Annotated in this window: 87 protein-coding genes, 1 tRNA gene, 2 pseudogenes and 1 riboswitch (1 of these 91 only partly in view); of the genes and pseudogenes, 54 read left to right on the top strand and 36 right to left on the bottom strand. The window is 65.6% G+C overall.

Annotation, left to right across the window (positions count from 1 at the left end; translation table 11 throughout):
* Positions 1-117 precede the first annotated feature (117 nt).
* The 3 genes from gmd to WS68_RS13985 are packed head-to-tail and all read left to right on the top strand — an operon-like array spanning position 118 to position 3158.
* Positions 118-1155, top strand: coding sequence for a GDP-mannose 4,6-dehydratase (gmd, locus tag WS68_RS13995; RefSeq protein ID WP_059520058.1), 1038 nt, complete (start codon positions 118-120; stop codon positions 1153-1155).
* A gap of 3 nt (positions 1156-1158) precedes the next feature.
* Positions 1159-2052, top strand: a complete 894-nt coding sequence (locus WS68_RS13990) for an NAD-dependent epimerase/dehydratase family protein (protein WP_059571371.1) — start codon at positions 1159-1161, stop codon at positions 2050-2052.
* On the top strand, positions 2049-3158 hold the full coding sequence (locus WS68_RS13985) for a glycosyltransferase family 4 protein (protein ID WP_059571393.1): 1110 nt from the start codon (positions 2049-2051) through the stop codon (positions 3156-3158). The genes WS68_RS13990 and WS68_RS13985 overlap by 4 nt, the downstream gene beginning before the upstream one ends.
* A gap of 3 nt (positions 3159-3161) precedes the next feature.
* On the opposite strand, the gene WS68_RS13980 is transcribed toward WS68_RS13985, so the two are convergent.
* Genes WS68_RS13980 through WS68_RS13965 form a run of 4 tightly spaced genes read right to left on the bottom strand, consistent with a single transcriptional unit; the run spans position 3162 to position 7130 of the window.
* Positions 3162-4466 (bottom strand): glycosyltransferase family 4 protein, encoded by a 1305-nt coding sequence (locus tag WS68_RS13980; protein ID WP_059571392.1) that lies wholly within the window; start codon positions 4464-4466, stop codon positions 3162-3164.
* A 49-nt stretch (positions 4467-4515) separates the two neighbouring features.
* A complete protein-coding gene (locus tag WS68_RS13975; RefSeq protein WP_059571370.1) occupies positions 4516-5169 on the bottom strand; it encodes an ABC transporter ATP-binding protein in 654 nt (217 codons plus the stop codon).
* Positions 5166-5960, bottom strand: a complete 795-nt coding sequence (locus tag WS68_RS13970) for an ABC transporter permease (protein WP_059571369.1) — start codon at positions 5958-5960, stop codon at positions 5166-5168. The genes WS68_RS13975 and WS68_RS13970 overlap by 4 nt, the downstream gene beginning before the upstream one ends.
* 12 nt (positions 5961-5972) lie before the next feature.
* Positions 5973-7130 carry a hypothetical protein gene (locus tag WS68_RS13965; protein WP_059571391.1) on the bottom strand — a complete coding sequence of 386 codons (1158 nt, stop codon included), beginning with the start codon at positions 7128-7130 and terminating at the stop codon, positions 5973-5975.
* 464 nt (positions 7131-7594) lie between these two features.
* Between WS68_RS13965 and WS68_RS13960 the strand changes: the two genes are divergently transcribed.
* The 9 genes from WS68_RS13960 (at position 7595) to WS68_RS13920 (ending at position 22604) form a co-directional block, all read left to right on the top strand.
* Positions 7595-8800: a capsule biosynthesis protein gene (locus WS68_RS13960; protein WP_059571368.1), complete on the top strand. Its 1206-nt coding sequence runs from the start codon at positions 7595-7597 to the stop codon at positions 8798-8800.
* A complete protein-coding gene (locus tag WS68_RS13955) occupies positions 8793-9578 on the top strand; it encodes an SDR family NAD(P)-dependent oxidoreductase (RefSeq protein WP_059571367.1) in 786 nt (261 codons plus the stop codon). The genes WS68_RS13960 and WS68_RS13955 overlap by 8 nt, the downstream gene beginning before the upstream one ends.
* 1 nt (position 9579) lies before the next feature.
* Positions 9580-11115, top strand: a complete 1536-nt coding sequence (locus WS68_RS13950; RefSeq protein WP_059571366.1) for an LTA synthase family protein — start codon at positions 9580-9582, stop codon at positions 11113-11115.
* The gene (locus WS68_RS13945; protein WP_059571365.1) at positions 11112-18818 is read left to right on the top strand and encodes a type I polyketide synthase; all 7707 of its coding nucleotides are present in this window, start codon (positions 11112-11114) and stop codon (positions 18816-18818) included. The genes WS68_RS13950 and WS68_RS13945 overlap by 4 nt, the downstream gene beginning before the upstream one ends.
* Positions 18815-19723 (top strand): UDP-3-O-acyl N-acetylglycosamine deacetylase, encoded by a 909-nt coding sequence (locus WS68_RS13940; RefSeq protein ID WP_059571364.1) that lies wholly within the window; start codon positions 18815-18817, stop codon positions 19721-19723. The genes WS68_RS13945 and WS68_RS13940 overlap by 4 nt, the downstream gene beginning before the upstream one ends.
* Before the next feature lie 38 nt (positions 19724-19761).
* Positions 19762-21087 (top strand): aminotransferase class I/II-fold pyridoxal phosphate-dependent enzyme, encoded by a 1326-nt coding sequence (locus WS68_RS13935; RefSeq protein WP_059571363.1) that lies wholly within the window; start codon positions 19762-19764, stop codon positions 21085-21087.
* Positions 21088-21098: 11 nt separating this feature from the next.
* Positions 21099-21797, top strand: coding sequence for a GNAT family N-acetyltransferase (locus WS68_RS13930; protein ID WP_059571362.1), 699 nt, complete (start codon positions 21099-21101; stop codon positions 21795-21797).
* A gap of 42 nt (positions 21798-21839) precedes the next feature.
* A complete protein-coding gene (locus WS68_RS13925; protein WP_059571361.1) occupies positions 21840-22040 on the top strand; it encodes a hypothetical protein in 201 nt (66 codons plus the stop codon).
* A 162-nt stretch (positions 22041-22202) separates the two neighbouring features.
* A complete protein-coding gene (locus WS68_RS13920; protein WP_059571360.1) occupies positions 22203-22604 on the top strand; it encodes a hypothetical protein in 402 nt (133 codons plus the stop codon).
* A gap of 62 nt (positions 22605-22666) precedes the next feature.
* Here the strand turns inward: WS68_RS13920 and WS68_RS13915 are convergent.
* The 9 genes from WS68_RS13915 to WS68_RS13875 all read right to left on the bottom strand — a co-directional run bounded on the left by WS68_RS13915 (position 22667) and on the right by WS68_RS13875 (position 29085).
* Positions 22667-22742 (bottom strand) — tRNA-Lys (locus WS68_RS13915).
* A 70-nt stretch (positions 22743-22812) separates the two neighbouring features.
* Positions 22813-23562: a tol-pal system protein YbgF gene (gene ybgF / locus WS68_RS13910; protein ID WP_059571359.1), complete on the bottom strand. Its 750-nt coding sequence runs from the start codon at positions 23560-23562 to the stop codon at positions 22813-22815.
* A gap of 19 nt (positions 23563-23581) precedes the next feature.
* Complete coding sequence (gene pal / locus WS68_RS13905; RefSeq protein WP_059571358.1) at positions 23582-24085, bottom strand: peptidoglycan-associated lipoprotein Pal; 504 nt, start codon at positions 24083-24085, stop codon at positions 23582-23584.
* A gap of 17 nt (positions 24086-24102) precedes the next feature.
* On the bottom strand, positions 24103-25401 hold the full coding sequence (gene tolB / locus WS68_RS13900) for a Tol-Pal system beta propeller repeat protein TolB (protein WP_059571357.1): 1299 nt from the start codon (positions 25399-25401) through the stop codon (positions 24103-24105).
* Positions 25402-25495: 94 nt separating this feature from the next.
* The gene (gene tolA / locus WS68_RS13895) at positions 25496-26464 is read right to left on the bottom strand and encodes a cell envelope integrity protein TolA (protein ID WP_059571356.1); all 969 of its coding nucleotides are present in this window, start codon (positions 26462-26464) and stop codon (positions 25496-25498) included.
* Positions 26461-26910 carry a protein TolR gene (gene tolR, locus WS68_RS13890; protein ID WP_059571355.1) on the bottom strand — a complete coding sequence of 150 codons (450 nt, stop codon included), beginning with the start codon at positions 26908-26910 and terminating at the stop codon, positions 26461-26463. The genes tolA and tolR overlap by 4 nt, the downstream gene beginning before the upstream one ends.
* Before the next feature lie 10 nt (positions 26911-26920).
* Positions 26921-27598 (bottom strand): protein TolQ, encoded by a 678-nt coding sequence (gene tolQ, locus WS68_RS13885; protein WP_059520042.1) that lies wholly within the window; start codon positions 27596-27598, stop codon positions 26921-26923.
* Positions 27599-27758: 160 nt separating this feature from the next.
* Positions 27759-28256 (bottom strand): tol-pal system-associated acyl-CoA thioesterase, encoded by a 498-nt coding sequence (gene ybgC / locus WS68_RS13880; RefSeq protein ID WP_059571354.1) that lies wholly within the window; start codon positions 28254-28256, stop codon positions 27759-27761.
* A gap of 82 nt (positions 28257-28338) precedes the next feature.
* A complete protein-coding gene (locus WS68_RS13875) occupies positions 28339-29085 on the bottom strand; it encodes an SDR family NAD(P)-dependent oxidoreductase (protein ID WP_059571353.1) in 747 nt (248 codons plus the stop codon).
* 224 nt (positions 29086-29309) lie between these two features.
* Positions 29310-29410: riboswitch (ZMP/ZTP riboswitch) on the top strand.
* Positions 29411-29564: 154 nt separating this feature from the next.
* On the opposite strand from WS68_RS13875, the gene glyA reads away from it, so the two are divergent.
* The 7 genes from glyA to WS68_RS13840 all read left to right on the top strand — a co-directional run bounded on the left by glyA (position 29565) and on the right by WS68_RS13840 (position 34300).
* Positions 29565-30812 (top strand): serine hydroxymethyltransferase, encoded by a 1248-nt coding sequence (gene glyA / locus WS68_RS13870; protein ID WP_059571352.1) that lies wholly within the window; start codon positions 29565-29567, stop codon positions 30810-30812.
* A gap of 6 nt (positions 30813-30818) precedes the next feature.
* On the top strand, positions 30819-31298 hold the full coding sequence (nrdR, locus tag WS68_RS13865; protein ID WP_059571351.1) for a transcriptional regulator NrdR: 480 nt from the start codon (positions 30819-30821) through the stop codon (positions 31296-31298).
* 199 nt (positions 31299-31497) lie between these two features.
* Positions 31498-32058: a GspH/FimT family pseudopilin gene (locus tag WS68_RS13860; RefSeq protein WP_059571350.1), complete on the top strand. Its 561-nt coding sequence runs from the start codon at positions 31498-31500 to the stop codon at positions 32056-32058.
* Positions 32055-32459, top strand: coding sequence for a hypothetical protein (locus WS68_RS13855; RefSeq protein ID WP_231753017.1), 405 nt, complete (start codon positions 32055-32057; stop codon positions 32457-32459). The genes WS68_RS13860 and WS68_RS13855 overlap by 4 nt, the downstream gene beginning before the upstream one ends.
* Positions 32456-33241 (top strand): PilW family protein, encoded by a 786-nt coding sequence (locus tag WS68_RS13850; protein ID WP_059571349.1) that lies wholly within the window; start codon positions 32456-32458, stop codon positions 33239-33241. Before WS68_RS13855 ends, WS68_RS13850 begins: the two co-directional genes overlap by 4 nt.
* 62 nt (positions 33242-33303) lie before the next feature.
* Positions 33304-33837, top strand: a complete 534-nt coding sequence (locus tag WS68_RS13845; protein ID WP_156429500.1) for a hypothetical protein — start codon at positions 33304-33306, stop codon at positions 33835-33837.
* Between the two features lie 13 nt (positions 33838-33850).
* Positions 33851-34300 carry a type IV pilin protein gene (locus WS68_RS13840; RefSeq protein ID WP_059571347.1) on the top strand — a complete coding sequence of 150 codons (450 nt, stop codon included), beginning with the start codon at positions 33851-33853 and terminating at the stop codon, positions 34298-34300.
* Positions 34301-34523: 223 nt separating this feature from the next.
* Here WS68_RS13840 and WS68_RS13835 read toward each other — a convergent pair whose 3' ends face one another.
* From WS68_RS13835 to WS68_RS13825, 3 genes are all read right to left on the bottom strand, one after another.
* Positions 34524-34928 (bottom strand): DUF3318 domain-containing protein, encoded by a 405-nt coding sequence (locus tag WS68_RS13835; RefSeq protein ID WP_082710027.1) that lies wholly within the window; start codon positions 34926-34928, stop codon positions 34524-34526.
* A gap of 115 nt (positions 34929-35043) precedes the next feature.
* Entirely contained in the window at positions 35044-35421 is a 378-nt protein-coding gene (locus tag WS68_RS13830) for a phage holin family protein (protein ID WP_059571345.1), read from the bottom strand.
* A gap of 103 nt (positions 35422-35524) precedes the next feature.
* A complete protein-coding gene (locus WS68_RS13825) occupies positions 35525-35827 on the bottom strand; it encodes a DUF883 family protein (protein ID WP_059520031.1) in 303 nt (100 codons plus the stop codon).
* A 326-nt stretch (positions 35828-36153) separates the two neighbouring features.
* Between WS68_RS13825 and WS68_RS13820 the strand changes: the two genes are divergently transcribed.
* Positions 36154-36792 (top strand): peroxiredoxin, encoded by a 639-nt coding sequence (locus WS68_RS13820; protein ID WP_059571344.1) that lies wholly within the window; start codon positions 36154-36156, stop codon positions 36790-36792.
* A gap of 280 nt (positions 36793-37072) precedes the next feature.
* Here the strand turns inward: WS68_RS13820 and WS68_RS13815 are convergent, their stop codons facing one another.
* A complete protein-coding gene (locus WS68_RS13815) occupies positions 37073-38260 on the bottom strand; it encodes an acyl-CoA dehydrogenase (RefSeq protein WP_059571343.1) in 1188 nt (395 codons plus the stop codon).
* Positions 38261-38336: 76 nt separating this feature from the next.
* Here WS68_RS13815 and WS68_RS13810 point away from each other — a divergent pair, with 76 nt between their 5' ends.
* Both WS68_RS13810 and WS68_RS13805 read left to right on the top strand, forming a co-directional pair.
* A complete protein-coding gene (locus WS68_RS13810; protein ID WP_059571342.1) occupies positions 38337-39128 on the top strand; it encodes an IclR family transcriptional regulator in 792 nt (263 codons plus the stop codon).
* Between the two features lie 331 nt (positions 39129-39459).
* On the top strand, positions 39460-39873 hold the full coding sequence (locus WS68_RS13805) for a GFA family protein (protein ID WP_059571389.1): 414 nt from the start codon (positions 39460-39462) through the stop codon (positions 39871-39873).
* A 50-nt stretch (positions 39874-39923) separates the two neighbouring features.
* On the opposite strand, the gene WS68_RS13800 is transcribed toward WS68_RS13805, so the two are convergent.
* Positions 39924-40736 (bottom strand): EAL domain-containing protein, encoded by an 813-nt coding sequence (locus WS68_RS13800; RefSeq protein ID WP_059571341.1) that lies wholly within the window; start codon positions 40734-40736, stop codon positions 39924-39926.
* Between the two features lie 263 nt (positions 40737-40999).
* Here WS68_RS13800 and WS68_RS13795 point away from each other — a divergent pair, with 263 nt between their 5' ends.
* From WS68_RS13795 to fahA, 6 genes are read left to right on the top strand one after another with little or no spacing between them, the layout of a single operon-like run.
* Positions 41000-41956 carry an MBL fold metallo-hydrolase gene (locus WS68_RS13795; protein WP_059571388.1) on the top strand — a complete coding sequence of 319 codons (957 nt, stop codon included), beginning with the start codon at positions 41000-41002 and terminating at the stop codon, positions 41954-41956.
* An 11-nt stretch (positions 41957-41967) separates the two neighbouring features.
* Positions 41968-43629 (top strand): FAD-dependent oxidoreductase, encoded by a 1662-nt coding sequence (locus WS68_RS13790; RefSeq protein ID WP_059571340.1) that lies wholly within the window; start codon positions 41968-41970, stop codon positions 43627-43629.
* Positions 43630-43670: 41 nt separating this feature from the next.
* Positions 43671-43907 carry a DUF2783 domain-containing protein gene (locus WS68_RS13785; RefSeq protein ID WP_059571339.1) on the top strand — a complete coding sequence of 79 codons (237 nt, stop codon included), beginning with the start codon at positions 43671-43673 and terminating at the stop codon, positions 43905-43907.
* Positions 43904-45262 (top strand): MFS transporter, encoded by a 1359-nt coding sequence (locus WS68_RS13780; protein WP_059571338.1) that lies wholly within the window; start codon positions 43904-43906, stop codon positions 45260-45262. Before WS68_RS13785 ends, WS68_RS13780 begins: the two co-directional genes overlap by 4 nt.
* Positions 45263-45280: 18 nt before the next feature.
* Positions 45281-46615, top strand: a complete 1335-nt coding sequence (gene hmgA / locus WS68_RS13775) for a homogentisate 1,2-dioxygenase (protein WP_059571387.1) — start codon at positions 45281-45283, stop codon at positions 46613-46615.
* Positions 46612-47949: a fumarylacetoacetase gene (gene fahA, locus WS68_RS13770; protein WP_059571337.1), complete on the top strand. Its 1338-nt coding sequence runs from the start codon at positions 46612-46614 to the stop codon at positions 47947-47949. Before hmgA ends, fahA begins: the two co-directional genes overlap by 4 nt.
* 168 nt (positions 47950-48117) lie before the next feature.
* Here fahA and WS68_RS13765 read toward each other — a convergent pair whose 3' ends face one another.
* Positions 48118-49374, bottom strand: coding sequence for an MFS transporter (locus WS68_RS13765; protein ID WP_442857166.1), 1257 nt, complete (start codon positions 49372-49374; stop codon positions 48118-48120).
* Between the two features lie 39 nt (positions 49375-49413).
* On the opposite strand from WS68_RS13765, the gene WS68_RS13760 reads away from it, so the two are divergent.
* On the top strand, positions 49414-49977 hold the full coding sequence (locus WS68_RS13760) for a GNAT family N-acetyltransferase (protein ID WP_059571335.1): 564 nt from the start codon (positions 49414-49416) through the stop codon (positions 49975-49977).
* A gap of 303 nt (positions 49978-50280) precedes the next feature.
* Here WS68_RS13760 and WS68_RS13755 read toward each other — a convergent pair whose 3' ends face one another.
* The 4 genes from WS68_RS13755 to WS68_RS13740 all read right to left on the bottom strand — a co-directional run bounded on the left by WS68_RS13755 (position 50281) and on the right by WS68_RS13740 (position 54717).
* A complete protein-coding gene (locus WS68_RS13755) occupies positions 50281-51441 on the bottom strand; it encodes an MFS transporter (RefSeq protein ID WP_059571386.1) in 1161 nt (386 codons plus the stop codon).
* 115 nt (positions 51442-51556) lie between these two features.
* Positions 51557-52216: a 5,6-dimethylbenzimidazole synthase gene (gene bluB / locus WS68_RS13750; protein ID WP_059571334.1), complete on the bottom strand. Its 660-nt coding sequence runs from the start codon at positions 52214-52216 to the stop codon at positions 51557-51559.
* A gap of 451 nt (positions 52217-52667) precedes the next feature.
* A complete protein-coding gene (locus tag WS68_RS13745; protein ID WP_059571333.1) occupies positions 52668-53669 on the bottom strand; it encodes a 2-hydroxyacid dehydrogenase in 1002 nt (333 codons plus the stop codon).
* A 67-nt stretch (positions 53670-53736) separates the two neighbouring features.
* Complete coding sequence (locus WS68_RS13740) at positions 53737-54717, bottom strand: LysR family transcriptional regulator (protein ID WP_059571332.1); 981 nt, start codon at positions 54715-54717, stop codon at positions 53737-53739.
* Positions 54718-55422: 705 nt separating this feature from the next.
* Between WS68_RS13740 and WS68_RS13735 the strand changes: the two genes are divergently transcribed.
* Positions 55423-56634: a pyridoxal-phosphate-dependent aminotransferase family protein gene (locus WS68_RS13735; RefSeq protein ID WP_059571331.1), complete on the top strand. Its 1212-nt coding sequence runs from the start codon at positions 55423-55425 to the stop codon at positions 56632-56634.
* Between the two features lie 93 nt (positions 56635-56727).
* Here the strand turns inward: WS68_RS13735 and WS68_RS13730 are convergent, their stop codons facing one another.
* Complete coding sequence (locus WS68_RS13730; protein WP_059571330.1) at positions 56728-57942, bottom strand: MFS transporter; 1215 nt, start codon at positions 57940-57942, stop codon at positions 56728-56730.
* A gap of 273 nt (positions 57943-58215) precedes the next feature.
* Here WS68_RS13730 and xdhA point away from each other — a divergent pair, with 273 nt between their 5' ends.
* The 4 genes from xdhA (at position 58216) to WS68_RS13710 (ending at position 63924) form a co-directional block, all read left to right on the top strand.
* Positions 58216-59760, top strand: a complete 1545-nt coding sequence (gene xdhA, locus WS68_RS13725; RefSeq protein WP_059571329.1) for a xanthine dehydrogenase small subunit — start codon at positions 58216-58218, stop codon at positions 59758-59760.
* A 33-nt stretch (positions 59761-59793) separates the two neighbouring features.
* A complete protein-coding gene (gene xdhB / locus WS68_RS13720; protein ID WP_059571328.1) occupies positions 59794-62145 on the top strand; it encodes a xanthine dehydrogenase molybdopterin binding subunit in 2352 nt (783 codons plus the stop codon).
* Positions 62146-62429: 284 nt separating this feature from the next.
* Positions 62430-63239, top strand: a complete 810-nt coding sequence (locus WS68_RS13715) for a substrate-binding domain-containing protein (RefSeq protein WP_059571385.1) — start codon at positions 62430-62432, stop codon at positions 63237-63239.
* Positions 63240-63519: 280 nt separating this feature from the next.
* Complete coding sequence (locus WS68_RS13710) at positions 63520-63924, top strand: nuclear transport factor 2 family protein (RefSeq protein WP_059571327.1); 405 nt, start codon at positions 63520-63522, stop codon at positions 63922-63924.
* Positions 63925-64000: 76 nt separating this feature from the next.
* On the opposite strand, the gene WS68_RS13705 is transcribed toward WS68_RS13710, so the two are convergent.
* Together WS68_RS13705 and WS68_RS13695 are read right to left on the bottom strand one after the other, a co-directional pair.
* Positions 64001-64639 (bottom strand): 2-hydroxychromene-2-carboxylate isomerase, encoded by a 639-nt coding sequence (locus WS68_RS13705; protein WP_059571326.1) that lies wholly within the window; start codon positions 64637-64639, stop codon positions 64001-64003.
* A 178-nt stretch (positions 64640-64817) separates the two neighbouring features.
* Positions 64818-66356, bottom strand: coding sequence for a TAXI family TRAP transporter solute-binding subunit (locus WS68_RS13695; protein ID WP_082710025.1), 1539 nt, complete (start codon positions 66354-66356; stop codon positions 64818-64820).
* 234 nt (positions 66357-66590) lie between these two features.
* On the opposite strand from WS68_RS13695, the gene WS68_RS13690 reads away from it, so the two are divergent.
* Positions 66591-66965, top strand: coding sequence for a BON domain-containing protein (locus WS68_RS13690; protein WP_059571324.1), 375 nt, complete (start codon positions 66591-66593; stop codon positions 66963-66965).
* 118 nt (positions 66966-67083) lie between these two features.
* Complete coding sequence (locus tag WS68_RS13685; protein WP_059571323.1) at positions 67084-69186, top strand: D-(-)-3-hydroxybutyrate oligomer hydrolase; 2103 nt, start codon at positions 67084-67086, stop codon at positions 69184-69186.
* Positions 69187-69602: 416 nt separating this feature from the next.
* On the opposite strand, the gene WS68_RS13675 is transcribed toward WS68_RS13685, so the two are convergent.
* The 7 genes and pseudogenes from WS68_RS13675 to WS68_RS13635 all read right to left on the bottom strand — a co-directional run.
* On the bottom strand, positions 69603-70397 hold the full coding sequence (locus tag WS68_RS13675) for a sulfite exporter TauE/SafE family protein (protein WP_059571384.1): 795 nt from the start codon (positions 70395-70397) through the stop codon (positions 69603-69605).
* Between the two features lie 462 nt (positions 70398-70859).
* Positions 70860-72302, bottom strand: a complete 1443-nt coding sequence (locus tag WS68_RS13665) for a DHA2 family efflux MFS transporter permease subunit (protein ID WP_059571320.1) — start codon at positions 72300-72302, stop codon at positions 70860-70862.
* Between the two features lie 166 nt (positions 72303-72468).
* Entirely contained in the window at positions 72469-73608 is a 1140-nt protein-coding gene (locus WS68_RS13660; protein ID WP_059571319.1) for a glycerophosphodiester phosphodiesterase, read from the bottom strand.
* A gap of 324 nt (positions 73609-73932) precedes the next feature.
* A complete protein-coding gene (locus WS68_RS13650) occupies positions 73933-74547 on the bottom strand; it encodes a LysE family translocator (protein WP_059571383.1) in 615 nt (204 codons plus the stop codon).
* 143 nt (positions 74548-74690) lie between these two features.
* On the bottom strand, positions 74691-75227 hold the full coding sequence (locus tag WS68_RS13645) for a GNAT family N-acetyltransferase (protein WP_059571317.1): 537 nt from the start codon (positions 75225-75227) through the stop codon (positions 74691-74693).
* Positions 75224-75810: pseudogene (locus tag WS68_RS13640) on the bottom strand (helix-turn-helix domain-containing protein). The gene WS68_RS13645 and the pseudogene WS68_RS13640 overlap by 4 nt, the downstream one beginning before the upstream one ends.
* 227 nt (positions 75811-76037) lie before the next feature.
* Positions 76038-76976 (bottom strand): annotated as a pseudogene (locus tag WS68_RS13635) (MBL fold metallo-hydrolase); the annotation flags it as partial.
* 131 nt (positions 76977-77107) lie between these two features.
* On the opposite strand from WS68_RS13635, the gene WS68_RS13630 reads away from it, so the two are divergent.
* Both WS68_RS13630 and WS68_RS13625 read left to right on the top strand, forming a co-directional pair.
* The gene (locus WS68_RS13630) at positions 77108-77545 is read left to right on the top strand and encodes a winged helix-turn-helix transcriptional regulator (RefSeq protein WP_059571316.1); all 438 of its coding nucleotides are present in this window, start codon (positions 77108-77110) and stop codon (positions 77543-77545) included.
* A gap of 54 nt (positions 77546-77599) precedes the next feature.
* The gene (locus WS68_RS13625) at positions 77600-77800 is read left to right on the top strand and encodes a hypothetical protein (RefSeq protein WP_231753016.1); all 201 of its coding nucleotides are present in this window, start codon (positions 77600-77602) and stop codon (positions 77798-77800) included.
* Between the two features lie 67 nt (positions 77801-77867).
* On the opposite strand, the gene WS68_RS13620 is transcribed toward WS68_RS13625, so the two are convergent.
* Entirely contained in the window at positions 77868-78875 is a 1008-nt protein-coding gene (locus tag WS68_RS13620; RefSeq protein WP_059571314.1) for a zinc-dependent alcohol dehydrogenase family protein, read from the bottom strand.
* A gap of 135 nt (positions 78876-79010) precedes the next feature.
* On the opposite strand from WS68_RS13620, the gene WS68_RS13615 reads away from it, so the two are divergent.
* From WS68_RS13615 to groL, 4 genes are all read left to right on the top strand, one after another.
* Positions 79011-79421, top strand: coding sequence for a winged helix-turn-helix transcriptional regulator (locus WS68_RS13615; RefSeq protein WP_059571381.1), 411 nt, complete (start codon positions 79011-79013; stop codon positions 79419-79421).
* A 633-nt stretch (positions 79422-80054) separates the two neighbouring features.
* The gene (locus tag WS68_RS13610) at positions 80055-81041 is read left to right on the top strand and encodes a hypothetical protein (protein WP_059571313.1); all 987 of its coding nucleotides are present in this window, start codon (positions 80055-80057) and stop codon (positions 81039-81041) included.
* A gap of 562 nt (positions 81042-81603) precedes the next feature.
* Entirely contained in the window at positions 81604-81897 is a 294-nt protein-coding gene (gene groES / locus WS68_RS13605) for a co-chaperone GroES (RefSeq protein WP_059520003.1), read from the top strand.
* A gap of 47 nt (positions 81898-81944) precedes the next feature.
* Positions 81945-83585 (top strand): chaperonin GroEL, encoded by a 1641-nt coding sequence (gene groL, locus WS68_RS13600; RefSeq protein WP_059571312.1) that lies wholly within the window; start codon positions 81945-81947, stop codon positions 83583-83585.
* Between the two features lie 240 nt (positions 83586-83825).
* Here groL and thiD read toward each other — a convergent pair whose 3' ends face one another.
* Positions 83826-84674, bottom strand: a complete 849-nt coding sequence (thiD, locus tag WS68_RS13595; protein ID WP_059571311.1) for a bifunctional hydroxymethylpyrimidine kinase/phosphomethylpyrimidine kinase — start codon at positions 84672-84674, stop codon at positions 83826-83828.
* 215 nt (positions 84675-84889) lie between these two features.
* Between thiD and WS68_RS13590 the strand changes: the two genes are divergently transcribed.
* The 8 genes from WS68_RS13590 to WS68_RS13555 all read left to right on the top strand — a co-directional run bounded on the left by WS68_RS13590 (position 84890) and on the right by WS68_RS13555 (position 91628).
* Positions 84890-85060, top strand: coding sequence for a rubredoxin (locus tag WS68_RS13590; RefSeq protein WP_004186709.1), 171 nt, complete (start codon positions 84890-84892; stop codon positions 85058-85060).
* 103 nt (positions 85061-85163) lie between these two features.
* Entirely contained in the window at positions 85164-86501 is a 1338-nt protein-coding gene (locus tag WS68_RS13585; protein WP_059571380.1) for a hypothetical protein, read from the top strand.
* 229 nt (positions 86502-86730) lie between these two features.
* Positions 86731-87309 carry a YqgE/AlgH family protein gene (locus WS68_RS13580; protein WP_059571379.1) on the top strand — a complete coding sequence of 193 codons (579 nt, stop codon included), beginning with the start codon at positions 86731-86733 and terminating at the stop codon, positions 87307-87309.
* The gene (gene ruvX / locus WS68_RS13575) at positions 87306-87746 is read left to right on the top strand and encodes a Holliday junction resolvase RuvX (protein ID WP_059519999.1); all 441 of its coding nucleotides are present in this window, start codon (positions 87306-87308) and stop codon (positions 87744-87746) included. The genes WS68_RS13580 and ruvX overlap by 4 nt, the downstream gene beginning before the upstream one ends.
* On the top strand, positions 87733-88251 hold the full coding sequence (pyrR, locus tag WS68_RS13570; RefSeq protein ID WP_059519998.1) for a bifunctional pyr operon transcriptional regulator/uracil phosphoribosyltransferase PyrR: 519 nt from the start codon (positions 87733-87735) through the stop codon (positions 88249-88251). The genes ruvX and pyrR overlap by 14 nt, the downstream gene beginning before the upstream one ends.
* 83 nt (positions 88252-88334) lie before the next feature.
* Entirely contained in the window at positions 88335-89366 is a 1032-nt protein-coding gene (locus WS68_RS13565) for an aspartate carbamoyltransferase catalytic subunit (RefSeq protein WP_059571310.1), read from the top strand.
* 91 nt (positions 89367-89457) lie between these two features.
* Entirely contained in the window at positions 89458-90738 is a 1281-nt protein-coding gene (locus WS68_RS13560; protein WP_059571309.1) for a dihydroorotase, read from the top strand.
* Between the two features lie 14 nt (positions 90739-90752).
* Complete coding sequence (locus WS68_RS13555; protein WP_059571308.1) at positions 90753-91628, top strand: lysophospholipid acyltransferase family protein; 876 nt, start codon at positions 90753-90755, stop codon at positions 91626-91628.
* A gap of 36 nt (positions 91629-91664) precedes the next feature.
* Here WS68_RS13555 and WS68_RS13550 read toward each other — a convergent pair whose 3' ends face one another.
* On the bottom strand, positions 91665-92513 hold the full coding sequence (locus WS68_RS13550) for a symmetrical bis(5'-nucleosyl)-tetraphosphatase (protein WP_059571307.1): 849 nt from the start codon (positions 92511-92513) through the stop codon (positions 91665-91667).
* Between the two features lie 371 nt (positions 92514-92884).
* Between WS68_RS13550 and rfbB the strand changes: the two genes are divergently transcribed.
* The 4 genes in view from rfbB to rfbD are tightly spaced (at most 11 nt apart) and all read left to right on the top strand, a layout consistent with a single transcriptional unit that may run on beyond the window.
* Positions 92885-93946 (top strand): dTDP-glucose 4,6-dehydratase, encoded by a 1062-nt coding sequence (gene rfbB / locus WS68_RS13545; RefSeq protein WP_059571306.1) that lies wholly within the window; start codon positions 92885-92887, stop codon positions 93944-93946.
* An 11-nt stretch (positions 93947-93957) separates the two neighbouring features.
* The gene (rfbA, locus tag WS68_RS13540) at positions 93958-94851 is read left to right on the top strand and encodes a glucose-1-phosphate thymidylyltransferase RfbA (protein ID WP_059571305.1); all 894 of its coding nucleotides are present in this window, start codon (positions 93958-93960) and stop codon (positions 94849-94851) included.
* Positions 94836-95387, top strand: coding sequence for a dTDP-4-dehydrorhamnose 3,5-epimerase (gene rfbC, locus WS68_RS13535; RefSeq protein WP_059571304.1), 552 nt, complete (start codon positions 94836-94838; stop codon positions 95385-95387). Before rfbA ends, rfbC begins: the two co-directional genes overlap by 16 nt.
* Positions 95384-95621 carry the 5' end (the start) of a dTDP-4-dehydrorhamnose reductase gene (rfbD, locus tag WS68_RS13530; RefSeq protein WP_059571303.1) on the top strand. Its footprint extends 662 nt past the window's final position, so 238 of the gene's 900 nt are visible here — the first part of the coding sequence; its start codon is at positions 95384-95386; its stop codon lies beyond the right edge, outside the window. Before rfbC ends, rfbD begins: the two co-directional genes overlap by 4 nt.

Genomic DNA, 95621 nt, shown 5'->3' with positions numbered 1-95621 from the left:
CCAAGGCCAGCGCAGTGGCGGCAGTGCGTTGACGCAGCACGGGCACGCGCTTCGTGCCGCCCGGCGCGGCATGGAGCTTGGATTGATAATGGATGAACCACGACACGAAGGGTTGATATGAATCCTGTTGCTGTTATTACCGGAATCACTGGGCAAGATGGCGCTTACTTGGCTCAGTTGCTGCTGGACAAGGGGTACGTGGTGTACGGCACTTATCGCCGTACCAGTTCGGTCAATTTTTGGCGCATCGCGGAGGTGGGGGTCGAAGGACATCCGAACCTGCATCTCGTCGAATACGACCTGACCGATCTGAGCGCGAGCATCCGGCTGCTTCAATCGACGAACGCGACTGAGGTGTACAATCTCGCCGCGCAGAGTTTTGTCGGCGTGTCGTTCGACCAGCCGGTCACCACGGCGGAAATCACCGGCATCGGCCCGTTGAATCTGCTCGAAGCGATCCGGATCGTGAATCCGAAAATCCGCTTTTACCAGGCGAGCACGTCGGAAATGTTCGGCAAGGTGCAGGCGATTCCACAGACGGAAACCACGCCTTTCTACCCGCGCAGCCCTTACGGCGTCGCCAAGCTCTATGCGCATTGGATTACGGTGAACTACCGTGAGAGTTACAACATCTTCGGCAGCAGCGGGATTCTGTTCAATCACGAATCGCCATTACGTGGCCGTGAGTTCGTGACGCGCAAGATCACCGATAGCATTGCGAAGATTCGCGTCGGCAAGCTCGACGTGCTGGAACTCGGCAATCTGGATGCGAAGCGCGATTGGGGGTTCGCCAAAGAGTACGTCGAGGGGATGTGGCGTATGCTGCAGGCGGACAAGCCCGACACCTATGTTCTCGCGACGAACCGGACCGAGACGGTGCGGGATTTCGTGTCGATGGCCGCGCGCGCGGCGGGTTTCGAATTGGCTTGGGAAGGAAAGGATATCGCCGAGGTGGGCGTGGATATGCGCACCAACAAGCCGATTGTCCGTATCAATCCCAAGTTCCATCGGCCTGCGGAAGTCGACCTTTTGATCGGCGATCCGGTCAAGGCGCGCCGCGAACTGGGCTGGGAGCCGAAGACCACGCTCGAGCAGCTTTGCCAGATGATGGTTGACGCAGACATTCGTCGCAACGAAGCCGGCTTTTCGTTCTAATGCATGGCAAAAATTCTCATTACTGGGATCGGCGGCTTCACCGGCCGCTATCTCGCCAGTGAATTGGTGGCGCGCGGGCACGAGGTCTGCGGCATCGCGCATCGTCCGATGCCCGAATCGGCATTTCGCGTCCACGCATGCGATTTGTTCGACAGCGATCGTTTAACCGACATCCTGGCTGCCGAGCAGCCGGAAGTGCTCGTGCATCTTGCCGCGATCGCGTTCGTCGCGCACGGCGACGCTGGCTCGGTGTACCAGACGAATATCGTCGGCACCCGAAACGTATTGCATGCGATCGACGTGTCCGATACGCAGCCGCAATCGGTGATTGTCGCAAGCAGTGCGAACGTTTACGGCAATGCGACCGAAGGCGTGATCGACGAACAGGTCATGCCGGCGCCAGCGAATGACTACGCGGTCAGCAAGCTGGCGATGGAATATGTCGCGAAGCTATGGGAAGGGCGGCTGCCGATCACGGTTGTGCGGCCGTTCAACTATACGGGCGTTGGGCAAGCGCACAATTTCCTGATCCCGAAGATCGTTTCGCATTTTCAGGATCGCGCGCCTGTGATCGAACTGGGCAACCTGCACGTGGTCCGTGATTTCTCGGACGTCCGGGACGTGGTCCGCGCATATGCGGCCGTGCTCGAAGGCAATCATGCCGGGCAGACATTCAACGTATGCTCGGGCGTGGGCACGTCGCTGCAGGATGTGCTCGCGATGGCGAGTGACATCACGGGCCATCATCCGGAGGTTCGCGTCAATCCCGCATTTGTTCGCGGAAATGAAGTGCACAAGCTGATCGGCAGCAATGTTCGCCTGCAGCAGGCGATCGGCCCGATTCAGCCGATTGCGCTGCGCGATACGCTCGAGTGGATGCTGGAGCAGCGGTGGTGAAATTGGTGCTCGGTGTCGATGCGGTGGCCGTGCCGCTGACGGGCATCGGGCGCTACGCGTGGGAACTTGCGCGCTACTACGCTGCGCACCGGGAGGCGATCGGTTCCGTGCGCTTTTATGCGGGCGGCCGCTGGTTCGACGATCCGGCGCATTTGTTGGACGCGGCTTCGCCGCGTCGCAGGCGGCGCAAGTTGTTCCGTGCGCCGGCGATGCTGCGCCGCTGGCATGAGCAGCGAAGAATGGCGGGTAGCTTGTTTCATTCGCCGAATTATTTCCTTCCTCAATCGGTCGAGCGGGGGGTCGTCACCATTCACGATCTCTCGGTGTTCAAATATCCGGAAACGCATCCGTCGGAGCGGATCAGGCAGTTCGAGAGCGGCTTCGCGTCGACACTGAAGCGTGCCGTGCATTTGATTACGGATTCCGAAGCGATTCGCGCCGAAGTGGCGGCATATTTCGGATGGCCATCCGATCGGATCACGGCAGTCCCGTTAGGGGTGCCTGACGGTTTTCGCCCGCGTGCTGCCGGCGAAGTGGCGCAATCGTTATCCGAGCTTGGATTGCAGCCGGGCGCTTATGGCCTATGCGTATCGACGCTCGAGCCGCGCAAGGGGATCGACCGGCTGATCGCCGCGTATCGCGCATTGCCTTACGCATTGCGCGCGCGCTATCCGCTCGTGCTGGCGGGAAGCGGAGGGTGGCTCAACGACGAGCTGATGGTCGACATCGAGCGCGCTACTCGGCAGGGATGGTTGCGCTATCTGGGTTTCGTCCCGGAGGCATCGCTGCCGATGCTTTACGCAGGCGCGCGCGCGTTTTTCATGCCGTCGTTCTATGAAGGATTCGGGCTGCCGGTGCTGGAGGCGCTCGCCTCCGGTGTGCCGACGCTCACGTCGGATCGCTCGTCGCTGCCGGAAGTGGCAGGTGGTGCCGCGTGGCTCGTCGCGCCGGATGATCATTCGGCCTTGTTACAAGGCGTCGAGCATGTATTGTGCGACGAAGCCTGGCGTGTGGCGGCTGTCGAGCGCGGTATCGCGGTGGCGGCGGGGATGACGTGGGAGCGCTGCGCGCGCGGCACACTCGCAGTCTGCCGCCGTTTCGCGTGATGCTCAACGACGCTCGCAGGCCACGGTTTCGACGATGAGCGCTTCCAATTGTGCGGCACTGGCTTGCCAAGTCAATGGAGCCAGCGCGTTGCTGTTTTTTGCCGAACCGTTCCGCAAGTTCGCGAGCCAATCGCGCAGTTGCCCGCTCAGCGTGGTGCTGTCGTCGGCGCGGAAGTAGACGGCGTTTGGGCCGGCGATTTCGCGAAACACCGGAATGTCGCGCAGGAACAGCGGTATGCCGCAGGTCGCGGCCTCGATCAGCGGCAGGCCGAAACCTTCGGCTTCGGAGGCGGCGAGCAGGCCGTGCGCATGCCGATAGAGCCACGCAAGTTCGGTATCGGTAGTCTCGGTCAGCCAGAACAGCCGCCGCCCGAGTTCGCGATGGCCGCGCAGGCGCGCCGCAATGCCCTCGACATGCCAACCGCGTTGCCCGACGATGACGAGCGCGGTATCTTCGCCAGCTTCCCACAGCGACTGGAATGCATCGAGCACGAGTGTGTGCCCTTTTCTCGGTTCGACCGTGCCTACCATCAAGACGACTTTCGCATCGGCGGGCCATTGTGCGGCTATCGCCGGCGCTTCAGCGAGGTCGGCGGCGACGGGAAGATTGGCACCGAGGTGAAACCAGCGCACGAGCGGCGCATTCGTGCGCAATCCGAAGTGATTGCGCATGTAGTTTTCCGTTTCATTTGCCACAGCGCTGGAAATGCAGAGGAGCGCGTCCGAATGCACGGCCAATGTGGACAGCCAGCGCCGGAACGAGCGGCTCGCGCGGCGTGTGAACCAGTCCGGGCGGAATACCGGCAGCAAGTCGTAGACGATGAATGCGAAGCGTACTCCTCGGGCGCGCCATTGGAGCAGGTCGAGTTGACGGCTCGGAAGAATCCGGCTTGTCAGGTCCAATCCAAGAAAAACGTCTCCCGCGCCCGGCTGCACCGGCTCGTCGTTGCGCGGGCCGGGCGCGCCCGTCAATTTGGCGAGGTAGCGGTCGGCATATCGATAGCGATGGCGTCGCGTCGCGCGCACGGCGCGCACGTCGAAGCCCGGCGGCGGCGATTCGAGCAACTGGAGCAGCAGGTTGCGCGTGACGCGTTGAATGCCCGTGCCCGCATCGTGCGAAGCGATGATCGACACGTCGACGAACAGCGTGCGGCGTTGTCCGTCGGGAGCCGCGAGCGTCGGCGTGATAGCCGAGACGGCGCGCCGTGCGGCGCCGGCAAACGCCCGTCCGCCCCAGGCGGCGGCACATTGCGCTGCTGCGGCTAGGCCGATGCGCAGCGGCCGCGCGCGCGAGGATGACTGGCACACCGGCACTCGGTTCACGTGCTCGCGGGAAGGGGCAGGATGTGCCGTACCGTCACGCGGTGCTTTTCTGATAGAACTCGTAGGCATGCTCGACCGATTCGAACGAATGCAGCCTGCCGTCGGCCAACACCGAGGCGCGATCGCAATGCTGCCGGATGTAGCTCGCATCGTGGCTGACGATGATCAGCGCGCGCTCCTTGCGACGAATGAACAGCTCATGGTGACATTTGTCGTGAAAGCGGCTGTCACCGACGGCGACGATCTCGTCGATCAGAAAGCAGTCGAATTCGATCGCCATCGAGATCGCGAACGCCAGACGCGCGCGCATACCGGCCGAGTAGCTCTTGACCGGCTCGCGCAGGTAGTAGCCCAGCTCCGAGAACTCGAGGACAAACGGTTCAGCCGCTTTGGGATCGGCGCCGTAGACGCGGCAGATGAAACGCAGGTTGTCCATGCCGGTCAGGCTGCCTTGGAACGCGCCGCCGAACGCGAGCGGCCAGGACACGCGCATGCTGCGATGGATGCGGCCCGACGTCGGCAACTCGGCGCCGCTGATCAACCGGATCAGCGTCGATTTGCCCGCGCCGTTGCGGCCGAGAATGCCGACTTTCTCCCCCGGCTTGACGCGAAGGTCGATCTGATTCAGTACGCGGCGCTTGCCTTGCCGCGTGTGATAGTCCTTGCAGACGCGTTCGAGCTCGATCATTCCGGTTCCACCCTCCTGCCGGTGTCGCGAACGAGATACAGGCCGATCAGCAACAGAATTGCGTTGCTAAACACCATGTATTGGACACTATAGTGCGGCGTCACGAGCGAGCCGAAGTATCCGGCGCGCAGCATCTCGGAGCCGTGCACCATCGGCAACAGCAATACGTAGGGCTGGAATTTCTGAGGAATCCACGACACCATGAAGACCGACCCGGACAGCGGAAAGAGCAGGTACGAAACAGTGTGCCAGACCCGTTCGATCGCTTCGCTGCGCTCGGACAGTGCTCCGATGATGAGCGCGAGGCTGCTGCCGAACACGATGAAATGCAGCCATCCGCCGAGCACGAGCAGCACGTCTTCGGGCGGCTTCATCATGCCGACGGTGATGAAAAGAATCGTGAGAAATGTAAACGACATCGTCGCGCCCCCGATCTCCAGCAGCAGGCGGGCGAAGAAAAAATCGAGCACGCGCACATTTCGGTGATAGAGGAGCGCTTGGTTCGGCAGGATCGCGAGCGCACAGCGGTTCGCGCAATTGCGCCACAGCAGCACGGGCGAGTAGCCCGTTACCGCGAACGCCGTGACGGGCAGCGATGAGCCGTGCGTCATTTTGGTGACCGTCCAGAGCGTGAGCACGCCGACCGTGAACATCATCGGCTCGAAGAACATCCACAGAAAGCCGATGTTGTGCCGGCCGAACCTCGTCAAGATCTCCCGCATCAGCAGCGCGCCGACCACGCGCGTCTGGATCGCGATCGACCGTGGCAGCGGAGTGTCGTGAGTCGCCATTGTCGGCCGCGCTCAGTCGTGGTGCTCGCGCACACCGGCGAGCAGCAGGCTCAGAAGGCCCCACGCGATCATGCCGAGCGCGAATACTTCGAATATCGATTTGAGGCGCTTCGGCTCGATTGCGATATCTGGTGTGTTGGGATTCACGAGGCGCTCGAGGTAGAGCTGCTGGCGCTGCGCTTCGCCGCGTGCGGTTTCCATGGCCGTTATCGCGGACGCAAGCTGTTTGTCTGCGACTTGCGAGTCGAGTTGCAGCCGCGTATAGCTCGCGCTTTTGTTCGACAGCGAATTCTTGCCGCCTGCGACGCCACTCGCCGATTCCCGGATCTGCCGCTCGATTTCCACGATGTTGTTTTTGAGCACCGAGATCTGCGGGTTCTGCGGCGCAATGACCTGAAGCTGCCGCAACTGGGTCTGCGCATTGAACAGCTCAGTCTGTAAGCTGGTGACCTGCTGCAATTGCAGTGCCGATTGCTTGTCCGGATCGAAGACCGCATTCGAATTGCGGTACGCGGCGAGTGCGACGGCAGCGTCCTTTGCTTTCGCGGCAGCCAGATTGACCTGGTTTTGCGCGAAGCTCACCATGTCGTGGGCGGCCCGTTGGTTCAACCTGTTGACGAGCTGCTCGCTCAAGCCAAGCAGCTTCGAGTTGATCGCGTATGCGTCGTTGGGCGTATAGCCGCGCACCTTCAGCGTGGCGATGCCCGACGACGAATCGAGCGTCACCGATACGATTCGCTTGTCGTAGTACTTCCATAGCGATTCGAAGCTGTTGTCGAGCGACGCGTTGAAGCGGCTGATCAAGTCGCCTTGCTTCGAATAGGCGTCGAGCACATAGTTCTGGCCCAGCTCGCGCAGCGCGTCGCGCGACTGGATGTAATCGATGACGGAATACGTGTCGTCCTGCTCGCGCACGAGCCCTGTGCCTTGCAGCAGCGCGCCCATCACGCTCGGCTGTGCGGCCCGCTGGGCGCTTCGGACCACGAAGCGCGATTCGGACACGTAAACGTCTGACGCAATGAGGCCGTAGTAGAGGGTCGCGATGACAGTGGGCGCGGCCACCGTCAAGACGAATAGTTTATCGAGTCGCTTGATCCGCCCGAGAACGCTCGCGTTTGCGCGCTTTTCGGTTGTCGGGACTGAGGATGCGTTGCCAGATACGTTTTCCAACTTCCCTTCCATCCAGGCTGATTGGCTCTTTGCATTCTGTCAAAAGACACAATTACCTTTCGACTTAAGAGCGGATTCGATCAAATGGCACGGTCATGCGGGTATAGCGCAAATAGACGCATTGTCTTCGCCTGCTTGATCGCTTTGTCGCATTGAACCGCGAACGGATGACTTCCGGCAAGTACGTTTTTTCTACCGGCGAGGCCGGCAGGTCACTGGGCGGCTGATTATAGCCAGCGAGAATGAATCGTGCCATCGCATGGGGAGCTTCGTCAGATTTGTGCAATACGCGATAGATCATTCAGGACATCTGTTTTGCTTTTTTTGGCAGGATGCTATATTCATTTTGCTCCCGAAAAGAGGAGCAGCCAAGTGCTAGCGTTAATATTCATAAAAGGTTCGTTTCGAGGGGCGGCGGCGATTTTTCCCTCGAGCGGGTCCATTTCGTCGGTTGACTTTTTTCGATGGCTCGCTCATTTCTTGTGCTGCAGGGAACGGCTTCACCGTTTTTTAGCCGGTTGTCCGAAGCTTTGTCCCGGCGGGGGCACGCGGTGCGCCGAGTCAATTTTTGCGGCGGCGATCTCTTGTACAGCGGAGCGGGCGCGGCATGGGATTATCAAGGCGCGCTCGACGAACTGCCCGACTGGTACTCGCAAGCAGTCCGAACAGAGGGGGTGACCGATGTCATCATGTTCGGCGACTGCCGCGAGGTTCACCGGCCCATGCATCCGATCGCGCAAGCGTGCGGCCTGCGGATGCACGTGTTCGAGGAGGGTTACATTCGCCCGCACTGGCTGACGCTCGAGCGGCATGGCGTCAACGGCCGCTCGCTGCTGCCGCGCGACCCTGCCTGGTATGTCGAGCAACAGGCTGTCACGCCGCCGGGCCAGCCGGGGCGCCCAACTGGTTACAACCTTTACGAGCGCACATTCCACGATATCCGGTATCGTAGTGCAAACGCGTTTTATGCAAGCCGCTTTCCTCACTATTGCAGCCATCGTCCGAGGAATGGCTTGGTCGAATATGCAGGCCTTGCGATGCGTGCGCTGCAGTACCGCCGCCATCGCAGTAAAGCGGAGAAAGTGACGCAGGAGTTGCTGGGCACGGAATGCTCCTATTATTTGTTTCCGCTGCAACTGGGCTCGGATGCGCAGATCGTCGTTCATTCGCCGTTCGACGGCATTCGCGACGCGATCGCGCGGGTGATGTGCTCGTTTGCACGGGATGCGCGTTCCGATGCGTTGCTGGTCATCAAGAACCATCCGCTCGACACGGGATTGATCGATTATCGGCGCTTTACGTACAAGCTCGCGGCGGAACTCGGTATCGGCAGGCGCGTGCGCTTCATCGACTCGGGCCATCTGCCGACCCTGCTCGAGCACGCTGCGGGCGTCGTGGTCGTCAACAGTACGGTGGGATTGTCGGCATTGCATCACCGCCGCCCGCTGATCGCGCTCGGCGCCGCCGTGTATGCGCTGCCGGGGCTGACGTGGCAAGGCAGTCTCGAGGATTTCTGGACGCAGGCCGAGCCGCCCGACATGACTCTTTATCACGCGTTTCTCGACTACGTCATGCATCACACCCAGATCAACGGCGATTTCTACACGCGTACCGGCATCGAAATGGCGACGGCGGGCGCGCTCGAGCGGCTGGAGGCGGCGCGTGACTAGCGGCGCGCCGCGCCACGTCGTCATCACGGGTGCAAGCTCGGGGCTCGGCCGCGCGCTCGCGCAGGCATATGCGGCGCCCGGCGTCGTGCTCGGGCTCGTCGGGCGCGATGGCGCGAGGCTCGACGAATGCGTGGCCGCGTGCCGCGCGCGCGGCGCGCTCGTCGTCGCTGGACAGTTCGACGTGCGTAACGATGGGGAAGTCGACGCGTGGCTCATCCAGTTCGACGAGCGCTACCCGATCGATTTGCTGATTGCGAACGCGGGCGTCGCGAGCACGCTCGCTTCGGCGGCCGACTGGGAGACATTCGAGCGCATCGCCACCGTTGTCGATACTAATTTTTATGGCGCATTGCGTACCGTGCTGCCGATTATCGCGCGGATGCGGCTGCGCCGGCGCGGCCAGATCGCAATGGTCAGCTCGCTGGCCGCGTTGCGCGGGATGGCGATTTCTCCTGCTTATTGCGCGAGCAAGGCGGCAATCAAGGCTTATGCGGATTCGGTCCGGCCGTTGCTCGCACGCGATGGCGTCACGCTGTCGGTGATCCTACCCGGCTTCGTGAAGACCGCGATGAGCGATGTCTTCCCGGGCGATAAGCCGTTCTTATGGCCGGCGGACAAGGCCGCCGGCCACATCCGGCGCCGGCTCGCCGCGCGGCGAGCGGAGATTGCGTTTCCGGGGCTGTTGTCGCTCGGCATGCGCTTGCTGTCGGTGCTGCCCGCCGCGCTCGCGGACCCCATTCTCGGCCGACTGTCGTATCTACCGCGCGAGGAGCGCTGATATGAGCGGCGGGCTTGCGTTGGCGTTGACCTTTGCAATCGCACTGTCGTTCGTGCTCGATGCGCTCGCGATACCGCGTGCGCCGTGGCGCCGGCCGTTGCCTGCCATCGCATTGCATGTGCTCGCCGTCGCGTTCTTCGGCGTATGTGTGTTCGCCGTTACCGCACGCGTGTGGTTTTCGACGTTCGTCGCGCTTGCACTCGTCGGCCTGCTGGCGGCCGTCAGCAATGCGAAGTACGAATCGTTGCGTGAGCCGTTCGTATTCACCGATTTGAGCCTTTTCAGTCAGCTTTTCGCGCATCCGCGCCTATATTTGCCTTTCCTCGGCGCCGGCAAGATCGCCGCGATCGCAGCCGGCGTCGCGCTGCTTGCGGCGGGATGCATAGCCGAGCCGCCGTTGGCGGCGCGGCCGTTTGCCGGCGTGCTGGCGGCTCTCGCCGCGTGCCTGACGTGCGGCGTCGTGCTCGCGAAGCGTCTGACGCTCACGCTGGATGCGAATGTCGATCAACGGCGTCACGGTTTTCTCGCAACATTCATCGCCTATTTGCTGAACGGGCTGCGGCCAGCGACGCTGCACGCGTTCGAGCGCGCGGCCGCGCTAAGCCCGTTCGCCGACGGACAGGCCACCGGCTACCCGGACGTGATCGTGATTCAGAGCGAGTCGTTCTTCGATGCGCGCCGCGTGATCGCAGGCATCGAGCCATCGATCTTTACGCATTTCGACGCCGCGCGGCGCGAGTCACACTATTACGGAGAGCTTACGGTTCCGGCATGGGGCGCGAATACGATGCGCTCCGAGTTCGCGATGTTGACGGGGCTGGCGTCCGAGCGTCTCGGCTACGCGCGCTTCTATCCTTATGCATTTGTGCGCCGCGCGTGCGCGTCGCTTGCGGGCTGGTTTCAGCGTTCCGGCTATCGGACCATCGCGATGCATCCTTACTACGCGGATTTCTTCGGCCGGGACCGCGTGTTTCCGCTCATGCATTTCGAGCGGTTCGTCGATATCCGCCACTTCGAAGATGCGCCGCGAGCCGGCCCGTATATTGCTGATCGCGCGCTCGCCGACGCGCTGATCGCCGAACTCGACGCGCCGCGCGACAAGCCGCTCTTCGCGTTCGCAATGACCATGGAGAACCACGGGCCGCTGCATCTGGAGCCGGTCGAGCCTGGCGAATCGGGCCGGTATCACACGCTCGGCGATGGTCTCGCATGGCGCGATTTGACGGTTTACTTGCGTCACGCCGCAAATGCGGATGCAATGATCGGGCGGCTGCTCGATCATGTGCGAGCCCGACGGCGGGATACGGTCGTCTGTTTTTATGGCGATCACGTTCCGGCATTGCCACATATTTTCGATAAGCTAACGATTGCACCTGAACGCAGCGACTACTTTATCTGGCGGAATTTCGGAATGCCGGCTGCCTGCCGACGAAATGCGCGTGTCGAAGAACTCGGTTCGATGCTGCTTCAAATGATCGAAGCCTCGCAAGCGAGCAACCCCACTGCAAGTGCATCGGAAAATACGACGCAACGATGAACGTAAAGATTGCAATTGTCGGGATGGCGTGCCGCTTTCCCGGTGGCGTGCAAAATCCGGACGAGTTCTGGAGGCTGCTGCGCGACGAGCGCGACGCCGTTACCGAGGTGAGCGCACAGCGCTTGGGCACGGATTTCTATTGGCATCCGTCGAAGCGCGAGCCCGGCAAAAGCTACACGTTTGCTGCCGGCGTTCTGGAAAATGTTGCCGATTTCGATGCGGCTTTCTTCGGGATCTCGCCGCGCGAGGCGACGCAGATGGACCCGCAGCAGCGGCTGCTGCTCGAATTGGCGTGGGAGGCGTTCGAGGATGCCGGCGTGCGGCCCGCCGACATGCGCGGGCGCAATTGCGGCGTGTACGTCGGCGTCGCGAGCCCGGACTACGGCAATCGCAGCATGGACGACCTGAGCGCGGTCGATCCGTATTCGGCAACCGGCAATGCGCTTAGCATCGCGTCGAATCGTGTTTCGTATCTGTTCGATCTGCGCGGGCCCAGCATGTCGATCGACACTGCGTGCTCGTCGTCGCTTGTCGCGTTGCATCAGGCCGTCAATGCGCTGCAGGCGGGTGACGTCGAACTCGCGCTGGCGGGCGGGGTGAATCTGCTCGCGCATCCGTTCGGCTTCGTCAGCTTCTCGAAAGCGTCGATGCTGTCGCCGCGCGGCCGCTGCCGCGCATTCGATGCAACGGGCGACGGCTACGTGCGTGCTGAAGGCGGCGCATTCGTTCTGCTCAAGCCGCTCGATCGCGCGCTCGCCGACGGAGACACGATTCATGCCGTGATCGCAGGCTCCGGCGTGAACTCGGACGGCTATTCGCCTGGCGGCATCAGCGTGCCCAGCGCGGCGACGCAGGGGGCGCTGCTGCGTGACGTGTACCGGCGCGCGGGCATCGATCCGCGCTCGCTCGTCTATCTCGAAGCGCATGGCACCGGCACGGCGGTCGGCGATCCGATCGAGGCGCGCGCGCTGATCGACGTCGTCAGCGCGCAGCGCCCAGACGACGATCCGCTGCTGATCGGCTCGGTGAAAACCAACATCGGCCACTTGGAAACGGCATCCGGCATGGCGGGGCTGCTGAAGGCCGTGTATTGCCTCAAGTATCGTGCGATTCCGCGCTCGCTGCATTTCGACACGCCGAATCCGAACATCGATTTCGCCGGCGGGCGGCTGCGCGTGGTCGATCGCTACACGCCGCTCGGCGAGCGCGATGCGCCAATGACGATCGGCATCAATTCGTTCGGCTTTGGCGGCACCAATGCGCACGTGGTGTTGACCGAGGCGCCGGCGCGCGCGCAGGCGCCCGCCGCGTCGATGACAGTGATCGAGCCGGGCGATGCAAGCCCGCGTGCGGCGAATGCGCCCGCGCCGCTCGTGCTGAGCGCGCGCGTGCCGCAGGCGTTTGCCGCGCTGGCGGCGGATTATCTGCGCCGCCTCGAAGGCGGTTGCGCATGGCAGGCGCTTGCAGCAGGGGCCGCGCGTCGCCGGCAATGGTTCGACGCGCGCGCGGTGGTTGCGCCGTCGAGTGTCGCGGCGGGCCGCGAAGCGCTCGCCGCGCTCGCGGCCGGCGCCTCGACGCCGGCATGCGTGGCCATGGCCCATACGCTCGAGCCCGGTCACGACGCGCGTGTCGCGCTCGTGTATTCCGGCAACGGCTCGCAGTGGGCGGGAATGGGGCGGCAGCTTTACGACGAGGACGCGGTATTTCGCGATGCGGTTGCCGAAGTGGACGCGCTTTGGAGCGCGGACGGCAGCGCGTCGCTTGCCGACGTGCTGCGCGCGGGCGCGAGCGCCGAGTGGCTTGCCGCCACCGAGCACGCGCAGCCGCTGTTGTTTGCGATCCAGGTGGGCATCACGCGCGTCATTGACGCGCACGGCGTGCGTTTCGAAGCCGTCACCGGCCACAGCGTGGGCGAGATTGCCGCCGCGTGGGCGGCGGGCGCGCTGACGCTTGCCGATGCGGTGCGGGTCATCAAGATCCGCAGTCGCGCGCAGGAGCTGACTCGCGGCAGCGGGCGGATGGCCGCTGCGGGCCTCGACGAGGCGGCCGCGCGTGCGCTGATCGAGCGGCTGGGGCTTGCTCCGGGCGTCGAGATCGCCGGCGTGAACAGCCCGCAGGCCGTGACGCTCGCGGGCCCGCTCGACGCGCTGCTGGCCATCGACGCGGCACTGCGCGCGAGCGGCCAGTTCTTCCAGCTTCTCGATCTCGATTACGCATTCCACAGCCGGCAGATGGAGCCGATCAAGCCGGTGGTGCTCAAGCAGCTCGCGGATCTTGCCCCGCGCGCGGGCTCGGGCGGCTTCGTGTCGGCCGTGACCGGCGAGCGCCTGACGGGCGATGCGCTCGGTGCGCAATACTGGTGGCGCAATATTCGCGAGCCGGTTCGCTTCAGCGACGCGATCGCCTGTATCGCGGCGAGCGGCGTGCGTCTGTTCATCGAAGTGTCGCCGCATTCGATCCTGCGCACCTATGTGAAGCAGACGCTCGCTGCGCTGAAGCTGCCCGGTACGACGCTGCCCACGCTCAAGCGCAACCAGGACGGCGCGCAGATGTTGCGCCAGGCGGTTGCGTCGGCTGTCGCCCATGGCGCGCCGGTCGATCTGGATCGTTTCGTGCCCGACGCACCGCGCGTCTCATTGCCGACTTACCCGTGGCAGCGCGAGCGCTATTGGCTCGAATCGAGTCCGGAAGGCTGCAACCTGGTCAATCGCCGCCGCGAGCATCTGCTGCTCGGATACCGGCTGAACGGGCCCGCGCTTGCGTGGGAAAACGAGCTCGATCCGCTGCGCATGCCGATGCTTGCCGATCACGTCGTCGATGGCGGCGCGACCTTTCCCGGCGCGGGCTATGTCGAAATGGCGCTGGCTGCCGCCCGCGTGTTTTTCGGCACGCCGGATTGCGCGCTCGAGCATCTCGAGATCCGCGCGCCGGTAGTGTTCCAGGGGCAGCAGACGAAATGCTTCCGCTTCACGATCGAGCCGCGCACGGCGAGATTCCGGATCGAGACGCGCGACCGGATGAGCGATGCGCCGTGGGTCGAGAATGTCGTCGGCCGCCTGCTCGAAAGCGGCAATACGCTCGATGCGTCGAGTGCCGTGCCGCGCGGCGAAATGGAGCGGCTGCTCGCGCGGCCCGATGCGGGCGCCGCGGCACTGTACGATGCCGCGGCGGTACTCGGGCTTGCGTATGGCCCGGCGTTCCGCTGGGTGCGCGCGGTGCGGCTCGCGGGCAACACGGCGCTTGCCGATGTCGCGGCGCCGCCCGCATGCGGCGATGCGGCCGAACAGGCTGACTATCTGCTGCATCCGGCCTTGATGGACAGCGGGTTCCATCCGCTGTTCGCGCTGCTCGCGCAGCGTGCCCCCGAAGCCGAAGCTGGAGCCCGAACCCGGGTCGACGGGGGGGCGCTGCCTGCGGCATACGTGCCGGTTCATCTCGGCCGCATCGATTACCTGCGCGGCGACGCGATCGTGCGCGTGCTGGCGCGCATCGAGCGGCGCAATCCGCATTCGATCGTCGCGTCGTTCGAGTTTCTCGACGCGGCCGACGCGATTGTCGCCCGGCTTGCCGGATGCCGCTTCAAGCGTATCGATCTGGTCGCGCGACGGCTCAATCCGCCCGCGCGCTTTGTCTATGCGCTCGACGCGAAGCCGCTGCCTTCCACATTCGATGCGAGCGTGCTGCCGGCGCCGGCGCTGCTCGTCGAGCGCGCGCTCGCGTCGCTTGCGGCGCGCGAGGATTTCACGCGGCGCACGCGCCACCTGACCGAGATGCTGCCGCTTCTGGACGTGCTCGCGAGCGGCTACGCGTTGGCGGCGCTCGATGCAACCGGCGCGTTCGGGCAGCCTGCGCCGTTGGCGGGCGAGCGCGCGGCGCTCGTCGCCCGTCTTGCGGCGATGCTGGTCGAGGACGGGCTCGCGCACTGGGACGGCCCGCGGCTCGTGCGCAATGACGAATCGTGCGCGCTGTTGCCCGCGCTCGACGAACTTTGGCGCGGCTTGATCGCCGAGTCGCCCGGCCATGTCGCGGAGCTGACCTTGCTCGCGCACTGCGGCGCGACGCTGCCGGCGGTTTTGCGCGGCGAAGCGGCGTCGCGCCCGCTGTCGTCTACGGGCGACAGCCTCGTCGATCACTTCTTCGACGCGTCGCCGACCTGGAACCACACGCACGCGCTGATGGCGGCTTGCGTCGACGAGGCGCTTGCGGCGTGGCGGCTGCCGCGCCGGCTGCGCGTGCTCGAAATCGGCGATCCGGGCCGCGACGTGCTGCGCCCGCTCGGCGTCGCGCCCAGCGCCGTGCGCTGCGATTACACGATTGCCGGCACGCCGCGTCAGCTCGCAAGCTTCGATGCGCACGCGCACCCGTCGGTACAGACAATCGCGCTTCAGAGCGGCGACGCCTTCGCCTTTTCGACCGATGACCGCACGCCGTTCGATATCGTGGTCATCGACCGTGCGCTCAGTGCGCGGTCCGATCCGCTCGCCGTGGCGACAGTCGTGTTTGAGCGGCTGGCGCCGGGCGGCATCGCCGTCGTGACGGAACAAAGCGGCAGCCGTTTCGCCGATATCGTGTTTGCCGTCGTCTCAGGCGGCGCGCGCGCGGGCGGCGCCGCGCCGGCAACGCCGCCGCCGTGCGCCGCGCCGGGCGAGATCGAATCGCTGCTCACGCACGCGGGCTTCATCGACGTCACGCGCTATCTCGAACAGTCGCTCGATCTCGAAGGCGTGCCGACCTTCATCGTCGCGCGCAAACCGGCGGCGCGGGCGCACGACAATCACGAAGCGCTCGATGGCGCCGTATGGGACAGCCTCGATACCGCTGCCTATGCGGAGCGCTGGCTCGTCGTGACGGGCGACGACAACGATGCATGCGCGGCGCTTGCCAGCGCGCTCGCCGGCACCGGCTGCTACGCGGAAGCTGTGCCGCTCGAGCGCGTGGTGGAAATCGTCGCGCTCGCATCGCCCGCGCAGCCGCATCACCTGGTGTTCGTCGCGCCCGACGCGGCAGTGGCCGACGATGCCGACGGCGACGAATTGATGCGCGCGCAACAAACGGGCGTCGTTTCGCTCGCGCGGCTCGTGCGCGAGCTATGCGTCGTCGATGCCACCGCGAGCGCGAGGCTGTCGATTGTCACGCGCGGCGGCGCGCCGTTTGAGGCCGAAGGCGCGCCGCTGAACCCGGCGCAGGCCGGGCTCTGGGGGCTCGGCCGGGTGCTCGCGAACGAGCATCCGGAGCTGTCGTGTCAACTGATCGACGTGCATCCCGCGCTCGAGTTGCCGCTGGATGCGCTGGTGCGCGAATTGCTCGCGAACGACGACGAAGAGGAGGTGCTGCTCACGCCGCAGGGCCGTTTCGTGCCGCGCATGCTGAGTGCCGCGCAAGCCGACGCGCGCACCGATACGCTCGGCGTGCGTCCGGCCGCCGTGCTCGCGTTCGATGCGCCTGGATCGCTGCGCAATCTCGAATGGTTCGCGCTGCCGCCGCGCGAACTCGAGCCCGACGAAGTCGAGATCGAACCGGTTGCGACCGGCTTGAATTTCCGCGACGTGATGTACGCGATGGGCCTGTTGTCGGACGAGGCGGTCGAATCGGGCTTCGCCGGCGCGACGATCGGCATGGAGCTGGCGGGACGCGTCGTGCGCGTCGGGCGCGACGTCGACGGATTCTCGGTGGGCGACGCCGTGCTCGGCTTTGCGAGCGCGGCCTTCGCCACACGCGTCAGGACGCGCGCCTCGGCGCTCGCGCACAAGCCGTCGCAGTTGTCGTTCGAGGAAGCGGCGACGATTCCGACGACATTCTTCACCGCGTATTACGCGCTCGCCGAACTCGCGCGGCTGCGCGCCGGCGAGCGGGTGCTCGTGCACGGCGCGGCGGGCGGCGTCGGCATCGCGGCGATTCAGATCGCGCGTCACCTGGGCGCGGAGGTGTTCGCCACGGCGGGCAACGACGAGAAGCGCGAGTTCGTGCGTCTTGCCGGCGTGCATCATGTCCTCGATTCGCGCAGCCTGTCGTTCGCCGACGAAATTCTCGCGCTGACGCACGGCGAAGGCGTCGACATCGTGCTCAATTCGCTCGCGGGCGAGGCGATGGTGCGCAGCATCGACACGTTGCGCCCGTTCGGCCGCTTCCTCGAACTCGGCAAGCGCGATTTCTACGAGAACAGCCAGATCGGCCTGCGGCCGTTGCGCAACAACATCAGCTATTTCGGCATCGACGCCGATCAACTGATGAACGCGCGGCCGGATCTCACCGCGCACCTGTTCGGCGAGGTCATCGCGCTGTTCGAGCAACGCGCGCTGCATCCGTTGCCGTATCGCGCCTTTCCGGCCTCGCGCGTCGAGGATGCGTTCCGCTATATGCAGCAGGCGCGGCAGATCGGCAAGGTGCTGGTCACTTACTCCGCCGGCACGCCGGCGCCGGCGCGCAGCAGCGCGCTGGCGCCCGGCGAGCTGCGGCTCGATCCGGCCGCGGGCTATCTGATCATCGGCGGCACCGGCGGCCTGGGCTTTGCGAGCGCGCGCTGGATGGTGTCGCGCGGCGCGCGGCACCTGACGCTCGCGAGCCGCGGCGGCACGCTCGAGCCGGCGCTGCGCGACGAGGCGGCGCAGTGGCGCGATGCGCTTGGCGCGCAGGTGCACGTCGTCTCGTGCGATGCGACCGATGCGGCGGCGCTCGCGCGCGTGGTGGGCGAAATCGGCGCACGCGGCACGCCGCTCAAGGGCGTGCTGCATTCGGCAATGCAGATCGACGACGGGTTGCTGCGCAATCTCGATGACGCGCGATTCAACGCGGTGCTCGCGCCGAAGGTCGCGGGCGCGTGGAATTTGCATCACGCGACGCGCGATCTCGCGCTGGATTTCTTCATCGTCTATTCGTCGGTGACGACCTATCTCGGCAATCCGGGCCAGGCAAGCTATGTCGCCGCGAACAGCTTCGTCGAAGCGCTCGTGGCCACGCGCCGCGCAGCCGGGCTGGCGGGCACGGTCATGGCGTGGGGGCCCGTCGACGACGTCGGTTTCCTCGCGCGCAACACCGGCACGCGCGACGCGTTGCAGGCGCGGATCGGCGGCGTGTCGATCACGTCGGGCGAGGCGCTTGCCGCGCTCGAGCGGGTGCTGTGCGCGGGCGAAGCCGGCGAAGCCGTGGTGAGACTCGACTGGCAGGCGGTGTCGCGCGGCATGCCGGCTGCCGGCGCACGCCGGTACGCGCTGCTGCGGGCGTTCGGCGCGAACGAGCCCGCGCGCGAAGGCGGCACGCGCTTGCGCGCGCAAGTGCAGGCACTGGCGCGCGACGACGCGATCGGCGCCGTCGAAGATACTCTGCGCGCGCAGATCGCGCGCATCCTGCATCTGTCGCCCGATCGGATTGCACTCGATCGGTCGGTGCTCGATCTCGGCATGGATTCTCTGATGGGAATGGAGCTGGGAATGGCGATCGAGGAGGCGTTCGAGGTCAAGCTGTCGGTGATGGCGATCGCCGATGGCGCGACCGTGCATTCGCTGGCCGAGCGTATCGTCGATTTGATTGCCGGCGTGGCGGATGCGTCGGCCGCGTTCGACGGCGAAGCGGCGCGTCGCGCGTCGCTGGTCGAGCAGCACGGGCTCGAAGGCGACGCGCGCGACGCGATGCTGGGCCCCGCCGGCGGCGCCGAGCCTGCGGGCGCGGCGGCGGGTGCGCCGAATCCGCTCGCGATGACCGCATGAGCGCGCCGGCCGGCTGGCAGATGCGCGAGGGCACGCTCGCGCGCGAGCTTGCTATCGCGGGGCGCGGCTTGCACACCGGGCGTCGCGTCAACGTCCGAATTCTGCCGGCCGACGCACGCGCGCACGGCGTCGTGTTCCGCCGCCTCGAAGGCGGCCGGGAGCTTGCGACGCTTGCCGCCGATCCGTCATTGAGACGCGCGCAGCCGCTATGCACGATGCTGCGCAATGCCGACGGCGTCGGCGTGCGCACCATCGAGCATCTGCTCGCGTCGCTGCTCGCGTGTGAGATCGACCATGCGACCGTCGAGCTCGATGCGGAAGAGCTGCCGATTCTCGACGGCAGCGCGCAGCCGTGGGTCGATGCGCTGCGCGCATGCGGCCGCGCGGCGCTGCCCGCGCCGAAGCGCTTCATTCGGGTGCTCAAGCCTGTCGTCGAAATGCACGGCGCCGGCGCGGAGCGGCGCGAGATGCGCATCGAGCCCGCTGAGCGCTACGAGCTTAGCGTGCGCAACGATCTGAAAGGCTTTGGCGACATGCACTGGCACGGCGTGCTGACGCCCGACGTGTTCGCCGCGCAGATCGCCCCGTCGCGATCTTACGGGCGCATCAAATGGGCGATTCCGGCGATCGTTGCCGGTTATCTGCGCGGCGTGCCGATTCTGCGCGGCGCGCGGCCGTCATGCACCGCGTCGATCATCGGCAAGCGCGTCGTCGGCGGCTTGCGGCAGCCGGACGAATTCGTCCGGCACCGCGTGCTCGACTTGATCGGCGATCTCGCGCTTGCCGGCGCGCCGCTGCTTGCCCGCGTATCGGCATGGCGGCCGAGCCATGAGATGAACTTCCGGCTCGTCGAAAAGTTGCTGTCGACGCCGGGAGCGTGGGAATGGGCGGAGTTCGTCGCGTAATATATGAACTTCATTCACGAGACAGGCGAACGGTTCAGATGGGATTGGGAGATCACCTGCGCCAGCAACTCGCGGCGAAAGCACTGAAGCGGCAACTGGACCGCGTGTCCGACGACGGCGGCGGCGCGCGTCGCACTTTGTCCACGTCTGCCGCGCACGCGACGGGCGATCCGCGAAGCTGGTTCGAGGCAATGCCGCAATATCAGCAGGTGAAGCTGATTCGCGAGATGGGCGAGAAGCTGCGTGTGGCATCGCCGTTCTTTCGCGTGCACGACGGCGTGGCTGGCGCGACGACGCAGATCGGCGGTCGCGAATACGTGAATTTCGCGAACTACAATTATCTCGGTCTCGCGGGCGATCCGGCCGTGTCGGCGCGCGCGAAGGAGGCGATCGACCGCTACGGCACGTCCGCATCGGCGAGCCGGATGGTCGCGGGCGAGCGGCCGGTGCAGCGCGAGCTGGAGCAGGCGCTCGCGTCGTTCTACGAGACCGACGACTGCGTCGTGTTCGTGAGCGGGCATGCGACGAACGTGACCGTTATCGGCTCGCTGTTCGGGCCGGGCGATCTGGTCATCCACGATGCGCTCGCGCACAACAGCATCGTGCAGGGCGCGCAGTTGAGCGGCGCGAAGCGCTTGAGCTTCGCTCACAACGATTGGCGCGCGCTCGACGCGCTGCTCGCGCGCGTGCGGCGAGATTATCGGCACGTGCTCATCGCGGTCGAAGGTCTCTACAGCATGGACGGCGACTTGCCGGACCTCGAGCGGTTCGTCGAGATCAAGAAGCGTTACGGCGCGTTCCTGATGGTCGACGAAGCGCATTCGCTCGGCGTGCTCGGCGCGACTGGCCGGGGCATACGCGAACATTGCGGCGTGCCGTCCGACGAGGTCGATCTGTGGATGGGCACGCTGAGCAAGGTGCTGGCCGGATGCGGCGGCTTTATCGCCGGTTGCCAGCCGCTCGTCGATATCCTGCGCCATCTCGCGCCGGGCTTTCTTTACAGCGTCGGCTTGTCGCCCGCGCTCGCGGCCGCGTCGCTCGCCGCGCTCGGCAAGCTGCAGGCCGAGCCGCAACGCATTGCGACGCTGCGCGAGCGCGGGCTGCAATTCCTCACGCAGGCGCGCGCGGCGAAGCTCAATACCGGCACGAGCGTCGGCTATGCGGTCGTGCCCGTCATCACCGGCAGCTCGATAAAGGCCGCGCAATGGGCGAATGCGCTGTTCGACGACGGAATCAACGTGCAGCCGATCTTCTATCCGGCAGTCGAAGAGCGGACCGCGCGCTTGCGCTTTTTCATTTGCTCGACCCACGAGCCCGAGCAGATCGATCGCACGATCGCGGCGCTCGTGCGGCTCGCGCGCTGAATGCCGGCGCGATGACCACGCCGTTGGAGCGCGGGCGCGCCGCGGCGCGCGGACAAGCCGGCCGACCATCGCCGGTGCGGCGCTTTCGCGCCGCCGTTGCGGGTGACGCGGGCGCATGCGCGCCGCTCGTGTTCGCATCGGGCGTGCGGGAGTTCAGCTTTTTTCTCGGCGAGCCGCCTGAGCGATGCATCGGGTTCTTGAAATTCGCGTTCGCGTCGAAATACGGGCGGTTCTCGTGGCGGCGTCATCACGTCGCCGTCACGGAGGACGGCGACGTCTGCGCGGTGCTGGCCGCGCATGACGGCCGCAAAACCCGTTTCGACGATCTGCATGTCGCTTGGATGCTGCTGCGTTGGTTCGGCCCGCTGCGCACGGTTGGCATGCTGCTGCGCGGACTCGTGCTGGAAAGCGAGTTGCCGGCGCCGAAGCGCACGCAGACGCTGATTGCGCATTGCGCGACCGACGAGCGCTGGCGTGGCTGTGGCGCGTTCAGCGCGTTGTTCGACGATGCGCGCTCGGCGGGCCTGTTTGGCGCCGAAGCGGGCAGGGGTGTAGTTCTCGACGTGCTGGTCGACAACGTGCGCGCTCGCGGGCTTTACGAGCGTCTTGGCTTCGTCGAAATATCCCGGACGCGGGCGCGGTCCGCGCGGTTGCCGAAGGAACTGGCGTCGGTTCGAATGCGCTTCGATGCCGGCGGCGATGCGCGATGATGGCCGGGCGCGGCGATTGTCCGCGATGCCGTTGCAGCCCGGATGGCTGCGGCTGCCGACGGCGGGCGTTTGCGCGTGAAAATATCGATGACGCTTGAAGCCGGCGCGGCGTCGATGCGTCCGCTGTCGCAGCGCTTGAGCGCGGCAGGATTGGCTTACCGCTCGGTTCAGGCTTTGATTGCCGCCGCGCCAACCTCGCGGCCCACATTGTGTGCCGCATCAAATGTGGAAGAGATGCGGTAGGGCAGCGCGGCGGCTCGGAGGCGGCAATGCCGCCGCGCCGGATATCGCGTACATTGCATGTGCGCGCGGATAGTTTTGGCATATCTGCTTGCTTCGGCACAGCAGTAGTTGGCCCCAGCGCTTGATGCGCATCCGGTCGTTTGATTTTCTCTAGGGGGCGATATGGCTTTCGATGCTTCAACGTTCGTCGTGCATGACGTCGAATGGTTTCCTGTCGTTCGGGTTCAATCGGAGGCGATTCGTCCAGGTTACGCGGTTCAGTGGGTGGCGGAAATGAATGCGCTGATCGCGCGAGGCGAGCCGTTCGCCGTGATTTACGTCGGCGCGCAAAGCGATGAGGCGCATGAGGATCGCAAGCGGCGCGGCATCTGGCTCAAACAGCATGCGGACGCGCTGGCCCGTATGTGCAAGGTGCTCGTCACGGTCGAAGCGGACGATGCGTTGCGCGAGGGCGCGCGCGTGAGCGGCCGGGGCGTGACGCGGGCTTTCGGCATTCCACATCGGGCGGTCGCGAATTGGAGCGAGGCGCTCGATATCGTGTCGTGCCGCGTCGAGGTGAATTGAGCGGTTTTACGGGCGCGGAACGGAAATGAAAAAGGGTCTCCATAGGAGACCCTTGTGCATCTTGGTAGGCCGTACTGGATTCGAACCAGTGACCAACGGATTAAAAGTCCGCTGCTCTACCAGCTGAGCTAACGACCCAAAGAGGCAAAATTATAGCGGCCGCTTTGCAGGCTTGTCAACAAATTCGATCGCGAACCGCTTTTTTCCGTTACTTGACCGCATCCAGCTTGCTTTGCGCAGCCTGTGCGGCATCCGTGCCCGGGTATTGCGAGACGACCTGCTCAAGCGTCTTCTTCGCAGCGGCTTTCTGACCTTGTTCGATCTGGTTCGTCGCGATCGCGACGAGCGCGTCGGCCGCCTTCGGATGCTGCGGGTAGCTCTTTACGAGGTTTTGCCACGTCGCGCTCGAACCACGGTAGTCGCGAAGTGCGTACTGCGCATTGCCGAGCCAGTATTGCGCGGTGGGCTGATAGGGGCTTTGCGGATATTTCGCGATGAATGAGCGAAACGAAGCCGCCGCGCCCTTGAAGTTGCCGTTGCGAAATTGCTGAGACGCAGCGTTGAACGCGTCCGTTTCCCCCGGCTGCACCGTGCCTTCAACGCCGTCCACCGTCTTTTGCTGCGGCTCGAACTTCTTGAGGCGCGTGTCCAGATCGGTGTAGTACTCCTTCTGTTGACGCTCGAGCGTCGTTAGGCGGTTCGTCAGATCCTCGTTTTCGCCACGCAGCGTCGCGACCTGCTGGTTCAGTTGGTCGAGGCGGCCCGACTGGTCGAGGATCGTGCGTTGTGCGGCCGAAAGCTGACTCGTCAGGTTATCGGTCTTGCTGCGCAGGTCGAGCACCGCGCGGCGGGCTTCGTCATCGTCGAAAAGGCCGGCATGGGCCGGTGCAGCCGCAAGAGCCGCGCCGGCCATGCACAACGAAGCGGCGGCGTGCATCCAGGAAAAACGGTGCGTCATACAGCGATTCTTCCGTGACTTACTGTTGATAGACGAGGTCCGCGCGGCGGTTCTGTGCCCACGACGCTTCGTCATGGCCGAGCGCCACCGGTTTTTCCTTGCCGAGGCTCACGGCTTCCATCTGCGTATCCGCAACGCCGAGCAGTGACAGCGCGCGGCGCACGGCTTCGGCTCGCTTCTGACCCAGAGCGAGGTTGTACTCGCTCGTGCCGCGCTCGTCGGTGTTGCCCTGGATCAGGACGTGGCGTTGCGGATGGCTCTTCAAGTATTGCGCGTGTTGTTGCAGCAGCGGCTGGTACTGATCCTGCACCGAATAGCTGTCGAAATCGAAGTAGATGCTGCGCTTTGCGAGCGGGCTGTTCGGATCGTTGAGCGGGTCGACGGTGACTTGCGCGACGTTTTCCGGATTCGTTTGTGATGCGTTTTGATTAGCGTTTTCGTCGACCTTCACACCCGACTTACACGCGGCGAGCACGCCGATCGTTAGCATTGCGAACGCAAGACGAAGTTTTTTCGACATCATACTGATTCTCCTTGTGGTTATTGCATGAAGGGTCCCCAGGACGGCTCACGCACGCCGCCCTGAATAGACAGAATCTGCGGCGGCGCGCTGCCGTCGGAGGGGACGGCAGCGAGTACGCTGCGGCCGCCCGACTGAGTGGCATACAGAATGTACTGACCGTTCGCCGCAAAGCTCGGCGATTCGTCGCGCGTCGTGTTGGTGACGGCGTTTGCCGCCCCTGTTTGCAGATCTTGGACATACAACTTGAAGCCCCCGCCGGTGCGCGAGATGTACGCGAGCAGCCTGCCGTCCGGGCTGACCCGCGGGCTTGTATTGTAGCTGCCGGTGAACGTCACGCGCTGCGCCGCACCGGCGCTTTCGCCTTCGGCCGGCATTCTGTAAATCTGCGGTGCGCCGCCGCGGTCGCTCGTGAAGTAGATCCACTTGCCATCAGGAGAATAGAACGGTTCGGTGTCGATCGAGCCGCTGCGCGTGAGGCGCTTGAGTCCGCCACCCGACGCATTGACCGAATAAATCTGCGTATTGCCCGTGAGCGACAGCGCAACCGCGAGCGTTTGGCTGTCCGGCGACCACGCGGGCGCGCTGTTATTGCCTTTCTGATTCGAGATCACGTAGCGGCGGCCGGTCGGCAGATCGTGAATGTAGACGACCGGCTTCTTCAGCTCGAACGACACATACGCAACCTTGGTGCCGCTCGGCGACCACGCGGGCGAGATGATCGGCTCCTTGCTCGTGAGCGCGGGAATCGGATTCTGTCCGTCGGAGTCGGAGATCAGCAGCCGGTACGAATTGCCCGTGCGCTGCACATACGACAGGCGGGTGTTGAACACGCCGCGCACGCCGAGGAGCTTTTGATAGATGTAATCGGCAATCTTATGACCGGCCTTGCGCATCGCCTCGCTGTCGTTCGACGCAGTCAGCGACAGGCCGCCCAGGCTTTGTTGTTTGACCGTGTCGTACAGGATGAAGTTGACCTTGTATTGGCCACCCGATTCGCGGGTCACGCTGCCCGCGACGAACGCGTTCGCGCCTTTCGCCTTCCATCCGCCAAAGTCCGGCGACGCTGTTTCGGGCACGGGCGTACTGCCCGCGTCGACGTTCGTGAACTTGCCGCTTCTCGCCAGATCGGCGCGAACGATTGACGTGACCTGTTGAGGCAGGCTCGCTTCGTTGACGAAATTGGCGGTGGCGATCGGAAACTGGGTGGAGCCGACGCCCGTGATCAGTACGTTCACTTGCGCGTGGGCGCCGGTGCCCGCCGCGATCAAACACGAGGCCACGAGTGCCCTAAAACCTAGCTTCGTCATCAAACTCATGCTTCCTGTTCCCGTTTGTGCTTGCTTGCGCGAAAGACTCAAAGATACCCGATTCGTTCCCGTCGCGACGGCGCGAGTGTACGCGTAAATACGTCTATTCCGCCGCCCTGAAGGTAATCGTAATCTGGCTGGGGGTTTGGCCATTGGTATCGGGCGGTAGCGGCACCGATGCCTGGATCGCGTTGATCACGGCTTGATCCCACCCCGAATTTCCGCTGGAACGGCGGATCGACGCGCTGAGCACGTCGCCCGACGGCGTACAGCGAATCGAGACGACGGTGACGAGACCTTCGCGCTCGCCACCCCAAACGATGTGCGGCTTCACGCGCCGCCGCACCTTGTCCGCGTAGCCGGGGGACGCCGCGGTGCCGCCCGAGCCGGTGCCGGTGCCGCTCTTCGCAAGCCCTTCGCCGCCGCCCGAGCCCGCCATCCCTTGCAGTTGCGCAAGGCGGGCCTGCCGCTCCTTGTCGAGTTTCGCGCGCGCCGCCGCGTTCGCCTTGGCCGCCGCCGCAGCCTTCGCCGCTTTTTCGGCCTCGGCTTTCTTTTGGGCGGCAAGCTGCTCTTGCTTCTCTTGCTTCTCTTGCTTCTTCTGCTGCTCGAGCCTGCGCTGTTGTTCCGCGAGCTGCTGCTTGAGCTTATCGGCCTGTTTCTGCTTGTCGCGCTCGGCCGCCTGCTGGGCGGCAAGCTGCGCGGCTTGTTGTGCGGCGAGCTGTTGCGCCTTCAGCCTCTGCCGGCGCTGCTCCTCGAGTTGTGCTTCGCGGGCCGCGGCCTGCTGCGCGCGCCGCTTTTGCTGCAACGCAATATCCGCTTCGTCGTTCTTGACCGGCTCAGGAGCAGGGGCCGCCTTCACGGGTGGCGCGGGGCGCGGCACGGATGTGTCTGGAATCTCGGTCCAAAGCTCGGCCTGCGCGCCCGCGGGCGTGCTGTTTGGCCACTGGATGCCGTGATAAAGGAAGAGCGCGAGCAAAACATGCATCAGCGCCGCGAGCAGGAACGCGCGGCCGGTGCCGCGCTCGCGTGGCGGCTTGTGCGGATAGGCGGCGCGTGGTTGGCTCGACATCATTGCGATTTGACGAGCAGGCCGACGCGCTTCACGCCGCGCGCCTTCAGATCGGACATCACCGACATGACCGCGTCATACTGAACCGTCTTGTCCGCCGCGATCACAACCGGCTGATCCGGGTGATCGGTCTGGCGCGATACGATGAAGCTGTCAAGCTCGGCCTTCGTCATCGCATCTTCCTGCGACGCGCCCGACTCGCTCTTGTAGCGGACGCTTATTTTACCGTCGGCGCGGATGTTGACGACGACGGGCGGCGTCTGATCCTGCGGTGCGGCATTGCCGACGGTCGGCAGATTGATGATCGACGGCGCGACGAGCGGCGCCGTGACCATGAAAATGACGAGCAGCACGAGCATCACGTCGATGTACGGCACGACGTTGATGTCGGCCATCGAGCGGCGCGAGCGGCCGCCGCGCATGCTGGAACGAATGGGGGTGCCGGCCATCGCGTGCTCCTTATTGCGCCTGGCGCTGCAGGATGTTCGAGAATTCTTCGATGAACGTCTCGAAGCGGATAGCGAGACGGTCGATATCGTGCGCATAGCGGTTATACGCGACGACTGCCGGAATCGCGGCGAACAGGCCGATCGCGGTTGCGACGAGTGCCTCGGCGATGCCGGGCGCGACGTTCGCGAGCGTGGCCTGCTGCACGTTCGCGAGTCCCCGGAACGAGTTCATGATCCCCCACACGGTGCCGAACAGACCGATATATGGGCTGACCGAGCCGACCGACGCGAGGAACGACAGGTTCGATTCGAGAACGTCCATTTCACGCTGGAATGATGCGCGCATCGCGCGGCGAGCCCCATCGAGAAGGAGTGTCGGATCGCTCAGGCGCTTTTCCTTAGCCTTGAGGAATTCCCGCATCCCCGATTCGAAGATCCGCTCGAGCGCGCCGATCGTGTGACGATTGTTTGCCGCGCTCTGGTACAGCGCCTGCAGATCGCCGCCCGACCAGAAGTCGCGCTCGAAGCGCTCGGTTTGCGCGCGGGCGCGGCGGATCGCAAACCATTTGCGGAAAATGAAGGTCCACGACATCAGCGACAGGATGAGCAGGAGCCCCATCACCGCCTGGGCGAGCACGCTCGCGTTGAGGACGAGGGAGATGATCGACAGGTCTTGAGCAGTGTTCATAAAGGTTTGATTAACGTCCCCTTCGGGGAGGGCCTGACCAGGGTACCCGGCCGGAATATTCCGGCGGCGCGCGGCAGGGCCATTCGGTTTGGCGCGCCGCGGGCATCCCGCCGAACCTTGCTTAGTAGCGGGTCACGGGGGTGAAGTTCATCGGCTGTGTCTAAACGGCACCTGGGCGCTCAGCGTTGACACCGCCGTCCCGCAGTTCGCGCGCGGCCGGCCCACGCTTGAGCGCCTCGAAGACGGGCGGCGGGATCAGGCTCGATCGGAACACGGCGCGATCGACGCAGGCAATTCTCACCTTGGCGGTGACAAGGAGCATATCGTCCCGCCACGCCTGTTGGGTGAACGTCACCGATGCATGGCCGAGCCGGTCGATCTTGCAGGTGATCGTGAGCGCGTCGTCGAGCCGCGCGGGGGCGCGGTAGTTGAGCGCGGCGTCGCAGACGACGAAGATCGCTCCCGTCTCGTCGGCGACGCGCCGTTGGTCGACGCCGCACGCGCGCAGCCATTCGGTGCGCGCGCGCTCGAAGAATTTCAGGTAGTTCGCGTAATAGACGACGCCGCCGGTATCGGTATCCTCGTAGTACACGCGAACGGGCCACACAAAGTCTGGCGCTGCGTCTGGCTGTTGGGTGGGCTCAATCATGGCGCGCATTCTACCGGAACGGCGACTCCGATTCGTAACGGTATGTTGTCGCGCGGGGCGGCCTTGCGGGTCCCCGCGCGCCCGAGCTGGCTCAGCCCCGATGAACGGTCAGCCCGGCAGGGGCCTGCGCGACCGGCATCATCTCGATCGTGTTGATGTTCACGTGCGCGGGGCGGGTGGCGATCCAGTAGATCGTGTCGGCGATGTCCTGCGCGGTGAGCGGGGCGACGTTCGCATAGACGTTTGCCGCCTTCGCGTCGTCACCACGATAGCGCACGTTCGAGAATTCGGTGCCGCCGCAGAGGCCCGGCTCGATATCGGTCACGCGCAGCGGCGTGCCGACCAGATCCGCGCGCAGATTCAGGCTGAACTGGCGCACGAACGCCTTGGTTGCGCCGTAGACGTTGCCGCCAGGGTACGGATAGCTGCCTGCGACCGAGCCGAGATTGAAGATATGGCCGCGGCCGCGCTCGATCATGCCCGGCAACAGTGTGCGGGTGACCGTGACGAGGCCCGAGCAGTTCGTGTCGATCATCGTTTGCCATTCGTCGAGGCTCGCCTTGTGCGCAGGCTCGACGCCGAGCGCGAGGCCGGCGTTATTGACGAGCACGTCGATCGCGCCAAACTCGGCGGGCAGCGACGCTGGCACGGCTTCGACGGCCGCCCGGTCGCGTACGTCGAGTTCGAGCGGCAAAAGCGCGTTGCCTAGCTCGGCGGCAAGCGCGTCGAGACGATCCTTGCGGCGCGCGGTGGCGACGACGCGATGGCCGCCTTTCGCGAAGATCCGGGCGATGGCGGCGCCGAAACCTGCCGATGCGCCGGTGACGAACACGATCATTGCTGCTGCTCCTTGATGGACGCTTGAGACGCCTGCTTGATGGAACACGCTAGCCTACTGGGATTGCGGCGGTGCGACAAGGCCGGGACGCGCCAGACGCGCACACCCTGCAGACCCGGCCCGCAGTGCCGATCAATTTGGCCCTTTTTGGGGGGGCGGCATTGTCTGGCAAGCTCGGCTTGGTTGCCTATTCACCGTGCATCCAATAAACTAATGCGCTCAATATCTCCCTGCGTGACTGGCGATAAGGCCTTTCGGGGCCAAGGTGGAGCGTCCCACCGTGAAGCGCGGGGTTTCGCTTTTGCCGTTCGCCTGGGCAGCCGTTGTGCGCCGTGTCGTGCGCGCATCGCCGGTGGCTGTCCTGCCTCGCGTTCCACGGATTCCTCCGCTACGTCGAGCTGGCTCTCCACCGTGTCGAGCTGGCCGGGCGACATATTCGGCCATTTTCGGTCAACCTGTACACACTTAACGGAAACCGTATGTTTGACAGAGCCCAAAGCACCATTGCGAATGTGGACCCCGAAATTTGGCAAGCGATTCAGCAAGAGAATACTCGCCAGGAAGAGCATATTGAGCTGATCGCCTCGGAAAATTACACGAGCCCGGCCGTGATGGCGGCACAGGGCTCGCAGCTCACCAACAAATATGCGGAAGGCTATCCAGGCAAGCGCTATTACGGCGGCTGCGAGTACGTGGACATCGTCGAGCAGCTTGCGATCGATCGTGTGAAGCAGCTTTTCGGCGCCGAAGCCGCGAACGTGCAGCCGAACTCCGGCTCGCAGGCAAACCAGGGCGTGTTTTTCGCCATGCTCAAGCCGGGCGACACGATCATGGGGATGAGTCTTGCGCACGGCGGCCATCTGACGCACGGCTCGCCGGTCAACATGTCGGGCAAGTGGTTCAACGTCGTCAGCTATGGCCTGAACGAAAGCGAGGACATCGACTACGGCGCCGCGCAGAAGCTCGCTGAAGAGCACAAGCCGAAGATGATCGTCGCGGGCGCGTCGGCGTTCGCGTTGAAGATCGATTTCGAGCGTCTCGCGAAGATCGCGAAGTCGGTTGGCGCTTACTTGATGGTCGACATGGCGCACTACGCGGGGTTGATTGCCGCGGGCGTCTATCCGAACCCGGTGCCGCACGCCGATTTCGTCACGACGACAACGCACAAAAGTCTGCGCGGCCCGCGCGGCGGCGTGATCCTGATGAAGGCCGAATACGAGAAGCAAATCAATTCGGCGATCTTCCCGGGCATCCAGGGTGGCCCGCTGATGCATGTGATCGCGGCGAAGGCCGTGGCGTTCAAGGAAGCGCTGTCGCCTGAATTCAAGACGTATCAGCAGAAGGTGGTCGAGAACGCACGCGTGCTGGCCGACACGCTCGTGAAGCGCGGCCTGCGCATTGTGTCCGGCCGTACCGAAAGCCACGTGATGCTCGTCGATCTGCGCGCGAAGAACATTACCGGCAAGGCGGCGGAAGCGGCGCTCGGCGCGGCGCACATCACGGTCAACAAGAATGCGATCCCGAACGATCCGGAAAAACCGTTCGTGACGAGCGGTATCCGTCTCGGCTCGCCGGCGATGACGACACGCGGCTTTGGCCCTCAGGAGGTCGAGCTCGTGGGTAATCTGCTCGCCGACGTGCTGGAGAATCCGGAGGACGAAACGACGATCGCGCGCGTGCGTGCACAGGTCGCCGAGCTGACGAAGCGGTTTCCGGTTTACCGCTGATCGGCCATGCGCTGCCCGTTCTGCCGGCACGACGACACGCAAGTAGTGGATTCGCGCGTGTCGGAGGACGGTGCCGCGATACGCCGGCGCCGCCGCTGCTCGGCCTGCGACAAGCGTTTCACGACGTATGAGCGGGTCGAGTTGGCGTTGCCTGCTGTTGTGAAGAAAGATGGCAGCCGCACCGAATTCGATCGCCGCAAGATCGTCGCGAGCATGCAACTGGCGCTGCGCAAGCGTCCCGTTGCGGCTGACGCGATCGACGCGGCGGTCGCACGCATCGAATATCAATTGCTCGCATCCGGCGAGCGCGAGGTCCGCAGTGAAAAGCTCGGCGAACTCGTAATGAACGAGCTGCGCGCCCTCGATACGATTGCCTATGTGCGTTTCGCGTCCGTCTATCGGCGGTTCGAGGACGTGTCCGAATTCGCGGACGTGATCGAGGAGTTCCGGCGCACGGCGCCCGTGAAGCCGCCGCGCAAGCGCTGAGCTTGCATATTCCCTTTCCTGTTTCATTCCGTAATCCGTCCGTTTCTGGTGCGCATTGCCCGGGCTTATCGCGCGGCAACCGTGCTCGCCTGGGCGATTATCGTTCGCGCCGCCATGACGCGCGACTCGGCCATTCGGCAGATGGTGTGCATGCGCGCGCACCGGTAGAGTCGGCGCATCGGATTGACGGAGGCGCACGATGCGAACGGATAGCAACTGGCGAATAGCAGCGGGATTTACGCTCATCGAGCTGATGGTCGTGCTTGCGCTGATCGCGCTCGCCACGACACTGACGGCGCCGACGCTCTCCGGAGCGCGAATGCGCGATCGGGTCGAGGCGCGCGCTCGCCTATTCGGCACGGCGCTGGCTTATGCGCGCTCGGAAGCGCTCAGACTCGGCACTCGCGTCGTGCTGTGCCGGGCCGGCTCGGCAGCCGGATGTATTGCGGCCGGCCGGCCCTGTAACGATAGTGCGACCGATTGGTCGTGCGGCTGGTTGGTGGTCGCGGCGGACGGCGCTCGCGGTACGCGCGTGCTGCGGCGCTTCGTGCGCGATGCACAGGTCGCCGTGACGGGCGCGGGCGGCGACATTGTGTTCACGCCGCCGGCAGGACAAGTGATTGGCGGTTTTCGGAGTTTCGAATTTACGCCACACGATGCATCGGGCGTATGGCGCGGTGAGCGCTGGCGGCATTGTTTGCGGATCGCGTCGGGTGGACGCGTGCGGGCCACGGAGGGCGGTTGTGGAGCGCCGGTGTGAAGTGCCGCCGTATGACGCGGGGCGGCTCGCTGGTGGAGGTGACAGTTGCGTCGGCGCTGCTTGCGATGGCCGCGCTCAGTGTGATTGCTGCATTGCTTGCGGCGATACGCAGCGAGCGTGACGCCGTATATCGCGAGCAGGCGTGGTTTTTCGCCGATTCCTGGGCCGAAACGGCTCAGTCTGTCGGACCGGCGGGCATTGACTGGCAAGCAGCGGTGGCTGCGTTGCCGCATGGCAAGTTCGCGCTTGCCGGCGGGGGCGGCGGCATTGCGACGCTGCGAGTCGAGTGGGACGGCGCGCAGCCGGCAGCCGAAGGTTCATCGAGTTGCACCGGGGTTTTCGTAACGGCGGGCGGTGCGCGATGTGTGACGCTCGCCTATGCGACTGTGGGCGGCGGATGAATCGGATATTGCATTGGCGCGCTCATACGTTGATCGAGGCAATGGTCGCGATGGCGCTCGGTTTGCTTATTTTGCTAACGGCGGTATCGCTTTATCGCGTCCAACGGACGGCGTATGCGGCGGCTGCGGATGCCGCACGGATGCGCGATTCGGCGCAAGCGGCGCTTGTGTTGATCGCTCAGCAGATTCAGATGGCCGGTTTCGTGCCGCTTGATGCGCACGATGCGCTGCCAGCACCCGGACTCTTCGGATGCGTGCGGGCACGGGTTGTCGGTGCGGATGCTCAGCCAGTGTGCGATCCGCTTGCGAGTGGCTCGGATGGGCTCGTCGTGCGCTACGTTGGCGACGGTGTATCGACGTGGCTTACGGTAACCGGCCAGGCGACGGATTGCCTCGGTCAGGGTGTCGGTGCGGCTGATGCGAAACCGTTGATCGTCAATCGTTTTTACGCGCGTGTCAGCGCGTCGACGGGCGAGCCTGAGTTGTATTGCGAAGGCAGCGGCAGGCGCGGGCTTGCGCAGCCACTCGTCGAAGGTGTCGAGCGATTGTGGTTGCGTTACCGGTTGCGTGGTGCCGCGGAGTGGGTCGATGCATCGGCGCTGTCTGCCTCGGCCTGGGATAGCGTCGCAGCCGTTGCCGTTTGTGTTGAGGTGCGCGGAAGGCCGACTGGCCGCGCGGTCCGCTATGTCGATTGTTCGGGGCGGGCGGTGGTGGCCGCCGATACCCGAGCAAGGCTCGTATTGCGTCGTTATGTTGCGGTTCGCAATCGGAGGAACGGATGAGTGCTTCATCGGCGGTCGTATTGCCATCGAACCGAACTTCGATGAGCGCCGAATGCTGGCGCATGCGCCGCGCAACCAAACGGTGTGCGCGTTGCACGTATGGTTCGCGGGGCGTCGCGTTGCCGGGCGTGCTGGCCGTGACGGCGTCGCTTGTCGTGATGTCGTCCGCATGGTTCGAAATCGCGGCGACGGAAATGCGGCGCACGACGAATCTTGCCAGCCGGTTGATTGCTTTTCATGCAGCCGACGCGGCGCTCGATGCCTGCGCCGATGCGCTGCTGAACGGCACGGCCGCCCACGATGCCGCGCCAGCCGGAGACGCCGCGGGCGAGCCGGCCGGATGGCGACACCCCGGCATTTTCGACGGTAGCCGCGCATTCGCGCCGTATCCTAATTGGCCCAATGCAGCGCAAGCGCCGAGTTGCGTGATCGAGGCGTGGCGCCTGCCCGCGCGGCCCGGGGCGCGCGCGTATGTCGTGACCGCACGGGGTATCGGCGCGACGCGGGATACAGGCGAGTGGCTGCAACTGCAGATCGTTGTCGAGCGCGGAAGTGTCGAGCGTCGGTGGCGGCGAGTCGTAGGTAGGCCGGCGTAGGCGCAGAGGAGCGATGTCGTTAACGAAAGGTGCCGCGAATTGCCGCGGATTCTCGCTGATTGAAGTGATTGTCGCGCTTGCGATCGTGGCGGCGCTCGCGACATTCGCAATTCCGTCGTATCGGCGTCACGTCGAACGAGGGCATCGGTTGAGCGCGGTCGCCGCGCTGTATCGCGCGGCGCAATACGTCGATGCATTCGGCGAAACCTTGCCCGCCGCATTGCCTGACGGGTTGAGTCGGGCGCCTGAAACAGGTGTGGCGGTCTATTGGCTGAAAATGACAGCCGAAGACGCGCACGGCGGATACGCGCTGGAGGCGAGCCCGGCAACGAACGGCGCGATGCGCGACGATGCTTGCGGCGTTTTTGTGCTGTACGCGGACGGCACGCGCGAGAATCGCGCAATGAACGGCGCAGCCGGGCAGCAGGCCTCCGGTGTGGGGGCTTGCTGGTTGATGAATTGAGTGCCGGAGAGGGCGGCCTCATGCCGATGAGGCGAGGCCGGACAACCAGCACAACTGCGAGGCGAAACAACGGGGGAGGGGTATGCGTGGCCGGAACGTGGGCAAAGACAGAGATGGGGCGTGCGGGGTGGCTATGCCGCAGGCAGTGCATGGCCGGCCGATTCCATGCGAAGCGCCAGACGCGGAAGTGTCCACTCGGTTACACCTGTTACTCGCCCGCGCTTCACGATTTGTGGTTTCGCGTCTGCGAACCGGGTTGCCGGTTATCGCTTTTCATCTGCTTCCAGATCCGATAAACATTCCACACGGCAAGCCCGATTGCGCCCCACTTGAGCGCGGGGCGCGCGCTCACGCGCAGCAATGTTCGCGCGGGCTTTGCCAGCAGGATCGACGCGAGCGAACTCAGCAGCGGATATTGATTGACGAGCGTGCCCAACACCGTATTGACGTTTCTCGCCGATTTGCCGAACACACTTGTCGACAAGCCCGGCACGATCAACTTAAGCCATTTGAACTGAGTGACGGACTGACGCAATTCGGCGCCGGCGTGGGCGAATTCGAGGCGCTCGGCGTCGGAGCGCAGCAGCAGCAATTCCTTGCGCAGCGCCCGGTGCTCGGCGGCACTCATGCGCCGCTTGTGCGAGGCGGTGCGAAATCGTGGGTCCGTGGCGGAGTGGCTCATGGCGCGTGACAAAATGGAGAAGGGCGGAACCGAAAGCAGAACGGAAAATGCATGCCGGCGTTCACGATTTGCCGCGGAACAGCTCGCGGTCTTTTTCCAGTTCGTTCAGCGTGGCGTCGAATATCGCCGGCGCGTTGCGCAGTCCGGCAAGGACCTTCAGCACGCAGACGAGCGCACCAAACGCATAGAGTCCGGTAATGGCGGCGAGCGCTTGCCAGCGATAGCTATCCCAGAACACGATCGCGACGAGCGCCGTGAGGCTGACGAGCGCCATTGTTGCGAGCGTCATTGCGGCGAGTCCGAGAAAGAGCATGGCCAGCAGGCGCTCCTTCTCCTCGGCGATCTCGATACCGACGAGTTCCAGCCGGGTCTGCAACAGGGCGAACGCGGAACCGAGCAGGCGGCGCAGCGGCCCATGCGATGAGGTTTCTGTCGTCATGAATGAAGTGCGTGCCCGTAAAGGACGGCGGTGCGCTACGGCACCGCCCGGTGCGCCGCATGGGCGCGAGCGGGATCGGACCGCCCTCGGAGCTGTGCCGGTATTACTTGCGGTTGATCAAAAGGCCGATCAGCACGCCGACGCCGGCTGCGATGCCGATCGATGTCCAAGGATGCTCGTGCACGTAGTCGTCGGTGGCGCGTGCGGCCTTCTTGCCTTTCTCGACCACAACCACCTGGACGTCGGCCGCTTTTTCCTTTGCCTGCTTCAGGCGCGTGAGCGCTTTGTCGCGCAGTTCGTTCGCGCGATCCCCCGTGCTGCTTGCGGCCTGCTTCAACAGGTCTTCCGCATCCGCGAGAACAGTTTTGATATCCGACATCAGTTTCTCCTTGTTGACTTCCGACATTGCGACTCCCTTCTTGCTTGGGGGCGCGGGCCCGGTACGGGATCGCAGCAAGACCCGCGCCTGTGTTCGGGCGCGGCGTCCCGTCGCAGGCGGCGCAGGATCGCGCTTGGCTAACATGGTAAACGACTTGCGATTACTTAGAGAGACGGTCCGGAACGAAAAAGTTTCCAAAATAGTCAAACCGCACCCGGCAAAAATGATAAAAAGGAATGAATATCTGACGGAATAATCGTTTTCGCCGGATGCCTCATCCCTTAACCTGAAGGCTTGTCCGGGCATATCCTGTGCCTGGGCGCCCGACCCATGCTAGATCAAGGAGCTGCAATATGAGTCTGCGTCTTGGTGACCTCGCGCCGGATTTCGAACAGGATTCGAGTCTCGGCCGCATCAAATTCCATGAGTGGCTCGGCAATAGTTGGGGCGTGCTTTTCTCGCATCCCGCCGACTACACGCCCGTTTGCACGACGGAGCTTGGATTGACCGCGAAGCTCAAGGGCGAATTCGACAAGCGCAACGTCAAGGTGATTGCGCTGTCGGTCGACAGCGTCGAGTCGCACAAGGGCTGGATCGACGATATCAACGAGACGCAGGCCACGAGCGTCGGTTTCCCGATCATCGCCGACGCCGACCGTAAGGTGTCGCAGCTCTATGACATGATCCATCCGAACGCGAACGAAACGCTGACCGTGCGCTCGTTGTTCGTGATCGATCCGAACAAGAAAGTGCGCCTCATCATCACGTACCCGGCGAGCACGGGCCGCAATTTCGACGAAGTGCTGCGCGTGATCGATTCGCTGCAATTGACCGACAACTACAAAGTCGCGACGCCCGGCAACTGGAAGGATGGCGACGATGTCGTGATCGTGCCGTCGCTGCAGGACCCGGAAGAACTGAAGCAGCGCTTCCCGAAAGGCTTCAACGCGGTGCGCCCGTATCTGCGTCTGACGCCGCAACCGAACAAATGACCGGCGCGCGCCGTGTGTGGTTTGGCATGGCGTGATTGTCGTCTGACGAAAAGCCCTGGCGCTGCTGGCCGGGGCTTTTTGTTGGCAAAGCGAGCGGCGGTTTCGATGCCGCTCGTGCGACGGGCGGTGGAGCGGGGCTCGAACCCAATCCGTGAAGCCATGAAGCAGGCGCGTGACCCGTGTGGGCGAGCGGCGCTTGGCTGCACCCGAAGCCGTTCGGGGCGGGCCCCGGCCAAGTCGGCGCGTTGCGCGGCCGTTATCGAAGCGGGCCGCGAGCCGCTCAGAAGAATGCTTGAATGCCGGTTTGCGCGCGGCCGAGGATCAGCGCGTGGATGTCATGCGTTCCCTCGTAGGTGTTCACCACCTCGAGATTGACCAGATGCCGCGCGACGCCGAACTCGTCGGAAATGCCGTTGCCGCCCAGCATGTCGCGCGCGAGCCGGGCAATGTCGAGGGCCTTGCCGCACGAGTTGCGCTTCATGATCGACGTGATCTCGACGGCGGCCGTGCCTTCGTCCTTCATTCGTCCGAGACGCAGCACCCCTTGCAGGCCGAGGGTGATTTCGGTCTGCATGTCGGCGAGTTTTTTCTGAATCAATTGATTGGCGGCGAGCGGGCGGCCGAATTGATGCCGATCGAGCACGTACTGGCGCGCGGTGTGCCAGCACGACTCGGCCGCGCCGAGCGCGCCCCACGCGATGCCGTAGCGCGCCGAGTTCAGGCACGTGAACGGGCCGCGCAGGCCGCTGACGTGCGGTAGCCGGTTCTCTTCCGGCACGAACACTTCATCGAGCACGATCTCGCCCGTGATCGACGCGCGCAGGCCCACCTTGCCGTGGATCGCGGGCGCGGTGAGACCCTTCCAGCCCTTCTCTAGAATGAAGCCGTGGATCGCGTCGCGGCCGTCTTCGTCGAGTTTCGCCCAGACGACGAACACGTCGGCGATCGGCGCGTTCGTGATCCACATCTTCGCGCCGGACAGTGAATAGCCGCCTGGCACTTTCGTCGCACGCGTCACCATGCTGCCCGGATCGGAGCCGTGGTTCGGCTCGGTGAGGCCGAAGCAGCCTATCCATTCGCCCGTCGCGAGCTTCGGCAGGTATTTGTCCTTTTGCGCGTCGGAGCCGAATTCGTGGATCGGCACCATCACGAGCGACGACTGAACCGACATCATCGAGCGATACCCCGAGTCGATGCGCTCGATCTCGCGCGCGATCAGTCCGTAACTCACGTAGTTGAGGCCGGGGCCGCCGTACTGCTCGGGGATCGTCGGGCCGAGCAGGCCCAGCTCGCCCATTTCGCGAAAGATCGTCGCGTCGGTGGTTTCGTGGCGGAACGCGTCGGTCACACGCGGCGCGAGCTTGCGTTGCGCGTAGGCGCTCGCGGCGTCGCGGACCATCCGCTCGTCGCCGGTGAGCTGCTGATCGAGCAGCAGCGGATCGTCCCAATGAAAGCTTGCAGCGGCCATCGCGATGTCTCCTCACTTGACGGAAGTTCTGCTGTGCGGAACAATGTTTTGCATTTCGGCCTCAGTGTACCATCGCATGCATGTCCCGACCATCGATGACGGTGTGCTCGATGCGCGCAAGTTCGTCGTCGCGCTTGCGCGCGGGCTCGACCTGCTGCGCGCGTTCCGGCCGGGCGAGACGATGCTCGGCAATCGCGATTTCGTCGAGCGTACCGGCCTGCCGAAGGCGACCGTCAACCGGCTCGCCTATACCCTTACCGTACTCGGTTATTTGCGCTACGACGACACGCTCGGCAAATATGCGCTCGACGCGGGCGTACTGTCGCTCGGCTATGCGCTGCTCGCGGGCTCGGATACGCTCGCGCTCGCGCGGCCGCACATGCAGGCGCTTGCGCGCGAGATTGGCGCGGCCGTGTCGCTCGGGTGCCGCGACGGTCTCGACATGATCTATCTGGAGACGATCCGCAGCGAGACGGCGTTGACGCTCGGGCTTGCGTCGGGTTCGCGATTGTCGATGCTGACGAGTTCGATGGGCCGGGCGTATCTCGCTGTACAGCCGCCCGATTCGCGCGCGGCGCTGTTCGCCGAGCTGCGCAAGGCGGCGGGCAAGGGGCGGGCGGCGGGCGCGCTCGTCGAGACGGCGCAGCGCGCGGTCGATGCGTTTGCCGCGCAAGGCTGCTGCTATTCGTTTCGCGACTGGCACGCAGATGTGAATGCGGTCGCGGTGCCGTTTCGCGAACCGCGCGAAGGGCGCTGGCTGATCCTGAGTTGCAGCGGGCCGGCTTCGTCGATGGGCGAGGACGTGTTTCGCGACCGGATCGGGCCGAAGTTGAAGGCGCTTGCGAAGCGGCTCGGGCCCACCGCATAGCGGGCCGGCCGTTTGCGGTGCGAGGCGGCGGCTTGCGCCGGGCGGATGGCGCGCGTGGGTTGGCCGCGCGTTTGCGGGGTGGTGTTGGTGTCGACAGTGCCGCGTCAGCCGCGTTGCGCCGCCTTATTTGGGCCGTCTTATGCATGCGTCATTGCGCGTGAACTCGGGCTGTCGGTTGACGCGTCGGATCGCGCAGTGCCGCGTCGCGCCGGTGCGCATTCCGGTTGCCGGTTACGTCCGCTGGCGGTGCCCGTCGTCTGAAATCGATTGTGATCCGGGCGCCGCAGTCCTATTGCGGCGCGATCGCCGCAGCAAAATATGTGCGCAGGAGATCGATGATGCCGAGTTTCGAACCGCGACGGGCGGTTGCGCATGTGGCGCGATTCGCTATCGGATCACCGTCGAGCCCGCGAGCGCCGGCTTTTGCCACTGCCGGCTATGTCAGCGGACGACAGGCGCCGCCGTGCTTGCGCGGGCATTGGTGCTGATCGGCGCCTTCGAATATGTGAAGGGCGAGCCGCGCGTGTATGCGTCGAGCGCGTGGGCCGAGCGGCGCTTCTGCGTGCAATGCGGCGCGCAGCTCGAATATCGGCGGCCGGATGCGCCCGAGACGGTCGAATTCAATTACGCGACGCTCGACGATCCGTCACGGACTCGTCCAGGCGCGCACACCTGGTATGCAAACCGTGTGCCGGGGCTGGACGTGGCGGGCGGCCCGCCGGTGTTCGACGACGGCGGTGACTGATGCGCGGCGCGAGGCGTCCGGCCGCGCCCGCCGCCCGTTCTTCCGCTTTTTCACACCGCAGCCGGGTGCGAGAACACTGGCCCTTGCACGAGCCGCACATCATATTGGCGCAACAGCTCGAACTGCGTTTCATCGACGACATGATCGAAGATGAGCGGAATGTGCACGCGCTGCGCGTAGCCGACGAGCGCCTTCACCATGCCTTCGCGCAGCGCGGCAGACGCGTCCATTTTGATGTAGTCGGGGCGAGCCATCTCCGATTCGACGGCGAGAATGCGGCCCGGATCGGGCAGCTTGTCCGCGACCTTGAATCCGTAGTGCTGATAGCTCTTCGTCAGATAGCCGAGAAAGGTCTTGTGTGCGACGGCCGCGGCCGGCAGCTCGATCACGATGCGCTCGGGGCTCAGGCCGAAACTCTCGAGCACGCTCGAGAAATGCTTGCCGTGGTCGTACTTGACGCTTTTTAGCAGCCGTTCGTGCACGCGCAGGAACAGCAGCCCATGCCGCTGCGCGCCGAAGAAGTTGATCGCATGCAAGCTGCGCGCGAGCCGGTCGAGCGCGACGAGCGACTGATCGTCGGCCACCGCGTCGAACGGATCGAACGGCGCGCCGCCCACCTGCGTAATGGCCTGAAAGCCCAGCTCGTCGCCGTAACGCTCGATCGCGTCGGTGAGCGATGCCGATTGTGGCGCGCCCGGCATCGACACGTCGTAAATCGGCTCATACGCGCTTTCGAGACGCGCATCGCGCAGATGCGCATACGCGTGCGCGCCGCGCGCGTCGTCGTCGAGCGCGAGGTGCTCGCGCAGAAACGGCAGCTTGCCCGCGCGGGCGACGAGTTCGGCAATGGTGGGCGGAACCATGGACTCCGGATGGAAGAAAGGCGGCCGAATCGGCCGCCGTCTATACGAATGATAGTAGCAGCGCCGCGCCTGATTGGTTGCGCGATTTGCTCATATCGATATCGGGCCTGGACGGGGACCATTCAGGGTATACGTTAATTTTACTAAAAGAAATCGATTGTACTATTCGTAATCAGTGGGCCGCCCGTCGGGAAACCGGGCGTGCGGTCCTGCGCACGATGGATCGGAGCGGCGCTCTTGCCGAGCGGAGCAAGGAGAAAAAGATGGCCGGTGACAAGACATTCGCCTCGCAGGCGGATCTGACTGACAAGCAGGTGACGTTCGAGCGCCTGTCCGAGCATGCCTACGCTTACACCGCCGAAGGCGATCCGAACACCGGGATCATCGTCGGCGACGATGCGGTGCTCGTGGCCGACACGCAGGCGACCCCCGTGATGGCGCAGGACGTGATCCGCCGCATTCGCGAAATCACCGACAAACCGATCAAGTACGTGCTGCTCACGCACTACCACGCGGTGCGGGTGTTGGGCGCGTCGGCGTATGGCGCCGATCACGTGATCGCGAGCCAGGACACCTATGACCTGATCGTCGAGCGCGGCGCGGCCGACATGAAAAGCGAGATCGAGCGCTTTCCGCGGCTGTTCCGCTCGGTCGAATCGGTGCCGGGCCTGACGTGGCCGACGCTGACGTTCAAAGGCGAGATGACGCTTTGGCTCGGCAAGCTCGAAGTGAAGATCCTGCAGTTGGGCCGCGGGCACACGAAGGGCGACACGGTCGTATGGCTGCCGCAGGAGAAAGTGCTGCTGTCGGGCGATCTCGTCGAATACGGCGCAACGCCGTATGCGGGCGACGCGTACTTCGAGGACTGGCCGCATACGCTTGACGCGATCGCGGCGCTCAAGCCGGAGAAGCTCGTGCCGGGCCGCGGCGCGGCGCTGAAGACATCGCAGGAGGTCGCCCTCGGGCTGGCCGGCACACGCGCGTTCGTCAGCGAGCTGTACGCGAGCGTGAAGGCGGGCGCGGCGGCGGGCAAGGATCTGAACGCGCTGTACAAGGAAACCTACGCGGCGCTGAAGCCGAAATTCGGCGAATGGGTGATTTTCGATCACTGCATGCCGTTTGACGTGACACGTGCGTTCGACGAGGCGACCCAATATCCGCACCCGCGGATCTGGACGGCCGAGCGCGACAAGGACATGTGGCAAACCCTCGAAGGCTGAGCGCGGCGACCATGGGCACCGATTACCAGACGCTGAAGTTCGGCTGCCGGCCGCGCGCCGAATACGCCGACGCACTCGCGCCGCATCCGGTGGCGGTGGTCGGCGCGGGGCCGGTCGGACTGGCGGCGGCGATCGATCTGGCTCAGCGCGACGTGCCCGTCGTGCTGCTCGACGACGACGACACGCTCGCGACCGGTTCGCGCGCGATCTGCTTTGCGAAGCGCACGCTCGAAATTCTGGACCGGCTCGGCTGCGGCGAGCGGATTGCGCAAAAGGGCGTGGGCTGGAACGTCGGCAAGGTGTTCCTGCACGACGAACTGATTTACACGTTCGATCTGCTGCCGGATGCGGGATGCCAGTGGCCCGCGTTCGTCAATCTGCAGCAATATTACGTCGAAGGTTATCTGGCCGAGCGTGCGAGCGAGCTGCCGAATCTCGATCTGCGCTGGAAGAACCGCGTGACGGGCATCGGGCAGGCGGCCGATCACGTGGCGCTCGAGGTCGAGACGCCCGATGGCCCGTGCACGCTGCGCGCGCGATACGTGATCGCGGCTGACGGCTCGAAGAGCCCGCTGCGCGCGATGATGGGGCTCGACAGCCGCGGCCGCACGTTCAAGGACCGCTTCCTGATCGCCGACGTGAAGATGAGCGCGCCGTTTCCGGCCGAACGTTGGTTCTGGTTTGATCCGCCGTTTCATCGCAACCAGTCGGTGCTGCTGCATCGGCAGCCCGATGGCGTCTGGCGGATCGACTTCCAACTCGGCTGGGACGTCGATCCGGTCGCGGAGAAGGCGCCCGAGCGTGTAATCCCGCGCGTGCGCGCGTTGCTCGGCCCCGATGCCGAGTTCGAACTCGAATGGGTCAGCGTTTATACGTTCCGTTGCCAGCGGATGGACAGTTTCCGGCACGGCCGCGTGCTGTTCGCGGGCGATGCGGCGCACGGCGTGTCGCCATTCGGCGCGCGCGGCGCGAATAGCGGCGTGCAGGATGCCGACAATCTCGCGTGGAAGCTCGCGCTCGTGCTGGGCGGATACGCGCCCGATGCGCTGCTCGACACCTATGCGGCTGAGCGCGAATTCGCCGCCGACGAGAACATCCGTCATTCGACGCGCGCGACCGATTTCATCACGCCGAAGTGCGCGGTGTCGCGCACGTTCCGCGACGCTACGCTCGAACTGGCCCGCGATTGCGAGTTCGCGCGCGGGCTCGTCAATAGCGGGCGGCTATCGGTGCCCGCGGTGCTCGCCGATTCGCCGCTCAATACCGCGGATCGCGCGGGCGACACGTTCGACGGCGCTCCGGTGCCGGGCGAGGTCGCGATCGATGCGCCGGTTGTCGCGCACGGCGAGCCCGGCTGGCTGCTGCAGCATGTGCGGCGCGGCTTCTCCGGCCTCTGGTTCGGCACGATCGACGATGCGCAGGCGCTCGTCGAGTCGACGCGCGATCAAGCGCTGCCCATCGCGCCGGTGCTCGTCGTGCCGAGCGCGCAGGGGCGCGCGGTGCCGGGCGTCGACATGATCGAGGACGTCGACGGGCTTGCCGCGCAGCGCTACGACGCGCGCCCCGGTACGTTCTATCTGCTGCGTCCGGATCAGCACGTGTGCGCGCGCATGCGATCGGCGGATGCGCGCGCGGTGCGCGCCGCGCTGCTGCGCGCGATCGGCGCCGCGTGAGCATGCCGGCCCGTCATACCAATGGAGACAGGAGACACCCGATGCGCCATCTCGACACCCGCCCGCGTTTGGCGGACCCGGACGCGTTCTACGAAGCGCTGATCGACATGCACCGCGATCTGTCCGACGACGAAAGCCAACGCGTCAACGCGAAGCTGATCCTGCTGCTGGCCAACCAGGTTGGCGATCTCGACGTGTTGCGCGAGGCGATGGCGCTCGCGCGCGGCGGCGCGCACGCCGCCGCCGTGCCGCCGCTTGCCGGGCGGGCAGCGCAATGAGCGTGCGGGCGCTCAAGGCAGCGCGCGTGCTCGAAGTCGAGCGCGTGATCGACGACACGCACCATCCCGCGTTCCACGCGCTGCTGCTTACGCTGTGCGGGTTGAGCCTCGTGCTCGACGGCTTCGACGCGCAGGCGATGGGTTATGTCGCGCCGAGCGTGATCGCCGAGTGGGGCGTGCAGAGGCAGGCGCTCGGCCCCGTGTTCAGCGCGAGCCTGTTCGGGATGCTGATCGGCGCGCTCGGCTTGTCGGTGCTGGCCGACCGGATCGGCCGCCGGCCGGTGTTGATCGGCGCGACGCTGTTTTTCGCGGCGACGATGCTCGCCACGCCGTTCGCGCCGACGATTTCCGCGCTGATCGCGCTGCGCTTTGTCACGGGCCTGGGGCTCGGCTGCATCATGCCGAATGCGATGGCGCTCGTCGGCGAATGCAGCCCGGCCGCGCATCGCGTGAAGCGAATGATGATCGTGTCGTGCGGCTTCACGCTCGGCGCGGCATTGGGCGGCTTCGTCAGCGCCGCGCTGATTCCCGCGTTCGGCTGGCGCGCGGTGTTCTTCGTCGGCGGCGCGGCGCCGCTCGTGCTTGCAGTGGCGATGGCCGCGCGTTTGCCCGAGTCGCCGCAGTTTCTCGTGCTGCGCGGCCGGCAGCAGGCGGCGCGCGCATGGCTCGCGCGGTTCGCGCCGCAACTGCCGCTCGCCGCCGATACGACGCTCGTGGTGCGCGAAGCCGCGCCGCGCGGCGCGCCGGTGGCCGAGCTGTTTCGCGCGGGGCGCGCGGGTGTCACGCTGCTGTTGTGGGCGATCAGCTTCATGAATCTGATTGACTTGTATTTTTTATCGAATTGGCTGCCGACCGTGATCCGCGATGCGGGCTATGCGAACGAGACGGCCGTGGTCGTCGGTACGGTGCTGCAGACGGGCGGCGTGGCGGGCACGCTGTCGCTCGGCTGGTTGATCGAACGGCACGGCTTCGCGCGCGTGCTGTTCGTCTGCTTCGCGTGCGCCGCGCTCGCGGTCGGCCTGATCGGCCCGGCCGCGCACGTGCTGCCGTTGCTGCTCGCGGCGGTATTCGTCGGTGGGTTTTGCATCGTCGGCGGACAGCCGGCCGTCAATGCGCTCGCGGGCCATTATTACCCGACGTCGCTGCGCTCGACGGGCATCGGCTGGAGTCTGGGCATCGGTCGCGTCGGCTCGGTGCTCGGCCCGCTCGTCGGCGGGCAGTTGATCGCGCTGGGCTGGACGCACGACGCGCTGTTTCACGCGGCCGCGGTGCCGGTGCTGGGCTCGGCGATCTTCGTGCTCGGCCTCGCGGGCGTTGCGCGCCGGCGCGATCCGGCCGCGCCGCATGTTGCTTGAATGGAGAAAACGACCATCATGACGCTGGATTTTTCGAAACCGGGCGAGGCCGGCTATCAGAGCGGTTTCGCCAACGAATTCGCGACCGAGGCGCTGCCGGGTGCGCTGCCGCACGGGCGTAATTCGCCGCAGCGCGCGCCATACGGGCTTTACGCGGAGCAGTTGTCCGGCACCGCGTTTACCGCGCCGCGCGCGCACAATCGCCGCTCGTGGCTGTACCGGATTCGGCCCGCGGCCGTGCATCGGCCGTTCGAACCCGCGCCGGGCGAGCGCCGGGTAATCGCCGATTTCGCCGATTCGCACGACGTGCCGCCGACGCCGCCGAACCAGTTGCGCTGGGACCCGCTGCCGATGCCCGCACAGTCGACCGATTTCGTCGACGGTTGGGTGACGATGGGCGGCAACGGCTCGGCCGCGACCATGAGCGGCTGTGCGATCCATCTGTACGCGGCAAACCGCTCGATGCGCGAGCGCTTTTTCTACAGCGCCGACGGCGAGCTGCTGATCGTGCCGCAGCAGGGCAGGCTCTTCATCATGACCGAGCTTGGGCGGCTCGACGTCGAGCCGTTCGAGATCGCGGTGATTCCGCGCGGCGTGCGCTTTGCGGTCGCGCTGCCGGATGGGCAGGCGCGCGGCTATATCTGCGAGAACTTCGGCGCGCTGCTGCGCTTGCCGGATCTCGGGCCGATCGGCTCGAACGGGCTTGCGAATCCGCGCGATTTCCTGACGCCGCATGCGTCGTATGAAGACCGTGAAGGCGCGTTTGAACTCGTCGCGAAGCTCAACGGCCGTTTCTGGCGCGCCGATATCGGTCATTCGCCGTTCGACGTCGTCGCATGGCACGGCAACTATGCGCCGTACAAGTACGACTTGCGGCGTTTCAACACGATCGGCTCGATCAGCTACGATCATCCGGACCCGTCGATCTTCCTCGTGCTGCAAGCGCAGAGCGACACGCCCGGCGTCGACACGCTCGACTTCGTGATCTTCCCGCCGCGCTGGCTCGTGGCGGAGGACACGTTCCGCCCGCCGTGGTTTCACCGCAATGTCGCGAGCGAATTCATGGGGCTCGTGCACGGCGTGTACGACGCGAAGGCCGAAGGTTTCGTGCCGGGCGGCGCGAGCCTGCACAATTGCATGTCGGGGCACGGGCCGGATGCGGGCACGTTCGAGAAGGCGTGCGCGAGCGATACGGCCAAGCCGCACAAGGTGGCCGACACGATGGCCTTCATGTTCGAGACCCGCGCGCTGATTCGTCCAACCCGCTTCGCGCTCGAGAGCGCACAGTTGCAGGCGCATTATTTCGAATGCTGGCAAGACCTGAATAAACACTTCAATCCGGAGCGTCGATGAGCATCCAATCCGATCAACAGAGCGAAAAGCTGCACGCGGCATGGCGGGCAAGCATCGATCCGGCGCGCAAAAGCTGGCTCGACTCGGCGAACGATCCCGCATGCGATTTTCCGATCCAGAACCTGCCGTTCGGCATCTTCAGCGACGTGCGTTTTTCGACGCGCCGCGCGGGCGTCGCGCTCGGCGACGCAATCGTCGATCTGGCAGCGCTGCAGCGCACGGGCTTGTTGACGGTGCCGGGCGCCGGCTCGGCGGCCGTGTTCGAGCGGCCTGCGCTGAACGATTTCATCGCGCTTGGCCGCGACGCTTGGCGCAGCGTGCGCGTCCAGCTGAGCGAGCTGTTCGAGCGCGGCAACGCGCGGCTGCGTGACGACGTGGCGTTGCGCAAGCGCGTGCTCGTCGCGCAGCGCGATGCGACGCTGCATTTGCCTGTCGACATCCCCGGCTACACCGATTTTTATTCGTCGAAAGAACATGCGACGAACGTCGGCTCGATGTTTCGCGACCCGAAGAACGCGTTGTTGCCGAACTGGTCGGAGATGCCGATCGCCTACAACGGGCGCGCATCGTCGGTGGTCGTCAGCGGTACGCCGGTGCGCCGGCCGAACGGGCAACTGAAGCTGCCGGATCACGAGCGCCCGGTGTTCGGCGCGTGCCGCAAGCTCGATTTCGAGCTGGAGACAGGCTTTATCATCGGGTGCGGCAATGCGCTCGGCGAGCCGATCGCATGTGCGAACGCGCCGTCGCATGTATTCGGCATGGTGCTCCTGAACGACTGGAGCGCGCGCGATATCCAGCAATGGGAATACGTGCCGCTCGGGCCGTTCAACGCCAAGACGTTCGCGACGACGATCTCGCCTTGGATCGTCACGCTCGATGCGCTCGAGCCGTTTCGCACCGCACGGCCGGAGCAGACGCCGCCGCCGCTCGCGTATCTGCGCGATACGGGCGAGAGCGCGTTCGACATCACCCTCGAGGTGCGTTTGAAGCCGGAAGGCGCGCCCGACGCGACGACGATCTCGCGCACGAACTTCAAGTATCTGTACTGGACGATCGCGCAGCAGCTCGCGCATCACACGGTATCCGGCTGCAATACGCGGATTGGCGATCTGATGGGCTCGGGCACGATCAGCGGGCCGACGAAGGATGCATTCGGCAGCCTGCTTGAGCTGACGTGGAACGGCAAGGAGCCGTTGCCGCTCACTGGCGGCGGCGCGCGCACGTTCATCGAGGACGGTGATGAACTGACACTGGCCGGTTGGTGTCAAGGCAATGGGTATCGAGTGGGTTTCGGCACGTGTGCCGGCAAGATTCTGCCTGCGCTGCCGGGCTGACGGCGCGATGGCTGCCGTGCATGCGGGGTTCGTGCGCTACGTGCGGATCGCGCGCCGGCGGCGATATGGGGCCGCCGGCCCGCATGAGTTTGCAGGGTGGAGGGTGAGGGTTGCGCGTTGCGAGCGGTTGCACGGGCTCGCGCATCGACGCGCGTCATCACCAAACCGTCAATGCTGCGATGCGACCGCGCGTTGCCCAATCGTGCGGCGCTCCCACAGCGCCGCCGCGAGAAATGCGAGCGCGCCGGCGGCGAGCACGCCGATCTGCGTTTCGCTGCCCCAATGCGCCATCAGCGCGCCCGCGACGAGCGGCCCGCCAAAGCTTGCCGCGCTCCACGACGCCGACACGAGCGCGCTCGCGGTCACGAGCGCCGCGCCACGAAAGCGCTCGCCGCATGCAACGACCGACAGCGTATAAATTCCGCCCGCCGCCGCGCCGAGCACGAACAGCAATGGCGTGCGCAGCCACGGCGTCGCGACGGTAACCGGCACGAGCGGCAGCAGCGCGAGCACGATGCACGCCGCGCCGAGGTGCACGCGCTGCCGGCCTAGCCGGTCGGCGAGCCAGCCGAGCGGAAACGCCATCGCGGTGTCGCCGAGCAGGATGATCGACGCGAACAGCACGGCCGCTTCGCTTGCCACACCGTGATCCATCGCATAAATCGGCATCAGCGACAGCGCAAGCGTGTCGAACAGCGCGAAGAATCCGGTGCCGATGACGAGCGCGGGCATCTGCGGCAGCACGCGCCGCCAGTGATCGTGCGGCTCATGATGTGTATCGTCGGCGAGCGGCGCCTGCCGGATCGACGCGAGCGTCGGCAGCGACAGCAGAAACAGCGCGCCGGTGAGCGCGAAGCGTGTGCCCGCCCAGCCGGCGATCTGGCTGACGAGCACCGGGCCCGCCATTTGAAATAGCGTGAAATTGGTTGTGTAAATCGCGACGACGCGCCCGCGCGTCGAATCGTCGGCGAGCTGATTGACCCATGCTTCGCCGATCGTGAAAAGCAGCATCAGCGCCGCGCCGCAGACGATGCGCAGCACGCCCCACGCGACGAGGTTCGACGTGAGCTGCATCAGGATCGTTGCCGCTGCGAGCACGAGTGTCGACGCGATGATCACCCGGCGCGCGCCGAGGCGCTTCGCAATGCGCGACACGAACGGTACGATCGCAAGGCCGCCGCCGGCCTGCGCGGCGGTCAGCATGCCGATGACGTCGGTGCCGTGGCCGGCTTCGATCAGCGCGAGCGCGGTGAGCGGAAGGGTGGCGCCCGTGCCGAGGCCGACGACCGCGACGCTGAGAATGAGCGCGAGAAAATCGCGTGTGACGATGGTTTTCATAACGGCGCAGATGCTACACCGGCCTGTGTGATTGCTCCACAGGTTCCGTATGATCGAACCGCGCGCGTGCCGGACTTTACGGGCCATGCGTGAATCGAACCGCAACTGAACCGGGGTGGCCCTGCGATGCCTATTTTCGAACCTGTCACGCTGACGACTGCGCGTCTGAGGCTGCGTGCGCTGCGCGAAGATGACGCGCGCGCGTTGTACGCGATCTGGTCGAACGCCGATGCGATGCGCTATTTCTCGTTTCCGGCCATGACTTCGCCGGACCAGGCAGCGGCTCGCGTCGCGCGATTGCTGAAGGCTGCCGCCGAAGGCAGCGGGCTTGTTTGTGTCGTCGAGTCGCGGGCCGCCGGCGAGGTGCTCGGCACATGCGATCTGTTTCACGCCGACGAGCAGTGCCGGCGCGCGGAAATCGGCTTCAGCCTGCACCCCGCGCATTGGGGGCGCGGGTATATGACCGAGGCGGCCGCCGCGCTGATCGGCCATGCGTTCGGCACGCTGCGCCTGAGGCGGCTCGAAGCGGATATCGATCCGCGCAACGTCGCATCCGCGAAACTGCTCGAGAGGCTGGGATTCGTCCGCGAAGGGTTGCTGCGCGAACGTTGGATCGTCGGCGACGAGGTGTCGGACAGCGCGTTGTACGGGCTGCTCGAGCGGGATTGCCGCACGGCAGCGGGCGGCTGACGCGGCCGGCGCGTGCATGCGCGGCGGGATGCGAAATCAGAGGGAGGCGGGGTTTGTCGTGCCCTGCATGGCATGCCATGCAGGGATGCGCCGTTGCGGAGGGCGGGCGCGGTGCGAATGCACCGTCCATGATGTGTGCCGGTTGCGCGGAGCTTGACGTGGGGACGGTTCGCCGCCGGGGCGTCGAGCGCGCAGCGGCCACGGGGTGGTGAGATGTGGGCGCTCGTCTCTCGAACCGCCGTCCGGCGCCCGCGGACGGCTCCTACATCGCGGCCCGCGCGAGCCGTTCGCAGCCGGGTGCGATCAGGCCGGACTCGCAACCGCGCGCCGTTCGAGCGAGGCCGACCACAGCGTCAGCGCGAGCGCGGCGAGCGCGAGCGCCGCGCCCGCCCACGGCAGCTTCGCGAGCGGCACGCCTGCATGGATGGCCGTGCCGCCGAGCCATGCGCCGAGCGCATTGCCGAGATTGAACGCGCCTTGATTGAGCGTGGACGCGAGATTGGGCGCTTCGCTCGCGCGATCGACGATCAAGATCTGCAACGGCGGCACGATCGCGAACGCGAGCACGCCCCATACGAAAATCGTGACGAGCGCGGGATACGGTGCGTGCATCGTGCTGGAGAACAGCGCGAGCACGATGCCGATCGACGCGAGCGACGCGACGAGCGATGGCATGCGCCGCCAGTCGGCGAGCTTGCCGCCCGCCGTGCCGCCGACGGTCAGGCCGAGGCCGAACAGCAGCAGCACGAGCGTGACGTGATGCGGCGTGAAGCCGGTCACGTCCTCGAGAATCGGCGCGATATAAGTGAACACCGTGAAGAGACTCGCCGACGCGAGCACGCTGATGCCGAGCACCATCAGCACTTGCGGATTGCGCAGCACGCCGAATTCGCGCGCGATGCCGGCCGCGGGCATGTCGAGGTGTTTCGGCACGCACACGGCGAGCGCCGCCGCCGCGGCCGCACCGATGCCGGTGACGGCCCAGAACGTCGCGCGCCAGCCGAACGCCTGGCCGAGCGCAGTGCCGAGCGGCACGCCGAGCACGTTGGCGAGCGTCAGGCCGGTGAACATCAGCGCGATCGCCTGCGCGCGCTTGTTCGGCGCGACGAGGCTGCTCGCGACAACCGAGCCGATCCCGAAGAATGCGCCATGGCAGAACGCGGTGACGACGCGCGCGACCATCAATGCCGCGTAGCCGGGTGCGATCGCGCAGAACAGGTTGCCGGCGATGAATACGCCGATCAGCGCGAGGAGCGCGGCCTTGCGCGGCATTCGGGCGGTCACGATCGCGAGGATCGGCGCGCCGATGGTGACGCCGAGCGCGTAGCCGGACACCAGCATGCCCGCCGCCGGAATCGACACGCTGAGATCGCGTGCGACGTTCGGCAGGAGTCCCATGATGACGAACTCGGTGGTACCGATGCCGAATGCGGCAACGGCAAGAGCAAAGAGGGGCAGGGGCATCGCGGGAACTCGGCGCAGCACCGCGCGCATCGCGCCGCGGGATTGCGGTGCGCGTGACATGCAGGCGGATCGTTGCAATTTTACCTGAGTAAAAACCCTTATGTTTGGGGCCTGATCAGGCGCTGCGCGCAGGCGCGGGCGGGTGACCCCAGCCGTTTTCGAACACGCACGCGTCGAGCGGCATGCGCGCCGCCCAGCGTTGCTCCTCGAGCATCGGCTTTGCGTAGAATTCGTCGACATGGCCCAGGCACAGCACGGCAATCGGCTTGGCGCCGTCGGGCATCGCGAGCAGCGTGCGCAGTGCGTCGACGTCGAACAGCGACACCCAGCCCATGCCGAGCCCTTCGGCGCGGGCGGCGAGCCACATATTCTGGATCGCGCAGGCGGCCGACGCGAGATCCATCTCCGGCAGCGTGCGGCGGCCGAACACGTGCTGCTCGCGTCCGTCGGCGAGCGCGACGACGAGAAGCTCGCCGCATTCGCGCACGCCTTCGACCTTCAGCCGCATGAATTCGTCGTGCCGTTCGCCGAGCGCGTCGGCGGTGGCGCGGCGCTCGGTGTCGACGAGCACGTGAATGCGCTCGCGCAGCGCCGGATCGGTCACGCGTATGAACCGCCAAGGCTGCATGAAGCCGACGCTCGGCGCGTGGTGTGCGGCGCGCAGCAGGCGCGCGAGCACGGCGGGATCGACTGGGGCGGACGTGAAATGGCGCATGTCGCGCCGCTCGAAGATCGCCCGGTAGACGGCGGCGAGCGCGGATTCGTCGAAACGCATGGGCAGGTGCTCAGCGGTGATGCGGGGTGGGCCGGAGGCTGGAATCGCCGCAACGATAGCAGACTCCGGAGACCGGCCGATAAAAAGCGATGGCTGGCCCGATGGCGGCGGCGATATGGGCGCCGGGGCGGATGCGCCGCAAGCGCGATGCGCGGGCTCGGGATGCGGAAAAATGCGCCGTTTCGGGCTGGCTTGAAGGCGCGGGTTAGGGCGGCGGCCGGGGGGCGGCGCTGCGCAGTCGAGCATCGGCCATGCGGCCACGTCGGCTGGTTCAGGCGATGCATGCAAGACCGCAAGACCGCAAGACCGCAAGACCGCCAAGACCGCCAAGACCGCCAAGACCGCCAAGACCGCGGGCCGCGCAGGCGTTTGCCCTCGCGGCCCGCCCGCGTTGCGAATACCTGGGCCTCACTCCCAATCCGCATCGCGCGGTTCACCGCCGCGGCGCGCGTTACCCCCGCCGGACGGCGACCACGTTGCACGGCGTGCCGTCCTGCCACGCGCGGATATTCGCGAGCGTCGTTTGCGCGATCTGCGCAAGCGCCTCGCGCGTGAAGAACGCCTGATGGGCCGTGACGATCACGTTCGGGAACGTGAGCAGGCGGGCGAGCACGTCGTCTTGCAGCGGGTGGTCGGAGTGATCCTCGAAGAAAAGCCCGCTTTCCTCCTCATAGACGTCGAGCCCGAGGTGGCCGAGCTGGCCGCGCTTCAACGCATCGATCAGCGCTTGCGTATCGACGAGGCCGCCGCGGCTCGTGTTGATCAGCATCGCGCCAGGCTTCATTCGCGCGAGCGCGCCGGCGTCGATCAGATGATGCGTGCCGGGCAGCAGCGGGCAGTGCAGGCTGACGATGTCGGATTGCGCGAGCAGCGTGTCGAGCGGGACGTAGCGCACGCCAAGCGCGATCAGCGCGTCGTCGTGCGGCGGCAGCGAGTGTGCAAGCACCTGCATGCCGAAGCCTGACATGATCCGCGCGAACACGCTGCCGATCAGGCCCGTGCCGATCACGCCGACCGTCTTGCCGAACAGATCGAAGCCCAGCAGGCCGTTGAGCGAGAAATCACCTTCGCGGGTGCGCGCGACGGCGCGCGGCAGGCGCCGGTTGAGCGCCAGGATCAGCGCGGCCGCGTGTTCGGCGACCGCATGCGGCGAATAGGCGGGCACGTGCACCACGGTGAGCCCGCGCCGCTCGGCCGCCGCGAGATCGACGTGATTGAAGCCTGCTGAGCGCAGCGCGATGACGCGCGTGCCGCCGGCGGCGAGCGTATCGAGGACGGGCGCGTCGAGCGTATCGTTGACGAACGCGCAGACGACGTCATAGCCGCGCGCGAGCACCGCCGTTTCCGCGTCGAGATGAGAGGGCTGGAAATGCAGCCGGTAACCGAACGGCCGGTTGGCCGCGGTGAACGAATCGTTGTCGTATTGCCGGCTGCTGAAAAAAATCACGCGCACGCGTTGCCTCCGCTACAGGTGCGCGTCAGTTTACTGCAGCCGGCTCGAGCCGGACTGCAGCTCAATGTCACTGTAGCCCGACGACGACGTCTGCCCGGCTGCCTGCGCTTGCGTCATGCATGTAGTAGTGGCTGTTCGAATCGGATTTCTGGCCGCCGAGGTGGTAGAGCGCATGCTCGACGAAGCTGCGCGTTCGCGGCGGCAGGAATTGGCGATTCGGGTAGACGATCGATAGCTGCGTGTCGGGATCGTCGATCCGGTAGTCGCCGAGGAGCCGCGTGAGTTCGCCGCTCTGGAGCGCATCGGCGATATAGCTCTCCGGCAGCACCGCGACGCCGGTGCCGGCAAGCGCGGCGGCGAGCAGCATCGACGTGCTGTTGACCGTATAGACCGGTTGCAGCGAAACGACGTGCGTTTGGTGATCGGGATCGATGAAACGCCAAGTGGGCGCGTGCTGGTCGGCGGGCAGTGCGATATACGTGTGGCGGGCCAGATCGTCGGGGCGGTGCGGCGCGCCATGCCGCTCGACGTAGGACGGCGCGGCGTAGAGCGCGAGCGTGTTGGGCGCGAGCGGATGGCCGATCAGCGTCGGATTGCCATCGAGATGGCCGCCCGTGACGAGGCCGGCGTCATAGCCGGCGTCGATCACGTCGATCGGCCCTTCGGTCAGCGTGAGCTGAACGCGCACTTTCGGATACTGGCGCCGGTAGCTGTCGACGAGGGGCGTGATCCGGCTGGGCGGCAAAAGCCCGGACACCGCGATACGCAATGTGCCGACCGGCTCGTGCACCGCGCGCTCGACGGACGCCTCGAGCTGGTCGAATTCCTCCAGCAGCGCGCGGCAGCCATCCAGATAGCGGATGCCTGCCTCGGTCAGAGACAGATTGCGCGTGGTGCGATGGATAAGGCGCGTGTTCAGATGCGTCTCGAGCATGGCGATCGAACGCGTGACTAGCGCATTCGATACGCCGAGCTTGCGAGCTGCTCGCCGGAAGCTTTGCAGCTCGGCGACACATACGAATACACGCATGGTCTGGATCTGGTTCATGGTTTACGTTGGCCCATTAAAATGATTATCTTGTGTTTTTCTCACCTCCGGCGAAGACATCCCGCGGGCCGTCGGATCGACCCGCGGGACATGTAAATATCAAATCGTCGAAGGCTGCGTAAATTGTTCAATAGGCTGGTCGCATTAGTCAACTAAATAATTATTTCGCTGAAAATGATATAAATCGGTGCGCAGTCGCGAGTGCTGGCTTATAAGGCGGCCGGCCGATCCATCAAGCTGGCGGGCGGACCTGGGAAAGGTGTTTGAGATGCCGGCGCTCCTTATGTTCGGAGGGCTAGACGCGGGGATAACATATCGGCTCACATATTCGTCAGCGGTGATTTTTACGGATGAATTGCAAAATCATCAAAAATGCATTTCCGAATACGAACGTAAAGACTTGCTGCGGCGCGTCGAATGATTAATGCAAGACTGTCAAAAATTTGAGGATTCGGGTCGCAAAAACCGGTTCTTTTCCATTTAATGGCCGAATCGGTTTTGATGACGTTCCGGCCTATTTAGTCCAGGCGCGGGTATTTTGCGGCCGGCTTCGGTGAAATGAATTGTTGCGGCGCGTCAAATCGCAGTGCGCCGCATCTATCCTGTTAGTGATGACAGGATGGAGCGCTTGCGTATTGCAACAGTTCGAGGAATGATCGATGAACTCGCTGCTATTTTCCTCTAACGGTTTTTGCTCTCGCTCCCATGTCCAGCCCTGATCACTCGCCGATTCCCTGCCCTGTCGTCGTTCCGCTCGATGCAATCCTGCCCGAGGAGCCGCTTCTGATGATGGGCGCCGGGCCCGTGCCGATTCCTGCCGCGGTCGCGAAGGCGAATGCGATCGTGATCAACCACCTGGGCGCGACGATGGCGAAGATCATCGAGCAGGTGAAGGAAATGGCGCGCTATGTGTTCCAGACGCGCTCGAAATGGGTGCTCGGCGTTGCCGGCCCAGGTTCGGCGGCGATGGAAATGGCGGTGTCGAATCTCGCGTGGCCCGGCACGAAGGTGCTGTCGATCAAGAATGGCTTTTTCAGCGCGCGGATGGCCGAGATGGCAACGCGCGTCGGCGCGGGCGTCGTGCTCGTCGATGTGCCCGACCGCAAGGTCGCGAGTCTCGATGAAATTGCCGAGGCGCTCGCGCGCGAGCACCCCGAGATCGTCACGATCGTTCACGGCGAGACGTCGAACACGGTCTGGAACCGCGAGCTGAAAGAGATTGCCGCGCTCGCGAAGGCGGCGGGCGCGCTCGTCGTCGTCGACGCGGTGTGCACGCTGTCGACGATGCCGCTCGACATGGACGCGTGGGGCATCGACGCGGTGATCACCGGCGGCCAGAAAGGGCTGTCGTCGATTCCGGGCGTCTCGCTGATCGCGTTTTCCGACGCCGCGTGGGAGCGGATGAAGCATCGCCCCGAGCCGAACACGCACTGGTGCCTGGACATGGCGCTCGCCGAGAATTTCTGGCACAACGCCGGTTATCACTACACGGCGCCCGTATCAGGCGTGCTGGCGCTGCACGAGGCGCTGCGGCTCGTTTGCGCGGAGACGCTCGAGAGCCGTTACGCGCGCCACCAGCGCTGCTCGCTTGCGCTGCAGGCCGGCGTTACCGCGATGGGGCTCGAACTCTACGCGCCCGAATCGTGCAGGCTGAACTCGGTCGTCGGCATCACTGTGCCGCAGGGGCTGACGCCGGGCCTCATTTGCGGGCATATCTCGAAGCAGCATCAAGTCGAGATCTCGGGCTCGTTCGGCCCGCCGATCGTGCGGATCGGGCAGATGGGCGAGCAGTGCCGCGAACACAATCTGTTTCGCACGCTGCACGCGCTTGGCCGCACGATGATCGATCTGCACGCGCGTGTCGATCTGCCGGCGGGCGTCGCGGCGCTCGAACAGGCGCTGTCCAGCCGCGCGTGAGCAAGCGGGCGCCTGCTGCGTGAGTAGGCGGCGCGCCGGTATTAGCGGACGCTGGGCGGCCGATGCGCGCGGCCAATGGATTGAGCCTGCCGCTCAGGCGGCCGCGCCGTTTTCGCCGATGCGCTTTTGCCGCTGGTGCAGCGCGATCGACAGCGCCACCGCCACGGCCGCCGCGATGGCCGCGCAGAGGAATACTTGCGGATAGCCGAATGCGCCGGCAACGTAGCCGGCGAGCGGCCCGGTGATGCCAAGTGACAGATCGAGGAACACCGAGTACGCGGACAGCGCCGCGCCGCGGCTCGCGGGCGGCACCAGCGCGACGGCTTCGACGCCCAGCGCGGGGAAGATCAGCGCGAAGCCGAAGCCGGTCAGCGCCGCGCCCATGAGCGCGATGTGCGGCACGGGCGCGAGCCAGAGCAGCAGCAGGCCCGCGGCTTCGAACGCGAACGACACGATCGCCACCCGGAATCCGCCGTGGGTCTGGATCGTATGCGCGAACAGCAGCCGGGCGCCGATGAACAGCGTGCCGAACAGCGTCAATGACAGCGCCGCGTTCGGCCAGTGGCGCTCCGCGTAATAAAGCGTGATGAACGTTGCGATCGAGCCGAAGCCGGCCGAGCCGAGTGCGAGGCCGAGGCCATGCGGCAGTACGCGCGCGACTACGCTCGCATACGACATTCGCTCGCCGTGCACGAGCGGCACGGGTGCGATCAGCCGCGCGGCCCCATGGCCGGCCGCGGCGAGCGCGATCATCAGCAGGCCGAGCACGGCGGGTGTGAACGCATGCGCGAGCGCGACGCCCACGGGCGCGCCGAGCGCGAGCGCGCCGTAGGTCGCGATGCCGTTCCACGAAATCACGCGCGCGTTGTGCGCGGTGCCGACGCGGCCGATGCCCCAAAGAATCGCGCCTGTACCGACGAGGCTTTCGGCGACGCCGAGCACGAGCCGGCTTGCCACCAGCAGCGCGATGCTCGCCGCCGGCCAGCGTGCGGCGACGAACGCCGCGAGCAGTAGCACACCGCTCGCGCCACTGGCGGCAAGGCCGCGCAGCACGGTTCGCTTCGGGCCGAGCGTATCGGCGAAGCGCCCGGCGAGCGGCCGCGACGCGAGCGTCGCAAAATACTGGATGCTGATTGCCGCGCCCGAGACGATCGCGGAAAAGCCGAGTTCGGCGTGTACGAAACCGGGCAGCACCGCGAGCGGCAGGCCGATCGTCAGGTAGCAGATGAACGTGAACGACACGACGCTGACGATTTGCAGCGTCGCCGCGGCCGCGCCGCGGGCGGAGGAGTCGGAATCGGCGGACATGGAAGGGGACGGAACGAAGCGCGCATCGGCGGATGCGAAAACCGGATTTTCACATGGAACCGGTTTGCTTGCAGGGACCGTTTAGTTCAATGCGCGGCCGCCAGTGCGATATCGCCGCCGCGATATAACGCCCATGCGGGGCCGGCTATGGGTTCGGGAATTTGTCAGTGATAGCGTTGTGAGCATGACGGTGCCCAGGGTGCCGCGCGGGCCGGCCCGTGCGCCCGGAATCGCTTCTTTTTTCATCGAATGACTACGACTGATATACACAGCATGAATGAGCCGATCCGTTTTTATCATCGTCAGGCAATCCGCGAGGTCAGCGGCGTGGAGCTCACCCGCACGGTGCTCCAGTATCTGCGCGAGGACGCGCATTGCACTGGCACGAAGGAAGGTTGCGCGGAGGGCGATTGCGGCGCGTGCACGGTCGTGATCGGCGAGCCCAATGACGCGGGCGGCGTCGAGTTGAAGGCGGTCAACGCGTGCATTCAGTTCCTGCCGACGCTCGACGGCCGCGCGCTGTTCACGGTCGAGGATCTGCGCGAGCCGGGCGGCGCGCTGCATCCGGCGCAGCGCGCGATGATCGACTGTCACGGCTCGCAGTGCGGGTTTTGCACGCCGGGCTTCGTCATGTCGATGTGGGCGCTGTACGAGCGGCACTGGCAGCGCGCGCAATGCGACGGGCCGCGCGAAGTGCCGTCGCGCGCCGAGATTGCCGACGCGCTGACGGGCAATCTGTGCCGCTGTACTGGCTACCGGCCGATCGTCGACGCGGCGGCGCGGATGTTCGATGCGCCCGGCGCGCATGCGCAGCCGCCGCGCGCGCCGGCCGATTTCACCGCGCTTGCGCGCACGCTCGCGACGCTATCGCGCAGCGGCACGTTTCATTACGGGCACGCAGGCCGCACGTTCGACGCGCCGCGCACGCTCGACGAGCTTGCCCGGCTGAAGGCCGCCAAGCCCGCCGCTCGCATACTCGCGGGCAGCACCGACGTCGGCTTATGGGTGACCAAGCAGTTGCGCGATTTGGGCGATATCGTCTACGTCGGGCAGATCGCCGAGCTGCGCCGCATCGCCGACGACGGCGATTGGATCGAGATCGGCGCGGGCGTGAGCGTCGAGCAGGCGTATGCGACGCTCTGCGTGCATTACCCGGAGCTTGCCGAGATGTGGAAGCGCTTCGCGTCGCTGCCGATCCGCAACGCCGGCACGCTCGGCGGTAACGTCGCGAACGGCTCGCCGATCGGCGATTCGATGCCAGGCTTGATCGCGCTGGGCGCGCGGGTCGTGCTGCGCGGCGGCGATGCGATGCGCGAGCTGCCGCTCGAGGATCTGTATTTGGGTTATCAAAAGAAAGACATGGCCGAGCATGAGTTTGTCGTGGCGCTGAAGGTGCCCAAGCGTACCGGCGCGCGTGCGAACTTGAAATTCCGCACGTACAAGCTGTCGAAGCGCTTCGATTCCGATATCTCCGCAGTCTGCGCGGCGTTCGCGTTCATCGCCGACGGCGACGTGGTGCGCGCGCCGCGCATCGCGTTCGGCGGCATGGCGGCAACGCCCAAGCGCGCGGCGCGCGCCGAGGCTGCGCTTGCCGGCGCGATCTGGGACGAAGCCGCCGCGCACGCGGCAATGCGCGCGCTCGAAGACGACTATGCACCGCTCACCGATATGCGCGCGACGAGTGCGTACCGGCTCGCGACTGCGAAAAACCTGCTGTACCGCTTCTGGCTGGAAACCCGGCCGCACGATCCGCTGCCCGCGTCGGCGGTGAACGTGCGCGCGACGGCGACGGCGGCGGCCGAGCCGGCCGCATCCTGAGCGGCTGGCACGAAGCGAATGGAGCATCGAATCATGAATCAGCAAGCCGAACCTTTCCTGAGCGTCGCCGCCGACACCGACGGCTTCAAGCAAGTGCACGTGTCGCGTCCGCACGAATCCGCGCATTTGCACGTGAGCGGCCGCGCGACTTATACCGACGACATCGCGCTCGTCGCCGGCACGCTGCATGCGGCGCTTGGCCTGTCCGCGAAGCCGCACGCGAAGATCGTGTCGATGCGGCTCGACGCGGTGCGCGCGGCGCCCGGCGTCGTTGCGGTGCTGACCGCGGACGACATTCCGGGCGCGAATGATTGCGGGCCGGTCGTCCACGACGATCCGGTGCTCGCGCACGGCGTCGTTCAGTATGTCGGGCAGCCGATTTTCGTCGTCGTCGCCACGTCGCACGATGCCGCGCGGCGTGCCGCGCGCTGCGCGCAGATCGAATACGATCCGCTGCCGGCGATCCTCACCGCGCAGGATGCGCGCGCCGCCGAATCCTACGTGATGCCGCCAATGACGCTCGCGCGCGGCGACGCGGCCGCGCGGATCGAACGCGCCGCGCATCGCGACGCGGGCGAGCTGACGTTCGGCGGCCAGGAGCAGTTCTATCTCGAAGGGCAGATCGCCTACGCGGTGCCGAAGGAAGACGGCGCGATGCATGTGTACAGCTCGACGCAGCATCCGAGCGAGATGCAGCACGTGGTGGCGCGCCTGCTTGGCCTGGCGTCGCACGACGTGCTCGTCGAATGCCGCCGCATGGGCGGCGGCTTCGGCGGCAAGGAATCGCAGTCGGGCCTGTTCGCGTGCTGCGCGGCGCTGGCCGCATGGAAGCTGCAGCGCCCGGTCAAGCTGCGCCCGGACCGCGACGACGACATGATGATCACCGGCAAGCGCCACGATTTCCATTACCGGTACGACGTCGGCTACGACGACGCGGGCGTGATCACCGGCGTCTCGGTCGACATGACGTCGCGCTGCGGTTTTTCCGCCGATCTGTCCGGGCCGGTGATGACGCGCGCCATCTGTCATTTCGACAATGCGTACTGGCTGCCCGACGTGTCGATCGCCGGCCGCTGCGGGAAGACGAACACGCAGTCGAACACCGCGTTTCGCGGCTTCGGCGGCCCGCAAGGCGCGTTCGCGATCGAGTACATCATCGACAACATCGCGCGCGCGCTCGGCCGCGATCCGCTCGACGTGCGCCGCGCGAACCTGTACGGCAAGACCGAGCGCAACGTGACGCCCTACGGCCAGACGGTCGAGGACAACGTGCTGCACGAGCTGATCGACGAGCTGGAGGCGACGAGCGACTATCGCGCGCGCCGCGCCGCGACGCGCGCGTTCAATGCGGCAAGCCCGGTGCTGAAAAAGGGCATCGCGCTGACGCCGGTGAAGTTCGGCATCGCGTTCAACGTCGCGCATTTCAATCAGGCGGGCGCGCTCGTTCACATTTATACCGACGGTTCGATCCTCGTGAATCACGGCGGCACGGAGATGGGCCAGGGGCTCAACACCAAGGTCGCGCAGGTGGTCGCGCACGAGCTGGGCGTGAGCTTCGAGCGCATCCGCGTGACGGCGACCGATACGAGCAAGATCGCGAACACGTCGGCAACCGCCGCGTCGACCGGCTCGGATCTGAACGGCAAGGCCGCGCAGGACGCCGCGCGGCAGCTGCGCGAGCGGCTCGCCGCGTTCGCGGCCGGGCATTTCGGCAACGGCGCTGTGCAGCCCGCCGACGTGCGCTTTGCCTATGACGGCGTACGGATCGGCGACGCCGTCGTGCCGTTCGACGAGGTGGTGGCGCACGCCTATCGCGCGCGCGTGCAGCTCTGGTCCGACGGCTTTTACGCCACGCCGAAGCTGCATTGGGATCAGTCGACGCTGACCGGCCGGTCGTTTTTCTACTATGCCTACGGCGCGGCCGTCTCGGAGGTGATCGTCGATACGCTCACCGGCGAGATGCGCGTGCTGCGCGCGGACGTGCTGCATGACGTCGGCGCGTCGCTGAATCCGGCGATCGACATCGGGCAGATCGAAGGCGCGTTCATCCAGGGGATGGGCTGGCTCACGACCGAGGAGCTGTGGTGGCGCGACGACGGCACGCTGATGACTCATGCGCCGTCGACGTACAAGATCCCGACCGTCAACGACTGCCCGCCGGATTTTCGCGTGAAGCTGTTCGACAACCGCAATGCCGAGGACAGCATTCACCGGTCGAAGGCGGTCGGCGAGCCGCCGCTGCTGCTGCCGTTTTCGGTGTTCTTCGCGATTCGCGACGCGATTGCGTCGGTGGGCGGCGATGCGATCAATCCGCCGCTCACGGCGCCCGCGACGGGCGAGGCGATTCTGCGTGCGGTGCAGGCGGTGAGCGGGCGGGCGCAGTGAATGAGGCGTCGTGAGTCGGCGCGCGGCGCGATCGGGGCTTGGCGGCATGGGCGCGGCGCGCGGTGCGCGGTGGCCGGAGGCGTCAAAGTTGCCAGGCTCGTCGCGACTGGGGGGCTTAAGGGCGCGCTGCCATTCTGAGGTTGCCGGGTGTGTGGCTTGGGTCGTTGCCCAAGCGCTCCGACCGAGGCTTCTATCCTGGCAGCACCTGATTTCCGGAAGAACCGGTTTCAGCGAAGATCGTCGGCGTTTGCTTTCCAACACTCGCGCAGAGCACCACAACGATGATGAGATCTTTGCTGACACAGCACCTTCGCCGCGCGCCGCGGCTTGCCGCAGCCATTGCTGCTGCCGTTGCCGCTGGCGTGGCCGCCGCGCCGGCCGACGCGGCCGAATTGCATGTGATGAACTCCGGCGGCTTCACGGCCGCGTACAAGCTGCTCGCGCCGAAATTCGAAGCGGCGAGTGGCAATACGCTCGACATCACATGGGGGCCGTCGATGGGCGCGACGCCCGAGGCGATTCCGAATCGGCTCGCGCGTGGCGAGCCGGCCGACGTCGTGATCATGGTCGGCTATGCGCTCGACAAGCTGATCCGCGAAGGCAGGATCGATCCGGCTTCGCGCGTCGAGCTGGCCGATTCGCGTATCGGGGCGGTCGTGCGCGACGGCGAGCCCGCGCCCGACATCAGCACGCCCGAGGCGCTGAAAGCGGCGCTGCTGCAGGCGAAATCGGTGGCGTATTCGGATAGCGCGAGCGGCGTCTATATCCGCGACGCGCTTTTCAAGCGCCTGGGCGTCGAGGCCCAGGTCGGGCCGAAGGCGACGATGGTGCCGCGCGTTCCGGTCGCCTCGAAGGTCGCCGACGGCACGTATGCACTCGGCTTCCAACAGGTGAGCGAATTGTTGCCGGTGCCGGGGGTGACGTTCGTTGGCAAGATTCCGGAGCCGTTGCAGTCGATCACGCGCTATGCGGGCGGCATTCCGGTTGGCGCGCAGCATCCGCGTGAAGCGCGCGCGCTGCTCGACTATCTTGCGTCGCCGGGCGCCGCGGCCGATATCCGGAAGACCGGGCTCGATCCGGTTCCGGCGCGCTGATGTCCCGATGCCGTGGCGCGATTGCGGCATGGGCGCCTCATGGATCGCGGGCGGGCATCACGGGGCGGTTCCGTGACGAAGCCGCGTCCGGCGTTTGCGCTGCCGGGCGGCGGCTGGCGGCGGCCGCCGCGCGAACAGGCTGCCGCCTTGGTGACCCGTCCGCTGCGATGCCGGCCGCACGTATCGCGGCGCGCGCCGGCGGCGCGCCGCTTGCATCCTATACTCGCGAGTTCAGTTTGTGCGGCGCGCGTCGCGTTCGTTCAAAACGGCGGAGAGACCCATGCAAGCGCATCAACCCTATTTCGACGAACTCGTCGCCGCTTGCGACGCGATTCGCGACTGGCTCGCGGGCGACGCATCCGGGCCCGCCGCGCTGGATGCGCTGATGGCGCATTTCGCGCCCGGCTTCACGATGATCGGTACGGACGGCCATCTCTACGATCACGACGCGTTGCGCGCGCTATTTGCCCGGCTCGCGGGCCGCAAGCCGGGGCTGGCGATCACGTTTTCGCAGATGCGCGCGCTCACCGTGCTCGGCGAACTCGCGATCGTCAGCTACGTCGAGCACCAGACGGATGCGACGGGCACGTTGCCGTCGCGCCGGTCGACGGCGGTGTTCGAGCGCGATTCGCGCACGGGGCGGGTGCGCTGGTCCCATCTGCAAGAAACTTTCTGTCACGCTTGATCCGGTCGCAGGCTCGGTGAGCGTCGATCGTGGCGCGGCGCGCCGTCAGCGCGGCACACACGCCCGCGACGCGCCGTCATGCGAGGCCCGACGGCAGCGTGCTGATCCGCCTGACTTCTTTCGATTCCAGCCAGCTCGGCGTGCGTGCGCAGTAGAGCACCATCGGCAGCGCATCCTCGCCCCAGAATAGCTGGCGGTTCAGCCAAAACGTCGGCACGCCGAACACGCCGAGCGAGATCGCATCGTCCGTATTGCGGCGCAACTGCGCGCGGGTTTCGTCCGACGCGAGCCGCGGATCGTCGTGCGCGATCCCGACTCGCCCGCAGAGTTCAGCGAAATTACCGGGCTCGACCGGATCGCGGCCTTCTCGCCAGATGAAGCGGAAAATCTCGCGTATCGCATGGAAGTTGGCATTCAGCAGTGTCGCGAGCAGCAGCGCGCGCGACCCGTCGAACGGGTGCGCGGGCGGCATCTTGAACGTAATGCCGAGCTGCTCGGCGCGAAAAAGCGCGTGCCGATAAGTGAAAACGCGTTTCGCTGGCACGTCGGACGCCGGGCGCTGGCCCCAGTGGCGATGTAGATCCGGCAGCGATACGGGCGTGAGCGCGAACGATACGCCCGGCCACTTGCCATGCTGTTCGAGCAGCAGGTACGAGAACGGCGACACGAAATCGTAAAACCATGCCGGCCGCGAAGCGTCGATGCCGACGGTCATCGAGAATCTCCTGATGGAAGGGACGCAACGGGGGCGTCGTGTCGCAATGTTACGCGGCGGCGGGGACAAATGCAGCCGTCGCGGCGGCTTGCCGGGGCCGATGCGCATCGGCTCGAGCGTGTTGCACCGCGCTGCGGCGAATCGGATCTTGGCCGGTGCGGCATTTGCCATATGAACGTCACGGATGCTTGTACCGTTCTTCAGCGGGGCCGGGCTGCGGCGCGTTCGCGAACGGCGCGCCGGCGGCGGGCGTACTGGTGGCGTGCGTATCGTCGTGCGGCGCAGCGCTATCGCTATGCGGCGCGTCGTGCGCCGATGGTCTGCCCGTGTCGGCCGCTGGCGCGCCGCTTGCGTGCGCCGGCCGCGATTGCGGCTCGCGCGCGATCAGCCGCTCGCGCACGAAGCCGATGTGCTCGCGCAGGACGTAGAACTGCCCCGCGTAAGCGAGCGGCATTTTCATCCGGTTGACCGCGTTCTCGACGTTATCGAGCCTGTCGAGCAGCGCGGCGCGCTCCCGGGCGGTATGCTCGCCGAGCGCGCCGCGCTCCAGCGCGATCAGCGCACCGTACCAGCGATAGATCCGCGAGCGCACACGCCAGCCGTATAGCGCCGGCACGAGCCGCAGCCCCGGAATCAGCACGACGATCAGCGGCACCACGATAAAGAGCAGCCGGTCGACGAGGCTCGCGACCCAGAACGGCATCTTCCGGTACAGGAAGGTCTTGCCGGATTTGTAATAGCGCGCGGCGTCGTCCGATAGCGGGAAGCTGCTGCGCGTGACGGGCGACGGGAATTCGTCCGCGCGCTGCAGGATCGTCGCGCGATGGTGGACGTCGCGCGCGGCTTCGATGAGCAGGTCGGAGAGCGCCGGATGCAGTGTGTCGCGCGCGATCAACTCGATGGTGGGCGACAGTGTGTGGATGTCCGTGGGTGGCAGGTTGGTGCCGGGATCGTAGACGCCCATCGGCAGCGTGATTTCCGTCAGGTAGGGGAAGCGCCGCGAGTACGCCTCCGCCTGCGTAAACGAATAGAAATGCACGCCCGGTGCGCGAAAGAGCTTCGCCATCACCGGAATCTGCGTGGAATCGCCGGACAGGAATGCCGCGTCGATCCGGCCTTCGGTCAGCGCGCGCGCCGCGTCCTCGCCGGACAGCGGCAGCAGCTCGGTCGGCCCGCCCGGCACGATGCCGTTCATCTTCAAGAGGGCCAGGCCGAGTTCGTGCGCGCCCGCGCCCTCGGCGCCGATCGCGAGCCGCTTGCCGCTGAACTGCGACAGCCGCTCAATCACAGGGCCGCGGTAGAGTATCGCGAGCGGCACGTAGCCGATGCTGCCGAGCGACACGAGATTCTCGTGCTTGTCCTTGCGGTCGATGCCGCTTTGCACGAAGCCGATGTCCACGCGCTGCGCCGGATCGGACAGCCGTGCGAGATTCTCGGCCGAGCCCGCGGACGGGAGCACGTTGAGCGTGACGCCATTTTTTGCAAGGATTTGCTTGTATTTTTGTGCGGAAAGCCAGTTCGAACTGCCGGGCGGGCCTGCGGAGATCGTCAGCGACGTCGGCGGCGCGGGCTGCAGGAGGGCGATGGCAAGCCAGATCGCGGCGGCTGTCAGCAGCACGGTCGGCCCGATCGACATCGCGAGATCGCGCCACGACACCGCGACGAAGCGGGCGACGATCGGATGCGGCCGGGGGCGGCGTGGCGGGGCTGGCTTCATGGGCGGGATGACGGCTGGCGATCTGCTCGCGGCGATAGTACCCGAGTTCGCCGCCGTTGCGGCGCTTGGGGCCGCCGCGGTGCCGCAGCGCACGCCCGCTGCGCGAATACTTGGCGCACGTGCGGACTGTGGATTACATTGTGCGGGGCCGTCGCGCCGGTGTTCTTATCGCGAACCCGTTGTGCCGCGCCGGCCGTGGTGCCCGTCAAAATCAATCAGAAATCAGGAGAGCATATGAAATCGATCGTATCGAAGGCACTCGGAGGCGTGATCGTCCTGGCGCTCACGGGCGGCAACGTGTTCGCGCAGGCAAGCGACGCGGCGCCGGGCGCCTCGGCGCCCGCGGCGGCTGCGCAAAGCGCGTCGAAGGCAGCCGCCAAGAGCGCGCGGCACGCGAACCGCAAGCTCGGCTATGCGGTGCGCAAGGCGATTTCGAAAGCCAACGGGGTGGATGTGTCGAACATCACCGTGCGCTCGAAAGGTGGCGGCGCTGTGACGCTCGAAGGGTCGGTGCCGGGTGCGTCGCAGATCGACAAGGCGGTTGCGGCGGCCAAGAGCGTCGCGGGCGTGACGTCGGTGACCAACAAGCTGTCCGTGCAGATGCAGTGACGCGGTGACGCGCGCGGGGCGGCACCGCGCATCCCGCGCGCCGCCGTCCGCGGCGCGCGCGCTGGCCGGGAGGCGGCGGCGTTCGCTGCGGATAGCGCAAGACAACAGGGGGCGGGAAATGACGAGGATCGCAGTCCGATCGAAGCGGGCGTGGCTGCTGGCGCTCGCGTGCGTCAGCAGCGCGCTGCTCGGCGCGTGCAACGGCGACGATGACGCAATAGTCAATACGCAGCCGGATTTCATCGCGGGCAAGGTGAGCGTGAGCGCATACGACGGCGCGAGCGACGATCTGCTGACGGCCGGGCTCGGCAAGACCGGGTTGGGCAGCGCGACGCGGCCCGGCTTTGCGAATCCGGCGCAGCCGAGCGCGGCGGAACTGCGGCGTCTGGCGATCTACACGAACTATCGCGCGCTCGTCGACATTACGCCGAACGGCGGTTACGGGCGCTTCTGGGGACCGAACGTCGATCTCTCCGGCAACGATACGCTTGGCGAAGGCAAGATCCCCGGCACCGAATATCTTGCCTACTCCGACGACGGCAGCGGCCGCAAAAACGTCACGCTGCTCGTGCAGGTGCCGGCGAGCTTCGATCCGGCGAATCCTTGCATCGTGACGGCGACGTCGTCCGGCTCGCGCGGCGTGTACGGCGCGATAGCGACGGCGGGCGAATGGGGGCTCAAGCGCGGTTGCGCGGTCGCATACAACGACAAGGGCGGCGGCAACGGCGCGCACGAAATCGGCACGAACCGGATCACGCGGATCGACGGCACGCTCGCGGACGCGTCGAGCGCCGGGCACGCGAGCCTCTTCACCGCGAGCGAGCCGGGTTCCGCGCTCGCCGCATTCAATAGCGCGTATCCGTACCGCTATGCATACAAGCACGCGCATTCGCAGCAAAACCCGGAACAGGACTGGGGGCGCGTGACGCTGCAGGCGGTCGAGTTTGCGTACTGGGCGCTCAACGAGCAGTACGGCCCGCGCATCGGCGACCGGCACCACGGCATCCGCTACCGGCCCGGCGACATCACGACGATCGCCGCATCGGTCAGCAACGGCGGCGGCGCGGCGCTCGCGGCGGCCGAGCAGGATACGCGCGGCTGGATCACGGCGGTCGTCGTCGGCGAGCCGCAGATCAACGTGCGGCTCGCGCCGGGCGCGATGGTCGAGCAGAATGGCGCGAGCGTGCCGTCGTTCGGCCGGCCGCTTGCCGACTACGCGAGCCTCGCGAACCTGCTGCAGCCGTGCGCGGCCGCCGCGCCCGCGGTGGCCGGCGCACCGTATCTCGGCACGCTGCCGCTCGCGCAGACGCAAGCGATCCGCGCGCAGCGCTGCGCGACGCTCGCCGCTGCCGGGCTCGTCGCGGGCGCGGACACGCCGAGCCAGGCAAGCGACGCGCTCGCGCAGCTTCATGCGGCCGGCTATCTCGCCGATTCCGATCTGTTGCACGCTCCGATGTGGGATTCGCAGGCGATTCCGGCGATCGCCGTCACGTATGCGAACGCCTACACGCGTTCCGGCGTCACCGACAATCTTTGCAATTTCAGTTTCGCGACGACGAACCCGGCGACGGGCGCGGCCGCGCCGGCGTCGGTGTCGCCAATGACGAATCTGTACGGAATGGGCAACGGCATTGCGCCGACCAATGGCATCAACCTCGTGTTCAACGGCGCCGTGGGCGGCGTCGATCATCGGCTGGCGACGCCCGATGCGAGCTTCGCGGGCGCGCTGTGCCTGCGCCAGATCTGGAGCGCGAATCAGCTCGGCATCGGCGCGAGCGTCGATGCGGTGCGCGTCAACGCGAACCTGCGGCACAAGCCTGCGATCATCGTGCATGGCAGAAGCGACGCGCTCGTGCCCGTCAATCACGCCTCGCGTGCCTACGTCGCGCAGAACAGCGTGGCCGAAGGCAGCCGGAGCCAGCTTTCGTTCTACGAAGTGACGAACGGCCAGCATTTCGATGCGTTCCTGTCCGCGCCGGGTTTCGATACGCGCTACGTGCCGGTCCACTATTACGATTTACTTGCGCTGAACCTGATGTGGAGCCATCTGAAAAACGGCACGCCGCTGCCGCCGTCGCAGGTGATTCGCACGACGCCGCGCGGCGGCACACCGGGCTCGGCGCCCGCGCTGTCGGCGGCGAACCTGCCGCCGATCGATCCGGCGCCGGGTGCGGCCAATGCGATCAAGGTGAGCGCGGGCGTGATTGACGTGCCGCTCTGATCTTGCTCTGACGCGCGATTTCGGCTTTTTTCGTTACGCGTTTTTGCATTGTCATGGCTGGCCGCGCCGACAGGTGGAGTGCCGGTTTCTTGCCGGCCGCCCGCCCGGCGCAGATCCGACTGAATCGGATGACGCGGCGAGCGCCGAGTGCCGATTATCCGAACGCGGCGAGCGCGATCGGCCATTTGCTGGCGCTGGCGCGCCGAAGCGTTGCCGCCGATCGTTCGTCAACCTGAACGATTCGCTGACCCGCACGCCATGCGGACTGCCGCCGTCCAAACCCGGCGGGTGCGGGCCCGCGGCGTCGCGCGGCAGTACGCGGCAATGCACGCCATTACGTGCCATACCGCGGGCGGCCTCGCGGCGGTAATCGGCCCGGCTGCCGCGCCGCAGGCGCGAGGCGCGGCTCGCGGGTGCTACGCGAGCACCAGCTTCGCGCCGACCGCAACCAGCGTCGCCGCCAGCACGCACCGCAGCAGGCTTTCCGGCGCGCGCGCCGACAGGTGGCTGCCCGCCACGATGCCCGGCAGCGAGCCCAGCAGCAGCGACGCCAGCATCGACCAATCGACCGAGCCGAGCAGCCAATGCCCGATACCCGCGACGAGCGTGAGCGGAACCGCATGCGCGATGTCGGAGCCGACGATCCGGGTCGTCGTGAGCGCAGGGTAGAGAAGCAGCAGCACGGTCACGCCGATCGCCCCCGCGCCGACCGACGTCAGCGATACGAGCACGCCGAGCACGATACCCGTCGCGACGGTCGCGACGAGCGTGCGCGCGGGGCTCGGCGGCAGCGCGCGTGCGTGACGCGCGGCAAGCGCCGCGAGCTGCGGGCGGAACAACAGCGACAGCGCGGTCAACAGCAGCGCCGCGCCAAGCACGAACTCGATCATCCGGCCCGTACTCTGCGCATGCAGCCCGTGCGTATGCAGAATCCATAGCGTGATGGTGGCGGCGGGCACGCTGCCTGCCGCGAGCCGGGCGGTGATTCGCCAGTCGACCGTGCCTTTGAGCCCGTGCACGAACGTGCCGGTGGTTTTCGTGACCGCCGCGTACAGCAGATCGGTGCCGACCGCCGTCGCCGGATGGACGTTGAACAGCAGGACGAGAATCGGCGTCATCAGCGAACCGCCGCCGACGCCCGTCAAACCGACGAGAAAGCCGACGAAGAGGCCGGACAGGGAGTACAGCAGATCGATATGAGGCAACGGCATCGGCGGGGGTGTGAGGCGTTTGAAAGTGACGGGCAGCGGGCTGCCAAAGCCCGCCATTGTCGCAAAACTCGCGCTCCGACGCCGGAGCGCGCAAAAAACGGGCGGCCGGATGGTATCGCGTGCGCGACGATGGCTTGGGTTCGACGGGGGGCGCAGGGGCGGTGCCGCGCCGCGGCTGGTGCGCGAAGCTTCACCCGCGGCGAGTCGCGAATCGCGAACGCCGGGGCGCTGGCGGCGGGCCGGCAACCGGAAACCGGGCCGCCGCCGGCCGTGCGTGAGGAGCCGCCAACCTTACGCCAGCAAGCGGCGCGCAGCGTGCGAATTCACCGGGCCGGATGAATGGCGCGCGGAATGGCGCATTGTCCGCCGCGCCTTTGCGTTGGCGACACAGGTGGCTTCAATCGCCGGGCACGCACGCGTATCGCGGCTCTTCGCAAGAGCTGCTTCGTCATGCTGGTTGCGTCAATGCGCGGTGCCGTGCAGTTCGGCGTCGCCGGCTGCCCGTGCCGAGGCGCGCAGCGCGAACCCGAGACACGCGGCAAGGGCGGCGAAGATCGCGCCGCAGACGAATGCCGCGTGATAGCCGCCATTGAGAGCGGATTGCGTCGCAACGTGCGCGGCAGCGAGCGAGTCGGTGCGTGCGGCCGCGATGCTGGCGAGCACCGCGAGGCCGAGCGCGCCGCCCATCATGAAAGACGTGTTGACGATGCCCGATGCGAGCCCGGAATCGCTCGGGGCGACGTCGCTCATCGCGGCGAGCAGCACCGGATTGAACGCGATGCCCGCGCCGAAGCCGAGTAGCGCCATGCCGGGCAGCACATGCGCGACGAAGCTGCCGTTTGCGGGGGCGTGGGCGAACAGCGCGAGACCGAGCGCGGCGGCGGCAAGCCCGAATGCGATCGGCGCGCGGATACCGAAGCGCATCACGATCTTCGCCGACAGCCCAAGCGAGAATGCCGCCATGATCAGGTTCGCGGGCAGAAACGCCAGGCCGACCTCGAGCGGCCGGTAGCCGAGCACGCGCTGCATATAGAGCGCGGACAGGAAAAACCATGCGAACATCGCGGCGGCCCACAGCACGCCGATCGCGTTCGCGATCGCAACATTGCGCTTGGCGACGAGCGCGAGCGGCATCAACGGATGCGCGACGCGCGCCTCGATGCCGATGAACGCCGCGAACAGCGCCGCCGCCGCGCCGAGCAGCGCGACCGTTTGCGTTGACAACCAGCCGGCTTCGTTACCGTTGACGACGCCGTAGACGGCAAGCATCAGCGACGCGGTGACGGTGATGGCGCCAGCGATGTCCAGGCGTGCGCCGGCAGCCTGCGCGCGGATTTTCGGCAGCAGCGCGGCGGACAGCGCGTAGACGGCCACGCCGATCGGCAGATTGACGAGGAAGATCCAGTGCCAGCTCAACGCGCTTGTCAGCACGCCGCCCAGCAGCACGCCGAGGCTGCCGCCGCCCGCGCAGACGAAGCCGTAGACGCCCATCGCTTTCGCCCGCTCACCGGGTTCGGTGAACAGATTCATGATCAGCGACAGCGACACCGCCGAGACCACCGCGCCACCCGTTCCCTGCACCGCGCGCGCGGCGATCAGCACCGCCTGCGATTGCGCGATGCCGCATGCGAGCGATGCGAGCGTGAAAAGCGTCAAGCCGGCGAGGAATATCCGGCGATGGCCGTACAGATCGCCGAGCCGCCCGCCGAGCAGCAGGCAGCCGCCGAACGTCAGCATGTATGCGTTGACGACCCACACGAGCGCGGTTTCGGAAAAATGCAGGTCCGTGCCGATCGACGGCAGCGCGACGTTGACGATCGTCGAATCGAGCACGATCATCAGCACGCCCAGACAAAGAACGATCAGCGCATACCAGCGCTTTTCACCATGAATACCGTGCGTCATCGCGCGCGTCTCCTTCCTTTGTTTGATACGGAACGCGCAGCATTGTAAGCGGGTTGTGGCGGCCGCTGCTGCCGGTTGCTGACACCCGCACGGCAGGCGCGGGCCGCGCCGCGTGGGCGGGCTCACGCATGCCGCGCGTATTGTGTGCGCCGTTCGGAAGTGCGGCTTAGCGGCGCAACGTGTCGACCGCCGTGCGGCCGACGGCCGGATCGTCGGTGAAGAATCCGTCGATGCCCGCGCGCAGATACGCCTGAATTTCACGCACCGAGCCGGACGTATTGCGCGCGCTCGGCGCGCCGCCGTCCTTCAGCGAAGCCGGCAGGAAGTTGTTTTCCGGCCGGAACGTATACGGGTGCACAAGCAGCCCCGCTTCGTGCGCGTTGCGCACGTAGTCGGTCGGTTGCTGCAGCGTGCCGTTCGTGTCGACGGGGATGATCGACGTCTTGTACGGGCCGACCGCATTCGCATACGCTGCGATTTCACGCATGCCGCGCTGCGTCGACAGATCGCCGTAGGTGCGCGCGTCGCCCGCCTTCACGAAGTCGTATGGCTGCAGCTTGGGCTCGTCCATCAGTTGCACGAGCTTCCAGTTCGGCTGGCTCGCACCGATGCGGTTGCGGATTGCCTTCAGATTCGCGACTTCGAACGACTGGATGTAGATGGTCGCGTCGCGCGCAGTGTAGGTGTCCTTGCGCAGCGCGTCGATCAAGCGGTCCTCGAGCGGCAGGCCGATCGACTGGAAGTAGGTCGGATGCTTGGTTTCCGGATAGAGGTGGATCGTGCGGCCGACCTGCGTGGACATCTGCTTGGCGAGCGCGATGATTTCGTCGAAGGTCGGAATCTCGAACTGATCGTTGTAGCTCGTGTTTGCCGGGCGCAATTGCGCAATCCGTTCGCGCGCGCGCAGCGTCTTGAGTTCGGCGAGCGTGAAGTCTTCGGTGAACCAGCCGGTTAAGCGGGCACCGTCGATCGTCTTCGTCGTCTTGCGGTTCGCGAACTGCGGCAGTGCCGACACGTTCGTCGTGCCGGAGATTTCGTTCTCGTGGCGCGCGACGAGAACGCCGTCACGCGTCGCGACAAGATCGGGCTCGATGACGTCCGCGCCGTCTTCGATGGCCTTGCGGTACGACGCGAGCGTGTGTTCGGGGCGCAGCGCGCTCGCGCCGCGATGGCCAATGACCTGTACCTTCGCGGCGATCGGGCGCGTGTAGTTCGGGTCGTCGTCGCCGCCGCACGCGGCAAGTGTGAGCGCCGCGGCGCAGGCGAGCACGACGGGCGCGCATGCGAACGAACGTTTGAAGAGCATATCGTCGATCCTGTGAGATGAGAGTGGGAAGAAACAAGGAGACATCGGAGCGGGACGCATGCCGACACGGGCTGCCGCTGCTGACTGGGATGCGATCCTCGCAGCGAATCATTACACATATATTACTTGCACTGTCTGTGCTCTTTCGATATCGGGTGCAGCCCGATAAGCGCGGTTATCAGCGCGGCCGGGCAGGGGCGGTGCATTGGATCGAGGAGACGCGGCGTGGTTTGCCGGCATCGAGCAATGCCGGATGCTCGATGCCGGACGATCAGGTAAGCGAAACGAATCGCGCGCGTGCGCGGCCCCGACTTCGACGCAACGTCAGCGCGTGACGATCGCGGCGATGCCAAGACCGATAAAGAGCGCGCCCGCCAGATAGCGGCCGACGGTCATTGCCGGGCCGCCGGGCGCCGCGCGCTTGCGCAGCGGATGAGCGAGCGCGATGCAGACCAGATCGGCGAGCGAGAACAGCAGATTCGCGGATGCGCCGAGCAGGAAAAGCTGCCAGCCGACATCGAGCGGCGCCGACGGATCGACGAATTGCAACAGGAACGACATATAGAAGAGCGCCGATTTCGGATTCGATGCCTCGATCAGCGCACTCGACGAGATCACGTTTTTCGGCATCTCCGATGGCGCGCCGCCGGCGTCGGGTCGGGCGCGCACGCGCTGGATGCCGAGCCAGATCAGGTAGGCGCCGCCCGCGATGCGCAGCGCGTGATAGAGCCACGGCGACGTGTTCAGCACGACGACTGCTCCGATCGCAACCGCGCCGATCTGCAACAGCGCGCCGAGGTGGATGCCGAGCGCCGACAGCGCGCCCGCGCGCCGCCCATGCTGGAGCGTCAGCGAGACGGTTTGCAGCAACGCCGGGCCCGGAATGAAGCCGAAGCCGACGCAGGTAACGATGAATGCGAACGTAGGGCTCAACGTCATCGGGAATCGCTCGTCGTGAAAGAGGTGTTCGGATAGGCCCACGCGCGGGCTCGCAGGCGCAACGGCCGAGACGACAAGCTTAAAGTATGGCGGCGCGGCCGGACCATCGAACGAACCGAAGCGCAAGGCAGGCGCCGCCCGGCTCAGAGCCGCTTGTAATGGAACGTCGTCGAGCAGGGCGCGCCGTCGGGCATCAGCGCATAGTTCGGCACGACGCCGACGTGCTGCCATCCGGCGCTCTGGTAGAGCCGCTCGGCGTCGCTGCCCGTTGCCGTATCGAGTACGAGAAGCGTTTTGCCAAGCTCGCGTGCGGCATCGTCGAGCGCTGCCAGCAGCCGTCGCGCGACGCCCTGGCGGCGCACGTCGCGTCGCACCAGCATCTTCGCGACGTCGGCGCGATGCGGTTGGTTTTCCGGCAGGCCGACGATCATCTGCACGGTGCCAACGACGCGTCCATCGGCTTGCTCCGCGACGAACAGCACGCGCTCGCCGCGCGCGACGCGCGCAGCCACATCGCGCCAGAACGCGTACGCGCGCTCGGGCGCGAGCGGCGCCATGAAGCCGACCGACGCGCCGCCGTCGACACAGTCGAGCAGCACGTCGGCGAGCGCGTCGACGTATGCGGCCGCTTCGTTCGGGCCGATCCGGCGTATGCCGATGGGGCCGATTGTGTCGCTCATCCGGATCGTCCGGTGTGCGCGATGGGCGCTGATGCGAGCGCAACGACATAACGCGCGGTCTTGCGGCCCGGATTGAAGAAGATGGCCGGACGATCGATGCGCATCGCGAGGCAGTCGCCGGCCGCGACGCGCCACGTGTCATCGCCGGTCGTGATGTCCATCTCGCCGTCGAGCATCCAGATTTGTTGATGAACGTCGGCGTTGCGCTCGCCGGCGTCGTAGGCGACGCGTTCGCCGGGGGGAACCGCACTTCGACGAGCGTGAGCGGCGACGGCATCGACGGCGACAACGTACGACGCACGTAGCCCGACGCCGGATCTTTCCAGACCGGCTGCTCGGCCGCGCGCGCGAGTGGCGAAGCGGTTCGTTCGGCGTGCCCGTCTTCGAACAGCGACGCGAGCGGCACGCCGAGCGCGGTGGCGAGCCGTTCGAGCACGACGGCCGTCGGGCTGCTCTGCGCGCGTTCGATTAGCGAGATGTTCGAGCGGCTCACTTTGCTGCGCTCGGCGAGCGCATCGAGCGAATAGCCGTGGAAATCCCGCAATGCGCGCACGCGCCGGGCGATCAATTGGTTGACGTTCATGTGTTCTAGTATATTGGATGAAAATCCAAAATACTAGAACATGACAGGGAGGGGCTCACGGCAGGCGTGGCGGGTCATGCATCAGGCCGGGCCATCGATCCGGATTGCACGCAACGCGGAATGTGTGGCCGCATCGGCGCGGATGCATGCATCGCGCATCCGCGAACGTTGCCGCGTTCGACACCCTCGTCACGCATGCCGACGGCGCCAAATCGCGCGCGGGCTTACTGGCTCGCCGCCGCGGCCGCGCCCGATGCGCGCGCGGCCGGCCACTGCATCTCGCCCTTGATGACTTTCGCGCTGATCTCGAGCGACGACACGTCGCCGAGATTCGGATAGCGCGCCCTCATCGCCGCGATCAATTCCTCGGCATTTTTGGCCTTGGCCGCTTGCGTCTCGAACGTGATCAAATAGTCGCGCGTGAACTTCACGGCCGCGAGCGAGTAAGGCTTGCTGCCGTCCGGATTCGCGAGATAGTGGCCCGGCACGACGCGCGCCGGATGCAGCGCGGCAATCCGGTCGAGCGTCTCGATCCAGTGGCGGCGCGACTCGGGCGTTTGCGTGTCGGCAATCCACACGTGAATGTTCGCCGCGACGGGAACGCCGCCCACCACGGCGCGCTCGGACGGAATCGATAAGAACGTGCGCTCGGGAGTCGGGCCGTCGAGGCCGACGACGCGCAGCTTGCGGCCGTCGAGCGTCAGCGTGTCACCGTCGAGCGGCTGCGGGACAACGAGCGTATGCGGGGCGTTGTCCTTCAGGATTGGTCCCCAGTAGGCGAGCTTGTCGTCCTTGTTCGCATTGATCGCGGCGACCGTTTGCGGTGTCGCGACGATTTTTGCGTCCGGGAACGCGGCCTTGATCGTATCTAGGCCGAAGTAATAGTCCGGATCGCTATGGCTCACGTAGACGAGCTTGAGCGGCTTGCCGGTTGCCTTGATCTTGTCGACCAGCGCCTGCGCGTCGTTGCGCTGGAATTGCGCGTCGATCAGGATCGTGCCCGTGCGGCCGGTGATGATCTCGGACGAAACGGGAAAGACGCTTTTTTCACCGGGGTTGTAGACATCGATCCTTAGCGGCGACCGGTCGCTTTGCGCATGGACGAGGCTCGGGCCGAAAACGGATGCCGCCGTGACGGCGAGTGCTGCGATGATGCGCAAGAACATAAAGGGCTCCACGGTAAAAAAGCATGGGTTCGCGCCGGCCGCGTTGCGCATTGCGCGCTACGCGGGTAAGCCGATGATAGTATCTGCGATACAGGTAGTTACCGGCGGAAACTATAGACGGGGCGGCGATGATGGAAAAGAGCGTACTTGAGAGTCAGCAGGTTACCGGCGAGAAACCGTCGCTGCTCGACGCGCCGCGCGACGGCAACGTTTACGCGGCGCAATGTCCGACCCGGCACGTGCTTGACCGCATCGCGGACAAATGGACTGTCCTGATTCTTGCATTGCTTGCGCATCGGCCGTTGCGCTTCAATACGTTGCTGCGGCATATCGAAGGCTTGTCGCAGAAGGTCTTGTCGCAAACGCTCAAGCGGCTCGAGCGGGACGGCCTCGTGGCCCGCACGGCTTATCCGACGATGCCGGTTTCGGTTGAATATGCGCTCACGCCGCTCGGCCAGACGCTCGCGGCCTCGGTCTGGCCGCTCATCGCATGGGCGGAGTCGAATATCGGCGCGGTGCTCGATGCGCGCGCCGCCTACGACGAACAGCGGAACGTGACGCGGGTGTAGAGTCGCGCGCCGCCCAGCTCGCGGGCGTAACCGGCTTACGATTTGCGCGCGGACGTGATGATCGTGGGGCCGGGCATGGTGGCCGCGACGGCGGCGCGGTTTCGCGGCGATGCGCCGCGCGGCTGGCCCGACGTGCGGCGCGCGTTGCCCACAGGCGCCTGCACGAGCCTACAGACACTTGCAGGCAGCCTGGCCGGTCACGGCAACTCTCCTGCTTATTCGACGTCGAGCGCGCCGATGAGCTTCGCGCCGTGATGCAATCCGATCGCGCGGGTCAAGCGCGCGGCGTCCACCGGGCTTGCCGCGCTGCCGCGCGCTCCGGCTAGATCGACAGACAGATTTTGCCGAAGTGCTTGCCCGCGGCCTGATGACGGAACGCTTCGGCAATGTCGTCGAGCGCGAACGTGCTGTCGATCACCGGCTTGATGCCCGTCGCCTCGATCGCGCGCACCATGTCAATCTGATGCCGGCGGCTGCCGACGATGAGACCTTGCAGCTTTTGCTGCCGCGTCATCAGCGTGACGGTCGGCACTGGACCTGCGATGCCCGTGAGCACGCCGATCAGCGCGATGTGGCCGCCGATCCGGCAGGCGGCGATCGATTGCGGCAGCGTGTCGGGCCCTCCCACTTCGATCACATAATCGGCGCCGGCGCCGTTCGTTTGTTCGAGCACCTTCGCGGCCCAGTTTGCGTCGCGCCGGTAATTGACGACGTGATCGGCGCCGAGCGCCCGCGCGCGTTCGAGCTTCTCGTCCGACGACGACGTGACGATCACGCGCGCCCCCATTTGCTTGGCGAATTGCAGCGCGAAGATCGATACGCCGCCCGTGCCGAGCACGAGCACGGTGTCGCCGGCCTTCAGACGGCCGTCCACCACGAGCGCGCGCCATGCAGTCAGGCCGGCTGTCGTCAGTGTCGCGGCTTGCTCATGCGTATAGCCGCTTGGCGCACGCGTGAACCAGTGCGCGGGCCGCACGACGGTTTCGCGCGCATAGCCGTCGACGCCGTCGCCGGGCACCGTCGCGAAATCCGCGGTCGTCGGGCCGCCGTCGAGCCATTGCGGGAAGAACGTCGATACCACCGCATCACCGGGCGCGAACTCCGTGACGCCTTCGCCGATCGCTTCGACGACGCCCGCGCCATCCGACATCGGAATGCGCTTGTCAGCCGCGCTCATTCTGCCGGTGACGACACCGAGATCGTGATAGTTGAGCGAGCTTGCATGGATACGCACGCGAATTTCGCCGGCGCCTGGCGTGCCCGGATCGGCGAGCGTGACGCGGACGAGTTGTTCGAGGCCAGCGGGCTGGCGCAGCATGATGGCTTTCATGATCCGACTCCTGTGAATGGCGAGCGCACGGGTGGTGCGCTGCGAAATCGACGTTGATCGAATTGTCTCGACGTGCTTCGATATGCGCAAGAACGTACAATTAAAGCTGGTACTGTCAATTATGTAGGTATGAACATGCGACCGAAGCGGCTGGACAGCAAGAGCGGATGCGATGTCGAAGTGACGCTTTCCGTGATCGGTGGATTGTGGAAGCCCGTCATTCTGTTTCATTTGCTGCGTGGCAAGCGGCGCTTCATGGAGTTGACGCGGCTCATGCCCAATACGACGCAGCGCATGCTGACCTTGCAGTTGCGTGAGCTGGAGGCGGATGGCATCGTCGCGCGCCATGTCTATCCGCAGGTGCCGCCGAAGGTTGAATACGAGCTGACGCCGCTGGGCCAGACGCTCGCGCCGGTATTGATCAGCTTGCGCGAGTGGGGCGAATCGTATCGGGAGCGCCAGACGGGCGTCGTGGCTGACCGGCCGGCGTGCGAGGACATCCCGTTGAAGCGAAAGCGTGCGTCCGGCATGGAGAATGCGGCATAGCGCATCGCTTTCGTTGCCGGCTAGCGGCTTTTCGGATTGCCGGGTGGACGGGCGGCACGATGACGATCGATTTGGAATTTTTCCGGAATTTTTGAAATCTTACGGAATCGGATTTGATTTCTCAGATAAGAAATATCGACATTGAATGCGCGATGAGATGATCGACTTTATGTGAATGGTTGAATGGCTGGCCGAATGAAAGACGATCAACGAAATATGAAAGAGAGTGCATGTCCGTCTTCGGCCGGCCGAGGTGCGCGCGAACGGCGCCAGCGTGCGATGCCGCACTAGTGAGGAGCTGAGTCGGATTGGTCAGGTTTTTTATGAGTTTAGTTGCGTTTGATTTTATTTTTTGAGCAATTTCTGGCGAGCGGCGTATATGGCTGTTATACGCATTTCATCGGAGATCATGTAACGGAAAAATTCATTCGTTACGTTACGCAAAACGTAACGGCGCCGGTGGGCAGCGTAAGTGCGATTGCGCCTGCGCGGAGTTGAAACACTAAATGCTATGTGAGTCGGTTTCGTTGGGTGAAATGCTGCGCGGGCGGCGATTCAAATCGGTTGGCATGCTTTGTGCAGTGAGGTTCTTGTCGCGATGGCGGCAATATCCCTCCACACGAGATCACATCAATGAAACATCGCTTCAGGTCGACGGCCATCGCACTATCGGCTACAGCGGCATTCAGCGCGATGCCCGCGCCTGCCGTTGCGCAACGGGCGAGCTTCGGCCCGGTCCGGGTTTCGGCCGGTGAACCCGGCGGCGCCAGCCTGGACGGCGCATGGGCCGTATCGACCGGCGGCGTGCCGGACGCTGTGGCGCGTGCCGGCGTTCGCGGCTCGACGGATGTGTCGGGGCACGTGAGCGATCCGGCGGCCACGTTGGCGGGCGGCGGGCCTTCGGCAGTCGCGCCGGGCCGTGGCGTGAGCAATGCCGGCGGCTTGCTTTCGAATACCGCGGGTGACTTGTCGAGTGCGGGCATTGCACGCAGTGCGGCGGCAGCGCAAGCGCCGACGGGCGTGCTGGCTGACGCGGCGAATGCCAACCCGGTGGCGAACGCGCTCGGCGATGTCATGAACGAGCTGCCGGCCATCAACCCGGCAGGCGTATTGACGAGCGCACTCAATAACGTCACGGAGGCACTCGGCAGCGTCGGCTCGGGCGGCGGCAATCCGATCGTCCCGATCGCCAATGTCGTGAGCGGCGCAGTCGATGCGCTGGCGGCCGGCGATCTGCGCCACTCCGCTGCGGCGGCGAGCGGCGCGCTCGGCGCGGCCGCCCACGCGTTGACGGGCGTGGGCGGAGCGGGCGTTCTGCCGGGCACGCAACCCGACTACACCGGCTGGCGTGCAGATGTGGACGGCGCGACGTCATCGGGCGGTGTCGCGCTCGGCAGCAGCGTGGCGAACATCGCGCGTTCGGCTCTCTCGACGGGAGCCGCCGCGGTCGGCAGCGTCATCGATTTGGTCGGTTCGTCGGCCGAAACGATGCTGCACGCATTGCCGGGCGTGGGGAGCCCGATACCGAAGCCGGTTGCGGGCTCGGGCGAGGCGGCGGCAAACCTGCGAGTTCCCGCCGCCTTGCCTGCCCCGACACGGGCAGGCGCCCTGCCGAGATAACGCTCGCCGGCCGACGGGCGAGGGTGCCGCGCGGGGCGCACGCGCCTTTGCAACGCGGAAGATAACCCGAGTCAATCGAATGGCGCGGCATGCCGGCCGGCCGACGCCGCTTATTTGCCGGCGGCGATATGCGTTGCGTACACATATATGGATCAGCGAGCGGAAGATCGGTGCGCGGCTTCTCGCGGCAATCTGATCCATCCCCAAGATGCTGGCGGACATCCGCACTCAGCGCACCAGCGTGGCGTCACGGACCGATCCGCGCGAGCGCCGATATGAGTCGGCGCCGGAGCGGCAAGAACCCCTCTGCGGTTGAGGCGGGGCCAGGCTATTTCGCAGATCCTTGTTTTTAAAAATTTTTTCCCAATGGTGAAGCGCCAGTCACTGGTTTCCGTGCGTCGTAACCCCTCCGAAATTTCCGCAATCCCAGCTTCTTGAATTTGTCAAAACCCGTCCATATAATTAGCACTCACTGCACGAGAGTGCTAACAATTCCTGCCGGGCAGTACACTGGCCGGCAGTTTCCCAGCGTTCTTCAGTCTCATTTAAGAGAGGAGTGAATATGAACCTTCGTCCGTTGCACGATCGCGTGATCGTCAAGCGCCTGGATCAGGAAACCAAGACCGCCTCGGGCATCGTGATTCCCGATGCGGCAGCTGAAAAGCCGGATCAAGGTGAAGTGCTCGCCATCGGTCCGGGCAAGCGCGATGACAAAGGCGCGGCGATCGCGCTCGACGTGAAGGTCGGCGATCGTGTGCTGTTCGGCAAGTACGCCGGCCAAACCGTCAAGGTCGACGGCCAGGAACTGCTCGTGATGCGCGAAGAAGACATCATGGCTGTGGTCAACGCCAAGTAAGCGTTCACTTAACGGTACATATTCCCAAGAATCCAAGGAGTTAGAAGATGGCAGCTAAAGACGTCGTATTCGGCGATTCCGCTCGCGCGAAGATGGTCGAAGGCGTGAACATTCTCGCCAACGCAGTGAAGGTCACGCTGGGTCCGAAGGGCCGCAACGTCGTGCTCGAGCGCAGCTTCGGCGGCCCGACGGTCACCAAGGACGGTGTGTCGGTCGCCAAGGAAATCGAGCTGAAGGACAAGCTCCAGAACATGGGCGCGCAAATGGTCAAGGAAGTCGCTTCCAAGACCAGCGACAACGCAGGCGATGGCACGACGACGGCAACCGTTCTCGCGCAATCGATCGTTCGCGAAGGCATGAAGTACGTCGCATCGGGCATGAACCCGATGGACCTGAAGCGCGGTATCGACAAGGCCGTTGCTGCGGCAGTCGAAGAGCTGAAGAAGATCAGCAAGCCGTGCACGACGAACAAGGAAATCGCGCAAGTCGGCGCGATCTCGGCGAACAGCGATTCGTCGATCGGCGATCGCATCGCTGAGGCGATGGACAAGGTCGGCAAGGAAGGCGTGATCACCGTCGAAGACGGCAAGTCGCTCGCCGACGAACTCGACGTCGTCGAAGGCATGCAGTTCGACCGCGGCTACCTGTCGCCGTACTTCATCAACAACCCGGACAAGCAAGTCGCCGTCCTCGAGAACCCATACGTGCTGCTGCACGACAAGAAGGTCTCGAACATCCGCGATCTGCTGCCGGTGCTCGAACAAGTCGCGAAGGCAGGTCGTCCGCTGCTGATCATCGCTGAAGACGTCGAAGGCGAAGCGCTCGCAACGCTGGTCGTCAACAACATCCGCGGCATCCTGAAGACCGTTGCGGTCAAGGCGCCGGGCTTCGGCGACCGCCGCAAGGCAATGCTGGAAGACATCGCGATCCTGACCGGCGGCCAGGTCATCGCGGAAGAAACCGGCCTCACGCTCGAGAAGGCTACGCTGGCCGAACTGGGGCAGGCCAAGCGCATCGAAGTGGGCAAGGAAAACACGACGATCATCGACGGTGCAGGCGAAGCAGCGAGCATCGAAGCGCGCGTCAAGCAAATCCGCACGCAGATCGAAGAAGCAACGTCGGACTACGATCGTGAAAAGCTGCAAGAGCGCGTGGCGAAGCTGGCCGGCGGCGTCGCAGTGATCAAGGTCGGCGCCGCGACCGAAGTCGAAATGAAGGAAAAGAAGGCGCGTGTCGAAGACGCGCTGCACGCAACCCGTGCTGCCGTTGAAGAAGGCATCGTCCCGGGCGGCGGCGTTGCGCTGATCCGCGCACGCACCGCGATCGCCGAACTGACTGGCGCCAACGCCGACCAGAATGCCGGCATCAAGATCGTGCTGCGCGCGATGGAAGAGCCGCTGCGTCAGATCGTCACGAACGGCGGCGAAGAAGCCAGCGTCGTGGTGGCGGCAGTTGCTGCAGGCAAGGGCAACTACGGCTACAACGCGGCGACGGGTGAGTACGTCGACATGGTCGAAGCCGGCGTCGTCGACCCGACCAAGGTCACGCGCACCGCGCTGCAGAACGCGGCATCGGTTGCGGGCCTGCTGCTGACGACGGACGCAGCCGTTGCCGAGCTGCCGAAGGAAGACGCTCCGGCGCCGGGCGGTATGCCGGGCGGCATGGGCGGCATGGGCATGGACATGTAATCGGCATCACGCCGGTTGCATCGAGGAACGCGCGGTGACGCGCGTTCTCCCAAACGAAAACACCCGCGTCGCTGCGGGTGTTTTCGTTTGGAGCGGCTGACTGCCGCCGGCCTGAAGCAGAAAGCGGGAAGCTGCAGGCCGGACGCCTAACGATAGAACGTGGCCGGCGCGGCGCGCGCCTTCGTCTCTTCGGCAAGCCCGCGCGACGCGGTTATCGGGCGCGCGGGCGGCGGTGTGGCGTCAGCGCGCGCGCTTGGCGATCGCTGACGCCATCGGCGTTTCGTCGTCATTGCTGCGCGCCCAGAAGAATCGATCCGGCAGATAGGCGCCCATGCCGGGCCGGAATGCGCCGCGTGCCGCCTGGTACAGATATTCCTGCGCTTCGCGCACTGCTTCCGGCGGCTCCTGGCCGTTCGCGAGCAGTGCGGCGATCGCCGCGCCGAGCGTGTCGGTGATGCCCATCAGCCGATGCGGCGTGCGTTCCCACAAATCCTGCCGGATCTGGCCTTCCTCGCTGTACAGCGAATTGACGAGCCGGTGCGAGCCCGTTTCCGTCGCCAGAATGTACTCGCAGCCTTGACCGAGCAAATGAGACAGCGCGGTGTCCAGATTGGGCGCTTCGGCGTCGCCGTCGGGCTGCGCGAGCGCGAGAAGCGTCGCGTGATCGGCGACGAGCAGCGTCGTTTGCGGCGCGAGCAGGTCGGCGATCGATTCGCGCAACTCGTCAGCGGCGAGCACGTGCTCGTCGTCGAGCGTGAAATCCGGTGCGAGGACGAGCGGCACGCCGTCGTAGTCAGCGGCCACCTCTGCGATCGCGCTCACGACCTCGGCGCGCGTCGCGGCGCCGATCTTGAAGGCGGCGACGGGCATGTCTTCGAGCAGCATGCGCGCTTGCGCGGCGACGGTGTCGGGATCGAGCCCGGTGACTTCGTCGCATGCGGCAGAATCGCGCACGGTATATCCCGTCAGGACGGACACGCCGTGACAGCCCATGCTTGCCAGGGTCATCAGGTCGGCTTGCAAGCCGGAGCCGCCCGTCGGGTCGGACAGGCCGAAAGTAAGGACGATCGGAGGGGTGTTGCTGGACATGGAAATGGGGAAAGAAAAAACGGTGAAGCGGGCCAGATGCGCCTGAGATGTGCGTGCGCGCAGCCATTATGAGGCGGAATTTGCCGATTCGAGCTTTTTTTTAACGTACTCGGCACGCTGGCGCCCTAGAAGGCGGATTGCTAGGCAGCCTGGCGCCGACACGGTACCATCATGGCTCTTTTGAAATCGACGGACTTTTCTTTACGCGGCTTAAGATGGAATATAAAAGCTGGATGTGCCTGATCTGCGGTTGGATCTACGACGAAGAAGCTGGGTTGCCGGAAGAGGGGATCGCTCCGGGCACACGTTGGGAAGATGTTCCCATCAATTGGACATGCCCTGAGTGCGGCGCGCGTAAGGAAGATTTCGAGATGGTTCAGATCTGACCGCCATCTCCGGCCGCCCGGTCCCGCGTGAGCGAGGGCCGGCGGCACGGCGCAACGGCATCGGCGGTCTTCCTGCGCTGCTTGCTGCGCGGCTATGTTTCTGGTGCTGACGCTCGTGCCCACTTTCCGCGAATTCGCATCACTCCCGATCCCGGACGCGTTGCCCAATCCACGAGGCGGTGCGGTACCGGCCGCCGACGCGGCATTGCAAGCCGCACAGCAGTCGTTCGCGCGGCATGCCGATCCGGCCGCGTCGCTTGCCGCGGCGGCCGCCGCGTTGCGCGAAGCGGGCTGGCTTGCCGCCGAGCGCTTCTGCAGTGCGCTGGCCGAAGCCGCACCGCTTGCGTCGATCGAGTTGCAGCCGGTCGGGTTTGAAACGGCGTTGCGGGATTTCCGGGCAGCGCTCGAGAGACGCAATTTGCGCGAGCTTGCGTGCTCGCCGGTTCTGTTCGAGCACTACCGGGCGCTGCGCGTGCAGGCCGCGAGCGATTTGCGCGCCGACACGCCGCTCGACGCGCTGGCGCTTGCCGGGCGGCCAGTGCCGGCCGCGACGCTGTATCCGTTGTCGGAACATGCGCTCGCGCATTTGCGCGCGCGTTACGAGCAGGCATTGCTCGGTGCGCTGCGCGTGCCGCAAGCTGCGTCCAGTGGGGCGCTCGATGGGCTCGCCGATTGCGTGGCCGAACTCGCCGGCCCGTTTCCTTACGATTATTGGCGGCTTGCGCTTGCATGCATCCGGGTGCTGCGCGCGAGCGGCGGCGTCGAACTCAAGCGTTTTCTCGCGCGCTGCAATCTGCTGCTCGGCGAGCAGGCGCGCGGCTTGCGAATCGCGCCCGACGCGCTCGTTAGGCAGACGCTCGCGCTCTTCTGGCGCGATTACGCGTTGTACGGTGCGGCGGCAGAGGATGGCGCCGATGTGGAACTGCTGCACGACTACGGGTTGACCGTCGCCTGGCATGTTGCGGGGACGCAGGCGTCCGAGGCGTTGTGGGAGGCGGGCGGCGCCGCGCGCGCGGAGGCGGACGCGGTGCGCGTCGAGCCGGTGCGCGAACTCGGCGCGGTGGTCGTCAACGGTCATGCGTATGAGGATTTTCTGCAAACGGCGGATGCATCGATGAGCGAGCTTACGCTGGATGCGCGCACGGCCGATGCCGGTGCGGCATTGCGCGCTGCACATGCCGCGTATCGCGTCGGTTCGGCCGCATGTGCGCTCGGCCTCGGTCATACGGCGCTGCTTGCAGATGCGCTGGGGCTCGCATGGCGGCGCCGCGCGCATCTCGGCGCGGCGCATGCGCTCAGCCCGGCGGCCTGCGCTCAGGCGGCCGAAGCGTTGCGTGCCGCGTTGCACAAGATCGCAGCCGGCATGGCGCCGCCCGATCTGTCGGCGGCGCGCGCGGCGCTCGCCGGCTCGTTGTCGGGCTTGGACGCCTCTCCGGTATAACCTGCACGGGCCGGGTGAGCCGAGCAAGTGTGTCAAAGTGTGTTACAAGAACCCTGAAGACACGTGCCGAAAAATCGCGAAAGCCATGCCGGCCCGTATATGCACGGGGTTGGGCAACAGCGCGCGGGACGGTACATCGATGGGTTTCGAACGCGTGATAGAGTGAGTGAACATCGTGTCGACTCGCGCGGCGACCGTGGCGCGCGAGGTCTTTGCTAAAATTCAAACTATGTCCAAGAGTTCCGATCGCATCAATCTCACCAACCAGTTTCTGATCGCCATGCCGAGCATGGCCGATCCGACGTTTTCAGGAACGGTGGTCTATCTTTGCGATCACAGCGAGCGCGGTGCGCTCGGCCTCGTCATCAATCGACCAACCGATATCGATCTCGAATCGCTTTTCAACCGTATCGATTTGAAGCTCGAAATCGAGCCGCTTCTGCACATCCCCGTGTATTTCGGCGGCCCGGTGCAGACCGAGCGCGGTTTCGTGCTGCACGAGCCGGTTGAGGGCAGTTCGTACAACTCATCGATGACGGTCGAAGGAGGGTTGGAGATGACGACGTCGAAGGACGTGCTCGAGGCGGTCGCGACGGGCACCGGCCCGAAGCGGTTCCTGCTGACGCTCGGCCATGCCGGCTGGGGCGCGGGCCAGCTCGAAGAGGAAATCTCGAAGAACGGCTGGCTCACGGTCGAGGCTGATCCGCGCATCGTGTTCGATACGCCCGCCGAGGAGCGTTTCGAGGCGGCGCTCGGTTTGCTCGGAGTCAGTTCGTCGATGCTCTCCGGCGAGGCAGGGCACGCATGAGCGCGGCGCTTGCGCGCGACGCGACGCTCCTTGCGTTCGACTACGGCGAAAAACGCATCGGCGTGGCGATCGGCAATCGGCTGACTCGATCGGCCCGTGCGCTCGTCATCATTCCCAATCTGAACCGCGAGCATCGCTTCAAGGCGATCGGCGAGCTGATCGCGCAGTGGCAGCCGGATGCGCTCGTCGTCGGCCTGCCGCTTCATCCGGACGGTGCGCCGCACGAGATGACGCAGCAGGCCAAGCGCTTCGGCAACCAGTTGAACGGACGCTTCAATCTGCCCGTGAGCTGGGTCGACGAACGCTACTCGTCGGTCGACGCGCGCGCGGACTTGCGCGCACGCGGCGCAGCCGCGGCGCGCATCGATGCCGAAGCCGCCCGCATCATTCTTCAACAATATCTCGACGAGTTGTCCGACCATCATGAGCTTCATTGATGCCGAGGCGCTTTACCGCGTCCTGCTCGACCAGATTCGCGGCGCCTATGGGCAAGCTGCGTTCTCAGCGCCGCACGGCCCTGTCGTTGCCGGCATTTACAGCGGCGGCGCGTGGCTTGCGGAGCGCCTGGCGCGCGATTTGGCCGCGCCGGGCTTCGGCGTCGTCAACGTCGCGCTGCATCGTGACGATTATGCGAAAAAAGGGCTGCACAGCCAGGCGAGCCCGACATCGCTGCCGTTCGAGGTCGAGGGGCGCCGGATCGTGCTCGTCGACGACGTGCTGTACACCGGGCGCACCGTGCGGGCCGCGCTCAACGAACTGTTCGACTACGGGCGCCCCGCCGCCGTCGAACTGGCGGTGCTTGCCGATCGCGGCGGGCGCGAGCTGCCGGTGGCGGCGCGCTTCGTTGGCGGCACGCTCGACGTCGCGGCCGACGCGACGCTCGTGCTCGAGCGCACCGACGCCGCCGCGTTCACGCTTCGCACCGAGGCGCGCGGCCTCTGAGGCCGCCGCGCCATGCACTCCGGCCGCCCGCGCCCGATTTGCGCGGGCGTGCCGTTCAGCAACACGTTGGAATCACGCACATCATGACGACCGACATTTCCGGCCGCACTGGCACCTCCGCTGCGTCCGCGCCCGCCGAGCGCCATCGCTACGGCTTCCTGAAGGGCAACCCGCAGCTCACGAAGAACGGCGAGCTCAAGCATTTGCTGACGATCGAGGGGTTGCCCCGCGCGGTCGTCAACCAGATCCTCGACACCGCCGAGCAATTCGTCAGCGTGACCGACCGCGAAGTGAAGAAGGTGCCGCTGTTGCGCGGCAAATCGGTGTTCAACCTGTTCTTCGAGAACTCGACGCGCACTCGCACGACGTTCGAGATCGCGGCGAAGCGCCTGTCCGCCGACGTGATCAATCTGAACATCAACGCGTCGTCGACGAGCAAGGGCGAATCGCTGCTCGACACGATCAACAACCTGTCGGCGATGCATGCCGATCTGTTCGTCGTGCGCCATGCGTCGAGCGGCGCGCCGTACCTGATCGCCGAGCACTGCGCGCCGCACGTGCACGTGATCAACGCGGGAGACGGCCGTCATGCGCATCCGACGCAGGGCCTGCTCGACATGTATACGATCCGCCACTACAAGCGCGATTTTACGAAGCTGCGTGTGGCCATCGTCGGCGATATCCTGCACTCGCGCGTCGCGCGCTCGGACATCCACGCGCTGACCACGCTCGGCGTGCCGGAAGTGCGCGCGATCGGCCCGCGCACGCTGCTGCCGGGCGGGCTCGAGCAGATGGGCGTGCGTGTATTCCATAATCTCGACGAAGGCTTGAAGGGCGTCGACGTGATCATCATGCTTCGTTTGCAGAACGAACGGATGAGCGGCGCGCTGCTGCCATCCGCGCAGGAGTACTTCAAGAGCTGGGGGCTCACGCCCGAGCGTCTCGCGCTGGCCGCGCCCGACGCGATCGTGATGCACCCCGGCCCGATGAACCGCGGCGTCGAGATCGACTCGCAGGTGGCCGACGGCCCCCAATCGGTGATCCTGAACCAGGTGACTTTCGGTATTGCCGTGCGCATGGCGGTAATGGGCATCGTCGCGGGCAACAGCGACTGAACGCGCGCGGCGGCGCGGGCTCGTGCCCGCCGCAGTGCGCCGCGCATCGGACTCGACGCATTCACGCATTCAACGCATAAGCAGATAGCGCATGAAGATTCATATCAAAGGCGGCACGGTGATCGATCCGGCGGCTGGCACCGAGCGGCAGGCCGACGTATTCGTCGCGGCCGGCAAAATCGCGGCGATCGGCGCGAGCACGCCCGCGGATTTCAACGCGGCCAAGACGATCGACGCGACCGGGATGATTGTCGCACCGGGTTTCGTCGACTTGTCGGCGCGGCTGCGCGAACCCGGCTACGAGCACAAGGCGACGCTCGAATCGGAGATGGCCGCGGCCGTCGCGGGCGGTGTGACGAGCCTTGTGTGCCCGCCCGACACCGATCCCGTGCTAGACGAACCCGGCCTTGTCGAGATGCTGAAGTTTCGCGCCCGCAATCTGCATCAGGCGCACGTGTATCCGCTCGGCGCGCTGACCGTCGGCCTGAAGGGCAGCGTGATCACGGAGATGGTCGAATTGACCGAAGCGGGGTGCATCGGCTTCACGCAGGCGAACGTGCCCGTCACCGATACGCAGGTGCTGCTGCGCGCACTGCAATATGCGAGCACTTACGGCTATACGGTGTGGCTGCGTCCGGTCGACGCGTTTCTCGCGAAGGGCGGCGTCGCGGCGAGCGGGCCGGTTGCGTCGCGGCTTGGCCTGTCGGGTGTGCCGGTCGCGGCCGAGACGATCGCGCTGCACACGCTGTTCGAGCTGATGCGCGTGACGGGCGCGCGCGTGCACGTCGCGCGGCTGTCGTCGGCGGCGGGTATCGCGCTCGTGCGCGCGGCGAAGGCCGAGGGCCTGAATGTGACCTGCGACGTCGGCGTGAATCATCTGCATTTGATCGACGTCGATATCGGCTATTTCGATGCGCAATTCCGCCTCGATCCGCCGCTGCGCAACGAGCGCGACCGCGAAGCGATCCGCTCCGCGCTGGCCGACGGCACGATCGATGCGATCTGCTCCGACCACACCCCCGTCGACGACGACGAAAAACTGCTGCCGTTCGCAGAAGCGACGCCGGGCGCGACGGGGCTCGAACTGCTGCTGTCGCTGACGGTGAAGTGGGCGCGTGAGGCGGGCGTGCCGCTCGCGCGGGCGCTGGCGAAGATCAGCTCGGCGCCAGCCGATGTGCTGAAGCTGCCGGCCGGCCGGATCGCGGAGGGCGCAGCAGCCGATCTGTGCGTGTTCGATCCGCACACGCACTGGTATGTCGAGCCGCGCGCGCTGAAGAGCCAGGGGCACAATACGCCATTCCTGGGCTACGAATTGCCGACGCAGGTGCGCGCGACGCTCGTCGCCGGCCAGCTCGCATTCGAGCGCCGCTGACGCGAGCGCCCACCATGCAAGCCCTCCGCAAGGCGCGTCTCGTCCTGCATCTGCTGGCTGGAATGGCGATCGTCGCCCTCCGCTTTCGGCGCGCGGCGCCCGCGCGGCGCCGGCAACTCACGCAGCGCTGGACCCTGAAGATGCTGCGGCTCTGCGGGATGCGGCTTGTCGTGCATAACGACAGCGCGCGGCTCGACGCGCGCGCGCTCGTGGTCGGCAATCATGTGTCGTGGCTCGATATCTACGTGATCAATGCGTGGCGGCCGACGCCGTTCGTCTCCAAGGCCGAGGTGCGCGACTGGCCGGTGATCGGCTGGCTGGCCGAACGTCTGGGCACCGTGTTCATTCAGCGCGAGAAGCGCAGCGAGGCGAAGCGGATCATGCACGAGCTGGCTGCTCGTCTCGGCAACGGCGAACTGATGTGCGTGTTTCCGGAGGGCACCACGTCGGATGGGCTCGGGCTTTTGCCGTTCCATTCGAACATGTTCCAAGCCGTGGTCGAGGCGCAATGCGCGGTGCAGCCAATTTGCCTGATGTATGAGGATGCGCACGGACGCCAGTCGGTGGCGCCGGCGTATGTCGGCGAACTGTCGCTTGGCAAGTCGCTCGACCGGGTATTGGAGAGCGGGCCGCTGACCGCGCATCTGTACGTCGGCGAGCCGATCGCGGCGACAGGTGACCGGCGCGAGATGGCGGCGCGCGCGCGCGCCGCGGTTGCGCACGCGCTCGCGCAAATGCAGCGCGACGCTCGCCGCCCGCTCGACGCGGAGCTGGCGCGGCTGCGGGAGGCGGCTTATCCGGCAGACGCGCCGCAGAGCGGCAGCGAGGAGGTGCAAGGAATCGACGCCGGCGGTGAGGTAGGGGCAATGCCGCGTCGAGAAGGGGGCTAGGTTGCGGGCGCCGGCGGCGCTCACGCGGACGTTCGCTTATTCCTTTGCGGCGCCGCAGCGCTCGCACGCGACCTGCATGACTTCGCGCGCGGCCGGATCATGGGCCAGCCGCACAGCCGACAGCCGGTTGCCCCATACGCATCCCGAGTCCAGCCCCACCAAGTTATCGCGCAGCATCAGGCCCAGCGCGGCCCAGTGGCCGAACACGACCGTGGCTTCGGACGTTTTGCGTCCAGGCACGTCGAACCAGGGCAGATAGCCGTCGGGCGCCGACGAAGGGCCGCCGTTCGAGCGGAATTCCATCGCGCCTTCGGCGGTGCAGAAGCGAATCCGTGTGAACGCATTGAACGCGACGCGCTGCCTTTCCTTGCGCTTCAAATCCGGGCGCCACTGGTTAGGTTCGTTGCCATATAGTTCGGATAACGTATCACGCCAATTCGGCGCGCGAAGCGCCCGCTGCAGTTCGTCGGCGAGTTCGAGGGTGAGCGTCACGTCCCATTGAGGCAGCACGCCCGCGTGCACCATCAGCATCCCTTGCTCGAAATGTGCGAACGGTCGATGACGCACCCATTCGAGTAAGTCTTCTGCATCGGGCGCATCGAGGATTTCGCCGATCGTGTCGCCCGACTTCAGGGTCCGGATGCCTGCCGCGACCGCGAGCAGATGCAGGTCATGGTTGCCGAGCACGGCGACCGCGCGCTCACCGAGCGCGGCGATTTCGCGCAGCGTTGCAAGCGACGCCGGGCCACGGTTGACGAGGTCGCCGGCGAACCACAATGGGGTGTCGGCGGTTGGCGCGAGCTTGTCGGCGAGCTGCCGATAGGCGGCATGGCAGCCCTGGATGTCGCCGAACGCGACGGGAGCGGGGCGAGAAAAATTTGTCATTGCTTGACGTTTGTAGCGAAATGGAAATCGACGGTAACACAGGAAATCGTGTTAATCAGAGTGCGCGCCACGCGAAGGAAATTTGATGCGTAACCCTTTTTCATAGGGAAAGTATCTCGGGTTTGCAGCAATTGAGAGAACGTTTGTCAAGCTGTTTCCAGATGTTAGAGGGATGTTTTTTGACCTCCGCGCCCGTATAATTATGTTTTTGTAGGGCAGTAGCGGTAGTGCGCTGCCGAACTGGGCGTGCGGCTCGACGAACTGCGCGACCGCAACCGGCGGTTTGACTTGAGCGGTCTGGCACGAAGAGGCGCGCCATGCTGACATTAGCTGGTTGTTCGACCGACTCCCAATTTCAGCAAAGGAATCCCATGATATTGGTAACGGGCGGCGCCGGGTTTATCGGCGCCAACTTCGTGCTCGACTGGCTGGCTCAATCCGACGAAGCGGTGCTGAACGTCGACAAGCTGACGTATGCGGGGAATCTCGGCACTCTGAAATCGTTGCAAGGGAATCCGAAGCATGTGTTTGCGCAAGTCGACATTTGCGAGCGCGCAGCGATCGATACACTGCTTGCGCGGCACACGCCGCGCGCCATCGTCCACTTCGCCGCCGAAAGTCATGTCGATCGTTCGATTCATGGGCCGGCGGATTTCGTGCAGACGAACGTAGTCGGCACCTTTACGCTGCTCGAAGCGGCGCGCCAATACTGGAACGGGCTCGGCGACGACGCGAAGGCCGCGTTCCGGTTTTTGCATGTGTCGACGGACGAAGTGTTCGGCTCGCTGTCCGCGACCGATCCGCAGTTCTCCGAAACGACGCCGTATGCGCCGAACAGCCCCTATTCGGCGACCAAGGCGGGGTCCGATCATTTGGTGCGCGCTTATCATCATACGTATGGGCTGCCGGTGCTGACGACGAATTGCTCGAACAACTACGGCCCGTATCAGTTTCCAGAAAAGCTGATTCCTCTGATGATCGCCAATGCCCTCGCGGGCAAGCCGTTGCCTGTCTATGGCGACGGCCAGAACGTGCGCGATTGGCTTTATGTCGGCGATCATTGCAGCGCGATTCGCGAAGTGCTCGCGCGCGGCGTGCCGGGCGAGACGTACAACGTTGGCGGCTGGAACGAAAAGAAGAATCTGGACGTCGTGCATACGTTGTGCGATCTGCTCGACAAGGCCCGGCCGAAGGCTGCCGGTTCGTATCGCGATCAGATCACCTATGTGAAGGATCGTCCCGGCCATGATCGCCGTTATGCGATCGACGCGCGCAAGCTCGAGCGTGAGCTCGGCTGGAAGCCGGCCGAGACGTTCGAGACGGGGCTGGCGAAAACCGTCGATTGGTATCTCGATAACCAGGTGTGGGTCGACGAAGTGGCGTCGGGCGAATACCGCAAATGGGTCGAGACAAACTACGCGCAACGCGCTTGAGGGCATTCGCGATGGCACGTAAAGGCATCATTCTCGCCGGCGGGTCCGGCACGCGGCTATATCCGATCACGCATGCGGTGTCCAAGCAGTTGCTGCCGGTCTACGACAAGCCGATGATCTACTACCCGTTGTCGACGCTGATGGTGGCGGGCATCCGTGACGTGCTGATCATCTCGACGCCGCAGGATACGCCGCGCTTCGAGGCGATGCTGGGCGACGGCAGTCAGTGGGGAATGAGCATTCGCTACGCGGTGCAGCCGTCGCCGGACGGGCTCGCGCAGGCGTTCATCATCGGCCGGGAATTCGTCGGCAACGATCCGTCTACACTGATTCTCGGCGATAACATCTTCTACGGCCACGATCTCGCCAAGCAACTCGAGCGGGCGTCGGCGCAGCAGGCGGGCGCGACGGTGTTCGCATACCACGTGCACGATCCGGAGCGCTACGGCGTCGTCGAGTTCGATCGTGAATTCCGCGCGCTGTCGATCGAGGAGAAGCCCGCAAAGCCGCGTTCGAACTACGCGGTGACGGGGCTGTATTTCTACGACAACCAGGTGTGCGACATCGCGGCGGACATCAAGCCGTCAGCGCGCGGTGAGCTGGAGATCACGGACGTGAATTCGTGCTATCTCGCGGCGGGCACGCTCGATGTCGAGATCATGGGCCGCGGCTACGCGTGGCTCGACACCGGCACGCACGATTCGCTAATTGAGGCCGCGACGTTCATCGCGACGCTGCAAAAGCGCCAGGGGCTCGTGGTCGCATGTCCAGAGGAGATTGCGTACCGCAGGCAGTGGATCGATCAAGACCAACTGCTCAAGCTCGCACAGCCTTTGTCGAAAAACAGCTATGGCCAGTATCTGAAAAACATTCTCACGGACCAAGTCGCATGGCCATCCAAGTAACGCCTACGGCGCTGCCCGAAGTCAAGCTCATCGAGCCGAAGGTGTTCGGCGACGCAAGAGGCTTCTTCTTCGAAAGCTTCAATGCGGGCGAATTCGCGGAGCAGGTGGAGGCGGGCGTCGAGTTCGTCCAGGACAATCATTCGCGCTCGGCGAAGGGCGTGTTGCGCGGGCTGCACTATCAGATTCAGCATGCGCAGGGCAAGTTTGTGCGCGTTGTCGAAGGCGAAGTGTTCGACGTCGCGGTGGATATCCGCAAAAGCTCGCCGAACTTCGGTAAATGGGTGGGTGTCATGCTGTCGAGCGGCAACCATCGGCAGCTATGGGTGCCGCCCGGCTTCGCGCATGGCTTCGTCGTGTTGTCGGAGTCCGCGCAGTTCCTCTACAAGACTACCGATTACTGGTATCCCGAATTCGAGCGGAGCATCGTGTGGAACGATCCGGCGATCGGGATCGAGTGGCCGATCGATTTCGAGCCGCTGCTTGCCGCGAAAGACGTGGCTGGCGCGAAGCTGAGCGACGCGGAGGTTTTCGCGTGAGGGTTCTGGTTACTGGTCGGAACGGGCAAGTCGGATGGGAATTGTGCCGAGCGCTCGCGCCGCTTGGCGACGTCGTCGCGTGCGGCCGCGAAATGGCCGACTTGTCCAAGCCCGAGACGCTGGCCGCGCTGGTCGCATCCGTCAAGCCGGACGTGATTGTCAATGCGGCCGCCTATACGGCGGTTGATCTGGCGGAGGAGCAGGAGGCGCTCGCCCATCGGGTGAATGCGGAAT

Source organism: Burkholderia sp. TSV86 (assembly GCF_001522865.1).
Taxonomy (GTDB): Bacteria; Pseudomonadota; Gammaproteobacteria; order Burkholderiales; family Burkholderiaceae; genus Burkholderia.
The sequence above is the reverse complement of the archived record's forward strand: the minus strand, read 5'-3'. Positions and strand labels throughout refer to the sequence as shown.

What these genes read in the sequence shown, in the direction of transcription:
- WS68_RS13730 (WP_059571330.1), bottom strand. Translation starts at nt 57,942, where the DNA reads ATGTCCGCCGATTCCGACTCCTCCGCCCGCGGCGCGGCCGCGGCGACG.
- tolA (WP_059571356.1), bottom strand. Translation starts at nt 26,464, where the DNA reads ATGATGTCGAGCCAACCACGCGCCGCCTATCCGCACAAGCCGCCACGC.
- pal (WP_059571358.1), bottom strand. Translation starts at nt 24,085, where the DNA reads ATGATGTCGAAAAAACTTCGTCTTGCGTTCGCAATGCTAACGATCGGC.
- WS68_RS13830 (WP_059571345.1), bottom strand. Translation starts at nt 35,421, where the DNA reads ATGACGACAGAAACCTCATCGCATGGGCCGCTGCGCCGCCTGCTCGGT.
- rfbB (WP_059571306.1), top strand. Translation starts at nt 92,885, where the DNA reads ATGATATTGGTAACGGGCGGCGCCGGGTTTATCGGCGCCAACTTCGTG.
- WS68_RS13580 (WP_059571379.1), top strand. Translation starts at nt 86,731, where the DNA reads ATGTCCAAGAGTTCCGATCGCATCAATCTCACCAACCAGTTTCTGATC.
- WS68_RS13675 (WP_059571384.1), bottom strand. Translation starts at nt 70,397, where the DNA reads ATGCCGTTGCCTCATATCGATCTGCTGTACTCCCTGTCCGGCCTCTTC.
- WS68_RS13920 (WP_059571360.1), top strand. Translation starts at nt 22,203, where the DNA reads ATGGCTTTCGATGCTTCAACGTTCGTCGTGCATGACGTCGAATGGTTT.
- groES (WP_059520003.1), top strand. Translation starts at nt 81,604, where the DNA reads ATGAACCTTCGTCCGTTGCACGATCGCGTGATCGTCAAGCGCCTGGAT.
- WS68_RS13550 (WP_059571307.1), bottom strand. Translation starts at nt 92,513, where the DNA reads ATGACAAATTTTTCTCGCCCCGCTCCCGTCGCGTTCGGCGACATCCAG.
- WS68_RS13645 (WP_059571317.1), bottom strand. Translation starts at nt 75,227, where the DNA reads ATGAGCGACACAATCGGCCCCATCGGCATACGCCGGATCGGCCCGAAC.
- WS68_RS13565 (WP_059571310.1), top strand. Translation starts at nt 88,335, where the DNA reads ATGACGACCGACATTTCCGGCCGCACTGGCACCTCCGCTGCGTCCGCG.
- tolQ (WP_059520042.1), bottom strand. Translation starts at nt 27,598, where the DNA reads ATGAACACTGCTCAAGACCTGTCGATCATCTCCCTCGTCCTCAACGCG.
- ybgC (WP_059571354.1), bottom strand. Translation starts at nt 28,256, where the DNA reads ATGCGCGCCATGATTGAGCCCACCCAACAGCCAGACGCAGCGCCAGAC.
- groL (WP_059571312.1), top strand. Translation starts at nt 81,945, where the DNA reads ATGGCAGCTAAAGACGTCGTATTCGGCGATTCCGCTCGCGCGAAGATG.
- glyA (WP_059571352.1), top strand. Translation starts at nt 29,565, where the DNA reads ATGTTTGACAGAGCCCAAAGCACCATTGCGAATGTGGACCCCGAAATT.
- WS68_RS13785 (WP_059571339.1), top strand. Translation starts at nt 43,671, where the DNA reads ATGCGCCATCTCGACACCCGCCCGCGTTTGGCGGACCCGGACGCGTTC.
- WS68_RS13705 (WP_059571326.1), bottom strand. Translation starts at nt 64,639, where the DNA reads ATGACCGTCGGCATCGACGCTTCGCGGCCGGCATGGTTTTACGATTTC.
- WS68_RS13925 (WP_059571361.1), top strand. Translation starts at nt 21,840, where the DNA reads ATGGCTGCGGCTGCCGACGGCGGGCGTTTGCGCGTGAAAATATCGATG.
- WS68_RS13930 (WP_059571362.1), top strand. Translation starts at nt 21,099, where the DNA reads ATGACCACGCCGTTGGAGCGCGGGCGCGCCGCGGCGCGCGGACAAGCC.
- WS68_RS13970 (WP_059571369.1), bottom strand. Translation starts at nt 5,960, where the DNA reads ATGGCGACTCACGACACTCCGCTGCCACGGTCGATCGCGATCCAGACG.
- WS68_RS13735 (WP_059571331.1), top strand. Translation starts at nt 55,423, where the DNA reads ATGTCCAGCCCTGATCACTCGCCGATTCCCTGCCCTGTCGTCGTTCCG.
- WS68_RS13620 (WP_059571314.1), bottom strand. Translation starts at nt 78,875, where the DNA reads ATGAAAGCCATCATGCTGCGCCAGCCCGCTGGCCTCGAACAACTCGTC.
- bluB (WP_059571334.1), bottom strand. Translation starts at nt 52,216, where the DNA reads ATGCGTTTCGACGAATCCGCGCTCGCCGCCGTCTACCGGGCGATCTTC.
- WS68_RS13560 (WP_059571309.1), top strand. Translation starts at nt 89,458, where the DNA reads ATGAAGATTCATATCAAAGGCGGCACGGTGATCGATCCGGCGGCTGGC.
- WS68_RS13695 (WP_082710025.1), bottom strand. Translation starts at nt 66,356, where the DNA reads ATGAAGCCAGCCCCGCCACGCCGCCCCCGGCCGCATCCGATCGTCGCC.
- WS68_RS13715 (WP_059571385.1), top strand. Translation starts at nt 62,430, where the DNA reads ATGAGATCTTTGCTGACACAGCACCTTCGCCGCGCGCCGCGGCTTGCC.
- WS68_RS13875 (WP_059571353.1), bottom strand. Translation starts at nt 29,085, where the DNA reads ATGATCGTGTTCGTCACCGGCGCATCGGCAGGTTTCGGCGCCGCCATC.
- WS68_RS13850 (WP_059571349.1), top strand. Translation starts at nt 32,456, where the DNA reads ATGAATCGGATATTGCATTGGCGCGCTCATACGTTGATCGAGGCAATG.
- ruvX (WP_059519999.1), top strand. Translation starts at nt 87,306, where the DNA reads ATGAGCGCGGCGCTTGCGCGCGACGCGACGCTCCTTGCGTTCGACTAC.
- xdhB (WP_059571328.1), top strand. Translation starts at nt 59,794, where the DNA reads ATGAATCAGCAAGCCGAACCTTTCCTGAGCGTCGCCGCCGACACCGAC.
- xdhA (WP_059571329.1), top strand. Translation starts at nt 58,216, where the DNA reads ATGAATGAGCCGATCCGTTTTTATCATCGTCAGGCAATCCGCGAGGTC.
- WS68_RS13950 (WP_059571366.1), top strand. Translation starts at nt 9,580, where the DNA reads ATGAGCGGCGGGCTTGCGTTGGCGTTGACCTTTGCAATCGCACTGTCG.
- WS68_RS13825 (WP_059520031.1), bottom strand. Translation starts at nt 35,827, where the DNA reads ATGTCGGAAGTCAACAAGGAGAAACTGATGTCGGATATCAAAACTGTT.
- thiD (WP_059571311.1), bottom strand. Translation starts at nt 84,674, where the DNA reads ATGTCCAGCAACACCCCTCCGATCGTCCTTACTTTCGGCCTGTCCGAC.
- WS68_RS13800 (WP_059571341.1), bottom strand. Translation starts at nt 40,736, where the DNA reads ATGGTTCCGCCCACCATTGCCGAACTCGTCGCCCGCGCGGGCAAGCTG.
- WS68_RS13860 (WP_059571350.1), top strand. Translation starts at nt 31,498, where the DNA reads ATGCGAACGGATAGCAACTGGCGAATAGCAGCGGGATTTACGCTCATC.
- pyrR (WP_059519998.1), top strand. Translation starts at nt 87,733, where the DNA reads ATGAGCTTCATTGATGCCGAGGCGCTTTACCGCGTCCTGCTCGACCAG.
- WS68_RS13630 (WP_059571316.1), top strand. Translation starts at nt 77,108, where the DNA reads ATGGAAAAGAGCGTACTTGAGAGTCAGCAGGTTACCGGCGAGAAACCG.
- WS68_RS13610 (WP_059571313.1), top strand. Translation starts at nt 80,055, where the DNA reads ATGAAACATCGCTTCAGGTCGACGGCCATCGCACTATCGGCTACAGCG.
- WS68_RS13615 (WP_059571381.1), top strand. Translation starts at nt 79,011, where the DNA reads ATGCGACCGAAGCGGCTGGACAGCAAGAGCGGATGCGATGTCGAAGTG.
- WS68_RS13945 (WP_059571365.1), top strand. Translation starts at nt 11,112, where the DNA reads ATGAACGTAAAGATTGCAATTGTCGGGATGGCGTGCCGCTTTCCCGGT.
- WS68_RS13840 (WP_059571347.1), top strand. Translation starts at nt 33,851, where the DNA reads ATGTCGTTAACGAAAGGTGCCGCGAATTGCCGCGGATTCTCGCTGATT.
- WS68_RS13665 (WP_059571320.1), bottom strand. Translation starts at nt 72,302, where the DNA reads ATGACGCACGGTATTCATGGTGAAAAGCGCTGGTATGCGCTGATCGTT.
- WS68_RS13940 (WP_059571364.1), top strand. Translation starts at nt 18,815, where the DNA reads ATGAGCGCGCCGGCCGGCTGGCAGATGCGCGAGGGCACGCTCGCGCGC.
- tolR (WP_059571355.1), bottom strand. Translation starts at nt 26,910, where the DNA reads ATGGCCGGCACCCCCATTCGTTCCAGCATGCGCGGCGGCCGCTCGCGC.
- WS68_RS13765 (WP_442857166.1), bottom strand. Translation starts at nt 49,374, where the DNA reads ATGGCCCGTAAAGTCCGGCACGCGCGCGGTTCGATCATACGGAACCTG.
- WS68_RS13960 (WP_059571368.1), top strand. Translation starts at nt 7,595, where the DNA reads ATGGCTCGCTCATTTCTTGTGCTGCAGGGAACGGCTTCACCGTTTTTT.
- WS68_RS13740 (WP_059571332.1), bottom strand. Translation starts at nt 54,717, where the DNA reads ATGAACCAGATCCAGACCATGCGTGTATTCGTATGTGTCGCCGAGCTG.
- WS68_RS13760 (WP_059571335.1), top strand. Translation starts at nt 49,414, where the DNA reads ATGCCTATTTTCGAACCTGTCACGCTGACGACTGCGCGTCTGAGGCTG.
- WS68_RS13790 (WP_059571340.1), top strand. Translation starts at nt 41,968, where the DNA reads ATGGGCACCGATTACCAGACGCTGAAGTTCGGCTGCCGGCCGCGCGCC.
- WS68_RS13975 (WP_059571370.1), bottom strand. Translation starts at nt 5,169, where the DNA reads ATGATCGAGCTCGAACGCGTCTGCAAGGACTATCACACGCGGCAAGGC.
- rfbA (WP_059571305.1), top strand. Translation starts at nt 93,958, where the DNA reads ATGGCACGTAAAGGCATCATTCTCGCCGGCGGGTCCGGCACGCGGCTA.
- gmd (WP_059520058.1), top strand. Translation starts at nt 118, where the DNA reads ATGAATCCTGTTGCTGTTATTACCGGAATCACTGGGCAAGATGGCGCT.
- WS68_RS13690 (WP_059571324.1), top strand. Translation starts at nt 66,591, where the DNA reads ATGAAATCGATCGTATCGAAGGCACTCGGAGGCGTGATCGTCCTGGCG.
- WS68_RS13660 (WP_059571319.1), bottom strand. Translation starts at nt 73,608, where the DNA reads ATGCTCTTCAAACGTTCGTTCGCATGCGCGCCCGTCGTGCTCGCCTGC.
- hmgA (WP_059571387.1), top strand. Translation starts at nt 45,281, where the DNA reads ATGACGCTGGATTTTTCGAAACCGGGCGAGGCCGGCTATCAGAGCGGT.
- WS68_RS13650 (WP_059571383.1), bottom strand. Translation starts at nt 74,547, where the DNA reads ATGACGTTGAGCCCTACGTTCGCATTCATCGTTACCTGCGTCGGCTTC.
- WS68_RS13755 (WP_059571386.1), bottom strand. Translation starts at nt 51,441, where the DNA reads ATGCCCCTGCCCCTCTTTGCTCTTGCCGTTGCCGCATTCGGCATCGGT.
- WS68_RS13810 (WP_059571342.1), top strand. Translation starts at nt 38,337, where the DNA reads ATGCATGTCCCGACCATCGATGACGGTGTGCTCGATGCGCGCAAGTTC.
- WS68_RS13710 (WP_059571327.1), top strand. Translation starts at nt 63,520, where the DNA reads ATGCAAGCGCATCAACCCTATTTCGACGAACTCGTCGCCGCTTGCGAC.
- WS68_RS13820 (WP_059571344.1), top strand. Translation starts at nt 36,154, where the DNA reads ATGAGTCTGCGTCTTGGTGACCTCGCGCCGGATTTCGAACAGGATTCG.
- rfbC (WP_059571304.1), top strand. Translation starts at nt 94,836, where the DNA reads ATGGCCATCCAAGTAACGCCTACGGCGCTGCCCGAAGTCAAGCTCATC.
- nrdR (WP_059571351.1), top strand. Translation starts at nt 30,819, where the DNA reads ATGCGCTGCCCGTTCTGCCGGCACGACGACACGCAAGTAGTGGATTCG.
- WS68_RS13815 (WP_059571343.1), bottom strand. Translation starts at nt 38,260, where the DNA reads ATGGCCGCTGCAAGCTTTCATTGGGACGATCCGCTGCTGCTCGATCAG.
- ybgF (WP_059571359.1), bottom strand. Translation starts at nt 23,562, where the DNA reads ATGACGCACCGTTTTTCCTGGATGCACGCCGCCGCTTCGTTGTGCATG.
- WS68_RS13685 (WP_059571323.1), top strand. Translation starts at nt 67,084, where the DNA reads ATGACGAGGATCGCAGTCCGATCGAAGCGGGCGTGGCTGCTGGCGCTC.
- WS68_RS13590 (WP_004186709.1), top strand. Translation starts at nt 84,890, where the DNA reads ATGGAATATAAAAGCTGGATGTGCCTGATCTGCGGTTGGATCTACGAC.
- fahA (WP_059571337.1), top strand. Translation starts at nt 46,612, where the DNA reads ATGAGCATCCAATCCGATCAACAGAGCGAAAAGCTGCACGCGGCATGG.
- WS68_RS13845 (WP_156429500.1), top strand. Translation starts at nt 33,304, where the DNA reads ATGCGCCGCGCAACCAAACGGTGTGCGCGTTGCACGTATGGTTCGCGG.
- WS68_RS13935 (WP_059571363.1), top strand. Translation starts at nt 19,762, where the DNA reads ATGGGATTGGGAGATCACCTGCGCCAGCAACTCGCGGCGAAAGCACTG.
- WS68_RS13780 (WP_059571338.1), top strand. Translation starts at nt 43,904, where the DNA reads ATGAGCGTGCGGGCGCTCAAGGCAGCGCGCGTGCTCGAAGTCGAGCGC.
- WS68_RS13835 (WP_082710027.1), bottom strand. Translation starts at nt 34,928, where the DNA reads ATGAGTGCCGCCGAGCACCGGGCGCTGCGCAAGGAATTGCTGCTGCTG.
- WS68_RS13555 (WP_059571308.1), top strand. Translation starts at nt 90,753, where the DNA reads ATGCAAGCCCTCCGCAAGGCGCGTCTCGTCCTGCATCTGCTGGCTGGA.
- WS68_RS13795 (WP_059571388.1), top strand. Translation starts at nt 41,000, where the DNA reads ATGGCCGGTGACAAGACATTCGCCTCGCAGGCGGATCTGACTGACAAG.
- tolB (WP_059571357.1), bottom strand. Translation starts at nt 25,401, where the DNA reads ATGAGTTTGATGACGAAGCTAGGTTTTAGGGCACTCGTGGCCTCGTGT.
- WS68_RS13990 (WP_059571371.1), top strand. Translation starts at nt 1,159, where the DNA reads ATGGCAAAAATTCTCATTACTGGGATCGGCGGCTTCACCGGCCGCTAT.